The sequence below is a fragment of the Caulobacter sp. HJHS_5 genome (genome assembly GCF_056683955.1).
The window spans coordinates 274,483-373,011 of record NZ_JBWZNC010000007.1; the positions used below are offsets into that span (position 1 = coordinate 274,483).

Below are 98,529 nucleotides of genomic sequence, written 5' to 3' on the forward strand. Positions count from 1 at the left end.
GACCTCGTAGCTGATCGGCGTGGCGTAACCCGAGGCCGGCAGCTTGAACTCCCACAGCTTCTTGCCCGTCTGGGTCTCGAAGGCGCGGAAGCGGGCGTCGTCGGTGGCGCCCACGAAAGTGAGGCCCGTGGCGGTGGTGATCGGCCCACCGAGGCCCGGCCGGCCGGTGTCCTGCATCCCGGCCGGGAAGTCGTCGGTGACCCCCAGCGTGGTGTGCCAGGCGATCTTGCCGGTGTTGACGTCGACGCCGACCAGCTCGCCCCAAGGGGTCGGCCCGCAGGGCAGGCGCTTGTCGGGATCCCAGAAGCGACGGGTGCCGGCCAGCGGCCCGGAGTTCGAGTAGCTGCCGTCGGGATTTTTCACCATCCGCATCGGCTGGGCCAGGTTGTTGACGTTGACCACCAGGATGCCGCGCTGCGGGTCGTAGGCCGGGCCGTAGAAGTTCACCCCGCCCTGGGTGCCGGGGAAGTTCACCGTGTAGCGGTCGACCTTGATCGGCATGAATGAGTCTTTCGACAGGTACATGTCGTTGTCGTCGACCAGCTTCTCGCAATACTCCTGGTGCGAGGCGACGCCCTTGTAGAGGTTGTTGCGGCTGATGCTGACCTGCGACAGCGGCGGGGTGACCACCGGCTCCGGCTGCGTCGGCGAGGTGATTTCGCCGGGAACGTCGCTCTTCGGAACCGGGCGTTCCACGATCGGATACACCGGTTCGCCGGTCACCCGGTTGAAGAAGTAGAGGCGGGCGTTCTTGTTCACCGTCGCCAGGGTCGGAATGGTCTTGCCGTCCTTGACGATGTCGAACAGCACCGGGGGCGCCTGGGTGTCCCAGTCCCAGATGTCGTGGTGCACCAGCTGCTGGTGCCACAGATACTTGCCGGTGGCGGCCTCAACCGCCACGATCGAGCTGCCGAACAGGTTGTCGCCCGGGCGATCGGCGCCGTAGCGGTCGTTGTTGGGCGCGCCGATCGGCATGTAGAGGATGCCCCGCTCGGTATCGACGGTCATGTGGCCCCAGACGTTGGTGCCGGAGCGATCCTTGGCGCCCTCGGGGGTCCAGGTGTCGTAGCCAAACTCGCCGGGCCGCGGCACGGTGTGGAAGGTCCAGACCAGCTTGCCGGTGGCGGCGTCCCAGGCGCGGGTGTCGCCGCGCGCGCCGCGGCGGGCGTTGGCGCCGCCCGGTCCTTCCCCGGGGCCGGCGCCGGTGATGATCAGGTTCTTGTAGATCGCCGGCTGGCTGGGAAGGATGTACGAGGCCTGCGGATAGCTATCCATCACCTCGGGCGTCTTGAGGTTGACGATGCCGTTCACCCCGAACTTGGCGTTCAGCTTTCCCGTCTTGATGTTCACCGAATAGAGCCGGCCCATGCGGCTGCCGAACACCAGGGCTCCGCCGCCGACTGGGGTGTAAGAGATGCCGCGCGCCGTCGGGGTGTCGCTGTCGGGCAGCTCGAACACCCACTTTTCCTTACCCGTGGTCGCGTCCAGGGCCAGAATCCGGCCGTAGGGCGAGCCGAGATACATGGTGTCGCCGATCACCAGCGGGATCGATTCCGAGAGCCGTAGGCCGCGCGCCGCGCCGGTCTGAGGCGCCGCCACCGGCGCATGGGCCGCATCGCCGGCCGGGGTCGCGGGTCTCGCCGCCGCCTTCGCCGCCTCGGTCTGTAGATGATAGACCCAGGCCTCCTTCAGTTGGCCGACGTTATCCGGCGTGATCTGGGTCGAGCGGGTGAACCGCTGGCCGCCGGCGTCCTGGCCGGGGCTCGTCCAGTCCTTGGGGCCGGCCAGGGCCGCCTGCGATCCGAGCGCGACGGCGGCGAGCGCCGCCAGCGAGGCCGCGCCCCGCAGGTAGTTCCTGGTCATTCTTCCACCCTTGTCAGCCACCGAAGGCGATGTCCGATCTGCCGTCGGATCCCGCTGAAAACGCTATCAGCGGCAAGGCGCCTGTCAACGCGACTTCGTGCTTAACCTCGCCGCCTATAAGGCCCCTCACACTTTCTGGCGGCCTAGCGCCTTGAAATCGCGGGCGCGGAGGTCCAGTTAGCGCCTGTCGGCCTATGGTCGATGACGTTCTCAGGGCGGGGTGAAATTCCCCACCGGCGGTGATGCGCTTCGTTTCGGGGCGCACGAGCCCGCGAGCGCCCGGTCTCCCACGAGGCCGGGGTCAGCAGATTCGGTGCGATTCCGAAGCCGACGGTTAGAGTCCGGATGAAAGAGAACGGCGGATCGCGAGGGCGCCCCATGCCTTGGGTGCGCCCGGCCGCGCCGTTGCGCCCTGGTGCGTCTCCTGTGTGAGGCGATGGAATGGGCGAGTTGCTCGAAACTGTCAGGACCGAAGGGGCGGCGCTGGTCGCCGCGCGCGACGCTTTCGATGCGGCCGTCCAGACCCAGGGCGCCACCGCGCCCAATCCGCCGGTCGGCTGCGCCGTGCTCGACGCCGAGGGGCGCGTTCTCGCCATCGCCGCCCACGCCGGCGCCGGCCAACCTCACGCCGAGGCCGCCGCGATCGCCCAAGTGCGGCAGCGCGGCCTGGTCGATCGCATCCATACGCTGTTCGTCACCCTCGAGCCCTGCAACCACACCGGCCGCACCCCGCCCTGCGTCGACGCCATCCTGGCGACGCCCGCTCGCCAGGTGCTGATCGGCGCGCCCGACCCCAATCCCATCGCCGCCGGCGGCGCGGCGGCCCTGCACGCCTCGGGTCTCGACGTGCGCTTCCTGGATGACGTTCCGGGCGGTGCGGCGCTCGCGGCCGCCAGCCGTCGCCTGATCGCCCCTTTCGCCAAGCGCGTCGCCACCGGCCTCCCCTGGGTCACCGTCAAGCGCGCCCTGGACGCCAAGGGCTCGATGATCCCGCCGCGCGGCGCCAAGACCTTCACCTCAGAGTCGTCCCTGATGCTCGCCCACGCCCTGCGCCGCCGCGCCGACGCGGTGCTGACCGGCGTGGACACCATCCTGGCCGACGATCCATTGTTCACGGTCCGCCGGGTCGACGATCATCCCGGCAAGCGTCGCACGCTGGTGGTCATGGACCGCCAGGGCCGGCTGCCTGGGGCCTACATCGCGGCGGCCGCCCAGCGCGGGCTCGAGGTGCGGGCCGAGACCGGCCTTGCGGCCGCGCTCCGCCGCCTCGGCGACGACGGCGCCCTGGAGGTGCTGGTCGAGGCCGGCCCGAACTTGAGCGTCGCCATTCTCGCCTCGGACCTCTGGGACGAAGCCATCACCATCCACGCCGACGAGGGAGGCGACCGCGTCGAGCGCGCCTACCGCGCCGGCGAGCCAGCTTGGGAGGAAGCCGATGTTCTCCGGCATCGTTGAGGCCCTCGGCGAGGTCCGCCGCGCCGAGGCCGTGGACGGCGCCCTGCGCCTGTCGCTCGCCACGCCCTTCACTGACCTGGCGCTCGGCGAGAGCGTCGCGGTCAACGGCGTGTGCCTCACCGTCGTGGAGTACGACGTCCAGGGCCAGGTCGACTTCTTCGTCAGCGCCGAGACCCTGACCCGCAGCAATCTTTCGCGGGTGATCGAGGGCGACCGGGTCAATCTGGAGCGCGCCGCACGGCTGTCGGACCGCCTCTCGGGCCACCTCGTGCAGGGCCACGTCGACGGCCAGGGCGTGCTGACCTGGGCGGAGGCCGCCGACGGCGCCTGGCTCGTCACCCTCTCGCTGCCGCGCGAGCTGCATCGCTACTGCGTCGAGAAGGGTTCCATCGCCCTCGACGGCGTCAGCCTGACCCTCAACGGCGTCAGCGTCATCGGGGAGGACGGCCGGTTCGACATCGGCCTGACCCTGATCCCGCACACCTGGGAACACACCACCTTTCATCGGCGGCCCGTCGGGGCCGCGGTCAATGTCGAGGTCGATGTCCTCGCCAAGTACGTGGAGCGGCTATGTCAGCCCTATCTGAAGCCCTAGAGGCCCTGCGCGCCGGGCGCATGGTCATCCTCGTCGACGACGAGGGTCGCGAGAACGAGGGCGACCTGGTGATCGCCGCCGAGCACGCCGACGCGGCGGCCGTGGCCTTCATGGCCGTGCAGGGCCGTGGACTCGTGTGCCTCGCCCTGCCGCCCGAGCGGGTCGACGCCCTCGGGCTGCCGCCGATGGTGGTCAACAACAACGCCCCGCGCCAGACGGCCTTCACCGTCTCGATCGAGGCGCGCACGGGCGTCGAGACCGGCATCTCGGCCGCCGACCGCGCCCGCACCATCGCCGTCGCCGCCGATCCGACCTCGACCGGCGCCGACCTCGTCTCGCCCGGCCACGTCTTCCCGCTGCGCGCCGTGCCCGGCGGGGTGCTGGCCCGCAACGGCCACACCGAGGGGGCCATCGATCTGGCCGTCCTCGCCGGCTTCGCGGGCCCGGCGGTGATCTGCGAGGTGATGAACGACGACGGGACCATGGCCCGTCGCGGTGATCTCGATGTGTTCGGCGCCCGCCACAACCTGCCCATCGTCACCATCGCCGAACTGCAGGATCACCTGCGCAAGGCCCAGGGCGCCGGGGTCGAGGAAGTGGCCAACGCCAAGCTGCCGAGCGCCTTCGCCGCCTCGCCCCTGACCGTCCGCGCCTTCCGCAATCCGCTCGACGGAGTCGAGCATCTGGCGATCAGCAAGGGCGACCTCGCGGGCAAGCCGGTGCTGGCCCGCGTCCATTCCGAGTGCCTCACGGGCGACGCCCTCGGCTCGCTGCGCTGCGACTGCGGCGAGCAGCTGCGCACGGCGCTGCATGCCATCGGCGAGGCCGAGGCGGGGGTTCTGGTCTATGTACGCGGCCACGAAGGCCGTGGCATCGGCCTGGCCGACAAGATCCGCGCCTATGCCCTGCAGGATCGCGGGCTCGACACCGTCGAGGCCAATGAGGCGCTCGGCCTGCCGGTCGACAATCGCGACTACGCGGTCGCGGCCGACATTCTAAAAGCGCTGGAGGTCGGGTCGATCACCCTGATGACCAACAACCCCAACAAGACCTCCGCCCTGCGCGACCACGGCCTGGACGTGGCGGCGGTGCAGCCGCTGGTCTCGAAATCCAACCCCCACAACGCCGGTTACCTCGCCACTAAGCGCGAGCGCCTGGGTCATGTTCTCGAAGGGCTCCTGTCATGAGCAGCCATGTCGCTCAGCCGAGCGGAACCAAGGGCGGCGATCTTCGCCTCGCCATCGTCGTCAGCCGCTTCAACGAGGCGGTCACCGGGGGCCTTCTGAAGGGCGCTCAGGCCACCGTTTCGGAGGCCGGCCTCACCGAGCCCGAGGTGATCGAGGCGCCCGGCGCCTTTGAAATCCCGCTGATCGCCCAGACCCTGGCCCGCACCGGCCGCTACGACGGGGTGATCTGCCTCGGCTGCGTGATCAAGGGCGACACCGCCCACTTCGAATTCATCAGTCTCGGCGCCGCCGTCGGCCTGATGTCGGCGGGCCTGGCCACCTCCACGCCGATCACCTTCGGCATCCTGACCACCTATACCGACGAGCAGGCTGAGGTCCGTAGCCGTGACGACGCCCACAACAAGGGTCGCGAAGCGGCGCTGGCCTGTATCGAGACCGCTCGCACCCTTACCGCCATTCGCGATGGCGGCGAGCGGCGTCAAGTCGGGTTTCGTACGTTTGGCGAGTGATGCCTGACCCTGTCCAGATCGTCTGTCCGCACTGCGACGCCACCAACCGCCTGCCGCCCGAACGGGATGCGAAGGCGGCCAAGTGCGGTCGCTGCGGCAAGGCGCTGTTCGATGGTCAGCCGGTCGCGCTGACCGGCGCGCGCCTCGCCAAGCATGTCGCCAACTCCAGCATCCCGGTGATCGCGGACTTCTGGGCCGCCTGGTGCGGCCCCTGCCGGACCATGGCGCCGATCTTCGAGCGCGCCGCCGCCGAGCTGGAGCCCCGCGCCCGCTTCGTGAAGATCGACACCGACGCCGAGCCGGCGGCCTCCCAGGCCTACGGCGTGCGGGGCATTCCCGCCCTGTTCCTGATCAAGGGCGGCAAGGTGGCCGAGCACCACGCCGGGGTCGCCGACCTTGGCCTGCTGCGCCGCTGGGCGGGCTGACGGCTCCGTGCTGACACGGCTCGCCCTCGCCGGCCTGCTCGTCGGTCTCGCCGCCTGTTCGCCGACGCCAGGCGACACCCGAGCCGCCGCCCAGCCCGCGCCGCCGACGCGCGGCCTCGATGCGGCGGCCATGCAGCAGGTCGTCGCCCAGGCCCGCGCCATCCCCCACCTGCATTCGCTGATCGTCGCCCGCGACGGCCAGACGTTGGTCGCCGAGCGCCTGCGCGGCGCGCCGCTCGATCAGCCGGTCAATATCAAGTCGGCCTCGAAGACGATCCTCTCCGCCCTGGCGGGCGTGGCCATTGAGCGGGGCGTGCTGCAGGGCCCGGACCAGCCGATCGCGCCGATCCTCCGCGCCGACCTGCCCGCCAACGGCGATCCGCGCCTGCAGCGCATCACCGTCGGCAACCTACTGTCGATGCAGGCCGGCCTTGGCCGCACCTCGGGCGAGTACTACGGCGCCTGGGTGACCAGCCGGAACTGGGTGCGTTACGCCCTCGCGCGCCCGTTCGACGACGATCCCGGCGGGCGCATGATCTATTCCACCGGCAGCTCGCACCTGATGTCGGCGGTCCTCACACGCGCCTCGGGCCGCAGCACCCATGACCTCGCCCGCGAGTGGCTGGGCCAGCCGCTGGGCGTCTCCATTCCGCCCTGGCCTCGCGATCTGCAAGGAATCTACTTCGGCGGCAACGACATGCTGCTGTCGCCCCGCGCCCTGCTGCGCTTCGGCGAGATGTATCGCCTGGGCGGCGAGATCGACGGGCGGCGCGTCGTGCCCGAAGCCTGGGTGCGCGAAAGCTGGACCCCGCGCACCACCTCGCCCTGGAGCGGCAACGAATATGGCTACGGCTGGTTCGGCAAGACGGTCGGCGGTCACCGTGTGCATTTCGCCTGGGGCTACGGCGGCCAGATGCTGTTCGTCGTTCCCGACCTGAATCTCACCGTGGTGATGATCTCCGATCCGACGCCCCGCCCGCGCGCCGAGAGCCATCTTCCGGCCCTGCATAGGCTGCTCGACCAGGGCATCATCCCGGCCGCCGAACGCGGCGCCTGAGCTTTGAGGCTCGCGAGGCCTCCGCTATGGCTGGCGGCATGACCGCCCCGACCCTCTTCGAACTGCGCACCTATCGCTTGATCAAGGGCGGCGGTCCGGCCCAGCGCCTCGCTGACTATCTGCAGCACGCCTTCATTCCCGCCGCGCGCCGCGCCGGCTGCGGCCCGGTCGGGGTGTTTTCAGTGGCGACCGGGCCGGGCAATCCTTCGCTGATCGTGCTGATTCCGCATGCCTCGCCGGAGGCTATGCTGGCGCTGCCCGCCGCCCTGGCCGCCGACGCCGCCTATAGGCAGGCCGCCGAGCCCTTTCTGGCCGCGACGCCGGAGGACCCGCCCTATCAGTCGCTGGACGTGAAGCTGATGCGCGGCTTCCCGCACTTCCCAGGCGTCGAGGCGCCGGCCGGGCGGCCCAGCGTGTTCGAGCTGCGCACCTATCACAGCCACGGCGAGCGGGCCGGGGCCAGGAAGATCGAGATGTTCGACACCGCCGGCGAGATCGCCATCTTCCGGCGCACTGGCCTGACGCCGGTGTTCTTCGCCGAGGACCTGACCGGGCCGGGTCTGCCGAGCCTGACCTACCTCCTGGCCTTCGCCGACCACGCCGCGCGCGAACAGGCCTGGCGCACCTTCATCGCCGATCCGGAGTGGAAGACGCTGATCGAGACGCCGGGCTTCACGGACCCGGAAATTGTCAGCAGCATCGACAGCCTGCTGCTGGCCCCGACGGCCTACTCCGAGATCTGAGGCGGCTCGTCGCCGCGCGCCTCGACCATGTCGCGCAGGCTGACGATGGCGCGCGAGGCCGCCGAGCTGGTCTGCCGCCAGACCAGCAACCACACCGAGCCGAGCACGGCGATGACCAGCGGGATCGGCCCCAGCAGCCAGGCGGCCGCCGAGAGGGCGAAATAATAGCCCCGCACCCCGGCGTTGAAGGCTGAAAGCGCCGGGTTCAGAAGTCCGGCGGCGGCGTCGCCCCAGGCCTTGCCCTGCGGATGGCCGGGCAGGGGCGCGGCCCCCACCGCGGCCAGGCAATAGTTCAGTTGGCGGATCGACCAGATGAAATCGAGCAGGCCGCGCGCCAGGGTGATGAGCACCAGGGCCAGCTTGGCCTCGAACATCCAGCGCGGCGCCGAGGCCAGCACCTCCAGGCCCTGAATTTCCCGCCAGGCGCCCTGACCGCCGAACAGCACGCCCGCGACGGCGGCGATCAGCAGCAGGTTGGACGAGGCGAAGAACGACGCCGAGTTGAGGGCGTTGCCCAGCAGCTGGCCGTCCATGATCCGATTGTCGCGGTTGGCCATGTTGCGCATCCACGCCCCACGCAGCACGCGCATGTTGGAGTTGACGTGGTTGCCGCTCTTCAGCTGTTTCAGGATCGGCTCATAGAGCAACCACGCGACCACGAAGATCGAGAAGGCGGCGATGTCGAGCGCATACTTCGGCATGGCTCGACCCTAGCGTGGCTCGCCCAGCGTGCAAACGGGCGCTCTCACTCTCGCCGAAGGTTACCGCCGCACGCGCACCGTCACTCCGAACGTCCGCGGCGCGCCGAGGAACGCCCCGTAGGTCTGGGTGTCGCGGGCCGGGTCGTAGATCGGCGCCGGCGTATCGCGGATGCCGGTCGAGCCCTGGAAGGGCGCGTTGTAGGCCACCTGGAAATAGCGCTTGTCGGTCAGGTTCTCGCCCCACAGGTCCACCGACCAGCGGCGGTCGGCCGGACCCAGCGAGACGCGGCCGCCCAGCAGGGTGAAGGCGGGTTGCACCTTGGCGGGCGCCAGGTCCGAGCCGGTGTTGTAGGCCGAAGAATACTTCGCGCTCAGGCTGAAGCGGGTCAGCCAGGAGCCCACGCTCCAGTCATAGCCGCCCGCCAGCGAACCGCTCCACAGCGGCGCGAACGACAGGTGCGCGCCGGGCAGCAGGGCGAGGCCCGGCTGCGGATCGTCGCCGTACTCGGTGTCGGCGTAGACCAAGCCGCCCTGCAAGGACAGCGGGCCGTCGGCCCAGCGGAAATCGGCGTCGACGCCGCGGCTGGTCACCTTCGGCACGGCGCGGACCACGAAGGTGGTGCCGAGGAAGCTGTTGAGCTGGAAGTCGGTGAACTTGGCGTCGAACACCGTCGCCGTCAGCAGCAGGCGGTTGTCCAACAGAGCGCCGCGCGCGCCGACCTCGATGTTGCGCACGTCCTCGGACGGGAAGGCGGTGCTGGCGTCGGGAACGAGGTTGGTCTGGGCGCGGTCGAGATTGAAGCCCGCCGCCTTGTAACCGGTGGCGTAGCCGGCCCACAGGGTCAGGTCCGCGTTGGGGCGGGCGATCAGCTTCAGGTGGCCGGAGAGGTTGCGGTCGTCGCTGGCCTGGCGGGCGCTGTAGGCGTTGAAGGCCGGATTCGACCACGGCAGGCAGAGGGTGCCGGTCGAGGCCGCGGCGCGGGCGAGGGCCGCGGCGCAGGCCTTGCCGCCGTCGGTGTTGGCGAAGGTCGCGCGCAGGGTCTTGTCGTCGTCGGTCAGGCGCAGGCCCGCGTTCAGCGAGAACACGTCCGACAGCTTCAGGGTGTTGTCGGTGAAGATCGCGGTAGTGCGCGCGACCTGGCGATACTCGTCGCGCTCGCCCTGGCCGGAGACGTAGGAGGTCCCGACCGGCAGACCGGTCAGTTCGGAGACCCGGTTCGGGTTGACGCCGCCGGTCAGCACCAGGCCGAGATAGGCCTCGTAGTCGGCGCCGTAGAGCAGGGCGTCGCGGCGGCGCAGCCGCTCCTCGCCGATGTAGCCGCCGACCAGCCAGTCGAGCGGGCCGTGCGATCCGGCCAGGGTCGCCTCTTCGGACAAGGTGGTGAACCGCGTCGCGAAGCCGCCGTCATCCGGGCGATAGGCGACGTCGGCCGAGGTGAAATCCCAGTCCTGGCCGAGCTCGGCGTCCCAGGTGCGCAGGGCGGTGATCGAGTTGAACGTCGCCGCGTCGCCCTTCCAGGTCAGCTGGGCCGAGAGGCCGCTCTCGTCGACGCGGGCGTGGGTGTTGCGGTTCCAGTAGGCGAGGCGGCGGCCCGGATCGGCGGGCGCCAGCACCCCGGCGTCGCTCGCCAGGCTGTCGACCCAGGCGGCGCTGGGGCCGGTGCGGATGGTCACCCCGACGCAGCAGCTTTCGTCCTGCTTGAAGACGTCGCCGATCACCCGCAGCGACACCGCCTCGACGGGCCGCCACAGCAGCTGGCCACGGACGGCCAGGGAATCCTGGTCGCTGTCGTCGGTCTCGGTGCGCGGACCCTCGCCGGTGCGGATGTCGTAGAAGCCGTCGCGCTTGCGGGCCGAGACGTAGAGCCGCCCGGCCAGTTCATCGCCGATCAGCGGCCCGTTCAGGGTCAGGCGGCCGGCGCGGTAGTTGTAATTGCCCAGTTCGAACTCGCCCGAGGCGCTGGGGGTGAAGCTCGGCGCGGCGGTGGTCACGTTGATCAGGCCGGCGGTCACGCTCTTGCCGAACAGGGCGGCTTGCGGCCCCTTGATCACCTCGACGTGGTCGAGATCGCCGAGGTCGCTCAGCGAGGCGCCGTTGCGCGCCCGGCGCACGCCGTCGACCACCACGGCCACGGACGACTCCAGCCCCGGATTGTCGCCCACCGTGCCGATGCCGCGGATGCGCAGGGTCTGGTACGTCGGGTTCGAGGTCGCCGCCCCGATCAGGCCGGGCGTCAGCTTTTGCAGGTCGCGCACGTCCTGCACCCCGGCCGAGGCCGCGAGGTCGCCGGAGATGTAGGCGATGTCGGCGGCGGCGCTGGTCAGCAGCGCTTCGCGGCGCGTGGCGGTGACCACCAATTCGTCCAGCGGCTGCTCGGCGGCGGAGGCGAAAGCGGGAGCGAGCAGGCTCGCGGCGACGACGAGGGCGTAAGGCAGAGTTTTCATGGCGCGCTGCACTCGGCCCATCGCGCCGCCGAGCCAATGCAGTTTTTCTGGCTTTACCGGGGCGGCCTCCCTTCCAGTGGCTATGCGGGGTCTCTCCGCCTAGCGCCCCGGGGTCTCGACCTTGAAGCCTTGGACGCGCAGCTGGTCCAAGACCCCGCCCTCCGCCAGCAGCGATCTGAGTTCGATCACAGCCACCGCCTTGCCGGGCGTTTTCAGGGCCGCCGCAATCGCCCGCGCCGCCTCGGTCTGACCGGCGCGCAGCTCGCGTGCGATCTCCGGGGTCGCGGCCAGGCAGCGAGCGAAGCCTCGGTCAGCCGACAGCACCTCGCGTACTTCGCCTCGCGCCCAGCGCTCGGACACCTGCTTGACCCCGCCCTGGCCGTTCTCCGCCTGGCGCAGTCCGGCGTCCAGGCAAAGCTCCTGCATGGACTGCGGCGCGCTCCCAAGGGTCTTGATGGCGTCGACCACGCTGTAGCCCGCCAGAGTCTGGATTCGCGGACGCTTCTGGACGCCCTTGCCCTTGGCGATTTCGCGGATGCGGTCCGGCGCGCCGCCCAGATTGATCTTCAGGCCGCCGCCGTCGGAATTGGCCACCACAAAGCCGGCGAAGGCGGGCTTGACGTCGTCCATGCTGTCGAGGTCGTCCTTCATCGCCCGCAGCCGCGTCTCTAGACGGGCGCGCAGTTCGGGCGGCAGGCTTTGACGCATCGGCTCGTCGCTGAGGAAGAAGCGTTTGCCCGCCATGACCAGGCTGATCAGGCGCATCACGTTGATGTCCGCCTCCTGGCCGATGATCAACACATTGGCCCCGTCGATCCGACGCCGGATCACCGTCTCGTCCACCTCCAGCTTCGAGGGCGTCAGGGCCGGAACGCCCAAGACGTAAACGGTGGTGTCCGCGTCACTGACCTTCCACCAGGCCGGTCCAGGCAGCGGGGAGTTGACGATCAGCTCCTCGACGAGGGTGGCCTGCGGGTCCACCGGACGCAGTTCGACCGGTTTGGAGCCGTCCACGATCTGCTGGGCGTGCGCGCTCGGCGCCGCGGTCAGGGCGAGGCCGGCGTACAGCGCCATCAGCGCAGCGAAGCGGGGCGTCGTCACTCGGAAAGGTCCTTTGAGCGGGCGGAACGCCCTCCATCGCCCTTCGCCCGGCGCCGACGGACCGTCAAATTACAAGGGCGCAACGTGCCGCCCGCCGCAGCCGGGCGGGCGCTTCAGCGCGGCGGCTGGTTGTGGCCCAGAAGGCGCAGCACCTCGAGCGCCGCGTCGAGGATGTTGGTCCCGGGGCCGAAGATCGCGCCGGTTCCGGCCGCCCGCAGCGCTTCGTAGTCCTGCACCGGGATCACCCCGCCGGCGATGACGCGGATGTCCGGTCGGCCGAGCGCCGCCAGCTGCTGGATCAGCTCGGGGACGAGCGTCCTGTGGCCTGCCGCCAAGCTGGAGGCGCCGACCACGTCGACGTCCTCGGCCACGGCCAGGGCCGCCGTCTCTTCCGGCCTTTGGAACAGCGGCCCCATGATCACCTCGAACCCGAGGTCGGCGAAGGCCCCGCCCACCACCTTGGCCCCTCGGTCGTGGCCGTCCTGCCCCATCTTGGCGACCAGCAGGCGCGGCTTGCGGCCCAGGCGCCGCGCCACCGCCTCGACGCCGGAACGCACGTCATCGGCCCGAACGTCGCCCTCGAAGGCGCGGCCGTAGACCCCGGCGGTGGCCGTGGCGAGCGCCGCGTGGCGGCCGAACACCTCTTCCAGCGCCTGCGAGATTTCGCCCAGCGTGCAGCGCGCCCGCGCTGCGTCGATGCTCAGCGCCAGCAGATTGGCCTCACCCCGCGCCCCGCCCCGCAGCGCCGCCAGCGACGCCTCGACCGCCGACTCGTCGCGGGATGCCCGCACGGCCGCGATCCGCTCGATCTGCCCGGCTCGCACGGCGGCGTTGTCGATATCCAGAATCTCGACCGCAGCCTCTTCCTTCAGGCGATACCTGTTCACCCCGACGATGACGTCCTCGCCACTGTCGACCCGCGCCTGACGCGCCGCCGCCGCCTCGCCGATGGCCCGCTGCGGCAGGCCCTTCTCGACGGCGTGGGTCATGCCGCCCAGGGCCTCGACTTCCTGGATGATCGCCCAGGCGGCGTCCTCCAGTTCCCGGGTGAGGGCCTCGACGTAGTAGGAGCCGCCCAGGGGGTCGACCACCTTGGTGATCCCGGTCTCGTGCTGCAGCACCAGCTGGGTGTTGCGGGCGATCCGCGCCGAGGCGTCGGTGGGCAGGGCGATGGCCTCGTCGAAGGCGTTGGTGTGCAGGCTTTGCGTCCCGCCCAGGGTCGCGGCCAGGGCCTCGATCGTGGTGCGGATGATGTTGTTGTACGGGTCCTTCTCGGTGAGGCTGACCCCCGAGGTCTGGCAGTGGGTGCGCAACATCATCGAGCGCGCGTCCCTGGCGCCGAACGCCCGCATGATCCTGGCCCAGAGGGTGCGCGCCGCTCGCAGCTTGGCGACCTCCATGAACAGGTTCATGCCGATGCCGAAGAAGAACGACAGGCGCGGGGCGAAGGCGTCGACCTCCAGCCCCTGACCCTGCGCCGCGCGGACGTACTCCATGCCGTCGGCCAGGGTGTAGGCGAGCTCCTGCACCTGCGTCGCCCCGGCTTCTTGCATATGGTAGCCGCTGATCGAGATCGAGTTGAACCGGGCCATCCTCTCCGCCGTGAAGGCGATGATGTCGGCGACGATCCGCATCGAGGGCGCGGGCGGATAGATGTAGGTGTTGCGGACCATGAACTCCTTGAGGATGTCGTTCTGGATGGTCCCTTCCAGACGTTCCGGGCTCACGCCCTGCTCCTCCGCCGCGACGATGTAGAAGGCCAGGCACGGCAGCACCGCGCCGTTCATGGTCATCGAGACGCTCATCTCGCCCAGGGGGATGCCGTCGAACAGCGCCTTCATGTCCTCGACGGTGTCGATGGCGACGCCCGCCTTGCCGACGTCGCCGATCACGCGCGGATGGTCGCTGTCGTACCCGCGGTGGGTGGCCAGGTCGAAGGCCACCGACAGCCCCTTCTGCCCGGCGGCGAGGTTGCGGCGATAGAAGGCGTTGCTCTCGGCCGCCGTCGAGAAGCCGGCGTACTGGCGCACCGTCCACGGCCGCCCGGCGTACATGCTGGCCTTCACCCCGCGCGTATAGGGGAAGAAGCCGGGCAGGCCGGGGTCGATCCCGGCGACATCCGCCTCGGTGTAGAGCGGTCGGACGGCGATCCCTTCCGGGGTCTCCCAGGTGAGGTCCGCGCCCTTCACTTCCTTGGCGGCGAGCTCACGCCACTGATTAAGCGTGGGCTTAATCGGCTCGTCGCTCATGCCGCGAACTCGACCAGCACCTGATCGGCCGCCACGCTGTCGCCGGCGGTCGCGCCGACGCTGGCCACCACCCCGTCGCGCTCGGAGCGGATGATGTTCTGCATCTTCATCGCCTCGATCACGGCGACGGTCTCTCCCTCGCGAACCGACTGTCCGACGGCGACCTCAAGGCTGACCACCAGCCCCGGCATCGGCGAGACGATGCGGTTTGAGGTGTCCGGCGGCGTCTTCGGCGGCAGCTTGCCGTGCAGTTCGGCCGAGCGCGGCGTCAGCACCAGCACCCGCGCCGTGGCCGCGCGGTGGCGGATCACGAAGCCCTCGGCGGCGGGGGTCACCGTGGCGGTGAAGGCCTGGCCGTCGAGCCTCCCCCGGAATAGGGCCTCGCCCGGCGCCCAGTCGACGGCGTCGAGCGTCAGGGACCGGTCTTCGCCGATCATCTCCACGCTGAACGGCGCCTCGCCCGAAAGCCGCACGGCCCGCGCCTGGCCGCCGACGAAGACGATCCAGTCCGTGCGCACAAGGGTTCCGGTCGCCGCCCGCGCGCGCCGCAGCGCCTTGCGGTGCATGAAGGCGGCGGCGGCGGTCATCAGGTCGAGTTGCCGGGGCGTGGCCGCCAGGCCCTTGAAGCCTTCGGGGAACTCGTCGGCGATATAGCTGGTCGCCAGCCGCCCGGACCGGAACCGGTCCTGATCCATCACCGCCGAGAGGAAGGGCGTGTTCTGGCCCAGGCCCTCGATGCGGAAGTCCTCCAGCGCCCGCGCCATGCCCTCGACCGCCTCGCCGCGCGTCGGCGCCCAGGCGCAGAGCTTGGCGATCATCGGGTCGTAGAACATCGAGATCGAGTCCCCCTCGCGCACCCCGGTGTCGTTGCGCACGCGATACCCGTCCTGTTCGCCTTCGGCCGGCGGATCGTAGCGGACCAGGCGGCCGATGCTGGGCAGGAACTTGCGGTAGGGATCCTCCGCGTAGATGCGGCTCTCGATGGCCCAGCCGTCGATCTTCAGGTCACTCTGCTTGAAGCCCAGCGGCTCGCCGGCGGCGACGCGGATCATCTGCTCCACCAGATCGAGCCCGGTGATCAGCTCGGTCACCGGATGCTCCACCTGCAGCCGGGTGTTCATCTCCAGGAAGTAGAAGCTCTTGTCCTGGCCGGCGACGAACTCGACGGTGCCGGCGCTGTCGTAGCCGACGGCCTCGGCCAGGGCGACGGCCTGGGCGCCCATGGCGGCGCGGGTCGCTTCGTCGAGCAGGGGGCTCGGCGCCTCCTCGATGACCTTCTGATTGCGCCGCTGGATCGAGCATTCGCGCTCGAACAGGTGGACGATGTGGCCGTGCTTGTCGCCCAGAACCTGGATCTCGATGTGGCGCGGGCTCTCGATGAACTTCTCGATGAAGATGCGGTCGTCGCCGAACGCGCCCTTGGCTTCGGCCCGCACGGCGGGGAAGCCTTCCTCGACCTCCTTGCGGCTCCGGGCCACCCGGATGCCCTTGCCGCCGCCGCCGGCGCTGGCCTTGATCATCACCGGGTAGCCGATCGTCTCGGCGATCTTCACCGCCTCCGCCGTATCGGGGATTTCACCGATATGGCCCGGCACGCAGGAGACGCCCGCGGCCTGGGCGAAGCGCTTGCTCTCGATCTTGTCGCCCATCGCCCGGATCGCGCCGGGGTTCGGACCGATGAAGACGATCCCCTCGTCGGCGCAGCGCTGGGCGAAGTCGGCGTTCTCGGACAGAAAACCGAAGCCGGGATGCAGCGCCTGGGCTCCGGTCTGCTTGCAGGCGGCGATGATCTTGTCGGCGACCAGGTAGCTCTGGGCGGCGGGGGCGGGGCCGATGGCCACCGTCTCGTCGGCCATTTCCACCGCCAGCGATCCGGCGTCGGCCTCCGAATAGACTACTACCGTGGCGATGCCCAACCGGCGGCAGGTCTTGATGATGCGCACCGCGATCTCGCCGCGATTGGCGATCAGAATCTTCGAGAACATCCAGGCGTCCGCAAAAGAAACACCCCGCTTCATGCGCCCGCTTGCAGGAAGCGTCCAGCCGGAGGCTCAGCGCCGATCAGGCGGTGGCGTCGAGATGACGCCGCGCGAAGCTGCGCTCTACGGCCTGCCGGTTGCGGATCAGGTCATGCAGGGTGTCGGCCAGATCGAGAATCTGGGCACGATTCATCCGGCGGGCCTGCGCCATCACCTGGGTGCGAAGTTCGTCGAACTCGGACGGACTTAGGTCGGCCTGGAAACTGGCGGTCTGAGCCATGAGCATCTCCCTGTCGTCGGTCCCAACGTCCACACCCCAGGGTGGGTTTCGCGTTATGGTGGAAATTGTGGATAGCCAGGGTTATCAACCGCTTAACGCGTTTGGCGACCGCCTTGAAGTCAAAGGCGAAATCGCGCGCCGGCGACGGCCGACGCGCGATCCATTGCAACTGGAAGTCCTCGGTCAGGCCTCGACGCCGACCCCGATGGGACAGACCACCCCCGTGCCGCCGATCCCGCAGTAGCCGCCTGGATTCTTGGCCAGGTACTGCTGGTGATAATCTTCCGCGTAGAAGAACTCGGGCGCCGGCTCGATCTCGGTGGTGATGTCGCCGAGACCGCGCTCGGCCAGAGCGCCGGCGTAGGCCGCCTTCGAGGCCTCCGCCGCCCGCGCCTGGGCGTCGGAATGGGTGTAGATGCCCGAGCGATATTGGGTGCCGATGTCGTTGCCCTGGCGCATGCCCTGGGTCGGGTCGTGGTTTTCCCAGAACGCCTTCAGCAGCGTCTCGTAGGAAACGACCTTGGGGTCGAACACCACCCGCACGGCCTCGGTGTGGCCCGTGCGGCCGGTGCAGACCTCCTGATAGGTCGGGTTCGGCGTCTGGCCCGCGATGTAACCGACGGCAGTCACGTAGACGCCGGGAATCTTCCAGAAGATGCGCTCGACACCCCAGAAACAGCCCATGGCGAAGGTGGCGACCTCCAGCCCGGCGGGAAGCGGCCCCTTCAGGGGGCGGCCGTTGACGAAATGGCTCTCGGCGGTGGGGATCGCCTCGGGGCGGCCGGGCAGGGCGGCGCCGGGGGCGGGCATCTCCAGCGACTTGGTTCCGAACATGTGTGGGACCTCGGGAGGATTGGGGAAGGGGCCGCGCGAGCGGCGTTGACCATGATGTAAGACGCCGCCCGACTGATTTCATCCCGCCGCGCCGCCGGGCTCGCTGCGGCGGGCCCGACCCGCTAGGGTTTGCATCATGACCGACAGTGCGCAAATCCCGCCGGATATCCAAGCAGCCTACGCGGCGGCCGACGCCCTGCGCCGCGAACGCCGCCTCGACGTCGCGCTCGACGCCTTCACCGCCCTGCTTGCGCCGCTGGAGGCCGGCGACGACGTCGACCTGCTCGGCAAGACCTATGACCACGCCGCCACCCTGGCGGCTCGCCTCAAACAATGGGACGTGGTCGAAACCCTGGCCCGCCGCGCCGTCGCCCGCCTGCCGGGCCTCGCGGCCGGCCATACGCGGCTGGGCGAAGCCCTGCTCTCCACCGGCCGCCGGGCGGAAGCCCAGGCCGCTCTCGCCCGGGCCTTGACCCTCGATCCCGACGATGGCGAGGCCCGGGTGCTGCAGCACCTGGCCTCGCGCCCGGCCGACGCCGCCCGCAAGGTCGCCCGCACAAGGCCTTGGCCGGTGCGCCAAAGTTTGTTCGAGGAGCCGGCCGAGCTGATCCGTCGCTATCTGCTGCGCGGCCATCCCGCCGACCTGGCGGTCAGCAAGGCGACGCGGTTCGTCACCATCGGCTCCTGCTTCGCCCACGGCCTGGGCAAGCGCCTCGGCGCCGCCGGCTACAGCGTCCGCAACGAGCAGATCGGCGAGGAGGTCAACAGCCCGGTGGCCAATCGCTGGATGTTCGACTGGCTCGAGCGCGGCCCGCGCGGGCCGGTCACCACCGTGATGCAAGGCCTGTTCGGCGAGGACGCCCGGGAGCGCATGCGCCAGGCCCTGGTCGAGGCCGACATCGTGGTCCTGACCCTCGGCGTCGCGCCCTGCTTTTTCGAGGCGGCCACCGGCGACTTCGTCTTCCTGCCCAACGATTCGAGCGCCGCGCGCGACTACCTCACCGACGCCTGCGTCATGCGCACCACCACCGTGGCCGAGAACGTCGCCGCCATCGGCGACATCCTCGCCGTCGTCGACCGCCTGTCCGGCGGGCGGGCGCGGGTGGTGCTTACCGTCTCGCCGGTGCCGCTGGCCGGCACCAACGAGTTCGAGAACGCCGTCGTCGCCGACTGCCTGTCCAAGTCGACCCTGCGCCTCGCCTGCCATGAGGCGCTGTCCGGTCAGGCGCGCGCCGGCCAGGCCGTCTACTGGCCGAGCTTTGAGATCGTCCGTTGGCTCGGAGGCCATTTCGGCCCCTCGGCGCCGCCGGCCTTCGGGGGCGACGACGGCAATACGCGCCACGTCTCCAAGTGGCTGGTGAAGCTGATCGTGCGGCTGTTCCTCGAACACTACGGCGCCGCCGAAGGCGAGGTCGCGCGGGCTTCCTGAGGCCGTGGCGGCAAGCCGCTTGCCCCGAAGGGCGCCCTGAGTATATTGCGCGCCTTCCGCGTCCGGCCCGGCTTCGCCTCGGCTCGCAGCGTGGGTGCGGTGGCCGAGTGGTTGAAGGCGCACGCTTGGAAAGCGTGTTTAGGGGAAACTCTAACGTGGGTTCGAATCCCACCCGCACCGCCAGCGCTGGCGCGACATCATTCGTCGGCGACGGGAAGCGTCACCATGGCGGTGAGCCCACGGCTTTTATTGATCAGCAGGATGTCCCCGCCGTGGCTTCGGGCGATCGACCGCGCGATCGCAAGGCCAAGTCCGACGCCTTCCGCCGAGGCGCCGGCCGTGGGGCTGCGGTAGAAGGGGGCGAATACGGCTTCAAGCTCGGATTCGGGTAGGCCCGGCCCTTCGTCGTCAATGGCCACGCACGCCTCGCCTGCTACTCTCGCAATGCGAACCTGGGCGCGGCCGCCGTATTTGGCGGCATTGCTGATCAGGTTCTGAAACAGGCGCTGCAGAGCCACCGGGTCTGCCTCGACGACCAGCGGGGCGTCGAGCGGCATGCTCACATCGGCTCCGGTGGCGGCGGCCTCGTCCACGGCGCAGGCCACCAGCGACGCGAGGTCCACGCGACGACGTGGAGACGATTGGCTGTCTTCGCGGATGAAGGTGATGACGCTGTCGATCATCCGCTCCATCTGCCGAATGTCGGACAGTAATGGCTCTTGAACCGAGGGCTTTTCTTTCTCCAGCTTGAAGCGCATGCGCTGGAGCGGGGTTCGCAGATCGTGTGAAATCGCGCCCATCATTCCCACGCGATCACTGACGAAGCGTGCAATGCGGGTCTGCATGGCGTTGAATGCCCCAGCGGCGACGATAATCTCGGATGATCCGGAAAGTTCGAGCGGGCTGACTTGTTGGGCTCGGCCCAGTCGGTCGGCGCTGGAGGCCAGTCTCCGAAGCGGAGCGCTGATATTACGCGAAAACCAGAAGGCCAGCGGCCCTACGATCATCAGGCCTCCGCTCACCCAGATGGCGATCCGCCTCACCCATTCATACTCGGGCTTCGGCGCGACCGTCTCCCATTGACCGTCCGGGCGTCTTAGCGCGGCGATGAACTGGCCCTTGACGCGGTCCGGGGTGATCCGGTCGTGCGGCTCGGCGGTGAGGTGGAACACGAATTCGGCTTGTCCGTTCTCCGGCCTGCCGGGATCGTTCTCCGGGGTGCTCCAGTAACTCGACCGTGCGCGGCCGGACGTAAGAATGACCAGGACGGGGGAGGGACGCAGTTGCAGCCTGACATCCCCCCCGCCGGCCCCCAGGGCGCCGGCGAGATGGGTCGCTCCGCTAGCCTCCACCGCATCGACCGGCGGCTGCATGTCCGCCGGCAGCCTGCGCACGGTGCGCCGCTGCAGCCTGGCCAATTTGGATAGGCTGCCGGGATCGCCTTTGAGGGCATTGGCGATCTGAGCGTAGGTGAATTCCGGCGCCGGCGGTGGCGGTGCTATAACGATTGCGGATATTGTAAGAATTTGGGCGACGACGAAAGTAATGAGTACGATCGTGAATACCTGCATTCCAAGAGATAAGGATTGGAATTTCCTCATTTCCGCAATACGTCGCACCCCAGGCTATAGCCTACTCCGCGATGGGTGCTTATCAGGTCGTCTCTTCCGTAGAGGCTTAGCTTCTTCCTCAGGCGGCTGATCTGTAGATCGATCGAGCGGCTGTCCGGGAAGGCGTCGTTCTGGCTGGCGCAGAGCAGTTCCTCGCGGGTCATGCCTCGCCCGGCGTTGAGTAGCAGGGCGCCCAGGATCGACGACTCGCCCCCGGTCAGGGGAATCTGCGCGCCGTCGCCGGCTATGAGGTGCCGCCGCACCGGGTCGTATATGAAGCCGGCGAAGTGGAAGAGCGCGCCTCGATTCGCTCCCGAGGCTTCCTGTCGACGCAGCACCGCGCGGACCCTGGCCAGCAGTTCGCGGGGGCTGAAGGGCTTGGCCAGATAGTCGTCGGCGCCGAGCTCCAGTCCCATGACCCGGTCGGCCTCTTCACCGGCGGCGCTGGCCATGATGATCGGCGTGCCCTTGCGGCTGACCCTCTGGCAGATGGATATGCCGCTTTCGCCGGGAAGGCCCAGGTCGAGAACCACCAGGTCGATGGTTTCATGCGACATGCAGGCGTCCATCGTCGGCCCGTCGGGCGCGACGGAAACCAGGAAGCCCTTTTCCGAAAGATAGCTCGAGATATGGCCCCGTAGTTCGGGATCGTCGTCCACGATCAGGATGCGGGGGCTGCGCTCGGTCATTTCGTCATGCTTCGACGAACGCCGGTTTTGCGCAAGGGCAAAGTTTCGGGCGCTCCGCGTCCGAGGTTTCATGTCAACCTCGATGCATTTCCCCGGAAGTGTGTGGCGGATGACAATCTTCCGCCGGTAGTGCATCGGAAGTGATGCCAATGTAAATCTAAAGACAAGCTACTTTGTCGTTTCTCAATGGGTCATAATTGTGACTGGACATTTCCTATGAGTATGTGCGACTTCATAGGTCAGGGGCTGTCTATTCAAGGACGCGCCTTAACGAACGGCGAGACACGTCGTCGGAGGGAACGCGAGCTCATTGCAAATTCGCGCACCCGTCCTTCCGCACCGGAGGGCGGGTGAGCCCCGCCGCAATAGAGCGTGAACGGCGCCGTCGTGGCGTCGAAAAGAAACGATGGGGAGTGCTAGTTTGATGTCTGAATACAATTCAAAGCCGCGCGGACTGAAGGCCGCGATGGCCGCGGGGGTCGCCGTCACGGCGCTCCTGTCCGGCGGGCAGGCGTTCGCTCAGAGCGCCCCGGCCAGCACCGTTGAAGAAGTGGTGGTCACCGGTTCGTCGATCCGCGGCGTGGCGCCGGTGGGCTCGCAGCTGATCGGCGTGACGCGCGACCAGATCAACGCGGTCGCCCCGACCAACGTCAAGGACCTGCTGGCGACCGTTCCGACGCTCGGCAACTTCGGCACCAACGCCGAACAATCGACCCCGAACCGCTTCCGCACCCAGGGCTACCTGGCCAACATCCACAACGTCGGCATCTACGCCACCCTGACCCTGATCAACGGCCACCGCGTGGCCGCGACGGGCACGGAAGGCTCCTTCCCCGACCCGTCGGCCGTTCCGCCGATCGCCGTGCAGCGCACGGAAATCATCGCCGACGGCGCCTCGGCCATCTACGGCTCGGACGCCACCGCCGGCGTGGTCAACTTCATCTTCCGCAAGCCGTTCGACGGCGTGGAATTCACCGCCACCCACTCGTTCGACGGTGAGACCAGCTACCAACGCCAGAACATCGGCATCATCGGCGGCAAGACCTGGGACGGCGGCGGCTTCATGCTCGCCTACGACTATTCGACCAACGACTCGCCGCTGAACACCGAGATCCCCTTCCTTAACCTGGGCGGCGACCAGCGCTCGCGCGGTGGCCGCGATCTGCGCGGCACCACCTGCCTGACGCCGACCTTCCGCGCGGTTTCGCCGACCAACGGCGCCGCCTTCGGCCCGACCACCGGCATCAATCAGCAGACGGGCGCCTTCACGAACACCACGGCGGACTACCGGTGCGGTCGCCTCGGCCTCCCCACCACGATCATCAGCAATGGTGAGCGTAACGCTTTCCTGGGCACGATCGAACATCAGCTGACCGATAACGTGAAGGTCTGGGGTGAGCTGAACTACAGCCACTTTGAAGGCCGCTCGCTCGGCAACGCCTTCAACCTCAACATCGCGGTGCCGAAGTCCAACCCGTTCCTGACCCAGGCCAACACGCCGCCGGCGCTCTGGGACCAGCTGCAGTCGGGCGCCATCGACTCGGTGTTCGTCAACCGCAGCGGCATTCCGTTCTTCCCGGGGCGGTTCATTTCGGGCGGCAGCGCCACGGCCACCACCTTCGTCTCGGGCCTGGACATCGACCTGGGCGCGGAATGGAAGGGCACCGCCTCGCTGGTGATCTCGCGGACCCGCGACTACAACTGGGGCAACGAGCCGGACCTGATCAACCTGAAGAACGCCCTGGCCGACACCAACCCGGCCACCGCGTTCAACATCTTCGGCGACGCCTCGAACAACAACCCGGCCACCCTCGCCAAGATCAACAACAAGACCGGCCAGTACAACTGGGGTCAGCAGGGCCTGCAGGAACTGCAGTTCAAGGCTGACGGCCCGGTCATGGAACTGCCTGGCGGCACCGCCCGCATGGCCGTCGGCGCCTCGTTCCGCGCCACTCAGGCCAACGCCCTGCAACTGGCCGGGTCGCGTAACCCGAACGCCGGCTACAACGCCGTCGTCCGCGACGACCACCCGCGCCAGCAGGTCTCGGCCGCCTTCTTCGAAGCCAACATCCCGGTGGTCGGCGATGGCAACGCCATGCCGCTGGTTCAGGAGCTGACCCTGTCGGTTTCCGGCCGCTACGACTACTACGACCGCTACCAGGGCACCTTCAACCCGAAGTACGGCGTGGTCTGGGCTCCGATCTCCGGCCTGCGGTTCAACGCCTCCTACGGCACCAACTTCAACGCCCCGAACGTCGGCCTGCTGACCGGCCTGTTCGGCCAGCCGAGCTACAATGCCGCCGGCGGCAACGTCATCGGCTACGGCCCCTACAAGGGCACGACCCTGGCGAACTACAACGGCTACGTCCTGTCGGGCCAAGGCGGTAACCTGCTGACGCCGGAAGAGGCCAAGACCAAATCGGTGGGTGTCTCGTGGACCCCCGACTTCATCCCGGGTCTGCGCGCCGGCGTGAACTGGTACAAGATCGACTACACCAACCTGTTCTTCAAGGTTACGGGCAGCGACCTGATCACCAACGAGACCTTCGCCGCCCTGGCGGAGTTTTACCCGACGCAGGAACGGATGGACGAAATCCTGCGCCTGTATCCGCCGTCGAACGCGATCCTGATCCCGAACTTCGACTACGTGAACCACACCGAGGCCGTGAACCTCGGCACGCGGATCTACGAAGGCATCGACTACGACATCAGCTACTCGTTCCCCACCGAGAACCTGGGCCAGTTCCGCCTTGGCGTGACCGCCAACCAACAGCTGCAATACAAGCAGCAGGCGCTTGCCGGTCAGCCGTTCCAGGATCGCTTCAACACCACCGACGTCGTCGAGTGGAAGGCGCGCTTCAACGCCGGCTGGATCTATAACAACATCACGGCCAACGTCTTCTACAACTACACTGGCGAATACACGAACCAGAACTCGGTGATCGTGAAGAACCAGAAGGTGGACGCGTTCAAGACCGTCGACCTGTCGGTGGCCTACGAGTTCCCGAACCTGATGAAGGGCATCACCCTGCAAGGCCAGGTCAACAACCTGTTCGACAAGGATCCGCCCTTCTTCGACAACGCCAACGGCTACAACGGGAGCTGGGCTTCGCCCTATCCGCGCAGCTACACCCTGACCCTGCGCGGCAAGTTCTAAGCCAGGGATCGAGACGACCGCCGGTCTCTTACCCTTTGCGAGTACCGGTTTTACTGGCCGCCGTGGCGACACGGCGGCCTTTTCTTTGCCGATCTATGGCGCCCGGCTGGTGGCCGAGGGGCCGCGCGTGCGGGCCCACGAGGTGGGGCCGTCGGCTTCGCCTAGGGCCGCGGAACCACCAGGATCGCGCGGAAATCGTTGACGTTCGTCCGCGTCGGACCGGTGACCACAAGGTCGCCGAGGGCGTCGAAAAAGCCGCCGCTGTCGTGCTCCTCCAGGCTGGCGTGGGCGTCGAGCCCTAGGGCGTGCGCCCGTTGCAGGGTGTCGGGGGCGAGCAGGGCGCCGGCCCCGCCGCCGCTGGCGCCGTCCTCGCCGTCGGTGTCGCCGGCCAGGCCCCAGACGCCCGGCGCGCCATCCAGCGCCTGGCCAAGCGCCAGCAGGAATTCGGTGTTGCGCCCGCCGCGCCCAGCCTTGCCGCCGCCGATGGTCACCGTCGTCTCGCCGCCGGAAAGGATCACCGTCGGCCGGGGGCGTTCGGCGAGGGCCAGGGCGGCCATGCTCACGCCCAACTCAGCGCTTTCGCCTTCCAGATCGTCTCCTAGGATCTCGACCTCCAGCCCGACGTCACGGGCAACGGCGGCGGCGGCCTGCAGCGCCATGCCGGGCGTCGCGATCATCCGGACCTCGGCGCGGGCGACGAGCGGCGGCGGCTCGGCCCGGCGCAGGCGCTCGATCACGGCGTCAGGCACGCGGCCTGCCAGCCGGGCGATGGCCTCGGACAGGTCCATGTCCGCATAGCGGTCCTCCACCGTCGGTCCCGAGGCGATGGCGGCCGGGTCGTCGCCGGGGATGTCGCTGATCGTCAGGGTGACGATACGCGCCGGGGCGGCCGCTGCGGCCAGCTTGCCGCCCTTGATGCCAGACAGCCGCCGACGCACGGCGTTCATCGTGCGGATGTCGAGGCCCGAGGCCAGCAGGGCGCGGTTGGTCGCCTGTTTGTCGGCCAGCGTCAGGCCGGGCGCTGGGAGGGACAGGACCGAGGAGCCGCCGCCGGAGATCAGGGCCAGCACCAGGTCGTCCGGGCCGAGTCCCCGCACCGCCGCCATGATCTCTCGCGCCGCCGCCTCGCTGGCTTCGTCCGGCACCGGATGCCTCGCCTCGCGCACCGCGATCCGCCGGGTGTCGTTGGTTCCGTAACCGTAGGGGGCGACCACGACGCCGCTGAGCGGCGCGTGCGGCCACGCGGCCTCGACCGCCAGCGCCATGGCGGCCGCGGCCTTGCCGGCGCCGACGACGACGCAGCGCCCCTTCGGGGGTTCGGGCAGGTGGGCGGCGAGCACCTCGGCGGGGTCGGCGCTGGCGATCGCGGCGGCGAACAGGGCGCGCAGCAGCTCACGGGCCGCGCCGTCATGCCCTTGCGCCAGGTCCGTCAGCACGGCGTCCACCCAGGCTCCCTTCCGTCCCACATCGGCCGGTTTGGCTATCATCTGCGACCCCGCCTCACAACGGCTCCCAAGGGGCCTCTTGACGAACGACTTCAATAGCGAATACGTTATTGCATGGAAGATGGTCGGGGCGACCTGACTCAATCCGCAGCCGTCTCAAAGGCCGCTGCGCCGCTTCTGATGAGTGCCGTCGGTCTCAGTGGGAGTTCATCGAAGATATCGAGGACATCGATAGAGGACCAACGCGTCGTGGTCAGAAGTAAGCGTTAGCGAAAACAATAACCGTGGTCGGAGGAACGCCAGGATGTCGAACGCAACTACGCTAAGTTCTCGTAAGAAGATTCTTCTTCACGCTTCCGCTTCTGTCGCTGTTTTCACGGGGCTGCTGGCGGGCCCTTTGGCGGCCCATGCTCAAAGCGAACCCGCCGCGCAATCCACGGTCGAGGAAGTGGTTGTCACCGGCACCAGCATTCGCGGCGTGGCGCCAATCGGATCCAATCTCGTATCCGTTGGTCGTGAGGCGGTCGAGAAGACCGCCGCGGTCAACGCCACCGAACTGACCAATACCGTGCCCGCGATCACGACCTCCGGCTCGGCGCCGGTGGGCGAGAACGTGTTCTCGTACTATTCGCCGCAGATTCACAGCCTGGCCGGCAGCGCCTCGAACACCACCCTGGTGATCGTCGACGGGCTTCGCATGCCCGGCGGCGGCACGCAGTTCGGTCAGACCGATCCCAATATCCTGCCGACCGGCGCCATCCAGCGGGTCGAGGTCCTCGCGGACGGCGCGTCCTCGGTCTACGGCTCGGACGCCGTCGCCGGCGTCGTCAACTATATCCTCCGTCGCAGCTTCGACGGCTTTGAAGTCGCCGGACGGACGGGCCGGGCGAAGGATTTCACCAGCTACGACATCAACGGCATCTGGGGCAAAACCTGGGATACCGGCGGCGTCTATATCGCCGCTCAGCATTCCTATCAGGATCCGCTGCTCAACCGCTCGCGCGGCTTCCTCAGCAAGGGGGACTACCGGGACCAGGGCGGCCGCAATGTGCAGAGCTTCGCCTGCTCGCCGGCGACGATCCGCACCCCTCTATCGGGCAATAACGTCTATGTGACGCCGTCATCGACCACCACGGTCGCCAATATTCCCGACAACGCGCCCTGCAATAATTCCATCTACGGCGCCGCGATCCAGCAGAATGAGCGTTCGAACGTTCTCCTGAGAGTGTTCAACACGTTCGGCGACAAGCTGACGGTCACCGCGACCGCGAACTACAACTATCTCAATGGCGGACGGCCCTCGGGCCCGGGGTCGGTGACCAACGCCACCGTTTTCGGACCCGGTTCAGGGCGTGGCGGCCAGATCAACCCGTTCTTCGTGGCCCCGGCCGGGGAGGCCGGCGCGAGCCAGGAAGCCATCACCTGGGCCGCCATCCGGCCGGGCGACGACTACGGCGAGCAGATCGCCAGCAACGACACCTTCTATCTGTTCGGCACGGCCGAGTACGAGATCAACGACAACTGGTCGTTCAAGGTCAGCGACGCCTATGGGCGCAGCCGTAGCAGCCTGGTGCAGCGCGGTTCGTTCTGCGGCGCCTGCGCTCTTCTGGCCTTGAACGGCACGAGCCAGGCGAACGGCAGCCTCACCGCCAGCTCGGTTTCCGGCGCCAACGTCATCGCCCTGAACCTGCCGCTCACGGCCGCGAACGCCCTGGACATCTGGCAACCGAACGGGGGCCGGACCTCCGCGGCGGTCATGGCGCAACTGTACAGCAACAACAGCTCGCTGACGCACTGGAACAACTTCAACCAGACCAAGGCTGAATTGCAGGGGGCGTTGCTCACCCTGCCGGCGGGGCCGCTGCGCATGGCCGTGGGCGCCGAATACATGTGGAACAAGCAGGACGTCGAGGACATCAGCCCCGGCAATACCGGCAATAGCCTGGTGGGTTCGAACTACACCGTGTTCCACCTCCAGCGCAGCGTCAAATCGGCCTACGTGGAGTTCGTCGCGCCGATCGTCTCGCCCGAGATGGGCGTGCCTCTCGTCCGCAAGTTCGATCTGAACGTCTCGGGTCGCTACGACAGCTATGAGGATGTCGGCGAGACCACCAATCCGAAAGTCGCCGCCAACTGGGAGGTCTTTGAGGGGCTGCGCCTGCGGGGCAACTGGGCGACCGCCTTCGTCGCGCCCCCGATGGCCTCCATCGGCATTCCCTCCCTGGGTTACCAGCGCACCGCGAACGGGGCGAGCGTCTCGGGCGCATTCTTCGTGCCGGTGACGCTGTATCCGGAAGCCAAGCTGCTGCCCGGTTGCGCCGCGGCGACCACCACCTGTCAGATCGGCACGGGGATCAACCAGGGCCTGGGCCGTTCCTATGGCATCGGGCCCAACGCCAAGCCGCAGACGGGCGACAGCTGGTCAGTCGGCTTTGACTTCAACCCCGTCTTCCTGCCCGGCTTCGCTTCGTCGATAACCTTCTGGAGCAACACCTTCGAAGGCGGCGTCAATCGCCCTGACGTCTCGCAGCAGCTCTATTCCAACGCCCTGCATGACAGGTTGCAGATCTGCCCGACGGGATGCACCACCGATCAGATCAACGCCTTCACCAACGTGGCGAATGGCGGCACGCTCAACGGTACCCTGCCGGCCACGGTCTACTTCCTCAACAACAACGACCAGGGCAACCTCCTCAACCTGAGTGTGCAAGGCGTCGACTTTAACTTCGCCTATCGCTGGGAGACCGATGCCCTGGGCGCGTTCACCGCCGGCGCCAACGGGACCTACTACACCAAGTTCGACCAGGACTTCGGCGACACGCCGTTCAGCGTGCTCAACACCTCCGGCTCGAACTCGACGTTCCCCTCGATTCAGGAGCGCTATCGCTTCCAGCTGGGCTGGAGGCTTGGCGCATTCTCGATCGACGGCTTCATGAACTACACGGGGTCGTACAAGAACTGGAACAACGGCTCGGTCATTCCCGTCACCACGAGCGTGGCCGGCATCCCCAACGGCGGCGGCGACACGGTGAAGTCGAACAAGATCTACGATCTCCACGCCGAGTACGACCTGGGCCTCGATATGTTGAAGCGCGGCGTGGTCTATCTGGACGTGAAGAACCTCTTCGACACGGACCCGCCGTTCTACAGCGGCAACACCGGCGGCACCGGCGTCGGCGGCTATGGCTACAACGCCTATGTTTCCAATCCGATCGGCAGGCTGGTGTCGGTGGGGTTCCGGGCGGCGTTCTAGGGCCTTGCGCTAAGGCGCTTTGGGGGCGGGCCATCTGCTCGCCCCCAAACCTGTCGCTGGCGTCGACTCTAGCGCATGGATAGTCTTGCTATTGAACGCAGAGGTGTTGTGCGCCGCGGGGCTGGCCTTCAGCGGCTTTTTTTGCTTTTACCCACGCCATCCACGAACGGGCTCGCCAAGGTGTCCTTCCAGAACCGCGAAGAGGGGGCATTGCGCTGATGCCGGCCGCCAACGCCTCGAGCAAGCGACAGACCACCCGCGACCAGCCGCGCCAGTCCGTCACGGAGCTGGCCTACCGCGAAATCCGCCGCCAGATTCTCGATGGCGAAATGCCGGCCGGCTTCCAGATCACCGAACAGGACCTGGCCGAGCGGCTGAAGATCAGCCGCACGCCGACGCGTGAGGCCCTGCTGCGCCTGGAAGGCGAGGGGCTGATCGAAATCTGGCCGCGCCACGGGATGCGCGTGAAGCACATCTCTGTCGACGACCTGCGCGAGATCTACGAAATTCTCACGGCTCTGGAGGCCGCCGCCGCCAGCCTCGCCGCCAGCCGCAAGCCGGGCGCCGCCATGATCGCGGCCATGCGGCGCAGCATCACCGAGATGGATGAAGCCCTGGCGCGGGACGATCTGCGCGAATGGGCCAATTCCGACGAACGCTTCCATCGCCTGCTGGCCGAGGCCAGCGGCAACAAGCGGTTGGTCGAGGTGGTCGACACCTTCTTCGGCCAGGCCCACCGGCTGCGGATGATGACCCTGCGTCTGCGGCCCAAGCCTTCAGGCTCCAACCGCGACCACGAGGCGGTGGTCGACGCCATCGCCTCGCAGAACGCCGAGGAGGCCGAGCGCATCCACCGTCAGCACCGCGAGCAGAGCGGCAGGATGCTGATCACCCTGCTGGAAAAGCACGGCATCACCTCGCTCTAGCCCTCACGGCAGGCGATAGCTCCAGTGCGGGCAAGGCGCCCCGGCTATCTCGCTGGCGAAGCCATAGATGGTTTCGCCGTGCAGGCAGCCCATCCAGGCCGATCGGCCGTCCCGGCCGCCGAAGGCGATGCTGGTCAGGTGCTGGTAGCGTACGTCCGGGATCGGCCCCAGATGGTCGCGCACCATCCGATAGCCGTCGAACGCGGCCTGGGCCTCGTTCGCGAAGCCTCGATTGGTCTCGGCGATAATCGTCGTCCGGCCGCCGTCCGGCGCGATGCGGACGATCTGATTGCAGATCAGGCTGGTCACCCACACGCCCCCTTCCACGTCGAAGGCGAAGCCGTCCGGGAAGAAGCCGGGGCCGAACTCGGCCACCAGCTCGGCCGCGCCGAGCGCCGAGCCCGCCGCTAGGGGAAAGCGGATCAGGCGCTTGCCGAAGGTCTCGACCACATAGATGTGGCTTCCTTGCGGATTGACCCGCGCCTCGTTGGTGTAGTGCAGGCCGTCGGCGACCACGCTGGCGCGGCCCTTGTCGATCAGGATCAGAAAGCCGTCCTTCACATCGGGTCGCCAGGCCCCCTGGCGCGGCAGGTGACGGGTGCTGACCGTCACCCAGATGCGCTCCTCGGCATCCAGAAAAACGAAGTTCGCCGGCGGCAGCGCCCGGCCCTCGAGCTGGGTCAGCACCGGCTCGAGGCCGCCGTCGGTGGTCAGATCCCACAGGCCTCCGTCGTCGCTGAGGTTGGCGATCAGGAAGGACCCGCGCGGCGTCGGCGTGACGCCGTTCGGCTTCAGGTCGACCGAGGGGCGCTCGGCGAGCCAGACGTGCTGGGTTCCATCGGCGCGGATCACGCCCACGCCGCCGCGCCAATCCGGCACATAGACGTCGCCATTCGGCGTCCCGACCACGCATTCGGGACGGTGCAGGTCACGGCCTAGGCTGTGCACTTCGGTGTTGGCCAGGGGGCGCATTGACAGTCTCAAGGTCGCTACGTAAACAAGGAATGCATCAACGTATACACTATCATCAAGGCGTCACGGAAATCCATATGTTGCTCGGCGCGATCGCGGATGATGTGACCGGCGCGACCGATCTCGCCTCGGTTCTGATGCGGGCGGGATGCCGCGTGGTGCTCACCATGGGCGTGCCCACGGCCGCGCCGCCGGCGGTCGATGCGATCGTCGTGGCCACCAAGTCGCGCACCGCGCCGCTCGCGGAAGCCAGGGCGATGACCGAAGCCGCCGCCGTCTTTCTGGAGCAGGCCGGAGCCGACCAGTTCTATTTCAAATACTGCTCGACCTTCGACTCGACCGAGCAAGGCAACATCGGCCCGCTCACCGACCTGCTGCTCGACCGCTTCGGCGCCGACTTCACCGTCTGCGTTCCGTCCTATCCGACGTTGAAGCGCACGGTTTACGAAGGTCACCTCTTTGTCGGCGATCAGCTGCTGTCGGACTCGCCGATGCGCGATCATCCGCTGACGCCGATGCGCGATTCCAATCTCGTGCGGCACCTCTCCAAGCAGACCCCGGGGCGCGTCGGTCTCGCGTCCTTCGCCGAGGTCGAGGCGGGGGAGGCGGCGACGCGTGCGCGTTTCGCGGCGCTGAGGGGCGAGGGCGTGCGCATGGCCATCGCCGACGCCATCACGGATCGGCATGTCGAGACCCTGGCGCGGGCGAGCCGCGACCTCAAGGTCGTCACCGGCGGCGCGGCCCTGGGCGGCGCCCTCGGCGGCGTTCGACTGGGCGGTGCGCGGCGCGACCCCCTGCGGTCGAGCGATCGCGGCGAAGGCCCCACGGCCCTGCTCAGCGGCAGCTGCTCGGCCATGACCCTGGCCCAGGTGGCGGGCGTCATCAACGACGTGCCCTCCTATCTGCTCGACCCTCTGCAATTGGCTTCGGATTCGACCGCCCTGCGGCGGGCGATCGACTGGGCGGTGGCGCATGCGGCGCGCGGCGACTTCCTCGTCTATTCCACCGCCGACGCCCAGGCCGTGCAGGGCGCGCAGTCGCTGCTCGGCCGCGACGAAGCGGCCTCGACCCTGGAGCACGCCTTCGCCCGGATCGCCGAGCGCCTCGCCCAGGCGGGCGTCCGGCGCTTCGTGGTCGCCGGCGGCGAGACCTCCGGCGCGGTCAGCCAGGCCCTGGGCGTGCGGATGCTGACCTTCGGCGACGAACTCGCCCCCGGCGTGCCCTGGACCCATACCCTTGAGCCCGAGGGCTATACCCTGGCGCTCAAGTCGGGAAATTTCGGCGGTCCGGACTTCTTCCAGCGTGCGCTCGCGCGATGACCGAGGCCGAAATCCGCACGTTGATGGTCGAATACGGCCGCTCGCTGTTCGAGCGCGGCTATGGCTGCGGCACATCCGGCAATCTCAGCGCCAGGCTCGAAGGGGGCGACATCCTGCTGTCGCCCACCAACGCCTCCCTCGGCCGTCTGGAGCCCGACGCCCTGACGCGGGTCAGCCCTTCCGGCGTGCATGTCAGCGGGGCGCCCGCCACCAAGGAGGATTGGCTTCACCTGGCCTTCTACCGGGCGCGTCCGGCCGCCGGCGCGGTGGTTCACCTGCATTCGACCCATGCTGTCGCCCTCTCGTGCCTGGAGGGGCTCAACGGCGTGGACGCCGTGCCGCCGATCACGCCCTATGCGGTGATGCGCTTCGGGGCCGTGGCCATGGTTCCCTACTTTCGGCCGGGCGACCGGTCCTTCGCCGGACTCATCGAGGACCTGGCCAAGGCGCATCGCGCGGTGCTGCTGGCCAACCACGGGCCTGTCGTCGTGGGGGCCGATCTGCCGGCCGCCATCGCCGCGGCCGAAGAGCTGGAGGAGACGGCCAAGCTGTTCTTCACGCTTCGCGGCCATCCGCACCGGGTGCTCACGCCCTTCCAGGTTAACGAACTGATCGAGGTGTTCGGTCAATGACTCCCTTTATCGTAGCTGTCCGCTTCAAGGTTCGGGCCGAACATGCCGAGGCGTTCCTGGCGCGGGTCAAGCGTCAGGCCGCCGACTCGCTGGCCTTGGAGGAGGCTTGTCGCCGCTTCGACGTCGCGACGGCGCCCGGGGATGGCGCCAGCGTCTTCCTCTACGAAATCTACGTTGACCGTGCGGCCTTCGACGCCCACCTCGCCTCCGCCCATTTCCTGGCGTTCGACGGGGAAGTGGGGCCTTGGCTCGAAAGCAAGACCGTCGAATTCTGGGAAGGGCCGCTGGCATGAACCGTCCCCTGCGCGGCGTCGCCGTCGGCGTCGGCTACTTCAGCCAGTTCCACTACGACGCCTGGAACCGCATTGAGGGGGTGGAGATGGTCGCCCTCTCGTCGCGGGACCGGCAACGCGCCGACGAGGCGGCCGAACGCTGGGGCGTGCCGCGCACCTGCGTCGACGTGGCCGCGATGCTCGACGCCGAGAAACCCGACTTCATCGACATCATCACCCCGCCGGAAACCCACGAGAAGTTCGTGCGGATGGCGGCGGAGCGTGGCGTGGCGGTGCTCTGCCAGAAGGCGCTGGCCCCGAGCATCCAGGAGGCGCGCGAAATCGTGCGGATCGCCGAGGACGGCGGCATCCGCTTCATGGTGCACGACAATTTCCGCTTCCAGCCCTGGCACCGCGAGATCCGCCGCCTGATCGACGACGGCCTGATCGGCGAGCTGCAGAGCATCAGCTGCCGCACCCGCATGGGCGACGGCTGGGGCGACGACGCCTATCTGGCGCGCCAGCCCTATTTCCGCGACATGCCGCAGTTCCTCGTCTTCGAGACCGGCGTCCATTTCATCGACGTGTTCCGCTATCTCGGCGGCGAGATCGTCGGCGCCTACGCCCAACTGAGGCGGCTCAATCCGGTGATCGCCGGCGAAGACCGGGGCCTGATGCTTTGTGAATTCGCGAGCGGCGCCACGGCCCTGTGGGACGCCGATCGCTACCACGAATCCACCTCGCCGGACGCGCGCTACACCTTCGGCGAGTTCCTGGTGGAAGGCTCAAAGGGGGCCTTGAGGCTGGATGAGGAGGGCGGCCTGAGCTTCAAGGCCCTCGGCCGCGACGCCGTTCCCCAGCCCTATGTTCACCAGCGCCGCGCCTTCGCCGGCGACTGCGTTTTCGCCACGGCCCGGCACTTCATCGACCGCCTGCGCGACGGCGCGCCCTTCGAATTGGAAGGCCACGACTACCTGCGCACCCTGGCCGTTCAGGAGGCCGTCTACCGCTCGGCGGGCTCGCGCCGGTTCGAAGTCGCGGGCTGACAATAGGCGGCTCGCGTCCGTTGACAGTGAATTCTACAACGTATACGTAAAAGAATGTGACGCTGGCTTCTGGGGGCGGCGTTCCTCACGCCAAGCGGGATAATTGGAGAGTCATCATGCCTGAGTTCCGGATCGCAGTATTTCCGGGCGATGGGATCGGCGTCGAGGTGATGGCGCCCTGTATGAGGCTTCTCGACGCCGTGGCGGCGAAGGTCGGCGGCTTCACCCTGAAGATGGACGTTCACGAGGCCGGGGCGGATCTCTACCGCCGCACGGGCGTCGCCATTCCTGAAAGCGCCACCGCCGCGGCCGCCGCGGCCGACGCCATCCTTCTCGGCGCCATGGGCCTGCCGGATGTGCGCTACCCGGACGGCACCGAGGTGCAGCCGCATCTCGACATGCGCGACAACTTCAAGACCTACGCGGGCGTGCGCCCCATCCAGATCATGGCCGGGGCGCCGACGCCCTTGGCCGATCCTCGCGCCGCCACGGTCGACGCCGTGCTGGTGCGCGAGTCCACCGAAGGCCTCTTCGCCTCGCGCGCCATGACCCGCAGGGAGGGCGACGCCGTCCTCGACACCATGCTGATCAGCCGGGGCGTCTCCGAGCGGCTGTTCGAATTCTCCTTCGCCCTGGCCCGCAGCCGCGCCAAGGTCCGAGGCGGGCCGCCGCGGGTCACCTGCGTCGACAAGGCCAACGTCATCCCTTCGCTGGCCTACTTCCGGACCATCTTCCTCGAGGTGGCGGCGCGCCATCCCGATGTGCGGTCCGACTGCATCTACGTCGACGCCTGCGCCCTTCGTCTGGTCAAGGCGCCGTGGGACTTCGACGTCATGGTCACCGAGAACATGTTCGGCGACATCCTCTCGGACCTCGGCGCCGCCCTGATCGGCGGCATGGGCATGGCCCCTTCGGCCGACATCGGCGACACCCAGGCCATCTTCCAGCCCTGTCACGGCACCGCGCCGGATATCGCCGGCAAGGGCCTCGCCAACCCGACGGCCATGTTCCTGTCGGCCGCCATGATGCTGGAATGGCTGGGCGAGAAACACGGGGTGGCCGCCTGCGGCGAGGCCGCCCAGCGGCTCAGCGCGGCGGTGAAGGCGGCCTTCGCCCCGGGCGACCTGGTCTCCTGCGAGAACGGCGGCTCCGCCGGTCTCAGGCAGATCACCGATCGCGTCGCCGCCGGCATACAGGGGGACTGATCATGGAGAAGGTGGGGCGCTCGCGTTGGTGGCTCGTCGCAGTCACCTTCACCCTGACCACGTTGCTCTACGTCGACCGGATCGCCATCTCCGCCGCGAAGACGCCGGTCACCGAAACCTTCCACCTCAGCGACACCCAGTTCGGCTGGATTCTCTCCGCCTTCGCCCTCGGCTACGCCCTGTTCCAGGCCCCTTCGGGCGCGCTGGCCGACCGCTTCGGCCCTCGCGTGGTCCTCGCCGCCATCGTCGTCCTCTGGTCGGCCTTCACCGGCCTGACGGGCCTCGCCTGGGGCTTCGTCTCCCTGCTCGCCTTCCGCTTCCTGTTCGGGGTCGCCGAGGCCGGAGCCTTCCCCACCTGCGCGCGGGCGCTCTATCAATGGCTGCCGGCCGGCGAGCGGGCCTTGGCCCAGGGGATCAACCTGTCCGGCTCGCGCCTCGGCGCTGCCTTCGCCCTGCCCGTGGTCGCCTGGCTGCTGACCCGCTTCGGCTGGCGGGAGGCCTTCTATGTCCTCGCGGCCATCGGGATCGTCTGGGCCATCGGCTGGTACCTCTGGTTCCGCGACACGCCGGAGGAGCACGGCTCCATCTCCGAAGCCGAGCAGGCCTTCATCGCCGCGGGCCGCGGCGGCGCCATCCAGGGGCAGCCCGAGAGCCCGCCGGCCGGCCTGATCTGGCGGTCGCCGAACATGTGGCTGCTGATGGGGCAGTACTTCGCTTCGAACTTCACCTTCTTCTTCACCCTGACCTGGCTGTTCCCCTACCTGCAGCGGACCTACGGCCTCAGCCTGGTGCAGACCGGTCTCCTCTCCGCGGTGCCGCTGATCGGCGGGGCCTGCGGCAACTGGCTCGGCGGCGGGGTGGTGGACGTCCTCTACCGCCGCGGCCACGTGCGGATCTCGCGCCGCTACACCGCGATGGTCGGCTTCGCCCTGGCGGCGATCGGCCTGGCCGGCAGCCTGACGGCGCACGACGCCGTCACCGCCGTGGGCTGGCTCACCCTGGCGGTGTTCGGCTCCGACATGACCACCCCGCCATCCTGGGCCTTCTGCATCGATATCGCCGGCAAGTACTCGGGGTCGGTGTCGGGGGTGATGAACATGGCGGGCAACCTCGGCTCGTTCTTCACCAGCCTGGCCTTCCCCTACCTGCTGGTCGCCTTCGGCAGCGCCCAGCCCTTCTTCATCATCGGAGCGGTGCTGAACCTCTTCGCCATCTTCTGCTGGTGGGCCGCGCGCCCCGAGCGAGGGCTCACCTGACGATCCACTGACGGGCCTCGCGGCTCGCCGGCGTGAAGCGGAACCATAGTCCGCGCGCGCCCCAACCTTGGGAGGATATCGATGCGTAAGCGTATGGGCGCCCTGCGGCGCCACGATGGGCGCCACGCCGGCCACGAGGCCCTGACGCGCCAGGATCACCGCGCCCGAGTCTCGCGGCGGCGTGGCGGCGCCAGGGCCCGCGCCTTCTTTCACCATTCCGCCGACATCCCCATCGCCAACCTCGGCAAGCCGCCGATGGTCCGACGGCGGCCATGACGCTGTCACCGGCCCTCTGCTTCCCCGGGGCCGGGCTACTGGCGGTCGTCCCCCGACCGCTGACCTTGGCCGCCGGCTCATATCCGGGCCGGCGGCCGCCTTTCCCAACTTCGCGGGCGCCCAGACGCCGCCCCAACCCCGAACGGAGCAGATGATGGAAAGAGGTATCAAGCGATGGGCGGCCGGCCTTCTGCTGGGCGCGGCCCTGACGGCGCCCCTGGCGGCGCATGCCCAGGTATCGGTGCGCCAGGCCGCCAACAACGGACCGTATGACCCGGTGACGGTCGAGCTGACCGGCCCGCAGCTCGACGAGGCCAAGGGGGCCAATCCCTTCGCCGACTATCGCCTCGACGTCACATTCAGCGATGGCCAGTCCAGCTACACGGTTCCCGGCTACTTCCAGGGCTGCGCCGACGCCGCCGATCGCGGCTGCACCGGCGGCAAGCTCTGGCGGGCGCATTTTGTCCCGCAGCATGGCGGCGTCTGGACCTACAGCGTGGCCTTCCGCACCGGGACCGACATCGTGCCCAACGACGGGGAGGGTGCGCCGGTCGTCAAGGCCGATGGTCTGAAGGGTGAGTTCACGGTCGGCGCGACCCCGCGCAACGCGGTCCGCGCTCGCGGCCTGCTGCATTACACGGGCGAGCGCTACTATCGCTGGACCGGCGACAACAGCCTGTTCTTCAAGTGGGGCACGGACGCCCCGGAGAACATGCTCGCCTACGCCGACTTCGACGCGACGCCCAACTACAAGAACCTCCGCAAGACCTGGGCGCCGCACGCACGCGACTACGACGCCAGCGCCGCGCCCTACACCTGGGCCAAGGGCGCCAAGGGCAAGAACATCCTCGGGATGCTGCGCTATCTGCACGACCAGCAGCTCAACAGCGTCTCCATGCTGCTGTTCAACGTCGGCGGCGACGACCGCAACGTCGTGCCGCAGCTGATCAAGGGGCCGCTCGAGGCCTTCTCCGCGCTGGAAACCAAGGCGACCTGGACCGACGGCGTGGTGCACGACCGCTATGACGTCTCCAAGCTCGACCAGTGGCAACGTGTGCTCAGCTACGCCGACGAGCTCGGCCTGCACCTCCACTTCAAGCTGATGGAGGCCGAGAACGACGCCTTCATGGACAACAATACGGTGGGGCGCGAGCGCAAGATCTACATGCGGGAGATGGTCGCCCGCTATAACCACTACCTGGCGGTGACCTGGAACCTCGGCGAGGAGACCCACCAGGGCGCCAAGGAACTTGACGAGGAGTCGCGCTTCATCGCCGCCCTCGACCCCTACAACCATCCGCTGGTGGTCCACACCCATCCGCAGCAGAAGGAAATCTACCGCGGCCTGCTGGGCGGCGCCTCGGCCCTCAACGGCCTGTCGCTGCAAGGCATCTTCGACGACTATCGCGACATGCGCGGCGACGTCATCAAGTGGTCGCGGCTTTCCAAGGCGGCCGGTCGCCAGTGGGTGATCGCCTCGGACGAGCAGGGCGGCGCGGCGGGCGGCGCCCCGGTCGACGCCGACTATCCGCTCGAGAACACGCCCGACAAGAAGCGCGGCGTGCAGATCCCGCACGAACTGTTCCGCCGCCAGGTGGTCTGGAACGTGCTGATGAGCGGCGGCGACGGCGCGGAGGCCTACTACGGCTATCAGACCGCCTGCACCGACCTGAACTGCGAGGATCACCGCACCCGCGCCACCCTGTGGCGCGACGGGGTGAAGGCCCGCGAGTTCTTCGACAAGTACATCGGCCTCGACGCCCTGCGCCTGGAAGCCGATGACGACGTCACCCCCGCGCCCGACGACTATGTGCTGGCCGACCTCGGCAAGATGTACGTGATCTACGCGATCACCGAGGGCGCCACGGGCCTGTCGCCGTCGTTCGAGACCCGCTACGGCCGCGGCGCCAACATCCAGCTGCAGCTCTACAGCCAGACCGGCCGCTACAGCGTGCAATGGTACGACGCGCTGAAGGGCGGCGACCTGCAGAAGACCGCCATCGCCGAAGTGACCGGCGGCGCGATGGTCAACCTCGGCCGTCCGCCGGCCGGCGGCTCCGGCGAGTGGGCGATCATCGTCAAACGCATCGGCTGATCGGTTTCCGACCGATGGGTGGGGGCAAGGGGCGCGGCGCGGGCCGCGCCCACGCTGGCCGGATCATGGCCTGCGGCTCGGCCGCTTGCTCAGCGACATGATCGACGGCCGCGCGCCCGAGATCGAGGCCGCCGACCTCGCGATCGGCCGCTACGGCTGAAGCTCTTCGCGGCGACGCCGATCCTCGGCTAGAAGTCAGCGCAGCGGAGGACCACAGCCATGCGCACCATCACCCATTTCATCGACGGCGCGGCCGTCTCGGAAGTCGGCCGGGTGCAGGACGTGTTCAATCCCAGCGTCGGCGCGCCGCAGGCCCAGGTTCAGCTCGGCGACGCCGCGATCCTCGATCGCGCCGTGGCCAGCGCCATAGCCGCCCAGCCCGCGTGGGCGGAGACCAACCCCCAGCGGCGCGCCCGCGTGCTGTTCGAGTTCAAGCGCCTGATCGAGGCCAACATGCAGCCGCTCGCCGAGCTTCTGGCCAGCGAGCACGGCAAGGTCGTTTCCGACGCCAAGGGCGACATTCAGCGCGGGCTGGAGGTGGTGGAGTTCGCCTGCGGCGCGCCGCATCTGCTGAAGGGCGACTACACCCAGGGCGCCGGCCCGGGGATCGACGTCTATTCGATGCGCCAGCCGCTCGGCGTCGTCGCCGGCGTCACCCCGTTCAACTTCCCCGCCATGATCCCGCTGTGGATGCTCGCGCCCGCCGTCGCCTGCGGCAACGCCTTCATCCTGAAGCCCTCGGAGCGCGATCCCTCCGTGCCCGTCCGCCTGGCCGAGCTGTTCATCGAAGCCGGCGGCCCCAAGGGCGTGCTCAACGTCGTCCACGGCGACAAGACGGTGGTCGACGCCATTCTCGACCATCCGGACATCAAGGCCGTCAGCTTCGTCGGCTCCTCCGATATCGCCCAGTATGTCTACGGGCGCGGCGCGGCGAACGGGAAACGCATGCAGTGCATGGGCGGAGCCAAGAACCACGGCGTCGTCATGCCCGACGCCGACCTCGACCAGACCGTGGCCGACATCATGGGCGCCGCCTACGGCTCGGCCGGCGAGCGCTGCATGGCCATGCCCGTCGTCGTGCCGGTGGGCGAGAAGACCGCCGAGGCGCTGCGCGCCAAGCTCCTCCCGGCCATCGCCGCCCTGCGCGTCGGCGTCTCCAGCGATCCGGACGCCCACTACGGCCCGGTGGTCAGCGCCGCTCACAAGGCGCGCATCGCCGACTATATCCAGATGGCCGTCGACGAGGGCTCGGAGCTGGTCGTCGACGGACGCGGCTTCAGCCTGCAGGGCTACGAGGAAGGCTACTTCCTCGGCCCGACCCTGCTCGATCACGTCAAGCCGAGCATGAAGTCCTATCAGGACGAGATCTTCGGCCCGGTGCTGCAGATCGTGCGGGCCGAGACGGCGGCCGAAGCCGTGGGCCTGGCCTCGAAGCACCCGTACGGCAACGGCGTGGCCATCTTCACCCGCAACGGCGACGCCGCCCGCGACTTCGCCGATCAGGTCGAGGTCGGCATGGTCGGGATCAATGTGCCGATCCCGGTGCCGGTCGCCTACCACAGCTTCGGCGGCTGGAAGCGCTCGGGCTTCGGCGACCTGAACCAGTACGGCATGGACGGCATCCGCTTCTACACCCGCACCAAGACCGTCACCGCCCGTTGGCCAAAGGGCGGCGTGGTCATGGATCAGAGTTTCGTCATCCCGACCATGTCCTAGGCGAGGGCGAAGAGCCTCCGCCCTCGCGCTTCCTCGCTATCGGCCCTGGCGCATCCATGGTAGCCTCGCGCCAGTCCAAGGTGCGGTCGCTTCGACGCCGGCACGACGGCGAGCGTTGCGGCCACGTCCTTACCGGATTTGGAGGCGCCGCGATGGCCGCTGGCAATCACATTGAAAACCCCTTCGAATATTTCCTGCATGGGCTGAGCGACGCGTTCGCTCACATCGCCCGACCTCGCGACGAGGCCGCTCGGGCGGCGGCCCGGGTCGAGCCGCAGGTGCGACGTCTCGGGGTGAGCGACCTCAGGTCGGCCCTGAAGATGGGCCTGGCCGACTTCGCCGCCGCGCGCGACGACGTGGTGTTCCTGGCCGTGATCTACCCGCTCGCCGGCCTGATGCTCGCGGCGCTGGCGATGCAGATGGCGCTCGCGCCGCTGATCCTGCCGATGCTGACGGGCTTCGCCATCATTGGTCCCCTGGCCGCGGTGGGCCTCTACGAGATCAGTCGCCGTCGCGAACTCGGCGAGCAGGTGAACTGGGCCGACGCGGCCGGCGTGCTCCGCTCTCCGGCGATCGGGTCGATCGTCGCCATCGGCCTGGTGCTGATCGCGTTCTTCGTGGCTTGGGTCGCCGTCGCCTATACCTTGGGCGTCGTCGCCTTCGCGCAGGACGCGCCCGCGACGGCGGAGAACTTCTTTCGTCAGATCTTCGCCACGGGCGAGGGCGGGCGGATGATGGCCATCGGCGTCGCCGTGGGGTTCGTCTTCGCCCTGGCGGCGTTTGTGGTCAGCGTGGTCTCCTTCCCGCTGCTGCTCGACCGCCATGTGGACATGGACGTCGCCATCCGGACCTCGATCCGGGTGGTCGCCGAAAATCCCGCCGTCATGGCGCTTTGGGCCCTGATCGTCGCCGCGACCCTGGTGATCGGCGCCCTGCCGGCGCTGTTGGGATTGATTGTCGTGGTGCCGGTGCTCGGCCACGCCACCTGGCATCTCTACCGCAAGGCGGTGGTCTGACGGGCGGCGTCCTCGCCCGGCGCTAGGTCAGGAGCTGGGCGAGATAGCGATAGCTCGCGGCGGCGGCGGCCAGGGAGTCACCCGTAGACGGCGCGGTGTCCTGCTCGATATAGAAGTGCTTCAACCCGGCCTGATCGGCGGCGGCGAAGATCGGGCGGTAGTCGATCTCGCCCTGGCCGAGGCCGACGATCTGACCCGCCCCGGCCGCCAGGCGATTGAGCGGCCTGACGCCCTGCAGCGACTTCAGGTCCTTGAAGTCCTTCACGTGCCAGACTTCGTAGCGGCCCGGCGCGCGGCGGAAGAGCTCCAGCACATCGGCCCCGCCGGCGGTGGCCCAGCCGGCGTCGATCTCCAAGGCTACCAGGTCCGGATCGGTCTCGGACATGATGATGTCGTAGGGGACCTGGCTCGGCTTATCGGTCAGCGGCTCGAATTCCTCGGTGTGATTGTGGAAGATCACCTTGAGGCCGTGTTTCTTGGTGATCACCCCTGCGGCGTTCAACTCGGCCGCCACCTTCTTCACCTGCTCGGAGGTGGAGGGCGTCTGGCGGGAGATCGGGGCGCTGACCGCGACCGTGGTGTAGCGGTGGCCGATTCGCGCATAGGACTCGAGCGTCGGCTCGAACTGCGCTCCGGCCGGCGGGTTCACGTGGGTGACGGCGGAAATCAGGTGCGCGTCGTCCAGCGCCTTCTTCACCTGGTCGAACGACAGGCCGGCGTAGTTAAGTGTCGACTGAACTTCCTTGAAGCCGATGCTGGCCACCGCCTTCAGCGTGCCGGCGTAGTCGGTCGGGAAGCGGTCGCGGACGGTGTAGAGTTGCAGGCCGATCTTGTCGCGCCACTTGGCCAGGCTCGGGCGCGGCTGCGCGCCGACCGGAGCGGCGACGGCGGCGGCCCCGAACGAGGCCAGCCCCGCGAGGAGGGCGCGCCGGTCCAGGCCGGCGATACGGGACGTCGAAGTCATGGCCTCTCCCTATTGTTTATAACCGTCGGCCTCTGTGGGCCGGGCCGGTTCAGTCGAACGCGTCGGTCACTGCTGTTGGAAGCCGATCTTGCCCAAGGCCGCCATGTCGCTCGGCAGCGGCGCGCCGCCGGGCGCGCGGCCGTTCTTCGAGGCGAGATAGGCGATCAGGCTGGTGGTCTCATCGGGGCTCAGCGAGCCCGGCGCATCCTGCGGCATGCTGGCGTTGATGAATTCGAACAGGGCCCCGGCCGAGCCGGAGAGATAGTTGTCGAGCGCGCCCTCGCTCAGCGCCGGCCCGGCGCCGCCCTCCAGGTCCGACCCATGGCATTTCGAGCATTTGTCGGCGTAGGTCAGCCGCCCGCCGGCCACCTGTCCGGCGCTGAAGCTGAGGGGCGTCAAGGCTTCCTGGGCGGCGGCGTAGCCGGAAAAGGCCCCGACCATCAGCAGCATTCCCGCCAGGCCGAGGTAGCGCTTGCTGGGCATCTTCATGCGAGGCCGTCCTACAAAACCAGAGGCCGCCGCCAACCGAGCGGTCTAGCCACTTTTGAGCAAGTGGTTTATTCACTTGGCGGCCGGGTCCGTCAAGCGCGCGCAACAGCCGTCAGGGGCGATACGTCCCCAGACCACCCGGCGGGAAGAGGATGAGCCGGAAATGCGCCGTAAGTTCGTCTCCGCCGCCAGCGGCCTTGTCATCGCCGCCAGCCTCGCTTCGGCGGGGCTCGCCCGAGCCGCCGAGGCCTGGCCGCCGCCGGTCAAGTCGGGCCCTATCGCCACCACGCCGCTGTCGCCCGCCGACGAGCTGAAGACCATCGTCATGGCCCCGGGCTACAGGGCCCAGATCGCCGCCGCGGATCCGCTGCTCGACAATCCGGTCTCGATGAGCTGGGACTTCGACGGCCGCCTGTGGGTCATCGAATATCCCCCCTACATGCTGAACGGGGCTATCGACGGCTCGACCATGTTCCAGCCGAAGTCGCGCGTATCGGTGCTGGAGAGCACGAAGGGCGACGGCGTTTTCGACAAGAAGACCGTCTTCGCCGACGGCCTTATCCTGCCGCGCAGCGTGCTGGTCCTCGGTCCCGGCGACGTCCTGGTGCACGAGCCCAACGGCGTCTTCCGCATGCGCGACACCAACGGCGACCTGAAGGCCGACACCAAGGAGCAGGTGCTGGGCGCGTTCGGGGCCTTCAAGGGCGATGTCGAGCACACCGGCAACGGCCTGTTCTGGGGCCTCGACAACGTCATCTACAATTCCGAGATCGGCCTGGCGATGAAGTGGAAGGCCGGCAAGCTGGTCCCGATTCTCGCCGCCTCCAGCGGCCAGTACGGCGTCACCATGGACGACTACGGCCGGATCTATCGAGAGACCAATTCCAGCGCCCCGACCGTCTCCTACCTCGCCGACACTTACTACGCGCGCAATCCGCTGCTGCCGCGCAAACGGGGCGTCGCCGAATGGATCGGCGGACCGTCGCGGGACGCCAATGTGGTCTGGCCAATTCGCCCGACGCCCGGCCAGAACCGCGGCTACACCGCCAACTACTTCCGCGCCGACGGCACGGCCCGCGAACTGACCGCCGCCGGCGGCCTGCATCTCTATCGCGGCTCGGCGATGCCGGACCTGGCGGGCGATATCGTCACCACCGAGCCCTCCGGCAATCTTGTGGCGCGCTACCGCACCTACGACACCGGCTCCGGGGTCTATCTGCGCAAGGCCTACGAGAAGGGCGAGTTCATGGCCTCGACGGACGAGCGCTTCCGCCCCGTCTATGTGACCACGGGCCCGGACGGCGCCGTCTACGTCGCCGACATGTACAGCGGCGTGATCCAGAGCACGGCCTACATCACCCAGTACCTCGCCAACTACATCCGCAAGAACAAGCTCGATGACGAAGGCGGCGAGAACGGCCGCATCTTCCGCATCACCCAGGACGGGGCCAAGCTGACCTCCGGCAAGCCGAACCTGTCGAAGGCCTCGCCGGCCCAACTGGTCGCCAACCTGGCCAGCCCGGACGGCTGGCGGCGCGATATGGCCCAGCGCTTCATCGTCGCCCAAAACCTGCAGGCCGCCGTCCCTCAGCTCGGAAAGCTGCTGCAGACCTCGAAGGACCCCCTGGCCCGCATCCACGCCCTGTGGACGCTCGACGGTCTCGACGCGATCACGCCCGAGCAGGTGCTGGCCGCCTATCGCGATCCGTCGCGCGACGTCCGCGTCGCCGCCATCCGCATTTCCGAACGCTGGCTCGGCGACGCCGGCTCGCCGGTGACCCAGGCCTATCTCGCCATGATCGGAGCCGCCGGAGGCGACTGGGCGGTGCAGTATCAGCTCGCCGCCTCGGCGGGCGCGCTGGGCGACGGCGAACGCGTGAAGGCGATCCTGGCGGTCGCGGACGTCTACGGCGGCGATTACATCGCCCTCGACGCCGCCCTCAGCGGCCTGAAACTGGCCGACGTCGCCCCCGCGGCGAAGCAGTATCTCGCCGAGACCGGGCGGCAGGAATGGAGCCAGGCGCGCGAGCAGGCCCTGACCACCCTGGCGACGGCCGTTCTGCGCGGCGGCTCGGCCGCCGAGGTGGGCGATCTTCTGACGACCCTGGCCGCCAACGACACCCCGGCCTGGCAAAAGGCCGCCATCCTCGGCGCGAGCGAAGTGGCCCTGCTCGGCGCTCGCGATCCCGGCCAGGCGCCGGCCCTGCCGACGGGCAACTTCGGCCCCTGGGGCACGCCGGACGGCCAGGGGACCTCGGCCTTCCCGCAATTCATTTCCGAGAAGAACGCCGCCAACGCCAAGGGCAACGCCGAGTTCGCCGCCGCCTACCCGCCGCCCATCGCGCCGCGCGGGGCGCTCCGCAGCGTCGGCGGCGCCCCGACCCTGGTGCTCGCCGCCGAGCCGCCGGGCCTCGTGGCCATGACCACCGGCACGGGGGGCGACGCCCGCATGCGCACCCGCGCCAAGGCCCTGGCGGATCTCGTCGTCTGGCCCGGCAAGCCGGGCTACACGCCCTAGGGCTGCGTGGTAATGCCAATCGATGGCTCTAGTACGTTGGCGTCCGGTGTTTTTTGCTTTGCGCCGCCGCGCCGTTCGCCCATAACTGGTCCGACCAGTTCGGGCATTGAACCCGGTCGGTGAGCCAACCGGACATCGGGGAGGGCGACATGCAGTCTCGACCAGACACGACCAAGTGGTGGCATGGCCTGACGCGCTATGAGTGGTTCGTCATGTTCGTGGCGGGCTGCGCCTGGCTGTTCGACACCCTCGATCAGCGCCTGTTCTCCCTCGCCCGCATCCCCAGCCTCGCGGCCCTCATGCACATGCCGGGGCCGAGCCTCGAGGTGCAGGCCTTCGGCAAGGTGGTCACCGCCGCCTTCCTGATCGGCTGGGGCGTCGGCGGCCTCACCTTCGGGGCGCTGGGCGACCGGTTCGGCCGGGCGCGGATGCTCACCCTCTGCATCCTGCTCTATTCGATCTGCACCGGCCTGTCGGCCTTCAGCCGCAACGAGATGGACTTCGCCATCCTGCGGTTCGTCACCGGCCTCGGCATCGGCGGCGTCTTCGGCCTGGCGGTGGCCCTGATCGCCGAGAGCGTGCCGTCCAACGCAAGACTTGCGATGCTCGGCATTCTCCAACTGCTGGCCATCGTCGGCAATGTCGGCGCGGCGGTGATCAAGATGGGCGTCGACGCGCTCGATCCGAATCCGGCCTCCAGCTGGCGCTGGCTGTTCCTGATCGGCGCCCTGCCGGCGATCCTGGCGGTCAGCTCCGGCTTCTTCCTGAAGGAGCCGAAGGTCTGGCTGGACCGCAAACAGGCGGGCGACCTGCCCAAGGGCTTTATCCTCGGTCCCTATCGCGAACTGCTGTCCTCGGCGGGACAGCGCAAGAACCTGATCGTCGGCTCGTTGCTGGCCATCGCCGGGGTGGTCGGCCTCTGGGCCATCGGCGAGTACGCGGTCGACCTGCAGGACGCCGTGTTCACCGCCCACTTCAAGGCCAACGGCACGGGCGGCGCGCCGCTGGCGGTGGCCGTCGCTCAGGCCAAGAACAACGCCTATGTGCTGCAGATGCTCGGCGGCGCCGTCGGCACCCTGGCCTTCACCTGGATCGCGGCGCGCGTCGGCCGCCGGCCCGCCTTCCTGCTCGGCTTCGTCGCCGCCCTGGTGACGACCATCCTCGGCTATCTCTTCATGAGCAGCCCGACCGACGCCTACTGGATGATGCCGCTGATGGGCGCGGCTCAGTTCAGCGTGTTCGCCGGCTTCTCGATCTACCTGCCGGAGCTGTTCGGCTCGCGGGTGCGCAGCACGGGCGTCTCCTTCGCCTACAACCTCGGGCGGTTCGCCGCGGCCGGCGGCTCGTTCTTCTCGGCCCTGTTGACCACGCGGGTGTTCGGCGGCTTCGCCTCGCCCCTGCCGTTGCGCTACGCCGCCATCGCCATGAGCAGCGTCTTTGTGGTCGGCATCGTCACGGCGCTGCTGGCGCCGGAAACCAAGGGCAAGCCGCTGCCCGAATAGGCGGCTCGCCCCTTTTTAGTGCTCGCCCGCCGCCCGCGCCGCGGCGGGCCCAAGTTACGACCTACGCAAAGGACGACCAGTCATGGCCAAGCTTCGGATCGGCATCGCGGGCGCGGGTTTCGCCGCCCATTTCCACCTCGCCAGCTACGCCAAGGTGGTCGGCCAGGATTTCGAGGTCGCGGCCCTCTGCGCTTCCGACCCGGATCAACTCGCCGCCCTCGCCAAGCAGTTCAACATCGCCAAGACCTACGGCGATCTCGCCGACCTGCTGAACGATCCCGAGATCGATGTCATCGACATCTGCGTGCCCAACCATCTGCACATGAGCGTCGCCGCCCAGGCCGCCGCCAAGGGCAAGCACGTGATCTGCGAAAAGCCGCTCGGCGGCTTCTTCGGCCCTGAAGGCGCCGACATGGACTGGAGCGCCGAAGGCTACTCCCGCGCCGACATGCTGAAGGCCGTCATCGCCGAGGCCGACAAGGTCCGCGCCGCCATCGCCGCATCCGGCGTCACCTTCTGCTACGGCGAGAACTGGGTCTACGCCCCACCGGTCGTGAAGCAGAACCGTCTCCTGGCCGCCAGCGGCTCGACCATCATGCGCATCCGCGGCGAGGAGAGCCATTCCGGCTCCCACGGCGGCTACGCCAAGCGCTGGCGCACGGCCGGCGGCGGCTCGCTGCTGCGCCTCTGCGTGCATCCCCTGGGGGCCGCCATGTATCTGAAGGCCGAGGAAGGTCGTCGCCGCGACGGCAAGCCGATCCGCGCCGCCTCGGTCACCGCCTCGGTCGGCCGCCTCACCGAGATCGATTCCTTCAAGGCCGAGGAGACCAAGCACATGGTCACCGGCTGGGACGACGTCGAGGACTGGGGCTCGATGATCGTCACCTTCGAGGACGGCTCGGTCGGGGAATTCACCTCCACCGACACCCACCTCGGCGGCATCCACAACTACCTGACCGCCTATGGCTCGCGGGCGGTGGTCACCGCCAACATCAACCCGAACGACACGGTGAAGGCCTACACCCCGGCCGGCCGCTACTTCGAGAGCGAATACATCGTCGAGAAGATCGAGACCAAGGAAGGCTGGTCGTTCCCGGCCCCCGACGAGGACAGCATCACCGGCTATCCGCACGAACTGCGCGACTTCATCGACGCCATCGCCAACGGCCGCAAACCACAGAGCGACTTCGACCTGGCGTATCAGGTGCTGGTCACGGTCTATGCGGCCTATCTCAGCGCGGAGACCGGGCAGCGGGTGGAGTTGGGCGACCTGCTGCCGAAAGCATAGGGCAGGCAGTGACGGCTTGATCCGTCACCAAACTGTCTAAAAACTATACTAGGACCGTCATCTTTCTCGGGTGGCGGGTTCCTTGATGTCGCTGTGCACACGTGGGGTCGCCGCGGCGACTCTGGTCCTCGCTCTCGCGCCGACCGCTTCCCAAGCGCAGACCGTGCAGGAGCTGCAGCGGCAGATCGACGAGTTGAAGGCGCAGGTCGGCGTGCTGACCCAGGCCTTGAACGCCGCCGCCGCCCAGCAGCCGATGGCGACCGCGCCGGCGTCGCCGCCCGCCGCGACCTCGCCTTCCGCGCCGCCGCCCGTCGTGCAGATCGCCGCCGCCGCGCCGCCGCCGGCTCCCGTTTCCGCCTCCACCCCGGTCGAGCGCGTGAGGCTGCGCGGCTACACTCAGGTCCGCTACAACGCCCCGCTGAGTGGCGACTTCGACGCCCCCGCCGGTCAGTCGCGTCTCCGGTCCGTCCATGACGCCGCCATCAGCGAGGACGCCGGCTTCTCCCTGCGCCGGGTGCGCCTCGTGCTGCAGGGCCAGATCAACGATCGGCTGGAGCTCTATCTGCAGGAAGACTTCGGCACGGCGGTGAACAACCAGTCGAGCACCGAGCGGCGCGAGAGCTTCGGCCAGTTGCGCGACGCCTATGTCGACATCTTCGACCCCTCCCGCCGCTTCCGCCTGCGGGTCGGCCAATCGAAGGTCCCGTTCGGCTGGGAGAATCTGCAGTCTTCCTCAAACCGCGTGCCGCTCGACCGCTCGGACGCCATCAACAGCGCCATCCCCGGCGAGCGCGATCTCGGCGTGGTCGGCTACTACACGCCCCGCCACGTGCAGGCGGTGTGGGATCGCCTGGAGAAGGGCGGCCAGAAGCTGTTCGGCAACTACGGCGCCTTCGGCCTGGCGCTCTACAACGGTCAGGGCGTCAACCGCACCGAGCGCAACAACAGCCTGATGACCGTGGCCATGGGCACCTGGCCGTTCGAGCTCGACGGCCTCGGCCCGGCGTTCAGGGGGCAGGTGCTGGAACTCGGCGGCTCGGCGATGATCAACGATTTCCGGCCCGAAGTCCGCAGCGGCGGCGTCAGCGAGGCCGATTACGACGATCGCCGCGTGGCTCTGCACGCCGTCCTCTATCCGCAGCCCTTCGGGGTGCAGGCCGAGTGGACCACCGGCCGGGCGCCGCAGTTCGACACCGCCGCCAACGCCATCGCCGGCCACCGGCTGAACGGCGGATATGTGCAGATGATGTACGACCTCGGCGAGACCCCGGTCGGCCGGGTGATCCCCTACGGCCGCTGGCAGACCTACGACGGCGGTTGGAAGGCCAGCGTCAACGCGCCTCGCCTGCAGACCGACGAGCTGGAGCTCGGCGTGGAATGGCGGTTCCTCGGCAACATCGAACTGACCGTCGCCTACGCCAATATGAAGCGCCGGGAGGCCGACGAGCGCCGCGCCGGTCAGGCCGAGGGCGACCTGATCCGCACGCAGCTGCAGTTCACCTACTGAGCTCAAGCATCGGCGCTGGCCGGCTCGGCCGCCGCCTTGGCGCTGGCCACGGCGTCGCTGTCGCGGATCAGGCTGAACACCACGACCGCCCCGATCAGGTCGAACACGCAGAGGCAGACGAACAGCGGATTGTAGCCGATGGTGTTGGCCAGGGCGCCGACCATCAGCGAGAACAGCAGGCCGCCGGTCCAGGCCGCCGTGCCGCCCATGCCGGCGGCGGTGGCGACTTGTCGTGGCGGGAAGAGGTCGGCCGAGAGGGTGATCAGGGCGCCGGACAGCATCTGGTGGGCGAAGCCGCCGATGCAGAACATGGCGATGGCCCAGTAGGCGTCGGTCGCCAGGCTGATGCAGGCCGGCCCGAGCATCAGCACGGCGCCGCACAGCACGGTCAGTTGCCGGGCGCGGATCAGGCCGGTCTTTCCGAAGCGCATGAAGAACGGCGACATGTAGCCGCCGACGATGGAGCCGAGGTCGGCCGCCAGGAACGGAATCCAGGCGAAGAGGGCGATCTCCTTCAGGTTCATGCCCCGCTCGGTGGAGAGATATAGCGGAATCCAGAAGGTGAAGGTCTGCCAGGCTGGGTCGGCCAGGAAGCGAGGGATGGCGATGGCCCAGATCTTCCGGGTGCGGGCGATCTCGAGCCATGAGGGCTTCTTCGAACCGGCGTCGTCCTCCGCCGGGTGCTGGCCGGCCTCGATGTAGGCCAACTCCTCGGCGCTGATCGCCGGGTGCTCCTGCGGCTTGCGGTAGAAGATCCACCACAGCACCGCCCAGACGAGGCCGATGGCCCCGGTGACCACGAAGGCGATCTGCCAGCTGCCCTTGAGGATGCACCAGATCACCAGCGGCGGGGCGATCATGCTGCCCACCGCGGTGCCGATGTTGAACCAGCCGGTGGCGACCGACCGCTCCTTGTCGGGGAACCACTCGCCCACCGCCTTGATCCCGGCCGGGATCACCGCGCCTTCCGACAGGCCGAGCAGGCCGCGGAAGAAGGCCAGCGAGCCCCAGCCGCCGGCGAAGGCGTGCAGCATGTTGGCCACCGACCAGCCGATGGCGAAGATCAACAGGCCGAGCTTGGTGCCCAGCACGTCCAGGATCCAGCCCGCGAAAGGCTGGACGATGGTGTAGGCCAGCTGGAAGCCGGCCACGACGTAGGAATACTGCTGGGTGGTGAGCCCCAGCTCCTTGGTCAGGGTCGGAGCGGCCACGCCGAGCGAGCTGCGCGCCAGGTAGTTCACCGTGGTGCCCAGCATCACCAGGCCGATGATCCACCAGCGCAGATGCTTCACCGTGCGACGAGCAGCCATGGTCTTCCTCCCGGCGCTCTGGCGGCGCCTGTTCTTGGATAGGGGCTAGATCACCAGTTGAAGAGGGTGCCGTCCTCCAGCCGGTTCACCGGCAGGCTCATCGGACGGTAGGGGTATTTCGCCGCCAGCGCTTCGTCGATGTCGACGCCGTGGCCGGGCGCTTCGCCCGGGTGCAGGTCGCCGTCCGCGAAGGTGTAGGCATGCGGGAACACGGCGTCGGTCTCAGCCGTGTGGCGCATGTATTCCTGGATGCCGAAGTTCGGCACCCACAGGTCGAAGTGCAGGGCCGCGCCCATGCACACCGGCGAGAGGTCGGTCGCTCCGTGGAAGCCGGTGCGCACGTTGTTGATCTCGGCCAGGTGGGCGATGCGGCGCACGTGGCTGATGCCCCCGCCGTGCACGATCGTCGTGCGGATGTAGTCGATCAGCTGCTCTTCGATCAGCTGCTTGCAGTCGTAGACGGTGTTGAACACCTCGCCGACGGCCAGCGGCGTCGTGGTGTGCTGGCGGATGTGGCGGAACGACGCCTGGTTCTCCGCCGGGGTCACGTCTTCCAGCCAGAACGGGCGATAGGGCTCCAGGTCCTTGCCCAGGCGCGCCGCCTCGATGGGGGTCAGGCGGTGGTGGCTGTCGTGCAGCAGGTGCACCTCGTCGCCCAGGGCCTCGCGCGCGGCCTCGAACAGCTTCGGCACCGTCGGCAGGTACTTGTGCGTCGACCAGACGTTCTCGGTGGGGAAGGTCGCGTCGGCCGGCTCGTAGAACATCTTGTCCTTGGAGACGCCGTAGGTGCTGGCCAGGCCGGGCACGCCGGTCTGCAGGCGGATCGCCTTGTAGCCCAGAGACTTGTAATGCTTGGCCGCGTCGATGGTCTCGTCGATGTTGGCCCCGTTGGCGTGGCCATAGACCATCACGCCTGTGCGGCTCGCGCCGCCGAGCAGTTGGTAGAGCGGCATGTTCGCCGTCTTGGCCTTGATGTCCCACAGCGCCATGTCGACCGCCGCGATGGCCGACATCGTCACCGGCCCCCGACGCCAGTAGGCCCCGCGGTAGAAGAACTGCCAGATGTCCTCGATCTGGTGCGCGTCGCGGCCGATCAGCTGCGGGCAGATGTGGTCCTGCAGGTAGGACACGACCGACAGCTCGCGCCCGTTCAGGGTCGCGTCGCCGATGCCGTAGGTCCCGCCCTCGGTCTCGATCTTCAGGGTGACGAAGTTGCGGCCGGGGCAGGTGACGATGACGCGGGCGGCGGTGATCTTAAGCATCGAGGGTCTTCCGGACGGGAGGAGGAGAAAAAGCGGTCACGCCTGGGCCTCCGCGACGGCGGCGATCAGGCGGGCGTCGGCGCGCAGGGCCGGCGGCAGGAAGTCGGGCAGGGCGGTCTCGACCGCGGCGCCCGGGCGCTCGCGCTCAAGCCAGGCGCGGACGACTTCGGACATCACCGGCGCCTTGCGGCCGGCGGCCAGGTCGCTCTGCATCAGCGGATAGAGGCGTTCGGCCAGCTTCTGGGCGCCGTCCTGGGCGATCTGGTCCAGCCGATGGTCTATCATCGGATTGGCGAAGCGCTCGACCGTCGGCTTCCAATAACCGGCGACCGGCAGCTCGGGCAGGGCGGGGGCGACCTCCAGCCGGATCATCGCCTCCAGTCGCGTGCGCAGCTCCGTATCGGCGATGGCTTCGCGCACATAGGTGTGGCCCCGGCGCAGGCCGAGGTAGGCGAGGGCCGAGTGCGCGGCGTTCAGCACATGCAGCTTCAGGCGGCGGTAGTCGCCCACCTTGCCGACGATCTCGACGCCGGCGGGCCAGGCCGGACGCGGCCCGGCGAAGCGGTCCTCGATCACCCACTGGGCGAAGGCCTCGCGCTGCACCGACGCTTCGTCGGTCAGGCCGACGGCGGCATCGACGCGCGCCCGGCTGATGTCGTCCGAGGCCGGCACGATGCAGTCGACCATGGTCTCGGGGAAGCTCGCCACGGAATCGAGAGCGGCGGCCAGCTTGGGCGCCTTGCGCTCGGCGAAGGCGCGCACCGCCGCCTCCAGCCGTCGGCCGTTGCCGGCCAGGTTGTCGCAGCTGATCACCGTCACCGGTGCCATGCCCCGTCGGCGCCGCAGGTCGAGCGCCTCGACCAGCACGCCGATGGCCGAGACCGGCGGCCCGTCGCCGAGGTCGTGGACGATGTCCGGGTGGTCGAAGTCGAGACTGTCGCCGGCCAGGCAGTAGCCCTTCTCGGTCACCGTCAGGGTGACGATCTTGGCGCTCGGCGCGGCCAGGGCCTCGATCACCGCCAGCGGATCGAGCGGCAGGGTCAGGCTGCGGATCAGGGCGCCGACAATGCGATAGCTCGGCTGCCCGGCCAGGGTTTCGACCGTATAGAGCCCGTTCTGCGGGTTGAGGCTCGCCGCCACGTCCGGCTTGCGCATCGAGACGCCGACGATGCCCCAGTTTCCGCCCCCCGCCGCGATGGCGTCGTCGGTGAACACCGCCTGGTGCGCGCGGTGAAAGGCGCCCAGCCCGAGGTGGACGATGCCCGGCTTCAGCCCCGCGACGTCGTAGCGCGGCGTGGCGACGCCGGCGCGGGCCAGCGGCAGCGTGGCGCGCGACAGCCTCATAGTCGGTAGGCCGCCTTCGGCAGATTGTAGGTCAGGTCGACGGCGATCTCCTCGGCCTCGTCGATCGACAGCCGGTGCTGCGAGACCAGTTCGGCCAGGTAGGCGCAGTCCACGCGGCGGGCGAGGTCGTGCCGCGCCGGGATCGACAGGAAGGCCCGCGTGTCGTCGTTGAAGCCGACGGTGTTGTAAAAGCCCGCCGTCTCGGTCACCTGCCGGCGGAAGCGCATCATGCCTTCCGGGCTGTCGTGGAACCACCAGGCCGGGCCGAGGCGCAGGCAGGGATAGTGACCGGCCAGGGGCGCCAACTCGCGGGCGTAATTGCTCTCGTCCAGGGTGAACAGGATCAGCGTCAGGTCGGTGCGGTTGCCTACCTTGCCGAGCAGCGGCTTCAGCGCGTCGGTGAACGAGACGCGCTGCGGAATGTCGGCCCCCTTGTCGCGGCCGTAGGTCTGCATCAGCCACGGGTTGTGGTTGCGCGACGAGCCGGGGTGCAACTGCATGGTCATGCCGTCGTCGCAGGCCATCAGGGCGAGCTCGGTCAGCATCTGGGCGCGGAACAGCTCGGCGTCCTCAGGCGTAGCCCCGCCCTTGGCCACGCGGGTCAGCAGGTCTTGCGCCTCGGCGGCCGAAAGGTCGGCGGTGCGGGCGGTCGGGTGGCCGTGGTCGGTCGCCGTGGCGCCCCCGATATCGCGGAAATAGGCGCGCCGCTTGGCGTGGGCCGCCAGATAGCCCTTCCAGCTCAGCACGTCCTCGCCGGTCAGCTCGGCCAGGCCGGCGAGGTTGGCGACGAAGTCCTCACGGTCCGGATCGATCACGTCGTCGGGGCGGTAGGTGGTGATCACCCTGCCGTTCCAACCCGAGCGCTTCAGTGCCTGGTGATGCGGCAGGGCGTCGAGCGCGCCCTCCGTGGTGGCGATGGCCTCGATGCCGAAGCGTTCGAACAGCGCCCGCGGCCGGAAGGCGTCGGTCGCCAGGGCTTCGTTGATGGTGTCGAAATAGAGGTCGGCCGTCTCCGCGCTCAGCAGCTTGTCGAGGCCGAACAGAGTGGCGAAGGCGTGGTCGAGCCAAAGGCGCGACGGCGTGCCGCGAAACAGGCGGTAGTTGGCGGCGAAGCGGCGCCAGATCGTGCGGCGGTCGCGCTCGACGGTCAGGCCGCCGCCCTCGAAGCCAAGCTCGTTCAGGCCGATGCCCTGGCTGTAGAGCATCCGCAACACATAGTGGTCCGGCCACAGGAACAGCGAGACCGCGTCCTCGAACGGCTCATTCCGGGCGAACCACGAAGGATCGACGTGACCGTGCGGGCTGATGATCGGCAGGCTTTCCACCCGTTCGAACAGGCGCGTCGCCAGCGCACGCACCGTGGCGTCGGCGGGGAAGAAGCGCTGCGGATGAAGGTTCAACGGTTGTGCCATTGGTCTATCCCGGAGGCGCGCCTACCTGTATAAGTGGTCTTACCTGTTGAGGGGGTTGGCTAGGCGATGTCAACCGAATTGTAGTTGGCTCACCCCGTTCGTGGCCCCTACAATCGCCGCCGACACGACCTTCGGGAGCTTCATGAGCAAGACGACCAGCAGCGCGCGGAAACTCTACCAGCAGGTCGCATTGGCGCTGGAGGAGGCCATCGTCGCCGGACGGTATAAGCCGGGCGACCGTCTGCCGGCCGAGCGCGATCTGGCCGAGGAGTTCGGCGTCAGCCGCCCCACCGTGCGCGAGGCCATGCTGGCCCTGGAGATTCGCGGCTTCGTCGAGGCGCGCCACGGGTCGGGCATCTATGTGCGCGAAAACCCCGATCCCGCCGCGCCGCGCGAACTCGACATCGGCGCCTTCGAGCTAACCGAGGCGCGACTGCTGTTCGAAGGCGAGGCCGCCGCCCTGGCCGCCACCACCATCTCCGACGAGCAACTGGCCGGCCTCGAAGCCAGCCTCGCCGAAATGGCTCACGAGAATGAGGGCGAATACAAGGGCGAGCAGGCCGACCGCCGCTTCCACATCGGCATCGCCGAGGCCACCCGCAACAGCGCCATCGTCAGCGTGGTCGAGACCCTGTGGGACCTGCGCTATCGCTCGCCGCTCTGCCGCCACATGCTGAAGCGCGCGCGCGAAGTCGGGGTGAAGCCGCGCGTCGACGAGCATCGCATCCTGCTCGACGCCCTGGCGGCGCGCGATCCCCAGGCGGCCCGCAAGGCCATGCGCGATCACCTCGAGCGCGTGATCGAGGCCATCCTCGCCGCCACCGAGCTGGAAGAGGTCGAGCGCGTGCGCGGCGAGGTCGCCGCCCGCCGCACCGAATACGCTCGCCGCCTGGCGGTCTGAGGCGCGCGCTTTTCGCATTTCAGTCGTGCGAAAATGCGTCTGGACACGATCTCCGACCCTCCACAATGTCCCGCTTACGGCGATCCTGTGAGTTCGCTCAGAAACTAGAGAGCCGGAGCTTCCCAGGCGCTCGCCGCGAAGACTTCGGTCAGGCGTCCAGATCCGCCGCCATCGGCGGGTCGGGGGAGGAAGCATGCGATATCGAGCGACGATCGGGGCGGGCGCCCTGGTGGGTCTGGCGCTGACAACGTTTGCACTGGCGCAGGCTCCGCCGCCCGCCCAGCCGGCGGCCGCGACGCTCGATCCCGCCTCCGTGGCGCGGGGGGGCGTTCTCTTCGATTCTCTGGCCTGTTCCGGCTGCCACGGCGCTCAGGGCCTCGGCGGGGCCGCCAACGCCGCGGACCTCACCAAGTCCGCCCTCGCCCAGACGCCCGATGGCGGGCGCACCCTGGCCGCCTTCCTGCAGGTCGGTCGGCCCGAACTCGGCATGCCCCCGTCGCGCGCCCTAACGGCCCAGGAAGCCGCCGACCTGTCGGCCAAGATCCGTTCGTTGGCGCCCCCGCCGGCCCCGCCGCAATCGGCCGCCGCCGCCGCCCGCGCCGCCCTGCCGGCGGCCCTGGCCGGTCAGGACCTGTCGATCGTCATCGGCGATCCGAAGATCGGCAAGGCTTACTTCAACAGCCCCGAGGCCCGCTGCTCGACCTGCCACGCCGTCGAGGACGGCAAGACCGGCACGGCCGCCAACCTCGCTCATGTCGCCGGCAAGTACAAAGCCGAGAAGGACCTGCAGCAGCAGTGGATGCTTCCGGGCCGCGACATCAATTGGTCGCCCCGCAAGGACAACACCGTCACCGCCGTCGCGACCTTCGCCGACGGCCGCGAGGCGCGCGGCTTCCTGACCAGCGTCTCGGACTTCAAGCTCGTGATCCGCGACGCCGCCGGCAAGATCACCAACATTCCCCGCGTGGACGGCGAGCCGAAGGTTCGCCTCGAGGATCGCCTGCAGGCCCACCTCGATCTGATGGACGTCTATCAGGACAACGACATCCACAACCTCACCGCTTACCTGGCGACCCTGAAATGAGCCTCAAATCAGCCCTGCTCGCAGGCGGCGTCTCGCTCGCCCTGCTGTCCGCCCCGGCCGTTGCCCAGACACCTCAAACCGTCGCCCAGACGCCTCCCGCCGCGCCGCCCGCCAAGGTCGGCGGTCGGCCCAACAGGGTCGCCAAGATCAAGCCCGTGACCCAGGCCGACCTGCTGAAGCCCGCCGGCGACGAGTGGCTCAGCTACCACGGCGCCTACAACGGCGAACACTTCAGCACGCTCTCCGACGTCACCACGGCCAACGTCGGCCAGCTGAAGCGCGCCTGGATCAGCGACGTCGACAGCCCCGTGCCGTCGCCGCGCGCCGCCGCGCCGGACCTGACGGCCCGCCCGGGCGAAACCGGGGTTGGCGGCCGCTCGGTCCCCGGCTCGATCTCGTCGGGCGTGCTGATGCGCTCGGGCGTCCTGTTCTTCACCGCCGGGCTGAACGCCTATGCGGTCGACGCCAAGACCGGCAAGCAGATCTGGCACTATGTCGCCCGCCAGAGCGGCGGTCTCTCCAACCGGGGCTTCGCCATCTCCGGCGACAAGCTGCTGGTGCTCTATAACCGGGGCATCACCTGCCTCGACGCCAAGAGCGGCAAGGAGCTGTGGGCCAAGGAATACGGCGGTCCGAACCTGCCGATGGCCCCGCTGGTCGTCCGCGACCACGTCTACGTCACCGCTGGGGGCGACGGCGCGCGCACGCGCGGCTTTCTGGCCTCGCTCAACGTCAACACCGGCGAGCGGGAGTGGGTCGTCTACACCACGCCCAAGGAGGGCGAGTTCGGATTTAATACCTGGCCGTCGGAGGAGACCGCCGCCGTCTCCAACGGCTCGGCCTGGATGACCCCCGCCTACGATCCGGAGACCAACCTGCTGATCTATGGCACCGGCAACCCGACCCCGATCAAGGACGGCCGCGCCCGTCCGGGCGACAATCTGTTCTCGGACTCGACGCTCGCGCTCGACGCCGACACCGGCAAGATGGCCTGGTACTTCCAGGCCACCCCGAACGACGACCACGACTACGACAACAACCAGGGCATGATCTTCGCGGACCTGCCGGTCGACGGCAAACCCCGCAAGCTGGTCACCTGGATTTCGCGCAACGGCTACCAGTTCACGCTCGACCGGGTGACCGGCGAGCATATCCTCACCCACAAGGCGCTCGACATCGCCAACTGGGCCAAGCCGAAGCTGCGTTTCAGCGGCACGCCCGAGAAGGATCAGAACAAGGCGATCAACCGCGGCGGCGTGCTGCTGGCTCCGAACTCCGACGGCTATGTGAACTTCACGGCCCAGTCGTTCAGCCCGGTCACCGGCCTGCACTACGCCAACACCAGTCGCACGCGCAGCATGTTCTACTGGAGCGGCGAGGGCTTCTTCGGCAACACCACCACCGCCCTGCAGGCGTCCGATCCGGTCACCGGCAAGGTGGTCTGGGAGCACAAGTACCTGGAGCCGCACACCCCGCTGCGGACCAAGACAGCCAGCGTGCTGTCGACCGCCGGCGGCCTGCTGTTCAGCGGCGACATCTCGGGCAACTTCATCGCCTTCGACGGCAGGACCGGGAAAATTCTCTGGCACGACGAACTGCCCGATTCGACATCCTTCGGCGTGCCGATCAGCTATCGGCTGGACGGCAAGCAGTACGTCATGGTCCCGGCCGGCTCGAAACTGGTTGCCTACGTCCTGAAATAGGAGCGGGGTTCAGTCTCCCCGCGTCGCCGGCTCCGGATAGAGGCCGCCGAGGGCGCGGACAAGGTCGGCGCCGGTGCGCAGTTGGTCGCCCCGCAGCTGCAGCAGCGCCCGCTGGGCGTTCAGCGCCGCCGTCTGGGCGGTGACCACCTCCAGGTAGTCGGCCGCCCCGTCGCGATAGCGGGTCAGCGCCAGGTCGCGGGTGCGTTCGGCGGCGCGGGCCGCCGCCGCCTGGTCGACGGCCTGGGCGGCCTGGTGGCTGGCGTTGGAAAGTCCGTCCTCCACCTCGCCGAACGCCGCCAGCACGGTGTTGCGATAGCCGGCGGCCGCCTCGTCGTACTCGGCCTGGCTGATCCGCAGCCGCGCCCGGCGCGCGCCGCCGTCGAACAGCGGCAGGTCCACCGACAGCGGCCCCACGGCCCAGGTCCGGTTGGAGGCGTTGAACAGGTCGCCGCCGGCGGCGTCGTAGCCGGTCGAGGCCGCCAGGGTCACGCTCGGGAAGAAGGCCGAGCGCGCCACGCCGATGCGGGCGTTGGCCGCCGCCACCCGCCGCTCGGCGGCGGCGATGTCGGGGCGGCGCAACAGCAGGGTGGAGGGCACGCCCGCCGGCACGTTGGGCGGAATGAAGGGCCGCACCTGGGCCGCGATGGTGAAGGTCGAAGGGTTCTCGCCGATCAGCACGGCGATGGCGTGCTCGGTCACCGCCCGACCGGCGGCGACGGCCTCGATCTCGGCTCCGGCGTTGGCCAGCTGAGTCTCGGCGCGGCTGACGTCCAGGCCCGAGGCGATGCCGCCCTGACGCCGCGTGGCGGTCAGGTCGTGGGCCCGCTGGAAGGCGCTGGCCGTGTCGCGCAGCAGCGCCAGGCGAGCGTCGGCTTCGCGCAGGTCGAAATAGAGGGTCGCGAGCTGGGTCTGCAGGCCGAGCCTCACCGCCTCCAGGTCCGAGTCGCTGGCGCTCGCCTCGGCGCGCGCGGCGGCGAGCTGGCCGCGCAGGCGGCCGAAAACGTCGAGCTCGTAGGCCAGGGACGCGCCCACCTCGGTGCTCTCGCCGGCGCCGCGCCGCTTCAGGCGGCTGGCGCCGACGCCGACCTGCGGGAACAGGCTGGAGCGGGCGCCGCCGACCGCGGCCTGGGCCTGGGCGTAGCGCGCCGCCTGGATCGCCAGGCTCGGGGCGCCAGCCTCCAGCCGTTCTTCCAGCCGGGTCAGTTCGGCGTCGTTGAACAGCGTCCACCAGGCGCCGGCGGCGGGAGCGGCGGTGACCTCGCGCCACGGCCCCTGCTCGCGCCAGGCCTGCGCGGTCGGCACGCTCGGCGGCGCATAGGCGGGCGCCGTCGCGCAACCGGCCAGGACGAGGCCGGCCGAGACCAGAAGGGTGAGCCTAGCGCGCCGCACGGCCCGCACCCGCCGCCGGAGCATTCGCCACCACCCGCACCTCATCGCCGTCCTGCAAGGACTCCGGCGGGCTGTCGATCACCTTGTCGCCGCGCTTCAGGCCGCCGCTGATCTCGATGGCGCGTCCGAAGTCGCGTCCGATGGACACCTTGCGCAGCTGGGCGCGGTTGTTGGGGGCGAGCAGGGCCACCTGCGGGCCGTCCTCGGTGATCATCAGGGCGCTCGGCGGCAGGGTGACGGCCGCTTCGCCCGCGCCCTTCAGCGGGAACTGCGCCTGGGCGTAGCCGCCGGGCTTCAGGGCGCGGTCGCCGTTCGAGGCCTGAAGCTCGACCAGCACGGCCCCCGAGGCGGCGTCCACCGCCCCGGCGGTGCGCACCAGCGTCGTGTCGAAGGTGCGGTTCGGATACTCGGGCACGGTCAGCTTCACCGGCATGCCGATGGAAAGCTGTGACGAATAGGCCTGCGGCACGCGCACGAAGACGCGGATGCGGGAAACGTCGGCCACCGTGAACAGGGGGACCGAGGCCACGCCGGTGGTCACCAGCGCTCCGATCTCGGCCGAGCGGGTGGTGACGACGCCGTCGAACGGCGCGGTCAGCTGGGTGAAGCCGGTCAAGGTCTGCAGACGGCCGACGTTGGCCTGGGCGGCGGCGGCCACGGCGGTCTTGGCCGCCAGATCGCCCTGCTTTTCGTCCGATTCCTGACGCGAGACGGCGTCCTTGGCCAGCATGGTGCTCCAGCGCTCGGCCGTGGTGCGCGCCAGTTGCTGTTGGGCGCGGGCGGTCTGCAAATCGGCGCGGGCCTGATCCAGCTGCATCTGCACGTCGGGCGCGTCGAGCACGGCCAGCAGTTGGCCGCGGCGCACCGGCTCGCCGATGTTGACCAGCCAGCGGTTCACGTAGCCGGTGGTGCGGGCGTAGATCTGGGCCGTGTTGTAGGCCTGCAGGTTGGCCGGCAGGGTCAGGGTCTCGGCCTTGCCGCCCGCGCTGGGCTGGATCACCGACACCGATGGGACCGCCGACGTCGCGGCGCTGGTCTTCAGCTCCGAGGTCGAGCGCACGCGCGCCGCCACGCCGAGCCCCACCACCAGCGCGGCGGCGAGGGCGACGAGGGATACGCCGAGCGACAACCGGCGTTTGCCGAGCTCAGGCATGGGCTTCCTCCAACTGAAGCGAAGGCTCGCCGGTCGGCGCGGCGTGGGCGCGGCGGTGGGCGAGACTGAAGATGACGGGCACGAACAGCAGGGTGGCGAAGGTGGCGACCAGCAGGCCGCCGATGACCGCCCGCCCGAGCGGCGCGTTCTGCTCCCCGCCCTCGCCGAGACCCAGCGCCATGGGCAGCATGCCGATGATCATCGCCAGGGCGGTCATCAAAACGGGGCGGAAGCGCACAAGGCCGGCCTCCAGGGCGGCGGCCACGGGATCGCCGATGGCGTCGAGCCGCTCACGGGCGAAGCTGACCACCAGGATGGAGTTGGCGGTCGCCACCCCCATGCACATGATCGCCCCGGTCAGGGCCGGCACCGAAAGGGTGGTGCCGGTGACGAACAGCATCCAGACGATGCCCGCCAGGGCGCCGGGCAGGGCGGTGACGATGACGAACGGGTCGGTCCAGCTCTGGAAGTTCACGACGATCAGCAGATAGATCAGCAGGATCGCGCCCAGGAGGCCGAAGCCGAGGCCGGAGTAGGCGCCCCGCATGGTCTGGTACTGGCCGCGCAGGGTGATGGTCATGCCGCGCGGCGCCTCGGCCTGCATCTCCTTGATCACCTTGTTGATGTCGCCGGCGATCGCGCCGAGGTCGCGGCGATCGGGGGTGGCGTAGATGTCGACCACCGGGGTGATGTCGTAGTGCGAGGCGACGGCGGCCGTGCTCGACCGGCCGATCTGGCCGACCCCGCCGAGGACCTGCGGCGACGCGCTGGCCCCGGCGCCGGTGATCGGCACATTGGCCAGGTCGTCCAGCGAGTTGATGCGGTACTGCGGGGTCTGGGCGACCACGCCATAGGAGACGCCGGTCTCCGGATTCAGGAAGAACACCGGCGAGGTCTGGCCGCTGCCCGCGAGGCTGGCGCCGAGGCTGGTGGTGACGTCACGGGTGGTCAGGCCCAGCTGGCTGAGACGGCTGCGGTCGACGTCGACGTTGAGCTGCGGGTAGCGCGAGGACTGCTGAATCCGCGCGTCCGCCACCCCCGGGATCGCGGCGATGCGGCGCAGCAGCTTGCGAGCCATGGCCTCGTTCGCCACGCGATCGCGACTGGCGATCTGCACGTCGATCGGCGAGGGCGAGCCGAAGTTCAGGATCTGGCTGGTGATGTCGGCCGGCAGGAACGAGAAGGTCACGCCGGGAAACGCCTTGGGCAGTTCCTCGCGCAGGCGGCGGACGTAGCGCTCGGTCGGGGCGTGGTGTTCCGCCAGCTGGATGAGGACGTCGCCGTCCTGCGACCCGAACGTGCCGGAGTTGGAATAGACGTTGTTGATGCCGCTGCCGGTGATGCCGATGTTGTCGACCACCGACACCAGTTCGTCGGCCGGAATGACGCCGCGGATATAGGTGTTGATCCGGTTCAATCGGGCCGAGGTGTCCTCGATACGCGAGCCGACGGGCGCGCGGACGTGCAGGGCGATGGCCCCGGCGTCGACCGACGGGAAGAAGTTCTGCCCCAGGAACGGCACGAGCAGGAATGAGGCGGCGACCACCGCCAGGAAGCCGAGCACGAAGGCGCGCGGCCGCGCGAGAATGGTCTCCAGTCGCTGGCCGTAACCCAGGCGGATCGCCTCGAAGCGATGCTCGAACGCGCGCTGGAAGCGGACCAGGGGATTGCGCGAGTTGGCCGAGCCGGCCTCATGCACGTCGTGCCCGGGCTCGATCGGCCGCAGCAGTTGCGCCGCCATGGTCGGCACCAGGGTGCGCGACAGGATGAACGAGGCGATCATGGCGAAGACCACCGCGATGGCCATCGGCACGAACAGGTAGCCGGCGATGCCGCCCAGGAAGAACATCGGCACGAAGACGATGCAGATGCACAGCAGGGAGACGAAGGCCGGGGTGACGATCTGCTGGGCGCCGTCGAGGATGGCCTGATGCACCGGCTTGCCCTGCTCCAGGTGCCAGTTGATGTTCTCGATGGTCACCGTCGCGTCGTCGACCAGGATGCCCACCGCCAGGCTCAGGCCGCCCAGGGTCATGACATTGAGGGTGTTGCCCGTGATCGCCAGGCCGATGATGGCGGCGAGAATGGCCAACGGGATCGACACCGCGATGATCACCGTCGAGCGCCACGAGCCGAGGAACAGCAGGATCATCAGCGAGGTGAGGGCGGCGGCGATGGCGCCCTCGGCGATCACGCCGTTGACCGAGGCCTTCACGAACAGCGACTGGTCGGCCAGCGTCACCACCTTCACCGCCTCGGGCAGGGTCTTCTGCAGCTCGGCGAGCCGGGCCTTAACCCCATCGACGATGTTCAGCGTGGAAACCGAGCCGTTCTTGAGCACGGTCATCAGCACCGAGCGCTGGCCGTCGACGTGGACCACGTTGGTCTGGATGGCCGAGCCGTCGCGCACGTGGGCGACGTCGCGCATGTAGATGGTCGCGCCGTTGACCACCCGGATCGGCAGGTCGTTCAGGCCCTCGACGGAGGTCGGGGCGTTGTTCAGCTTCACGGCGTACTGATAGGCGCCGATCTTGGCGAAGCCGGCGGGCGTGATCTGGTTCTGGGCGGCGACCGCGTTCTGCACGTCCTGCGCGGACAGGCCCTTGGACTGCAGGGCCTCCGGGTCGAGGTCGATCTGGATGGTTCGCTGGCTGCCGCCGTTCGGCAGGGGGATGGCCGCCCCCGGCACGGTGACCAGGGGCGTGCGCAGGGTGTTGGTGGCGATGTCGAAGAGCTGCGCCTCGGTCATGCCGGCGCCCGAGAGCGCGATCTGCAGGATCGGCACGGTGGAGGCGTTGTAGTTCAGCACCAGCGGCGGGGTCGTGCCCTGCGGCATCTGGCGGGTCGCGCTTTGCGAAACCGAAGTGACCTGCGCGTTGGCGACGCGGATGTCCGCCCCGGGCTGAAAGAAAATCTTCACGACGCCGATGCCCGACATCGATTGGCTTTCGATGTGGTCGATGTCGTTGACGGTGGTTGTCAGGATGCGCTCGAACGGGGTGACGATGCGTCCGGCCATCTCCTCCGGCGGCAGACCGGCGTAGTTCCAGGCGACGGCGATGACCGGCACCTTGATCTCGGGAAAGATGTCGACGGGCGTGCGGAGCGCGGTCAGCGCCCCGACGATCAGGATCAGGATCGCCATGACCACGAAGGTCAGCGGGCGAGCCAGGGCGATACGAACTAGGCCCGTCATGGAGGCTCCGGGGCATAGAAGACGATGCGCCGACGCCGTCCCCACAGCCGAAATGCGCAATAGACCGAGATTTTGTTTTGCGCACGCGAATTAGTACGGCGTCCCGGTCTGCCGATCAGTCGGGCCGGATTTCGTCTCAACGGGTGCGGAAGGCGCCCTGATCGCCGGGGTTTACGGCGCCGATCCCGACCGGCATTTTGGCCTCCGGGGAGCGAGGTCCGATGTCCAAGTTGAAGTTGCGCAAAGGCCCGTCGTCCCTGGCCTCCAGGCGCTCGGCGGACCCGACCGCCCGCTCCGCCGACCGGGCCTTGTTCGGGCCGCTCGACCCGGCTCGCCCCTGCGGCGAATGCGCCGCCTGCTGCGTCTCCCTGGGCATCATGGAAGCGCCCATTCAGAAGGCCCCGGGCGAGCCGTGCCGCTTCCTCAGCCACCAGGGGTGCGGCATCTACCAGCAGCGGCCCCCGGTCTGCCGCCATTTCCAATGCCTGTGGAAGCGCGAGTCGGTGCTGCCGGCGGATATGCGGCCGGATCAGTCAGGGCTGATGTTCTTCTTCGAAGGGCACAAGCCGCCCCGATTCGTCACCGAGCATGCCTACATCATGGCCTTCTCGCTCGCGGAGGATGGCCAGGCGCTCGACACCGACGCCTTCCGATCCGCGGCCAAAGGGGTCGCCGCCCGCTATCCGCATATCCCCATCTGGGTCAGCGTGAAGGATCAGAAGCTCTGCATCTATCCCCGGCCCCAGTTACTCGACGTCATCGAAGGCCGGGTCAAGGATCCGTCCCTCATGGGCGAAGCGCTGGCCTGGGTGGAGAGCTACGTTCCGCTGGCCAACGAGATCGCCGGCGACCACTCCTGGTTTCGCGACCCCAATTGGCGCAGCCGCTATGCGGCGCCGGCCGCGCCGGCGCCGTCGTTCCTCAAGGGAGGACCGCTCAGGTTCACCTGAGCGCGGCAGGCGGAGGCCGCCCCGGCTGGGACGGTCCCCGGCCTCATCGCCTATCGCCCGCGCGGCGGGCTGAACTTCGAGATGCGGGGGATCGAGGTGTCGCCCACATAGAGCGCCCCGGCCTTGTCGAAGGCGAAGTAGTTGGCCTCGGCGAACTGGCCGGGCTCGATGCCCATGCCCCGGCCCACGGCGCCCAGCACCTTGCCGTTGCGGTCCAGCTTGACCACCTGGCCATCCTGCCCGGTGCTCATCCACGGCTCGCCGTTCTGATCGAAGGCCAGGCCGCAGGGCAGGTTGCGCATCGACAGGGTGCGCACGAACTTGCCGGTGCTCGAGAAGATCACGATCCGATACTGCTCGCGATCGCCGACCCAGACGTCGCCGGTCTTCGGGTCGACGGCGAGGCCGTGGCTCTCGCCGAACTTGCCCGGCCCATGGTCGTCGCCGAACCATTGGTTCACGAACTTGCCGTCGGGCCCGAAATGGAGCACGCGCGCCGCGCCGATCTGGCTGGCCGGGTCGGGGCCGCCATAGTCGTTCGGCCCTTCGTTGGCATGGCCTTCGCCGATGTACAGGTCGCCCTGAGGGCCGAAGGCGATCGACACCGGCTGCCAGAGCAGTTCCTGCCCCTTGGCCGGGTCCCAGTCGCCGCGCTTTTCCTTGACGCCGATGGTGCGCAGCAGTTGGCCCTCGGGGCTGATCTGCAGCACGGTCGCGCCGTTGGTGTCGGCGATCCAGACATTGTCCTTGGCGTCGACGGCGATGCCGTGCGCCTTCTGCTGATAGCCCGTCACCGAGGCCGGCACGGTGATCAGCAGCTTGCCGTCGGCGGCGAACTTGTAGAGCTGCGGCTGGCCCTCGGGCTTGCGCTGCATCACCCAGACGGCGCCCTTGGAATCCACCGCCGCGCCGGGCGCGCCGCCGGGCATGCCGCTGGTCGGGGGCGGCAGCTGGTAGGGGAAGCTGAGCGTGTAGCCCATCGTCTGGTCCCAGGTGACGCGGTCGCTCACCTGGCGGCTCGGGCCGCCCTTGCGGGTGCAGATGGTGGAGTTGGCGCACGAGGGCACATTGCCGCCCACGGGGCTCTTCATGTCCGGCGTCCGCGGCAGCACCGTGACCACGCCATTGGCGTCGACGGCGGCGCGACCAACCGGGTCGGGCTGGCCCTTCAGCATCTTCCAGGCCGGCGAGCCATTGGCCGCGGGGCCGGAGGTCGGCGGTTCGACCGCGGCGGCCATTCCTCCGAGCGCCACGATGAAAGCGATTACAGATGCGGTGCTGAGCGCCCCGGTCGGCTTCATGTTCAGTCCTCCCATCGAGGGGCATCGGTTCGAGCCGGCGCTTCCCATCGTTGGAAGGCACGATGTAACAGCGTTCGGATGCCTACAACCTCGGCGAAGCTTGCCGCCTCGCCGGTTACTGAAGTCAGTCAGCCTCCGGGCCCAGGCCCCAGCGCCCGGCGAGTCTACCGGTTGAGCGGCGAGCGAAACGGTGGCGGCGCGAAGCCGACGGCCGGGTGATTCAGGGCGTCCATCGAGTTCTGGAACGCCGGGTTGTAGGTCTGTTTCGCCCTCGGCTTGGGGCTACCGTCGGCCATCTGGGCGGCCGGGGTGGCGCAGGCCGTCAGGGAGAGGGCCATTGCCAAGGCGGAGGCGGCGCTGGCTACGGTCTGCAGCGTCATGTCGATCTCCTCAGTCGAGCAGGGGCTAACTAGCGGGCGAACCCTCCCGATCCGCGAGGGCCGACGTTGGTGAAGCCGATCGCCGGATTGTTCAGCGCGTCCATCGAATTCTGAAAGGCGGGATTGTAGGTCTGTTTCACCTTTGGCTTGGCCGCGCCGTTCGCGTCGGCCACCTGAGTGGCGGGGGCCGTGGCGCAGGCGGCCAGGGCAAGGGTCATCGCCAGAACAGAGGCGGCGCCGACGATCTTCTCTTTATGCATCGCAGTCCTCCAGGGGACGTCGGTCCACGCCTGTGCGTGAGCCTAAATTCCTCCATAGATTCAGCCTTCGCCCGACTTCCGTCAAGCGAGTTCCATAACGTCGTTCTTTGGATGGCGCTGTGTTGTCGGCGGCGTTGGGAATCCTAAACGAAGTGCGTTCGCACCTTCGAGGCGTCGATGTCCGCCAGCCTGGCGCAGCCGGCGGCGGCGGCGGTCTGCACCAGCTCCTGCTGCAGGATCTCGAACATCCGCTGCGCCCCCGCCGCGCCGAAGGCCGCCAGGCCCCAGCGTGACGTGCGGCCCAGCGAGACCCCGTCGGCCCCCAGGGCCAGGGCCTTGAAGATGTCGGCCCCGCGGCGGACGCCGCTGTCGAACAGCACCGTGGTGCGGCCGCCCACGGCCTCGACGATCTCCGGCAGCACCTCCAGCGACGAAGGGCCGTAGTCCATCGATCGCCCGCCGTGGTTGGACACCATGATCGCGTCGGCGCCGTGTTCCACCGCCAGCCGGGCGTCCTCCGCCGTCAGGATGCCCTTGAGGATCAGCGGGCCTTTGACCAGCTTCCGCACGCTGTCGATGTAGGCCCAGGTGTACCAGAGCCGGCCGCCGCTGATCCGGTAGCGGGCCGATCCCGTGGCCGTGGCCGAAGCGGCGTTGATGCGAGGCGTCCGCACCCGCCCGCCGAAGTTCAGGTCCTGCTGCGTGCGCTCATAGTAGGATGACTGCTGGTCGATGGTGATGACGATGCCGGTGCAGCCGGCGTTCTGGTAATTGCCCACCAGCCGCTCGGTGCCGGCGGGATTCTCCACCGGATAGAGCTGCGCCCACAAGACGCCGCCCGGCGCGGCCGTCGCCACCTGCTCCACCGGGGTCGAGGTGTTGACGCTGAGGATCATCGTCTGCCCGGCCGCGGTCGCCGCCTGGAACATGCCCTTCTCGCCGTCTGGGTGCAGCGGCGTCTGGGCCGCCGTCGGCCCGACAAGGATCGGGAATTTCATCTTCACCCCGAGGAGCTCGGACGAGAGGTCGACCTGCGCGGGCTGAACCGCCGTCCTGGGCGCCAGGATGTCCACCCAGTCAAAAGCCTGCCGGTTGCGCCGCAGGGTGAACTCGGACCCGTCGCCGTGGGCCGTGTAGTCATAGATCGCCTGCGGCACATTGCCGAAGAACACCGGCTCGAAGTCGAAGGCCGTCTGCATCTCGGCCAGGGTCAGCACCCGCCGATGCTCGCCCAGGGGGCGCGGGTCGCCCTGCGCCAGGGCCGACGTCGCCGCGACGGCGGGCGAGGCCGCCATCAGCTGGGCCATGCGGACCATGGCCGCGCGACGCGCCGGATTGGTCAGCCAGTTACGCTCGGCGTCAGACATTCTTGCTCACCATGGAAAGAGGCGCGTGCACCCGCACCAGGGCCGGCTGGATCGCCTCCGGCGTCGGGCAGCCGCACATGCTCATGTAGCGCGCCAGTTCGGTCTGCAGCATCTCGACCACGCCCTGCACGCCCTCGGCGCCATAGGCTCCGAGGCCCCACATCGCCGGCCGGCCGACCAGCACGCCCTTGGCCCCGAAGGCCATCGCCTTGAGGATGTCGGTGCCGCGCCGGAAGCTGCCGTCGGCCAGCACCGTCGTCTGGCCGCCCACGGCCTCGGCCACCGGCGCGATCAGCAGCAGCGGACCCGGCGTCGCCGCCGCGCCGCCGCTCCTGTAGGTCGAGACGACCACGCCCTTGGCGCCACGCGCCACGGCTTCCTTCGCCTCCTCCGGCCGTGTCACGCCCTTGACGATCACCGGCAGGGCGGTGGACTTGGTCACGGCCTCGACGCCCGCCCAGTCGATGCGCGCGCCGCCGTTCACCGTCACGAACACCGCCTTGATCCGGGCCGCGCCGGCCTCGGCGAGCTGGTCCTTCAGCTTCGGGCTCCTGGCGTCGACCTGCAGATAGAGCGGCGCCGTCGCGGCCTGGGCGATCGTCGCCAGGGGCACGCTGGGGGCGCTGCTCACCACCATCGCCGCCTTCGCCGCCGAGGCGCCGCGCGCGGTGGCGACTTCCCCGTCGGCGTGGAACCGCTTCTGGTCGGCGATGGGGCCGATGATGATCGGGGCGAAGTGATCGTCGCCGAACAGGGCGCTCGTCAGGTCCAGATCACGGGTCGGAATGTTCATCCGCGGGCGCAGGGTGATGCGGTCGGTAATGGTCCGGTCACCGCCGACCAGGGGCGCGATCCTCGCCGCGCCCAGGATCAGCCGCGCCTGGGCCTCGTACTCGAGCACGTTCACCAGATCGGCGCGCGGGACCAGGGCCGGCTGCGGCGTCGGCAGCCGTAGCGGCGTGCCGGCGGCGGCTTGCGCCCGGGCGGCCGGCCCAGCCATCGCCGCCCCGACCATCCCGGCCGATACGCTCGCTCCCATCACCCCCAGCGCGCTGCGGCGCGACGGCAAGCCTCCCGGAGACCCGGCCATTCCGGGCGCACCCGTCCCCTCGTCCGGCATCGTTATCCCCCCTGTTATCGTTTGCACCACCCTCGCAGCATATTCGCGCCCGGACCAGAGGGGCGGTGCGTCTCCACGCATTACACGGGCGCGGCGTCGAACACCCATTGCAACAAAGTTGCGATAAAGCGTCGCAATTGCGATTGCATATGCTTTTGCGAACCATTATCAGTCTCGCCGTTTCGGACGGCCAACGACGCCTTTGAGGGAAGGCGGGTCGCTGCGGGGCGTTCACAAAGGGGATATGATAATGACTCACATTCGCAGTCGTAAGCACGTTGTCGCCGCTCTCGCGCCGCTGGGGGCCGCCTCGCTGATGGCCCTGGCCGCCGCGCCGGCCTTCGCCGCCGATGACGATCAACAGACCAACCTGGTCACCAGCGTCGATGTCACGGCCAAGGCCCACTACCGGAACGAAACCGAGAACCTGAAGGCGACCACCTCCATCCTCGACACGCCGCAGACCCGCCAGATCATCGGCTCGGAGCTGATGCAGGAGCGCGGCGCCACCACCCTCACCGAAGCGCTGCAGAACTCCCCGGGCGTCGGCACCTTCTTCCTCGGCGAGAACGGCAACACCAACACCGGCGACGCCATCTACATGCGCGGTTCGGACATCTCCGGCAGCATCCTGATCGATGGCGTGCGTAACGTCGGCTCGATCTTCCGCGACGTGTTCAACATCGAGCAGGTCGAGGTGCTGAAGGGCGGCGCGGGCGCCGAGATCGGCCGGGGCGCGGCCACCGGCGCGATCAACATGTTCACCAAGCATGCGTCGCTGAGCGACTTCAAGACCGGCTCGGTGTCCTTCGGTTCGGGCGACTTCAAGCGCGCCACCGCCGACGTGAACTTCGCGCTCAACGCCTCCACCGCCGCGCGGGTCAACTTCGTCGTGCAGGACGCCGGCGTGGCCGGCCGCGACCACATCGCCAACGACCGCTGGGGCATCGCCCCGACCATCGCCTTCGGTCTCGACAAGTCGACCCGCGTCTTCCTCGACTACATGTACATCAAGCAGGACAACGTGCCGGACGGCGGCGTCCTGACCTTCGGCCTGCCGGGCTACTCCAGCCCCGACCCTCTCAACCGCCCGTTCATCAGCGCCGCGCCGCGCGTGAACTCCGAGAATTTCTACGGCACCAACGACGACCACGACGACGTCAAGGTCAACACCGCGGCCGTCGTGCTCGAGCACGATCTCACGGACGACATCACCATCCGCAACCTGACCCGCTGGTCGGCCACCGATCAGGACTATCAGCTCTCCGCCTTCATGGCCGGCACGAGCCAGTTGGTGACGCCCAGCGCCACCGACCTGTCGACCTGGACCGTTCCTCGCTTGGTCACCAACAAGAGCGTGGTCAACGACGCGCTCTACAACGGCACCATCCTGCGCGCGAAGGTGGCCACCGGCCCGCTGAAGCACACCATCGCCGCCGGCGTCGAACTGATCCGCGAGCGCCAGAAGAACCGCGCCTATGTGGGCACGGGCGCCTACACCCCCGCGAACGTCTACAATCCTTCACGTGACGCCACCGGCTACACTCGCGCCTTCAGCGGCGCCTACACCGAAGGCGTCACCGAAACCAAGGCGGTCTACTTCAACGACAACGTCGAACTGACCCCGCAGTTGTTCCTGAACGGCGGCGTGCGCCTCGACAGCTACCGCACCACCTACGACTCGGTCGCGGCCACCACCTTCGTGAAGACCAGCTTCGAGGCCAGCGACGACCTCGTCAGCGGCAACATCGGCCTGGTCTACAAGCCGGTGGAACAGGGCAGCCTCTACGTCTCCTACGCCAACACCAAGCAGCCCCCGGGCGGCGCCAACTTCTCGCTGTCGGCCGGCACGGCGACCAACGCCAACAATCCGAACGTCGAGCCGCAGACCGCTGAAAACACCGAAGTCGGCGTGAAGTGGAACATTTTCCACGACCGCCTGATGGTCACCGGCGCGGTCTTCAAGACCGAGTACTCGGACCAGATCATCCAGGACACCGACGGAACCTTCTACCGGGCCGGCGCCAAGCAGGTCAGCGGCGTCGAACTCTCCGCCGTCGGCCAGATCACGCCGCGCTGGTCGGTCAACGCCGGCTTCGCGACCCAGGACACCAAGGTCTCCAGCCCGACCGGCAGCTTCGGCACCGCCGACGGCTCGGCCGTCCTGACCTACAGCCCGGACAAGTCGCTCAGCCTGTGGACCACCTATCGCTTCCCGGTGGGCCTGACGATCGGCGGCGGCGCCCGCTACAGCGGCGACATGAAGCGCGGCTCCGACGGCGCGGTCGGCACCCCGAAGTTCGTCGAAGGCTACTGGGTGTGGGACGCCATGGCGGCCTATCGCCTGCGCCCCAACGTCGAGCTGCAGCTCAACATCTACAACCTGGCCGACGACAACTACATCCCGACCATCAACAAGAGCGGCTACCGCTACACGCCGGCGATCCCTCGCTCCGCGCGTCTGGCGCTCAACGTCTCCTTCTGATCTGAATCAAGGCGCGGGCTCACTCCCGCGCCTTTTTTCCTGAGACGAGCGGACGACGAGACCGGCCATGATGCTTCACATTCCAGGCGTGCTCTCGCGCGGCGACGCCGAGCGGCTGCGCCAGGCGGTCGACGCCACCGAATGGGTTGACGGCCGGCAGACGGTGGGCGCGCAGGGCGCCCGCGTGAAGCAGAACCGGCAACTGCCGGAAAACGACCCCAATACCCGGGCGCTGGGGCAGGGGGTGCTCGAGGCGGTTCGCCGCTCGCCCCTGTTCATGGCCGCGGCCCTGCCGCTGCGCTTCTCCGACCCCTTGTTCAATCGCTATGAGTCCGGCGAGACCTACGGCCTCCATGTCGACGGCTCCGTGCGCCAGGCGTCTTCCGGCGCCGTGCGGACCGACCTGTCCTGCACCCTGTTCCTGGCCGATCCCGAAACCTACGACGGCGGCGAGCTGGAGGTGGTCGACACCTACGGCGTTCACGAGGTGAAGCTGCCGGCCGGCGACGCCATCCTCTATCCCTCGACCAGCCTGCATCGCGTCACGCCGGTCACGCGCGGCGCCCGCGTCGCCTCGTTCTTCTGGCTGCAGAGCCTGGTCCGCGACGACGGCGCCCGCTCGCTGCTGTTCGACATGGACAAGTCGATCCAGTCCCTGCGGGCGAAGCACGGCGACAGCGAAGAGGCCGTCGCCCTGACCGGCGTCTACCACAACCTGCTGCGCCGCTGGGCGGAGACCTGACACTTGGAACCCCTCGCCCTCGAAGGGAGAGGGGCAGGGGTGAGGGTGTTTTCGCTGTGTTTCAGAGCTTGGCGCCACTCGGCGCCGCCTGTTGGGCCCAATCGACGAGGCTCTGCCTACACCCCCATCCCCGGCCCTTCCCCCTTCGAGGGGGAAGGGAGCGATTGCCCTTAACCCTTCAGCGTCGCCCCGCCGTCGACGTACAGGTCCGCCATGGTGATGTGCCCCGCGCGGTCGGAGAGCAGGAACACCACCGCGTCGGCGATGTCCTCCGGCGTCGCCAGCTTGCCCAGCGGAATCCCCGCCTTGAAGGCTTCCGGCAGGCCGGCGATCACCCGCGCCGCGCCGCTGTCGTCGGCCCACATGCCGGTCTGCATCGGCGTCAGGGTCGAGCCGGGCGCGACGACGTTGCAGCGCACGCCCTGCGGCGCCAGCTCCAGGCCGAGGCACTTGGCGAACATGGTCGCGGCCGCCTTCGAGGCCGCATAGGCGGCCATGGCGTGACGCGGCACGCCGGCGGCGTTCGAGGCGACCACCACGACGGCCCCGCGTCCGCGCGGCCCCATACGACGCGCCGCCGCCCGGCCCACATGGAAGGTCCCGTCGGCGTTGACCGCGAACACCCGCCGCCATTCGGCCTCGGAGGTGTCGGCCACCAGGGTGGTCGAGAGCACGCCGGCGACGCTGGCCACGAAATCGACCGGCCCATCCTCGGCCTCGATCCGGTCGAACAGCGCCTCCACCGCCGGTCCGTCGGCGACGTCCAGCGGCAGGGCCCGCACGCCTTCGCGCTTCAAGGCGCTCAAGGCGTCGGAGGCCAGGTCGGTGGCGACGACGCGGGCGCCCTCCTCGACCAGGGCGGCGACCACGGCGGCGCCGATGCCGCCGGCCGCGCCGGTCACCAGCGCCAGTTTCCCCTTCAGGCCCGTGGGCTTCATGCGACGGTCTCCTCGGCGGCTTCCATGCGATCTTCCAGCGCGGGCGCGATCATGCCCACGGCCGCCGGGCTGGTCAGTTGGGCGTGGAGGAAGGGAACCTCCAGAATATCGAGCCTCTGGGCGTAGGGCGCCCAAAGCTCGGGCGTGAGATGCGGCCGGGTCTTGTGGTCGAGACCGGCGCGCACATGCGTCGTCGCGCCGTCGAACGGCCGGTGATGATGGCCCCGGATCAGGCGGTTGGTGCCCATCACCGCCCGCACGACGCCTTCGATGGCCGCGTCGGGCAGCCCGCCCAGGGTGCTGTCGCCGGCGCGCAGGAAGCCGATGATCGTCTCGCGGCTGCGCAGCTCCGGATGGTCTTCCGGGTCGTAGCCGGCGATCGACAGCAGCGCCCGCAGGGCGTCGATCGGGTCGGGCTCCGGCTCGGCCCGCCAGCACTCGGCGGGATAGGAATCCAGCATCGCCATCAGCCCGACCTTGTGGCCGAGCTCGGTCAGCCGCACGGCCACGGCCTGGGCGATGATCCCGCCCACCGACCAGCCGGCCAGGTGGTAGGGTCCATGCGGCTGGGCCGCGAGAATGCGGTCGGCGTAGAGGCGCGCCAGGGCGTCGATGCTGTCCGGCTCGGCGGCGCCGGGATCGAGGATCGGCGACTGCAGGCCATAGACGCGGCGACGGCGCGAGACGCCGCGCGCCAGGGTGCGATAGCCCCAGGCGATGCCGCCGGCTGGGTGGATCAGGAACAGGGCGGGCTTGCCCCCGTCGCCGTCGGCCAGGGTGATGATCGGGCCGAGGCCGTTGTCGAAGTCCAGCTGCTCGCCGTCAAGCAGGGCGGCCAGCTCGGCGACGCGCGGCTTGTCGAACAGGGCGCCCAGGCCCGGATCGCGTCCGAACCGCTCGCGGATCGCCAGCATCAGGTTCACGGCCAGCAGGGAGTCGCCGCCCAGGGCGAAGAAGTCGTCGTCCGCGCCAACGGCCTGCGTCAGCCCCAGGGTGCTCGCATAGAGCTCGGCCACGGCGATCTCGCTGGCGGTCTCGGCGGGGCGGCCCTCGGCGATCTCCAGGGCCGGCGCCGGCAGGGCGCGGCGGTCGAGCTTGCCGTTGGCGGTCACCGGCAGGGCGTCCAGCGTCACCACCGCCGATGGGATCATGTAGTCCGGCAGGCGCGCGGCCAGCCGCGCCCGCAGAGCCGCCGGCTCGAAGCCGTCGTCCGGCACGATGTAGGCGACCAGCCGCTTGTCGCCCGGCCGGTCTTCGCGGACCAGCACCACGACTTCCCGCGCGAGGCCGCTGGCGGCGATGGCCGCCTCGATCTCGCCCAGCTCGATGCGCAGGCCGCGAATCTTCACCTGATGGTCGCTGCGGCCGAGGAACACCACCGCGCCGTCCGCGCGCCGTCGCGCCACGTCGCCGGTGCGATAGAGCCGCTCACCGGGATTGCGCGGGTCGGGGATGAAGCGGTCGGCGGTCAGGTCCGGTCGGCCGAGATAGCCGCGCGCCAGTTGCCGTCCGCCCAGGTGCAGATGGCCGGTCATGCCGGGCGCCACCGGCCGCAGACGCTCGTCCAGCACCAGCAGGTTGGTGTTCCAGACCGGCCAGCCGATCGGCACCGGCTGCGAGGCGTCGTCCGCCGAGGCCTCCCACCAGCTCACGTCGACGGCGGCCTCGGTCGGGCCGTAGAGGTTGTGCAACTCGCCGCGCACGGTGCGGTGGAAGCGGTCGCGCAGCTCGGCGGTCAACTCCTCGCCGCTGCAATAGACGCGCGCGATCGCCAGGCCCCGCGCCGCCGGGTCGGCCAGGAAGGCGCTCAGCATCGAGGGCACGAAGTGCACGTCGGTGATCGCGTGATCGCGGATCAGCTTGCCCAGGGCGGCCGGATCGCGGTGCGCGCCGGGTGGGGCCACGATCAGCTCGCCGCCGGAGATCAGGGCGAGGAAGAACTCCCATACCGAGACGTCGAAGGTCGCCGGGGTCTTCTGCAGGATCTTGGTGTGCGGCCCGCAGCCGTACTGCGCCTGCATCCACAGCAGGCGATTGACGATGGCCCGATGCTCGACCAGCACGCCCTTCGGCTCGCCCGTCGAACCCGAGGTGTAGATCACATAGGCCGCGTTCTCCGGCGCCGGGGCGGTGAGGGCGCCGCTCGCCTCCACCGACCAATCCGCCGGTCGCAGCAGCTTGTCGCCGAACGCGCCGCCGACATCCTCGTTCGCCAGAACCACCGCCGGCTTCGACGCCTGCGCGAGGTAGGCGATCCGCTCGGGCGGATGCTCCAGGTCGAGCGGCAGGTAGCCGCCGCCGGTCCGCAGAACGCCGACCAGCGCGACCACCAGCTCCAGCGAGCGCGGCAGGGCCACGGCGACCAGGGCCTCGGGGCCGACGCCGCGCGCGGTCAACTGGGCCGCCAGAGCCGCCGTCCGCCGGTCGAGCTCGGCGTAGGTCAGGGTCTCGCCGCCGAAGGTCAGGGCCGGGGCGTCCGGCCGGGCCGAGAACGCCCGCTCAAGCAGCGCGGTCAGGGTGGTGTCCGGCACGTCGTGCGTCGTGGCGTTGAAGGCATGCAGCTCACGCTCCGCCTCGTCGGCCGTCGCGATCGGAACGTCGGCCAGGGTCTCGGCCCGCAGGGCGGCGGCGATGAAGGCGGCCAGGCGGGCGCCGTGGGCCGCCGTCTCCTCCGCCGAATAGAGGTCCGGGTTGGCGTCGACCTCCAGGGTCAGGTGCGGATTGGCGTCGCCGCGGAACGTCAGGCTGATGTCGTCCACCGGCCCCGTGCCCAGCACATGCACCTTAACGTCGAGTCCGTTGAAACGTGGCGGCTGGTCGAACGGCAGCACATTGATCAGCGGGCCATGGAGCCGCCGCGCGCCGCCGATCAGGCCGAGGTCGCGCCGCAGCTGCTCGCTGCGATAGCGGCCATGCCGGCGGGCCTTCATCAGGCTGCGCGCCGTGGCGATGAAGGCTTCGTCCAGCGGCGCCGTCTCGTCGGCCGCGAAGCGCAGCGGCGGCACGTTCATCACCATGGCGGGCGTGCGGGCCGAGGCGCTGCCCAGGCGGCCCATGTGCGGCACGCCGACGATGGCCTCCTCCGCCCCGGCGAACCGGCGGATGTAGGCGGCGGTCAGGGTGGTGACGATGTCGGGCCAGGCCAGGCGACCGGCCTCCGCGCGGGCGCGCAGGGCGGTGGTCACCTCTTCCGACAAACTCCGCTCGGACCGGTGGAAACGGTGCGCCGTCACGGCCCGCCCCGAAGCAAGGCTGACCACGTCCGGCGCCTCGGCCATCGTCTCGCGCCAATAGGCGGCGTCGGTCGCCCGCTTGTCGCTGTCCCGATAGGCGGCGTCTTCGTCCCACACCCGCGATAGCGGATTGAAGGCCGGGCCGGCGGCGGCCCCGCCCTGGGCGGCGTTGTAGAGTTCGGCGACGCGGTCGGCGAACAGCACCATGCCGAAGCCGTCGGTGGTCAGGTGGTGGGCGCGCAGGTACCAGATCCACCGCTCCCGCCCGAGCTTGAACAGGCGATTGGCGGCCGGCGCGTCGCGGGAAAGATCGAGCGGCGTCTCGTGATCCATGCGGATCGCGCCCATGGCCGCGCCCTCGGGATCGGGCTGGTCGCTCAGATCGGCCACCCACAGCAGGGGCTGCAGTTTGGGGGCGACGGTCTGAACCACATCGCCGCCACGCGTCTCGAAACGCAGCGACAGGCTCTCGGCCTCGGCGGCCGCCTGGTCGACGGCGGCCTGGAAGGCGGCGACGTTCAGCGCGCCCCGAATATCGAGGTAGTGGGCGGTGTTGAAGATCGGATTGGTCGGGTCGAGCGCCTGGGCGAACCACAGGCCCGACTGCGCCTCGGCCAGCGGATGTTCCACCGGGCCGACCGACAGGTCTCCGTCAGCCACGGGCCGCGCGCTCGGCGGCGATGCGCACCTGCACCACGCCCCACCAGCCGGCCAGGGTGGTGTGCTCGGCCAGATCGGAGAACGCTAGCGGCACGGCCTCGCTCCACAGCAGCGACAGGTTCAGCGCCCGCAGGCTGTCGACCCCAAGGTCGATCAGGTTGTCGTCGTCGCGGATGTCGTCCGGGCTCTCGTGCAGCACGGCGGCGACGTCGGCGCGCATGCGCTCCAGGGTCAGGTCGTCGAGGGTCAGGCTCATTTCAGCGCCTCCAGGGTCTGGCGGGTGCTCTGCACCACGGCGCAGACGGCGGCGGCCCAGGCGATGGCCGCCATGTGCTTGTCGCGCGAGAAGTCGCCCAGGGCGTCGGCGACGAAGAAGGGCTCGATATCCCGCTGGAACGCCTCGCCCGCCGTCAGCTGGCAGCCGATGTGGGCGTAGACGCCGCAGACGATTAGCTGGTCGCGCCCGCGCGCCCGCATCAGGGTCTCAAGGTTGCTGCGCTGGAAAGCGCTGTAGCGGTGCTTGGTCAGCACGAAGTCGCCCTCGGCCGGCGCGACGTCCGGCAGGATGTCCTGATGCTCCGGCGCCCGGCTCATGCCGGGGCCCCACAGGTCGGCCTGCAGGCCGCGGTCACGGCGATCCTGATCGCCCTTCTGGGCCGTGTAGAATACCGGAACCCCGGCGGCGCGCGCCGCGGCCGCCAGGGCGGCGATATTGGCGATCAGCGCCGGGACCGGCTCGGCGGCTTGGTCGTAGGGGCGCAGGAAATAGCGCTGCATGTCGTGCACCAGCAGCGCCGCGCGCTCCGGCCGCAGCGTCCAGCTCGCCCGCGACGGCGGGATTTCGGCCTCGGTCGGCTGGGTGTAGGCGGGAACGGTCGGCAGACCTTTGGCGGCGGTCATGCGCGCGTCTCCTCCTTGGCGATCAACTGCTTGCGCAGCTCGGCCCGCAGCGTCTTGCGGTCGATCTTGCCGACGGCGGTCACCGCGAACTCCGGCGTGAAGACGATCTGATCGGGAACCTTGAACTCGGCGATGTTGCGCTTGCGCATCCAGGCCTTCAGCTCCACCGCGCGCGGCGCCTCGCCGTTGGCGATCACGAAGGCGACGATCCGTTCGCCGAGATAGGGATCGGGCGCCGAGACCACGGCGGCGTCGAACACCGCTGGGTGGGCCATCAGGTGGTCTTCCACCTCCTCGGCCGAAATCTTCTCACCGGCGCGGTTGATGTGATCGGTCGAGCGTCCCATCACCACCAGATGCCCGCTGGGCCGCCGCAGCACCACGTCGCCGGTGCGATAGAAGCCGTCGTCGGTGAAGCTGCGGGCGTTGGCCGCCGGGGCGTTGTGATAGGCGCGGATGGTGTAGGGGCCGCGGGTCAGGAGGTCGCCGGTCTCGCCCTCGGCGACAGGCCGCCCGTCCTCGCCGAGGATCAGCACCTCGTCGTCCTCGCTGATCGGCCGGCCCTGCGTCTCGCAGACGATGTCGTCCGGGTCGTCCAGCCGCGTGTAGTTGACCAGGCCCTCGGCCATGCCGAACACCTGCTGCAGCTGGCAGCCCAGGGTCTCGCGCACCCGCCGCGCCGACTCCGGCAGGAACTTCGCCCCGCCCACCTGCAGCACCTTCAGGCTGGAAAGGTCGTTCTTGGCGGTCGGCCCCGCCTGCATCCACAGCAGCGCCAGCGGCGGCACCAAGCCGACGATGGTCACCTTCTCCCGTTCGATCAGCGGGAAGCAGGCGTCGGGGCTGGGCGAGGGCGACAGCACCACCGTCGATCCGACGTAGAAGGCGCCGAGGAAGCCGGCCGAACTCATCGGGAAGTTATGCGCCGCCGGCAGGGCGATCAGGGTGACGCTGTCCGCCGTCAGGCCGCAGATCTCGGCGCTCGCCCGCACGCTGTAGAGGTAGTCGTCGTGGGTGCGCGGGATCAGCTTCGAAAGGCCCGTCGAGCCCCCGGAGATCTGCAGGAAGGCGACGTCCGACGGCGACGCGTCCTCCGCCGGCAGGTTCGCCGGATCGCCCGAAACCTCGGCGAACGCGGTGAACTCCTCGGCCTCGCCGATCACCACCACATGGGTCAGGTCCGGCGCCGCCGCCTTCACGTCACGGGCAAGGCCGCGATAGTCGAAGCCGTCGCGCCGATCGACGATGACATAGCCCTTGGCCTCCGCCGTCGTCGCGAAGTGGACGATCTCGGCCGAGCGGTGCGCGGGCAGGGCGTAGACCGGGATCAGCCGGGCGCGGAACAGGCCGAAGATGGTCGCCATGAATTCGGCGATGTTGGGCAGCTGCACGATCACCCGGTCGCTCGGCCGCAGCCCCAGGGCCAGGAAGCCGGCGGCGAGGCGCTCGGCGCGCTCCAGCAGCTCGGCGTAGGTCCAGCGGTGGTCGCCGCCGACCACGGCCAGGGCGTCCGGCCGCTCGGCCGCGCGGGCGCGCAGCACGTCGGAGAAGGTCTCCCCGCGCCAATAGCCCTTGCGTCGGTAAAGCTCCGCCAGCTCGGCGGGCCACGTCTGGTTCAGCGGCAGCATCAGGCGCCGTGATCGAGCGGCCGGCCGGCTTCGTCAATCCCGAAGGCGCGCAGCATGGCCTGGAACTTGGCGGAGGTCTCGGCGGCCTCGCCCTCCGGCGTCGAGCCCTCGACCACCCCGGCCCCGGCGTAGAGCCGCGCCTCGGCGCCCGCCACCTCGGCGCAGCGCAGTGACACGTACCAGACCCCGTCGCCGGCCATGTCGGTCCAGCCGACGGCCCCGGCGTAGAAGCCGCGCTCATAGCCTTCAAGGCGATGGATCAGATCGGTGGCCGCGTCGCGCGGCGAGCCGGCGACCGCCGGGGTCGGGTGCAGGGCGGCGGCCAGTTCGGCGGCCGAGACCTCGTCCGGCCGCTTCAGCTTGCCCTCGATGTGGGTGCCGAGGTGCCACATGGTCTGGGTGGCCGTCAGTTCGGGCTGCGACGGGGCGTTCAGGTCGCGACAGTGCGGCGCCAGGATGTCGAGGATCGCCTCGACCACAAGGGCGTGTTCGCGGTGGTCCTTGTCGGAATGATCCAGGCTGTCGGCGGCGGCCTGGTCGGCGGCGGCGTCGGCGCTGCGACGGGCCGAGCCGGCCAGCGGATGCGAGCGCACGCTTGCGCCTTTCTTGGCGATCAGCAACTCGGGCGAGGCGCCCACCAGGCGGCCCTGGCCGATGGGCGTGCCGAACCGCACCGCGCCGGGATCCCCGGCCAGCCGCGCCGCCAAAGCCGCCACATCGATCGGCGCGTCGCTCCGCAGGCGCAGGCTGCGCGACAGCACCACCTTGGTCAGGTCGTCGGCGCCCGACGCCAGCACGCTCAGCGCCTCGGCCACGGCCGCCTGATAGCCCTCGACGGTCGGCTCCGGCGTCACGCGCCAGCGCCTGCCGGGCGGCGGCGGATAGGCGGGGGCGGTCGGCGCGTCCACCACCCGGGCGGGCTGGAACAGGAAGTCGTCGGCCGTACGGTCGAAGGGCAGGGCGCCGACCAGCAAGGCAGGCCCGCCAATGATCCGTTCGTGCTGGCCGCCGCGCAGATCGTCGAAGAAGGCCCGCACCCGCGCGCCCAGGGTCTCGGACCCGCCCGGCGTCAGCCGCCGGCTCAGGCCGTCGGTGAACACCCGCGCCTCGCGGGCGGCCAGCACGAACGACCAGTCGGCCGCGCGGGCGGTCTCGCTCTGCTCGGCGGAAACACTGTCTGCCAGGGGGCTCATCAGGTCCATGACGCAACTCTCGACACCGCGACCGATCCGCCCGGGCCCCGTCTTCTGTCAGATGGGGCTTGCGTAGTTGCGTATCAATCGCAACAAGGCTGTTACCGCGCTGAACCTTCGCGTAATCTGACGGCCACATTAAATCTCTAGACCGCTCGCATCCGGGCAGGGGAACGACGGCGGATGCGCCTGCTGATCATCGACGACGAGGCGCGCACCCTCTCCTTCATCGCCCGCGGGTTCCGCGAGCAGGGGCATACCGCCGACGAGGCGGAGAACGGCCCGCGCGGCCTCGAGCTCGCCCTCGGCGGCGACTACGACGCCCTGGTGATCGATCGCATGCTGCCCGGCCTCTCCGGCATCGAGCTGATCGGCGCCCTGCGCGGCGAGGGCGTCGCCACCCCCATCCTCATGCTGTCGGCCGTGGCCGGCGTCGACGACCGCGTCGAAGGCCTGCAGGCCGGCGCCGACGACTATCTGGTCAAGCCCTTCGCCTTCAGCGAACTGGCGGCGCGGGTCCAGGCGCTGGCCCGCCGTCCGCCGCTGGCCGCCCAGCCCAAGGTCCACCTCGTCGGCGACCTGGAGGTGGATGTCGCCGCTCACCGCGCCGCCCGCGCCGGCCGCCTGCTCGACCTCACGCCCCACGAGTTCAAACTCCTGGCCTTCCTCGCCGCCAATGCCGGCCAGGCCGTCACCCGCACCATGCTGCTGGAGACCCTGTGGGGTTTCCACTTCGATCCCCGGGCCAACATCATCGACGCCCACATCAGCCGCCTGCGCGCCAAGGTCGACCGCGGCTTCGACGCCGAGCTGATCCATACGGTGCGCGGGGTGGGCTATGTCCTCCAAGCCCCCCAGTAGAAAACGCCGCCCCACGGTCTGGTCGACGGCCAGCCTGCGCCTGGCGCTCGGCATCGCCCTGATCTTCGCGGTCGGCGGGGCGATCCTGCTGGCCGGTCTCGACTACGGCCTCCTGCGCATGGGGGAAGCCGAAACGCGGGAAGACCTCAACCACCAGATGTCGATCATGCACGCCGACGCCGAGCGTCTCGGCGGCGACGCCCTTGTGGCGCGGCTCAACGGGGAACCCCGCAACCGGGACGCCCGTCGCTATCTGCTGCTGGTGGTCACCCCCAAGGGCGCGACCTTCACCAACGGCCTCACCGTGGCCGCGGTGCACGGCGACGGCTTCCAGGTGAATCTGCCGACCCACGGTCGCGCCACCCGCTGGCCCGACCAGCGGCCCAACATGCTGGTGCTCAGCCGCCACTCCAGCGACGGCACGCTGCTGGCCATCGGCCGCGACATCCAGCACCTCGACGAGCTGCATCGCGGCGTCAGCACCTTCACCCTGTGGATGGGTCTGGCGATCATCGCCCTGGCCCTCGCCGCCGGCCTCGGCGCCGGCCTGCTGCTGCTGCGTCGTTTGGAAGGCGTGAACACCGCCATCGACCGCATCATCGCCGGCCGTTCCGGCGAGCGTCTGCCGGCCATCGGCTTCGGCCGCGAGTTCGACGATCTCGCCGGCAATCTCAATGTCATGCTCGACCGGCAGGAGGCGGCGATGTCGGCCCTGAAGTCGGTGTCCGAGGCCGTCGCCCACGACTTGCGCACCCCGCTTGCCCGCCTGCGCAACCGCCTGGAGGAGGCGCGCGCCCACGACGAAGACCCCGCCGAGCGCCAGGCCGCCATCGAGGCCGGCCTGCAGGAGATCGACCAGCTCAGCAGCCTCTTCGAGTCGCTGCTGGCCCTGGCCCGCATGGAAGGCCGCGCCGGCCAGGCCGACCGCAAGCCGTTCGACGCGGCGCAACTGGCGACCACGGCGGCGGAGATTTATCGCCCGGTGATCGAGGAGGCGGGCGGCCGTCTCACCGTCGCCGCCCAGGGCGCTCTTCCGGCCCAGGGCGACGCCGCCCTGCTGCAGCAGGCCGTGGCCAACCTGATCGAGAACGCCGTCGCCCACGGCGGGGCGGAGCCCGACATCACCGTCGGCGCCGAAAGCCGCGACGGGGCGCTGGTCTTGTTCGTCGCCGATCGTGGTCCCGGCGTGCCGCCCGCCGAGCGCGCCAATGTCCTGCGCCGCTTCTACCGCATGGATCGCAGCCGCTCGCAGCCGGGCTCGGGCCTCGGCCTCACCATGTGCGCCGCGGCCGCCCGCGCCCATGGCGGCGAGATCGCCCTGGTCGATAACGCGCCCGGCCTGCGCGTCGAACTGATCCTGCCCGCCGATTGAACTTGTCGGCCGGGCTGTCCTCCTGTTGAGAAACGGGCATGACCACGCTCACCCTCGATCCGACCGTCGCCGAGTTCGTTCCGGCCATGACCGCCTGGCGGCGCGACTTCCACGCCCACCCGGAACTCTCCGGCGAGGAGTCCCGCACCGGCGGCGTCGTGCTCGATATCCTGCGCGGCCTGGGCCTGAAGGCCGAGGGCGGCGTCGGCGGTGCGGGGGTGGTGGCGGTGGTCGAGGGCGCCGCGCCCGGTCGCACCATCGGCCTGCGCGGCGACATGGACGCCCTGCCGCTGCCGGACGAGAGCGGCGCGCCCTACGCCTCGACGACCCACAACGTCTCCCACGCCTGCGGCCACGACGGCCACACCGCCAGCCTGCTGGGTGTCGCCCGTTGGCTCGCCGCCAATCCGCCGGCCCAGGGCCGCGTGGTGCTGATCTTCCAGCCGGCGGAGGAGAACGGCCTCGGCGCCGAGGCGATGATCCGCGACGGCCTGTTCGAGCGCTGGCCCTGCGATGAGGTCTACGCCTACCACAACATGCCCCTGCTGCCGTTCGGCGAGGCCGGCGTGCGCCCGGGCCCGACCCTCAACGGCTACCGGATCTGGGATATCGAGGTGCAGGGCGTCGGCGGGCACGGGGCCGCGCCGCACCGGGCCGTCGATCCGCTGCAGGCCGCCGCCCGTATCGCCTCCGACCTCGCCTCGATCGTCGGCCGTCACATCGACCCGATGGAGCCGGCCCTGCTCACCGTCACCAAGCTGCAGGCGGGCTCGAACCACAACGTCATCCCGCAGTCGGCCAGTCTGGCCGGCACCCTGCGCTCCACCTCGCCGGAGGTGATCGACGAGCTGTGGCGGTGTCTGGAGAAGGTCTGCGAAGGCGTCGCCCTGACCACCGGCTGCACGGTCACGCCGCGCGTCGCCGCCGGCGTGCCGCCCTGCGTCAACGCCCCGGAACAGGCCGAGGTCGCCGCCCAGGCCTGCGAGGCGGTGCTCGGCGCGGGCAAGGTCCGCCGCGACCTCAAGCCCTACCCGTTCACCGACGACTTCGCCTACATGCTGCAGGCCGCGCCGGGGGCCTATCTCTTCCTCGGCCAGGGCGGCGAGATGGTCCATCGCCCGGCCTACGACTTCAACGACGACCTGCTCCCGGTGGCCGTCTCAGTCTTCCTGCAACTCCTCGAACGGCGTCTGGCCTGAAATCTTCCTGCGACAAACTCGCATTTTCATAGGGAAGAGGACGCGCTAGAGGTTGAAGTTGAAAATCATTCGCATTAATCGGTGGCGCATGAAGCGTTGCCGCGGGCTCTCGGGTACCGGCGGGCGCTGCGAAGGACAGAGATCGGCATGAGCCTCGTCGCCAAACTCGACCGCCGCGCGCTGCTCGGCGCCTTCGGCGGCCTCGCGGCCACGGGCGTCCTCGCCGGCTGCGAACGCAAGGCCGCGACCCCTGCTGTCGCCGCGCTCGTCGACCTGAAGAACCATCCGGTCAAGATGACGCCGGGCGGCAAGCTCAGCATCGACGACGGCCGCTACCTGATCGCCCTGGCCTTGATCCATCCGGATCCCGTCTCGACCCTGGCCGCCTGGTCGGGCGACGTGAACCGGATCAGCCCGGACACCTACAAGGCCTTCGTCGCCAAGTTCCCGGCCCTGGCGACCCTGCCCAAGACGCCGCCGTCGAACGAAGAGTTCAACGTCGAGGCGGTGCTCGGCGCTCGTCCGTCCACCGCCGTGGTCTCGCTGGGCTCCGGCCCGACCGACGCCCAGGTGGCGCAGCTGGAAGGGGCCGGCGTCGGCGTCGCCTTCATCGACTTCTTCTCGCACCCCTTCCAGAACCAGGCCGCCAGCCTCACCCTGCTCGGCCGTCTCGTCGGCCGCGAGGCCCAGGCCACCGCCTTCAACGCTTTCCGCAAGGCCAAGCTCGACGCCATCGCCTCGCGCGTCGCCAAGCTGACGCCGGAACAGCGCCCGACCGTGTTCCTGGAAGCCCACGCCGGCATGACGCCGGACTGCTGCAACTCCCCCGGCGCCGGCAACATCGGCGAGGCCATCGACTTCGTCGGCGGTCGCAACATCGGCGCCGACACCATCAAGCAGCCCTTCGGCAAGCTGAGCCTGGAATATGTGATTCAGCGCGATCCGGACATCTATATCGCCACCGGCGGCCCGCATCTGGCCAAGGCCGGCGGCTACGTCAGCGGTCCCGGCTTCACCGCCGAGCAGGCGCAGGCCGGCCTGCGCCGCGTCGCCTCCCGCCGGGGGATCGCAGAGCTAAAGGCCGTCCGTGAAGGCCGCGCCCACGGCCTGTCGCACCAGCTGATCAACTCGCCCATCGACGTGGTCGCGGTCGAGGTGCTCGCCAAGTGGATCCATCCCGACCTGTTCGCCGACCTCGATCCGAGGAAGACGCTCGACGACATCAACACCCAGTTCCTGGCGGTGCCTTACGCCGGCGACTACTGGGCCGATCTGCAGAAGGCCTGAAAGGAAGTCCTCCCATGACGCTGTTCCGTACCGCCGTGGCGGTCGCCGCCCTGCTGGCGGCCACCACCACCGTTGCTCTCGCCGCCCCGGCGGTCGACAAGCAGGTGAAGGTCGCCCCCGGCGGTCTCTACCAGCTGGTCTACAACCCGACCGACAAGTCGGTGTACGTCGCCGCCACCGGCCAGCGCGGCGCCAACAACGCCGCCGTCGTGAAGCTCGACGCCGCCACCCTGCAGCCGAAGGGCTCGATCGACGTTTCCGCCAACCCGGTCTACGGCCTCGGCATCAACACCAAGACCCAGACCCTCTACGGCACCGACACGCGCAGCGGCGCGGTCGTCGTCCTCGACGCCAAGGCCGGCAAGCAGATCGCCACCGTGAAGAGCCCGGACGGCAAGGCCGCTCACCTGCGCGAAGTCGTGGTCGATGAAGCCAGCAACAAGGTCTACGTCAGCATCGTCGGCGGCGGCGAACGCGGCCAGGCCGATCCGAACAGCAACGTCGTGTGGGTGATCGACGGCGCCAAGAACGCGCTCGAGAAGGTCATCACCGTCCCGACCACGCGCCAGACGGGCCTGGCGGTCGACTCGGCGAACAAGCGCATCTTCACCACCGGCATGGGCGCCAACGAAGTCATCGCCGTCAGCCTGACCGACGACAAGGTGATCGCCCGCTATCCGTCGGGCGGCGAAAGCCCGCTCAGCGTGGCGGTCGACAGCGCCGGCAAGCGCCTGTTCGTCACCAATTCGGGCAGCGGCGACCTGACGGTGCTCAACGCCGACACCGGCGCCCTGATCAAGAAGGTCCCGACCGGTGCCGGCGCGCTGGCCGTGGCCTTCAACCCGCGCTCGAACCTCGTCTACGTCACCAACCGTGGCGCCGGCACGGTGAGCGTGATCAACGGCACGGACTACGCCGTCTCCCAGCTCGACGCCGGCACCCTGCCGCAGTCGGTGGTGGTCGACGCCCAGAGCGGCCGCGCCTACGCCACCAACAAGGCCCGTGGCCTGCCACGCCGGCCGCCCGGCGAAGCGGCCCCCGCCGGTCCGCCCCCGGCTCCGCCGGAGGATCCGGAAGGCGACACCCTGACGGCGATTAATCCGTAAGTGAAATAAGGTCGACGCCGGGCTTCACAGCACGGCGTCGACGATTACCTGGATCAGGCCCCGCCCGCAGCGCTCGACGCGGGCCTCCACCTGATAGACCTCGGCCAGCAGGGCCGGGGTGATCGCCTCTTCCGGCGATCCTTCGGCGGCCAGCCGCCCCCTGTGCAGCACCAGCACCCGGTCCGAGATCCGCGCCGCCGCCTGCAGGTCGTGCAGCACCACCACCACCACCGCTCCATGCTCGCGCGCATAGCTGCGCGCCAGTTCCAGCACCGTCAGTTGGTGGCGCAGGTCGAGCGCGCTGGTCGGCTCGTCGAGCAGCAGCACGGCGGGCGCGCGGGCGATGGCCTGGGCCAGACCGACCAGCTGCTTCTGCCCGCCGGAAAGACGGTCGATCCGTTGCAGCGCCAGGTCGCCGGCCCCGACGCTTTCCAGCGCCGCCAGCGCTTCCGTCGCCACGGTCGAACGATGCGCCGGCTTGTCGGCCAGCGGCGCCGCCTCCAGGGCCGCGATCACCGTCTCCAGCGCGTTCAGCGCCACGCCCTGCGGCAGGCTCTGCGGCACGTAGGAGACGTAGCGCGAGCGGTCGCGCAGCGACATGCCGGCCAGGTTCAGGTCGCCGAGGCGCACCTCGCCGCGCGCGGGCAGAAGGCCGGCCAGCGCGCGCAGCAGCGTGCTCTTGCCGGCGCCGTTGGGACCCACCAGCGAGGTGACGGTCCCCGCCGCCAGCGACGGCAGGTCGATGGCGTCGATGATCCTGCGGTTCTCGTAGCCGGCCGTGACGCCGCGAATGTCCAGCGCCCGACCCCTCATCGCGACGACCCGCTGCGGAAGATCAGGAACAGGAACACCGGCACGCCGATCACGGCGGTGACGATGCCGACCGGCAGGGCCGAGCCCGGGGCGAAGGTCTTGGCCGCGACGGAGGCGAGCGACATCAGCAGCATGCCGCTGAGCACGCTGGCCGGCAGGAAGACCCGGTGATCCTCGCCCACCAGCATCCGCGCGATATGCGGCCCGACCAGCCCGATGAATCCGACCACGCCCACGAAGGCGACGGCGGCCGCCGAGAGCAGGCTGGCCCTCAACAGCGACCAGAAGCGCAGCCGCGCGGCGTCGACGCCGAAGCTCATCGCCCGGTCCTCGCCGAGCCGCAGGGCGGTCAGGCCCTTGGCCGCCAGCAGCGAGAAGGGGGTGGCGACCACCACCACGGCGGCCATCACCGCCGTCGCGCCCCAGGTGGCGCGCCCGAGCGAGCCCATCGTCCAGAACACCAGCTGCTGCAGGGCCTCGGCCGAGGAGGCGAACTGCACCAGGGCGGTCAGGGCGTTGAAGGCGAACACCAGGGCGATGCCGAACAGCACGATGCTCTGCACGCCGTCCCGCTGGGTGCGCGCCAGCAGCTGCAGCAGCAGCACCGAACCGAAGGCGAAGACGAAGGCGTTGGCCGTGGTCAACATGTGCTGCGAGACGCCGGGCAGGCCCAGGCCGAAGACGATGGCCAGCGAGGCCCCGAACGACGCCGCCGACGAGACCCCCAGGGTGAAGGGGCTGGCCAGGGGGTTGTTGAGCACGGTCTGCATCTCGGCGCCGGCCAGGGCCAGGGCGGCCCCGACCAGCATGGCCATCAGGGCGGCGGGAAAGCGGATCTGCCAGATGATGGCGTCTTCCGAGGCCGTCAGGCTGGAGCGGTCGAGCAGGCCCCGCAGCACGTGCAGGGGGCTCAGCGCCGCCGGCCCGGTGGCCAGGTCGAACAGCATCGCCACAATGCAGGCCAGAGCCAAAAGTACGAGAACAAGGCCGCGTCGGCCGACCGTGCGCCTGTGGGCCTCGAGCGTGGCTTGGGCGGATGGCGCGGGGTTCGAGTTGATCAAGACGCTGGCGCAGCTTAGTTGAGACCGGGTCGCAATATAGGCTTGCGACGGCTTTGCACAGGGAAGAGATGGCGTTGATGGGGGAAGGGGCGGTCTGGATGCCGAATGTCGCGCCGCGCGCCGGCGTCGCCCGACGGCTCATCGCCCCCGACGGTCATCCCTATGGCCTGACGATGGTTCGGCCGTCGGCCCCGCCTCCGCATGAAGGCTTTCCGCTGATCCTGGTGCTCGACGGCGCCTCGCACTTTCCCATCGTCGCCGGCGCCGTGAACGCCCTCGGCCGGCGCACCGCCAAGACCGGCGTGCCCCAGGCGGTGGTCGTCGGCCTCGCGCAGGACGGCGGCGCGGCGGTCGAGGACGCGCGCCGCGCCCACGATTTCACCGACGGTCCGCCCGAGCCGCCGCACACGGTCCCCCATCCGCACGGCGGGGCCGACGCCCTGCTGGCCTTCATCGCCGAGACCGTGCTGCCGACCGTCCAGGCCGCCGCCCCGGTGGACGCCGCGCGCACCGCCCTGTTCAGCCACTCGCTGGGCGCCCTCTTCGGGCTCCACATCATGACCCGCCGCCCCGACCTGTTCTCCGCCTGGGGTCTCGTCAGTCCGTCCCTGTGGTGGCGACCGGACCTCGCGCACCGCGCCGCCGACGCCGTGGCCGCCAACGGCTCCACCGTCCACCTGGCCTGGGGCGAGCGGGAAGGCGAGGGGGGTGATCCCCGCCGCATGGTCGCCAATTCGGCCGAAGCCTTTTCGATGTTCCAGGCGACCCTGGGCGCCCAGCGCGTCAGCGGGGGGATGCTGCCGGACGAGGACCACGGCTCGGCCCCGATCACCGCCTGCGCCGCCGTCCTCCGCAGCTTCGGCCGCGCCTGGGCTTAAGCCAGCGCCGCCTCGAAGCGGCGCAGCATGCGCTCGGTATCCGGCGTCACGCCGGTGAACAGCCGAAAGGCCTCGGCCGCCTGGATCACCGCCATCGCCCCGCCGTCGACCGTCGGGCAGCCGAGGGCGCGGGCGGCGCGCAGCAGCTCGGTCTGCAGCGGCACATAGACCACCTCGGCGACCCACAGGTCCGGCCGCAGCGCCGAGGCCGGCACGGCCATGCCGGGGTGCTGCACCATGCCCAAGGGCGTGGTGTTGACCAGCCCGTCCGCCGTCGCGAGCCGCGCCTCCAGGTCGTCGCCGACATGGATGCGGCCGGGAAAGTGCGGCGCGAGTCGCTCGACTAACTCGCGCGCCTTCGCCACGTCGCGGTCGAACACGCCAAGCGCTTCGGCCCCGAGCCGCAGCAGGGCGTAGGCGACGGCCGAACCGGCGCCGCCGGCCCCCATCTGCACGACCGCCGCCAGCCGGGCGTCCGGCAACCGAAGGCGGAAGCCCTCGGCGAACCCGAACCAGTCGGTGTTGTGGCCCACCCGGCGCCCGTCCCGCAGCACGACGGTGTTCACCGCCCCCAGCACCCGCGCGTCTTCGGAGAGGTCGTCCAGCAGCGGGATCACCGCCTGCTTCACCGGATGGGTGATGTTGACCCCCAGGAAGCCGTCGGCGGCGACCCGATCGAGCAGGCGCGGCAGGGCGTCGGGGCCATCCGGCTCGGCGTCGAGGTCGAAGCGCGTGTAGGTCAGGTCGAGGCCCAGGGCGGCGGCCTCGGTCTCGTGCATCCAGGGGCTGCGGGAGCCGCCGATGCCGGCGCCGATCAGGCCGGTGCGAAGAGGGGAGCGGTCGGAACGCATCAAGCTGCGATACGCGACGATGGTCGGCGTTGCCAGCCGTGGAACGCACGGTAAGGTCTGCGCCGCCAGGGTCCGTGAAGAGACCTCGGGGGGAACATGGACGACATCTCACGCCGCGCCGTCGTGGCCAGTCTCGCCGCCGTCGGCGCCGCCACGGCCGCGCCCGCCGCCGCCCAGGTCAAACGCCGCGCGCCGCGTCCGATCCGCAACGCCAATCTTTCCGCCGGCGTCGACCGCGGGGAGTGGCGCACCTATGGCGGCGACCTGCAGAGCACGCGCTACGCTCCCCTCAGCCAGATCAAGGCCGACAATTTCAACCGCCTGCAGCCGGTCTTCACCTTCAAGCCGGAAGACCACGGCCTGCCCAGCGACGCCGTCTTCCAGTGCACCCCGCTGATGGCCAAGGGCGTGCTCTACATCTCCGCCGGCGGCATGCGCACCTGCATCGCCCTCGACGCCGCCACCGGCGAGCTGCTGTGGAAGTACGACCATCCCGAGGGCGAACGCGGCGGGCGCGCCCCGCGCGGGGGCGGCGGCCACGGCGTCTCCTACTGGTCGGACGGCGTGCGCGAGCGCATCCTCTACGTCACCGTCGGCTATCAACTGATCAGCCTCGACGCCAGGACCGGCCAGCGCGACCCGACCTTCGGTGAGGGCGGCGTCGTCGATCTCAAGAAGGAAAACGACCAGGAGATCAGCCCCGACGGCCAGGGCGTCGGCCAGGAGATCGGCCTCCACTCCACCCCGCTGGTGGTCGGCGACGTTATCGTGGTCGGCGCCGCCCACTCGGCGGTCAACACCTCGAAGAACCACATCAAGGGCTATGTGCGCGGCTTCGACGTGCGCACCGGCAAGCGCCTGTGGATCTTCCACACCGTGCCGAGGCGCGGCCAGCCCGGCTACGAGACCTGGGGCGACGGCTCGGCCGAATTCAGCGGCAATACCGGTAACTGGGCGCAGAACAGCGCCGACCCCGAGCTCGGCCTCGTCTACCTGTCCATCGAGCAGCCGACCGGCGATTTCATGGGCGTCTTCCGCCCGGGCGACAATCTGTTCGCCGACTGCATCGTCGCCGTGGACGCCCGCACCGGCGAGAAGGTCTGGCACTACCAGACGGTGCACCACGACGTCTGGGACCGCGACATCATGTGCGCCGCGATCATGTGCGACCTCGTGGTCGACGGGAAGAAGATCAAGGCCCTGGCCCAGTTCACCAAACAGGCCTTCACCTTCGTGCTCAACCGCGAGACCGGCGAGCCGGTCTGGCCGATCCCCGAGCGTCCCGTGCCGAAGGGCGACGTCCCCGGCGAGGTCTATTCGCCCACCCAGCCCATGCCCACCAAGCCGCCGCCGGTCGACATGCAGGGCATCACCCTGGACGATCTCGTCGACTTCACGCCGCAGCTGCGCGCCCAGGCGCTGGAGCTGATCAAGAGCTATCGCATCGGCCCGCTGTTCGAGCCGGGCTGCGTCAGCCGCTATCCGGGGCCGCTCGCCACCATCATGACGCCCGGCAACGACGGCGCCTGCCAATGGCCGGGCGGGGCCTTCGATCCCGACACCAACATGGCCTATGTCTTCTCGAACATGTCGCCGGTGCCGATCGGCTTCGTGCCGGGCGATCCGGCCAAGACCGACCTGACCTACGTCAGCGGCACGGCCTCGCCGGCGCCGGGCCAGCCGCCGGTGCGCCGCCCGCCGCTGGCCATCGACGGCGTGCCGTTCCTCAAGCCGCCCTATGGCCGCATCAGCGCCCTCGACCTCAACAAGGGCGACCTTGTCTGGCAGGTGGCCCACGGCGAAACCCCGGACGAAGTCCGCAATTCCCCGTCCCTGAAGGGCGTCGACGTCCCCCGCACCGGCAGCAAGGGCAAGGTCGGCGTCCTCTTGACCAAGACCCTGCTGATCGCCGGCGACGGCACGTCCACCACCGGCGAGGACGGTAAGTCCGGCGCCTGGCTGCGCGCCTACGACAAGGCGACCGGCCGCGAGGTCGGGCAGGTCCGCATGGCCGCCCGCGTCACCGGCAGCCCGATGACCTACAGCGTCGCCGGCCGCCAGTTCATCGCCGTCGGCCTCGCCGATCCGCCGCGCGGGCAGCAGGGCCAACTGGCGGTGTTCGCCCTGTCGGCCTGATCGGCACATGCCTTTGCGCCGAAAGGTCGCGCAACCGCACGTTGTTGGCTAGGCTCGCCGCCGGGATTCGCTGTGACGTCGATAAACACGAACAAGTCCGCGTTGCTGGCGCTCGGCGCCTTGAATGCAGCCAACGCCAAGCTTTCGGCGGCGCAGCAACGCGTCTCGACCGGCCTCGCCGTCGCCGGACCCAAGGACAACGCCTCCACCTTCGCCATCGCCCAGGGCATGCGGGCCGAGCTTTCAGGTCAGCAGGCCTTGAGCCAGGGCCTCGCCCGGGGCCAGTCGGCCCTGGAGGTGGCCCTGTCGGGGGCCGAGTCGATCAACGACCTGCTGAGCGAGTTGAAGGCTCACGCCATCGCCCTGAACGACCCCTCCAGCGTGCAGAGCCGCGACCTCATCCGCGCCGACATGGAAGCGATCATCAAGCAGATCGATCAGGTCGCGCGGTCCGCCGAGTTCGACGGCCTCAATCTGCTGACCGGGCGGCCGACGATACTGACCACCAGCCGCACCAGCTATTCGCTGTCCAGCACCATGGCCCAGCCGGCGGCGTTCTCGCGCCTGCCGAGCGCCCTGCCGACATCGGCCACTGTTTCGACCAGCGTGGCGCAAGGGCCGCCCTACATCGCCACCTCGCCCGAGTTCGCCACGGCCATGTCGCAGATTTCCGGCGCGGCGTCGCAGACGGTCCTCGCCGACGCGGGGGCGGTGGCTGGCCGGGTGAACCTGTTCCTGGACGCCTATAGCGCGGTCGATGTCGTCGAGATCTGGCAGAACGGCGTGCGCGTGGCCGCCACCGGCCAGTCCTACGTCGCCAACGGCGCGGCGGTCGGCCCGGGCTCGGCCGTCTCGGGGCAGCATGTCCTCAGCTTCGACTACGATCCCGCCGCCGGCCAGAACCTCGAATTCCGGTTCAATGAAAACGTCAACGCCAGCGGCTCGGTCTGGCGCGTGGGCGGCATCAACCTTCAGGATCCGGCGGATCCCATCCCCACGCCTTCCGTGAACGCCACGGTCACCACCACGATCGACGCTTCGGCCGAGATGGGCGCCGCGCCCGGCGCGGTCAATCCGGAGGACGCGGCCCGCGAAAGCGAGGAGGCGCCGGCCGGCGCGGTCGCCACCCACACGATCGACGCGGGCGCTCAGGCCGGCCGTATCGACATGGTGTTCGACGCCTTCGACCTGCCGGACACGGTCGAGGTCTACCAGGCCGGCGTGCGCATCGCCGCCAGCGGTCAGGCCTACGTCCCGGGCGGAGGCGGCGTTCCCCCAGGCGGACCGGTCAGCGGCCAGACCATGCTGAGCTTCGACTACGATCCGGCCCTTGGCGATGTAACCCTGCAGTTCAACTCGGGCGGCGCCGATATCGACAGCGCCTGGGCGGTCGGCGGCATGGTGCTGCGCGCCTCGGGCTCGCCCGTCGCCGCGCCGGCCGCCAACACCTCCAGCGTTCAGGGGCCGGGGTTCAGCCTGATCCACTACGATTTTCTGACCGACACCAGCGGTCAATCGACCCTCCGCGCCTCCAGTCGCGACATGACCTCCGGCGGCCTTGGCCTCGCCGGCCTCGACTGGAGCAATCCCTCCTCCGTCCTAACCGCCATCCAGGAAGCCTTGGACAAGGCGGTCAGGGACAGCGCCTATTTCGGCACGACGGCCACCGCCTTCGATCTGGCGTTCGATCACATCGGCTCGTTGTCGGACGTAACCCAGACCGGCATCGGCAACCTCGTCGACGCCGACCTGGACCGCGAGGCGGCGAAGCTCACCGCCGCCCAGATCCAACAGCAGCTCGCATTGCAAAGTCTCAGCATCGCCAACGCCGCGCCGCGATGGCTTCAGCAACTCTTCGCGCGGGGCGAGGGCTGAGGCGGTCTATTCCGTCGTCTTGCCGTCGAAGTGCTCTTCCTCGGGCTCCTCGTCCGGCTTTTCGACATGCACCAGCCCGTCGCGGTGCTCGGGCGGGCCATAGAGGGTGTAGAGCTTCAGCGGTCCCTCGCCGGTGTTGATCACATTGTGCCGCGCCCCGGCCGGCACGATGACCACGTCGTCGTCCTCGATCGCGGTGCGCACGCCGTCGATCTCCACCACGCCCGCGCCGGCTTCCACGCGGAAGAACTGGTCGTGGGTCTCATGCGTCTCGGCCCCGATTTCCTCGCCCGGCGCCAGGGCCATCAGCACCAGCTGCAGATGCTTGCCGGTGTAGAGCACGCGGCGGAAGTCGGTGTTGCCGAGGGTCAGTTTCTCGATGTCGGCGATGTAGCCCTTCATGATTTCGCTCCTCCGATGGTCGCGCAGAACAACGGCGACAGGTGGTGAAGGTTCACAGATAGGCGGCCCCTGATCCCGCCTCGACTCCTCGCCGGATTTCGGCGAGCTTGCGCTCACCATGTGAGAATCCGGCGGCGCGAGACCGCCCGGTGGGGAGAGATCAATGCACAAGACTCGCCTGAAGCTGTTCGCCGCCGTCGCCGGCGCGCTGCCCCTGCTCGTCGGGGCGCCCGCCGCCCTCGCCCAGGGCGCCGCCAAGGCCTGCGTTCCCATCCCCGTCGATAAGATCGGCATCCAGCTCTACAGCCTGAACGCGGTCTTCGCCGGCACGACCCCGGCTCCGCGCCCGCCGAGCACGCCCGAGAGCATGCGCAACGGCGGCGCTCCGCCGTCGACCGCCCCGGCCACGCCGCGCCCGCCGCCGCCGCCCGCCGACCCGGCCCGCGTCGATCAGGTCCTCGCCCGGGTGCATGAGATCGGCTACCGCAACGCCGAGGGCGCCGGCACGGCCGGCCTGCCGGTGGCCCAGTGGGGCCAGCTGCTCGAGAAGAACAAGCTGAAGCTGATCAGCAACCACGGCCAGCTGAACCCGGCCACCTGGGACCAGCAGCTCGCCGACGCCGTCACCACCAAGATGGGCCCCTACATCGGCTCGGGGAACTACGGCCAGCCCGGGCTGAACAGCCTGGAAGACGTCCTGGCCACCGCCAGGAACCTCAACGATCTCGGCCGCCGCGCCGCCGCCAAGGGCCTGCGCTTCTACGTGCACAACCACACGCGCGAGTTCGACAACAAGTACCTGTACGACATCAACAAGGACGGCAAGCCGGTGATGACCACGGCTTGGGAGATCGTCGCCGCCGAGACCGATCCGAAGTACGTCAACTTCGAGGTCGACGTTCACTGGGCGCTGGAGGCCTTCAAGCTCGATCAGCCGGCCATGCTGGCCTTCATCAACAAGTACAGCGACCGGATCATCCTCTACCACATCAAGGGCACCAAGGGCACGGAGCTGGCCGACGTCGGCGGCGACGACACCGACTGGCCCGCCGTCTACGCCGCCGGCAAGAAGGTCGAGTACTACATCTGGGAATACGACGGCCCGCCGGACGGGCTGAAGTCGGCCGAGATCGCCTTCAACTACATGACCTGCAAGAAATAAGCGGGTGACATCGGGGGCCGGGGCGGCGACGCTTCCGGCCCCTTTCATGTCCAGGGTTCGGCGAGGATACGCGATGGACTTCGCCAAGCGGGCCCACGACCACAGCTACCAGATCGACCCCATCGTCCGGTCCCTGCTGGACACCGACTTCTACAAGCTCTTGATGGGGCAGTTCATCTACGAGCGCTACCCGAACACCCAGGTCGCCTTCAGCCTGATCAACCGCACGCGCTCGGTGCGCCTGGCCGAGATCATTTCCGAGGTCGAGCTGCGCGCCCAACTCGACCATGTGCGCACCCTGCGCTTCCGGCCCAACGAGCTGATCTGGATCGCCGGCGCCACCTTCTACGGCCGCGAGCATATGTTCCGCCCGGCCTTCGTCGATTTCCTGCGGTCCCTGCGCCTGCCCGAATACGACCTCGCGGTGAAGGACGGCCAGTACGAGCTCACCTTCGCCGGCTCCTGGGCGGAGGTCACGTGGTGGGAAATCTACGCCCTCGCCATCATCAGCGAGCTGAAGGGCCGCGCCGCCCACCAGCAGCGCAGCGAGCTGGAGCTCGACTTCCTCTACGCCCGCGCCAAGGCCAAGCTGCTCGGCAAGCTCGCCCGCCTGCAGCCGCTGGACGGCTTGGCCATCTCGGAGTTCGGCACGCGCCGCCGCCACTCGTTCCTCTGGCAGGAGTGGGTGGTGCGGGCCATGGCCCACGCGCTTGGGCCGGCGTTCGTCGGCACCAGCAACGCCTTCCTGGCCTTCAAGCACGGCCTCGACGCCAAGGGCACCAACGCCCACGAACTGCCGATGGTCCTGGCCGCCCTGGCCCCCGACGACGCGGCGCTCAAGGCCAGCCAGTACGATCTCTTGAACCAGTGGCAGAACAGCTATTCCGGCAACCTGCTGGTCGCCCTCACCGACACCTTCGGCACGACGCAGTTCCTGCGCGACGCCCCGTCCTGGGTGGCGCTGAACTGGCGCGGCTATCGCCCGGACTCCAAGCCGGCCGTCGAGGCGGGGGAGGAACTGATCGCCTGGCTGCAAGCCAACGCCGTCGACCCCCTCGACCGCTTTGTCCTCTTCTCCGACGGCCTTGACGTCGCCGTCCCCGGCTGGGAGCCGCACGGCGAGGACATCGTCGCCATCCACCGGCATTTCGCCGGCCGCGTCGGCCGCGCCTACGGCTGGGGCACCAACGCCACCAACGACTTCCGCGGCTGCGATGCGCGCGGCGAGGCGCTCTACGACCCGATCTCCCTGGTCTGCAAGGTCGTCGAGGCCGACGGGCGCCCGGCCGTGAAACTGTCCGACAACCCCAACAAGGCCACCGGCCCCGCCGAGGAAATCGAACGCTATCGCCGCGTGTTCGGCGACGCGGGGGCGGCGGCCATGCCGGTTCGGGTTTGAGCTGTAGTCTGCTGCAGGACGATATTCGGACACTCCGAACTCACCTCCATCCGTCATCGCCGAGCGAAGTCCCGGCGATCCATGCCTGGTGAGTCGGAAGAGGCGCATTCGCGCCCGCAAGAGCGGTGTTCATAGGTTGCATGTTGAGCCGACCTCCGAGAGGAGGGTGACGCTGGCGGTCCCTCGATCATGGGTGGGTCTTGCGACCGTG

77 protein-coding genes, 1 tRNA gene and 1 riboswitch (1 of these 79 only partly in view) are annotated in these 98,529 nt (G+C 69.2%); of the genes, 42 read left to right on the forward strand and 36 right to left on the reverse strand.

Going from position 1 to position 98,529, the window contains the following annotated elements; translation table 11 throughout:
• On the reverse strand, positions 1 to 1,863 hold the 5' portion of the coding sequence (locus ACFLIT_RS15465) for an outer membrane protein assembly factor BamB family protein (protein WP_479912147.1). 96 nt of this gene lie to the left of the window's left edge; 1,863 of the gene's 1,959 nt are visible here — the first part of the coding sequence; the start codon lies at positions 1,861 to 1,863; its stop codon lies off the left edge, out of view.
• Positions 1,864 to 2,065: 202 nt separating this feature from the next.
• Positions 2,066 to 2,224, forward strand: a riboswitch (FMN riboswitch).
• Between the two features lie 80 nt (positions 2,225 to 2,304).
• Here ACFLIT_RS15465 and ribD point away from each other — a divergent pair.
• From ribD to ACFLIT_RS15500, 7 genes are read left to right on the forward strand one after another with little or no spacing between them, the layout of a single operon-like run.
• Positions 2,305 to 3,318: a bifunctional diaminohydroxyphosphoribosylaminopyrimidine deaminase/5-amino-6-(5-phosphoribosylamino)uracil reductase RibD gene (gene ribD, locus ACFLIT_RS15470; RefSeq protein WP_479912148.1), complete on the forward strand. Its 1,014-nt coding sequence runs from the start codon at positions 2,305 to 2,307 to the stop codon at positions 3,316 to 3,318.
• On the forward strand, positions 3,299 to 3,913 hold the full coding sequence (locus ACFLIT_RS15475; protein ID WP_479912149.1) for a riboflavin synthase: 615 nt from the start codon (positions 3,299 to 3,301) through the stop codon (positions 3,911 to 3,913). Before ribD ends, ACFLIT_RS15475 begins: the two co-directional genes overlap by 20 nt.
• On the forward strand, positions 3,889 to 5,100 hold the full coding sequence (ribB, locus tag ACFLIT_RS15480) for a 3,4-dihydroxy-2-butanone-4-phosphate synthase (RefSeq protein WP_479912150.1): 1,212 nt from the start codon (positions 3,889 to 3,891) through the stop codon (positions 5,098 to 5,100). Before ACFLIT_RS15475 ends, ribB begins: the two co-directional genes overlap by 25 nt.
• A complete protein-coding gene (gene ribH, locus ACFLIT_RS15485) occupies positions 5,097 to 5,609 on the forward strand; it encodes a 6,7-dimethyl-8-ribityllumazine synthase (RefSeq protein ID WP_479912151.1) in 513 nt (170 codons plus the stop codon). Before ribB ends, ribH begins: the two co-directional genes overlap by 4 nt.
• Positions 5,609 to 6,034, forward strand: coding sequence for a thioredoxin TrxC (trxC, locus tag ACFLIT_RS15490; protein WP_479912152.1), 426 nt, complete (start codon positions 5,609 to 5,611; stop codon positions 6,032 to 6,034). The genes ribH and trxC overlap by 1 nt, the downstream gene beginning before the upstream one ends.
• A 7-nt stretch (positions 6,035 to 6,041) precedes the next feature.
• The gene (locus tag ACFLIT_RS15495) at positions 6,042 to 7,091 is read left to right on the forward strand and encodes a serine hydrolase domain-containing protein (RefSeq protein ID WP_479912153.1); all 1,050 of its coding nucleotides are present in this window, start codon (positions 6,042 to 6,044) and stop codon (positions 7,089 to 7,091) included.
• A gap of 38 nt (positions 7,092 to 7,129) precedes the next feature.
• Positions 7,130 to 7,834, forward strand: coding sequence for an NIPSNAP family protein (locus ACFLIT_RS15500; protein ID WP_479912154.1), 705 nt, complete (start codon positions 7,130 to 7,132; stop codon positions 7,832 to 7,834).
• Here ACFLIT_RS15500 and ACFLIT_RS15505 read toward each other — a convergent pair.
• The 7 genes from ACFLIT_RS15505 to msrA all read right to left on the reverse strand — a co-directional run bounded on the left by ACFLIT_RS15505 (position 7,819) and on the right by msrA (position 17,423).
• The gene (locus tag ACFLIT_RS15505) at positions 7,819 to 8,535 is read right to left on the reverse strand and encodes a DUF599 domain-containing protein (RefSeq protein WP_479912155.1); all 717 of its coding nucleotides are present in this window, start codon (positions 8,533 to 8,535) and stop codon (positions 7,819 to 7,821) included. The genes ACFLIT_RS15500 and ACFLIT_RS15505 overlap by 16 nt on opposite strands.
• 60 nt (positions 8,536 to 8,595) lie before the next feature.
• Positions 8,596 to 10,980, reverse strand: a complete 2,385-nt coding sequence (locus ACFLIT_RS15510) for a TonB-dependent receptor (RefSeq protein WP_479912156.1) — start codon at positions 10,978 to 10,980, stop codon at positions 8,596 to 8,598.
• Between the two features lie 99 nt (positions 10,981 to 11,079).
• A complete protein-coding gene (locus tag ACFLIT_RS15515) occupies positions 11,080 to 12,081 on the reverse strand; it encodes a TraB/GumN family protein (RefSeq protein ID WP_479912157.1) in 1,002 nt (333 codons plus the stop codon).
• A gap of 113 nt (positions 12,082 to 12,194) precedes the next feature.
• Positions 12,195 to 14,330 carry a methylmalonyl-CoA mutase gene (gene scpA, locus ACFLIT_RS15520; RefSeq protein WP_479912158.1) on the reverse strand — a complete coding sequence of 712 codons (2,136 nt, stop codon included), beginning with the start codon at positions 14,328 to 14,330 and terminating at the stop codon, positions 12,195 to 12,197.
• Positions 14,327 to 16,315, reverse strand: a complete 1,989-nt coding sequence (locus ACFLIT_RS15525; RefSeq protein ID WP_479912159.1) for an acetyl-CoA carboxylase biotin carboxylase subunit — start codon at positions 16,313 to 16,315, stop codon at positions 14,327 to 14,329. Before ACFLIT_RS15525 ends, scpA begins: the two co-directional genes overlap by 4 nt.
• Before the next feature lie 76 nt (positions 16,316 to 16,391).
• Positions 16,392 to 16,589 (reverse strand): hypothetical protein, encoded by a 198-nt coding sequence (locus ACFLIT_RS15530; protein ID WP_479912160.1) that lies wholly within the window; start codon positions 16,587 to 16,589, stop codon positions 16,392 to 16,394.
• Positions 16,590 to 16,772: 183 nt separating this feature from the next.
• Positions 16,773 to 17,423: a peptide-methionine (S)-S-oxide reductase MsrA gene (msrA, locus tag ACFLIT_RS15535; protein ID WP_479912161.1), complete on the reverse strand. Its 651-nt coding sequence runs from the start codon at positions 17,421 to 17,423 to the stop codon at positions 16,773 to 16,775.
• 136 nt (positions 17,424 to 17,559) lie between these two features.
• Here msrA and ACFLIT_RS15540 point away from each other — a divergent pair, with 136 nt between their 5' ends.
• Both ACFLIT_RS15540 and ACFLIT_RS15545 read left to right on the forward strand, forming a co-directional pair.
• Positions 17,560 to 18,852 (forward strand): GSCFA domain-containing protein, encoded by a 1,293-nt coding sequence (locus tag ACFLIT_RS15540; RefSeq protein WP_479912162.1) that lies wholly within the window; start codon positions 17,560 to 17,562, stop codon positions 18,850 to 18,852.
• A gap of 93 nt (positions 18,853 to 18,945) precedes the next feature.
• Positions 18,946 to 19,035: transfer RNA gene (locus tag ACFLIT_RS15545), tRNA-Ser, on the forward strand.
• 14 nt (positions 19,036 to 19,049) lie between these two features.
• Here the strand turns inward: ACFLIT_RS15545 and ACFLIT_RS15550 are convergent.
• Positions 19,050 to 20,453, reverse strand: a complete 1,404-nt coding sequence (locus tag ACFLIT_RS15550; protein ID WP_479912163.1) for an ATP-binding protein — start codon at positions 20,451 to 20,453, stop codon at positions 19,050 to 19,052.
• Positions 20,450 to 21,151 (reverse strand): response regulator, encoded by a 702-nt coding sequence (locus ACFLIT_RS15555; RefSeq protein WP_479912164.1) that lies wholly within the window; start codon positions 21,149 to 21,151, stop codon positions 20,450 to 20,452. Before ACFLIT_RS15555 ends, ACFLIT_RS15550 begins: the two co-directional genes overlap by 4 nt.
• A 424-nt stretch (positions 21,152 to 21,575) precedes the next feature.
• On the opposite strand from ACFLIT_RS15555, the gene ACFLIT_RS15560 reads away from it, so the two are divergent.
• Positions 21,576 to 24,308, forward strand: a complete 2,733-nt coding sequence (locus ACFLIT_RS15560; RefSeq protein ID WP_479912165.1) for a TonB-dependent receptor domain-containing protein — start codon at positions 21,576 to 21,578, stop codon at positions 24,306 to 24,308.
• 161 nt (positions 24,309 to 24,469) lie between these two features.
• On the opposite strand, the gene ACFLIT_RS15565 is transcribed toward ACFLIT_RS15560, so the two are convergent.
• The gene (locus ACFLIT_RS15565) at positions 24,470 to 25,753 is read right to left on the reverse strand and encodes a glycerate kinase type-2 family protein (protein WP_479912166.1); all 1,284 of its coding nucleotides are present in this window, start codon (positions 25,751 to 25,753) and stop codon (positions 24,470 to 24,472) included.
• A gap of 478 nt (positions 25,754 to 26,231) precedes the next feature.
• Between ACFLIT_RS15565 and ACFLIT_RS15570 the strand changes: the two genes are divergently transcribed.
• On the forward strand, positions 26,232 to 29,006 hold the full coding sequence (locus ACFLIT_RS15570; protein ID WP_479912167.1) for a TonB-dependent receptor domain-containing protein: 2,775 nt from the start codon (positions 26,232 to 26,234) through the stop codon (positions 29,004 to 29,006).
• Positions 29,007 to 29,224: 218 nt separating this feature from the next.
• Positions 29,225 to 29,932, forward strand: a complete 708-nt coding sequence (locus ACFLIT_RS15575; RefSeq protein WP_479912168.1) for a GntR family transcriptional regulator — start codon at positions 29,225 to 29,227, stop codon at positions 29,930 to 29,932.
• Between the two features lie 3 nt (positions 29,933 to 29,935).
• Here ACFLIT_RS15575 and ACFLIT_RS15580 read toward each other — a convergent pair whose 3' ends face one another.
• Positions 29,936 to 30,904 carry an SMP-30/gluconolactonase/LRE family protein gene (locus tag ACFLIT_RS15580; RefSeq protein ID WP_479912169.1) on the reverse strand — a complete coding sequence of 323 codons (969 nt, stop codon included), beginning with the start codon at positions 30,902 to 30,904 and terminating at the stop codon, positions 29,936 to 29,938.
• Between the two features lie 77 nt (positions 30,905 to 30,981).
• Between ACFLIT_RS15580 and otnK the strand changes: the two genes are divergently transcribed.
• The 10 genes from otnK to ACFLIT_RS15630 all read left to right on the forward strand — a co-directional run bounded on the left by otnK (position 30,982) and on the right by ACFLIT_RS15630 (position 41,737).
• The gene (gene otnK, locus ACFLIT_RS15585) at positions 30,982 to 32,223 is read left to right on the forward strand and encodes a 3-oxo-tetronate kinase (RefSeq protein WP_479912170.1); all 1,242 of its coding nucleotides are present in this window, start codon (positions 30,982 to 30,984) and stop codon (positions 32,221 to 32,223) included.
• Positions 32,220 to 32,855: a 3-oxo-tetronate 4-phosphate decarboxylase gene (gene otnC, locus ACFLIT_RS15590; RefSeq protein WP_479912171.1), complete on the forward strand. Its 636-nt coding sequence runs from the start codon at positions 32,220 to 32,222 to the stop codon at positions 32,853 to 32,855. The genes otnK and otnC overlap by 4 nt, the downstream gene beginning before the upstream one ends.
• The gene (locus tag ACFLIT_RS15595) at positions 32,852 to 33,148 is read left to right on the forward strand and encodes a putative quinol monooxygenase (RefSeq protein ID WP_479912172.1); all 297 of its coding nucleotides are present in this window, start codon (positions 32,852 to 32,854) and stop codon (positions 33,146 to 33,148) included. The genes otnC and ACFLIT_RS15595 overlap by 4 nt, the downstream gene beginning before the upstream one ends.
• Positions 33,145 to 34,173 (forward strand): Gfo/Idh/MocA family protein, encoded by a 1,029-nt coding sequence (locus tag ACFLIT_RS15600; RefSeq protein WP_479912173.1) that lies wholly within the window; start codon positions 33,145 to 33,147, stop codon positions 34,171 to 34,173. Before ACFLIT_RS15595 ends, ACFLIT_RS15600 begins: the two co-directional genes overlap by 4 nt.
• A 116-nt stretch (positions 34,174 to 34,289) precedes the next feature.
• Positions 34,290 to 35,378 carry an isocitrate/isopropylmalate dehydrogenase family protein gene (locus ACFLIT_RS15605; RefSeq protein WP_479912174.1) on the forward strand — a complete coding sequence of 363 codons (1,089 nt, stop codon included), beginning with the start codon at positions 34,290 to 34,292 and terminating at the stop codon, positions 35,376 to 35,378.
• Between the two features lie 2 nt (positions 35,379 to 35,380).
• Positions 35,381 to 36,634: an MFS transporter gene (locus tag ACFLIT_RS15610; protein ID WP_479912175.1), complete on the forward strand. Its 1,254-nt coding sequence runs from the start codon at positions 35,381 to 35,383 to the stop codon at positions 36,632 to 36,634.
• 81 nt (positions 36,635 to 36,715) lie between these two features.
• On the forward strand, positions 36,716 to 36,910 hold the full coding sequence (locus ACFLIT_RS15615) for a hypothetical protein (RefSeq protein ID WP_479912176.1): 195 nt from the start codon (positions 36,716 to 36,718) through the stop codon (positions 36,908 to 36,910).
• A 154-nt stretch (positions 36,911 to 37,064) separates the two neighbouring features.
• Positions 37,065 to 39,005 carry a DUF5060 domain-containing protein gene (locus tag ACFLIT_RS15620; protein ID WP_479912177.1) on the forward strand — a complete coding sequence of 647 codons (1,941 nt, stop codon included), beginning with the start codon at positions 37,065 to 37,067 and terminating at the stop codon, positions 39,003 to 39,005.
• 219 nt (positions 39,006 to 39,224) lie between these two features.
• A complete protein-coding gene (locus ACFLIT_RS15625; protein ID WP_479912178.1) occupies positions 39,225 to 40,721 on the forward strand; it encodes a CoA-acylating methylmalonate-semialdehyde dehydrogenase in 1,497 nt (498 codons plus the stop codon).
• 152 nt (positions 40,722 to 40,873) lie between these two features.
• Positions 40,874 to 41,737 carry a DUF2189 domain-containing protein gene (locus tag ACFLIT_RS15630; protein ID WP_479912179.1) on the forward strand — a complete coding sequence of 288 codons (864 nt, stop codon included), beginning with the start codon at positions 40,874 to 40,876 and terminating at the stop codon, positions 41,735 to 41,737.
• 22 nt (positions 41,738 to 41,759) lie between these two features.
• Here the strand turns inward: ACFLIT_RS15630 and ACFLIT_RS15635 are convergent, their stop codons facing one another.
• Complete coding sequence (locus ACFLIT_RS15635; protein WP_479912180.1) at positions 41,760 to 42,701, reverse strand: sugar phosphate isomerase/epimerase family protein; 942 nt, start codon at positions 42,699 to 42,701, stop codon at positions 41,760 to 41,762.
• Between the two features lie 66 nt (positions 42,702 to 42,767).
• Positions 42,768 to 43,190: a c-type cytochrome gene (locus ACFLIT_RS15640; protein WP_479912181.1), complete on the reverse strand. Its 423-nt coding sequence runs from the start codon at positions 43,188 to 43,190 to the stop codon at positions 42,768 to 42,770.
• Positions 43,191 to 43,353: 163 nt separating this feature from the next.
• Here ACFLIT_RS15640 and ACFLIT_RS15645 point away from each other — a divergent pair, with 163 nt between their 5' ends.
• From ACFLIT_RS15645 to ACFLIT_RS15660, 4 genes are all read left to right on the forward strand, one after another.
• On the forward strand, positions 43,354 to 45,708 hold the full coding sequence (locus tag ACFLIT_RS15645) for a DUF7133 domain-containing protein (protein ID WP_479912182.1): 2,355 nt from the start codon (positions 43,354 to 43,356) through the stop codon (positions 45,706 to 45,708).
• A 149-nt stretch (positions 45,709 to 45,857) separates the two neighbouring features.
• A complete protein-coding gene (locus ACFLIT_RS15650; protein WP_479912183.1) occupies positions 45,858 to 47,210 on the forward strand; it encodes an MFS transporter in 1,353 nt (450 codons plus the stop codon).
• A gap of 82 nt (positions 47,211 to 47,292) precedes the next feature.
• Positions 47,293 to 48,498, forward strand: coding sequence for a Gfo/Idh/MocA family protein (locus ACFLIT_RS15655; RefSeq protein WP_479912184.1), 1,206 nt, complete (start codon positions 47,293 to 47,295; stop codon positions 48,496 to 48,498).
• Positions 48,499 to 48,583: 85 nt separating this feature from the next.
• The gene (locus ACFLIT_RS15660) at positions 48,584 to 50,005 is read left to right on the forward strand and encodes a porin (protein ID WP_479912185.1); all 1,422 of its coding nucleotides are present in this window, start codon (positions 48,584 to 48,586) and stop codon (positions 50,003 to 50,005) included.
• A gap of 2 nt (positions 50,006 to 50,007) precedes the next feature.
• On the opposite strand, the gene ACFLIT_RS15665 is transcribed toward ACFLIT_RS15660, so the two are convergent.
• Genes ACFLIT_RS15665 through uxaC form a run of 4 tightly spaced genes read right to left on the reverse strand, consistent with a single transcriptional unit; the run spans position 50,008 to position 55,333 of the window.
• Positions 50,008 to 51,315, reverse strand: coding sequence for an MFS transporter (locus ACFLIT_RS15665; RefSeq protein WP_479912186.1), 1,308 nt, complete (start codon positions 51,313 to 51,315; stop codon positions 50,008 to 50,010).
• Between the two features lie 50 nt (positions 51,316 to 51,365).
• Positions 51,366 to 52,577 (reverse strand): D-mannonate dehydratase ManD, encoded by a 1,212-nt coding sequence (gene manD / locus ACFLIT_RS15670; RefSeq protein WP_479912187.1) that lies wholly within the window; start codon positions 52,575 to 52,577, stop codon positions 51,366 to 51,368.
• Positions 52,578 to 52,613: 36 nt separating this feature from the next.
• The gene (locus ACFLIT_RS15675; protein WP_479912188.1) at positions 52,614 to 53,921 is read right to left on the reverse strand and encodes a mannitol dehydrogenase family protein; all 1,308 of its coding nucleotides are present in this window, start codon (positions 53,919 to 53,921) and stop codon (positions 52,614 to 52,616) included.
• Entirely contained in the window at positions 53,918 to 55,333 is a 1,416-nt protein-coding gene (gene uxaC / locus ACFLIT_RS15680; RefSeq protein WP_479912189.1) for a glucuronate isomerase, read from the reverse strand. The genes ACFLIT_RS15675 and uxaC overlap by 4 nt, the downstream gene beginning before the upstream one ends.
• 142 nt (positions 55,334 to 55,475) lie before the next feature.
• Between uxaC and ACFLIT_RS15685 the strand changes: the two genes are divergently transcribed.
• From ACFLIT_RS15685 to ACFLIT_RS15695, 3 genes are all read left to right on the forward strand, one after another.
• Positions 55,476 to 56,234, forward strand: a complete 759-nt coding sequence (locus ACFLIT_RS15685) for a FadR/GntR family transcriptional regulator (protein WP_479912190.1) — start codon at positions 55,476 to 55,478, stop codon at positions 56,232 to 56,234.
• Positions 56,235 to 56,427: 193 nt separating this feature from the next.
• Entirely contained in the window at positions 56,428 to 57,318 is an 891-nt protein-coding gene (locus ACFLIT_RS15690) for a c-type cytochrome (protein WP_479912191.1), read from the forward strand.
• Positions 57,315 to 59,021: an outer membrane protein assembly factor BamB family protein gene (locus ACFLIT_RS15695; protein WP_479912192.1), complete on the forward strand. Its 1,707-nt coding sequence runs from the start codon at positions 57,315 to 57,317 to the stop codon at positions 59,019 to 59,021. Before ACFLIT_RS15690 ends, ACFLIT_RS15695 begins: the two co-directional genes overlap by 4 nt.
• A gap of 9 nt (positions 59,022 to 59,030) precedes the next feature.
• On the opposite strand, the gene ACFLIT_RS15700 is transcribed toward ACFLIT_RS15695, so the two are convergent.
• Genes ACFLIT_RS15700 through ACFLIT_RS15710 form a run of 3 tightly spaced genes read right to left on the reverse strand, consistent with a single transcriptional unit; the run spans position 59,031 to position 64,759 of the window.
• Positions 59,031 to 60,410: an efflux transporter outer membrane subunit gene (locus ACFLIT_RS15700; protein ID WP_479912193.1), complete on the reverse strand. Its 1,380-nt coding sequence runs from the start codon at positions 60,408 to 60,410 to the stop codon at positions 59,031 to 59,033.
• Positions 60,397 to 61,563 (reverse strand): efflux RND transporter periplasmic adaptor subunit, encoded by a 1,167-nt coding sequence (locus ACFLIT_RS15705; protein WP_479912194.1) that lies wholly within the window; start codon positions 61,561 to 61,563, stop codon positions 60,397 to 60,399. The genes ACFLIT_RS15700 and ACFLIT_RS15705 overlap by 14 nt, the downstream gene beginning before the upstream one ends.
• Positions 61,556 to 64,759, reverse strand: a complete 3,204-nt coding sequence (locus tag ACFLIT_RS15710; RefSeq protein WP_479912195.1) for an efflux RND transporter permease subunit — start codon at positions 64,757 to 64,759, stop codon at positions 61,556 to 61,558. Before ACFLIT_RS15710 ends, ACFLIT_RS15705 begins: the two co-directional genes overlap by 8 nt.
• A 221-nt stretch (positions 64,760 to 64,980) precedes the next feature.
• Here ACFLIT_RS15710 and ACFLIT_RS15715 point away from each other — a divergent pair, with 221 nt between their 5' ends.
• Entirely contained in the window at positions 64,981 to 65,709 is a 729-nt protein-coding gene (locus ACFLIT_RS15715) for a YkgJ family cysteine cluster protein (RefSeq protein ID WP_479912196.1), read from the forward strand.
• Positions 65,710 to 65,759: 50 nt separating this feature from the next.
• On the opposite strand, the gene ACFLIT_RS15720 is transcribed toward ACFLIT_RS15715, so the two are convergent.
• From ACFLIT_RS15720 to ACFLIT_RS15740, 5 genes are all read right to left on the reverse strand, one after another.
• A complete protein-coding gene (locus ACFLIT_RS15720) occupies positions 65,760 to 67,010 on the reverse strand; it encodes an NHL repeat-containing protein (RefSeq protein WP_479912197.1) in 1,251 nt (416 codons plus the stop codon).
• 164 nt (positions 67,011 to 67,174) lie between these two features.
• Complete coding sequence (locus ACFLIT_RS15725) at positions 67,175 to 67,390, reverse strand: hypothetical protein (RefSeq protein WP_479912198.1); 216 nt, start codon at positions 67,388 to 67,390, stop codon at positions 67,175 to 67,177.
• Between the two features lie 29 nt (positions 67,391 to 67,419).
• Positions 67,420 to 67,650, reverse strand: a complete 231-nt coding sequence (locus tag ACFLIT_RS15730; RefSeq protein WP_479912199.1) for a hypothetical protein — start codon at positions 67,648 to 67,650, stop codon at positions 67,420 to 67,422.
• A 143-nt stretch (positions 67,651 to 67,793) separates the two neighbouring features.
• Complete coding sequence (locus tag ACFLIT_RS15735; RefSeq protein ID WP_479912200.1) at positions 67,794 to 69,017, reverse strand: alpha-hydroxy-acid oxidizing protein; 1,224 nt, start codon at positions 69,015 to 69,017, stop codon at positions 67,794 to 67,796.
• Positions 69,010 to 70,086, reverse strand: a complete 1,077-nt coding sequence (locus tag ACFLIT_RS15740) for an alpha-hydroxy-acid oxidizing protein (RefSeq protein ID WP_479912201.1) — start codon at positions 70,084 to 70,086, stop codon at positions 69,010 to 69,012. Before ACFLIT_RS15740 ends, ACFLIT_RS15735 begins: the two co-directional genes overlap by 8 nt.
• Positions 70,087 to 70,387: 301 nt before the next feature.
• Here ACFLIT_RS15740 and ACFLIT_RS15745 point away from each other — a divergent pair, with 301 nt between their 5' ends.
• Positions 70,388 to 72,622 (forward strand): catecholate siderophore receptor Fiu, encoded by a 2,235-nt coding sequence (locus ACFLIT_RS15745; RefSeq protein WP_479912202.1) that lies wholly within the window; start codon positions 70,388 to 70,390, stop codon positions 72,620 to 72,622.
• Positions 72,623 to 72,689: 67 nt separating this feature from the next.
• Positions 72,690 to 73,364, forward strand: a complete 675-nt coding sequence (locus ACFLIT_RS15750) for a Fe2+-dependent dioxygenase (RefSeq protein WP_479912203.1) — start codon at positions 72,690 to 72,692, stop codon at positions 73,362 to 73,364.
• Positions 73,365 to 73,534: 170 nt separating this feature from the next.
• Here the strand turns inward: ACFLIT_RS15750 and ACFLIT_RS15755 are convergent, their stop codons facing one another.
• From ACFLIT_RS15755 to ACFLIT_RS15780, 6 genes are read right to left on the reverse strand one after another with little or no spacing between them, the layout of a single operon-like run.
• Positions 73,535 to 74,302: a 2,3-dihydro-2,3-dihydroxybenzoate dehydrogenase gene (locus tag ACFLIT_RS15755; RefSeq protein WP_479912204.1), complete on the reverse strand. Its 768-nt coding sequence runs from the start codon at positions 74,300 to 74,302 to the stop codon at positions 73,535 to 73,537.
• Entirely contained in the window at positions 74,299 to 78,195 is a 3,897-nt protein-coding gene (locus ACFLIT_RS15760) for an amino acid adenylation domain-containing protein (RefSeq protein WP_479912205.1), read from the reverse strand. The genes ACFLIT_RS15755 and ACFLIT_RS15760 overlap by 4 nt, the downstream gene beginning before the upstream one ends.
• A complete protein-coding gene (locus ACFLIT_RS15765; RefSeq protein WP_479912206.1) occupies positions 78,188 to 78,451 on the reverse strand; it encodes a phosphopantetheine-binding protein in 264 nt (87 codons plus the stop codon). The genes ACFLIT_RS15760 and ACFLIT_RS15765 overlap by 8 nt, the downstream gene beginning before the upstream one ends.
• Positions 78,448 to 79,095: an isochorismatase family protein gene (locus ACFLIT_RS15770; RefSeq protein ID WP_479912207.1), complete on the reverse strand. Its 648-nt coding sequence runs from the start codon at positions 79,093 to 79,095 to the stop codon at positions 78,448 to 78,450. Before ACFLIT_RS15770 ends, ACFLIT_RS15765 begins: the two co-directional genes overlap by 4 nt.
• The gene (locus ACFLIT_RS15775) at positions 79,092 to 80,723 is read right to left on the reverse strand and encodes a (2,3-dihydroxybenzoyl)adenylate synthase (RefSeq protein WP_479912208.1); all 1,632 of its coding nucleotides are present in this window, start codon (positions 80,721 to 80,723) and stop codon (positions 79,092 to 79,094) included. The genes ACFLIT_RS15770 and ACFLIT_RS15775 overlap by 4 nt, the downstream gene beginning before the upstream one ends.
• Complete coding sequence (locus tag ACFLIT_RS15780; RefSeq protein WP_479912209.1) at positions 80,723 to 81,916, reverse strand: isochorismate synthase; 1,194 nt, start codon at positions 81,914 to 81,916, stop codon at positions 80,723 to 80,725. Before ACFLIT_RS15780 ends, ACFLIT_RS15775 begins: the two co-directional genes overlap by 1 nt.
• 183 nt (positions 81,917 to 82,099) lie before the next feature.
• Between ACFLIT_RS15780 and ACFLIT_RS15785 the strand changes: the two genes are divergently transcribed.
• From ACFLIT_RS15785 to ACFLIT_RS15805, 5 genes are all read left to right on the forward strand, one after another.
• Positions 82,100 to 82,777 (forward strand): winged helix-turn-helix domain-containing protein, encoded by a 678-nt coding sequence (locus tag ACFLIT_RS15785; protein ID WP_479912210.1) that lies wholly within the window; start codon positions 82,100 to 82,102, stop codon positions 82,775 to 82,777.
• On the forward strand, positions 82,755 to 84,149 hold the full coding sequence (locus tag ACFLIT_RS15790) for a sensor histidine kinase (protein WP_479912211.1): 1,395 nt from the start codon (positions 82,755 to 82,757) through the stop codon (positions 84,147 to 84,149). Before ACFLIT_RS15785 ends, ACFLIT_RS15790 begins: the two co-directional genes overlap by 23 nt.
• Positions 84,150 to 84,187: 38 nt before the next feature.
• On the forward strand, positions 84,188 to 85,348 hold the full coding sequence (locus ACFLIT_RS15795) for a M20 metallopeptidase family protein (protein ID WP_479912212.1): 1,161 nt from the start codon (positions 84,188 to 84,190) through the stop codon (positions 85,346 to 85,348).
• 147 nt (positions 85,349 to 85,495) lie between these two features.
• Positions 85,496 to 86,635, forward strand: coding sequence for an ABC transporter substrate-binding protein (locus ACFLIT_RS15800; RefSeq protein WP_479912213.1), 1,140 nt, complete (start codon positions 85,496 to 85,498; stop codon positions 86,633 to 86,635).
• Positions 86,636 to 86,649: 14 nt separating this feature from the next.
• Positions 86,650 to 87,741 (forward strand): YncE family protein, encoded by a 1,092-nt coding sequence (locus ACFLIT_RS15805; RefSeq protein WP_479912214.1) that lies wholly within the window; start codon positions 86,650 to 86,652, stop codon positions 87,739 to 87,741.
• A 24-nt stretch (positions 87,742 to 87,765) separates the two neighbouring features.
• Here the strand turns inward: ACFLIT_RS15805 and ACFLIT_RS15810 are convergent, their stop codons facing one another.
• The gene (locus tag ACFLIT_RS15810; RefSeq protein ID WP_479912215.1) at positions 87,766 to 88,554 is read right to left on the reverse strand and encodes an ABC transporter ATP-binding protein; all 789 of its coding nucleotides are present in this window, start codon (positions 88,552 to 88,554) and stop codon (positions 87,766 to 87,768) included.
• Complete coding sequence (locus tag ACFLIT_RS15815; protein WP_479912234.1) at positions 88,551 to 89,501, reverse strand: FecCD family ABC transporter permease; 951 nt, start codon at positions 89,499 to 89,501, stop codon at positions 88,551 to 88,553. The genes ACFLIT_RS15810 and ACFLIT_RS15815 overlap by 4 nt, the downstream gene beginning before the upstream one ends.
• A 212-nt stretch (positions 89,502 to 89,713) precedes the next feature.
• On the opposite strand from ACFLIT_RS15815, the gene ACFLIT_RS15820 reads away from it, so the two are divergent.
• Positions 89,714 to 90,493: an alpha/beta hydrolase gene (locus ACFLIT_RS15820; protein ID WP_479912216.1), complete on the forward strand. Its 780-nt coding sequence runs from the start codon at positions 89,714 to 89,716 to the stop codon at positions 90,491 to 90,493.
• Here ACFLIT_RS15820 and ACFLIT_RS15825 read toward each other — a convergent pair.
• Entirely contained in the window at positions 90,490 to 91,344 is an 855-nt protein-coding gene (locus tag ACFLIT_RS15825; RefSeq protein WP_479912217.1) for a shikimate dehydrogenase, read from the reverse strand. The genes ACFLIT_RS15820 and ACFLIT_RS15825 overlap by 4 nt on opposite strands.
• A 96-nt stretch (positions 91,345 to 91,440) precedes the next feature.
• Between ACFLIT_RS15825 and ACFLIT_RS15830 the strand changes: the two genes are divergently transcribed.
• Both ACFLIT_RS15830 and ACFLIT_RS15835 read left to right on the forward strand, forming a co-directional pair.
• The gene (locus ACFLIT_RS15830) at positions 91,441 to 93,480 is read left to right on the forward strand and encodes an outer membrane protein assembly factor BamB family protein (RefSeq protein ID WP_479912218.1); all 2,040 of its coding nucleotides are present in this window, start codon (positions 91,441 to 91,443) and stop codon (positions 93,478 to 93,480) included.
• Between the two features lie 72 nt (positions 93,481 to 93,552).
• Positions 93,553 to 95,355 (forward strand): flagellin, encoded by a 1,803-nt coding sequence (locus ACFLIT_RS15835; RefSeq protein ID WP_479912219.1) that lies wholly within the window; start codon positions 93,553 to 93,555, stop codon positions 95,353 to 95,355.
• A 6-nt stretch (positions 95,356 to 95,361) separates the two neighbouring features.
• Here ACFLIT_RS15835 and ACFLIT_RS15840 read toward each other — a convergent pair whose 3' ends face one another.
• A complete protein-coding gene (locus ACFLIT_RS15840; RefSeq protein ID WP_479912220.1) occupies positions 95,362 to 95,757 on the reverse strand; it encodes a cupin domain-containing protein in 396 nt (131 codons plus the stop codon).
• Positions 95,758 to 95,920: 163 nt separating this feature from the next.
• Here ACFLIT_RS15840 and ACFLIT_RS15845 point away from each other — a divergent pair, with 163 nt between their 5' ends.
• Entirely contained in the window at positions 95,921 to 96,919 is a 999-nt protein-coding gene (locus ACFLIT_RS15845; protein ID WP_479912221.1) for a sugar phosphate isomerase/epimerase family protein, read from the forward strand.
• Between the two features lie 73 nt (positions 96,920 to 96,992).
• On the forward strand, positions 96,993 to 98,318 hold the full coding sequence (locus ACFLIT_RS15850) for a nicotinate phosphoribosyltransferase (protein ID WP_479912222.1): 1,326 nt from the start codon (positions 96,993 to 96,995) through the stop codon (positions 98,316 to 98,318).
• Positions 98,319 to 98,529 lie beyond the last annotated feature (211 nt).

Bases quoted from the DNA above. Each gene is read 5' to 3' on its own strand.
- ACFLIT_RS15810 (WP_479912215.1), bottom strand. From the start codon at position 88,554: ATGAGGGGTCGGGCGCTGGACATTCGCGGCGTCACGGCCGGCTACGAG.
- ACFLIT_RS15555 (WP_479912164.1), bottom strand. From the start codon at position 21,151: ATGACCGAGCGCAGCCCCCGCATCCTGATCGTGGACGACGATCCCGAA.
- ACFLIT_RS15595 (WP_479912172.1), top strand. From the start codon at position 32,852: ATGACTCCCTTTATCGTAGCTGTCCGCTTCAAGGTTCGGGCCGAACAT.
- ACFLIT_RS15820 (WP_479912216.1), top strand. From the start codon at position 89,714: ATGCCGAATGTCGCGCCGCGCGCCGGCGTCGCCCGACGGCTCATCGCC.
- ACFLIT_RS15755 (WP_479912204.1), bottom strand. From the start codon at position 74,302: ATGAAGCCCACGGGCCTGAAGGGGAAACTGGCGCTGGTGACCGGCGCG.
- ACFLIT_RS15695 (WP_479912192.1), top strand. From the start codon at position 57,315: ATGAGCCTCAAATCAGCCCTGCTCGCAGGCGGCGTCTCGCTCGCCCTG.
- ACFLIT_RS15735 (WP_479912200.1), bottom strand. From the start codon at position 69,017: ATGTCTGACGCCGAGCGTAACTGGCTGACCAATCCGGCGCGTCGCGCG.
- ACFLIT_RS15800 (WP_479912213.1), top strand. From the start codon at position 85,496: ATGAGCCTCGTCGCCAAACTCGACCGCCGCGCGCTGCTCGGCGCCTTC.
- ACFLIT_RS15765 (WP_479912206.1), bottom strand. From the start codon at position 78,451: ATGAGCCTGACCCTCGACGACCTGACCCTGGAGCGCATGCGCGCCGAC.
- ACFLIT_RS15505 (WP_479912155.1), bottom strand. From the start codon at position 8,535: ATGCCGAAGTATGCGCTCGACATCGCCGCCTTCTCGATCTTCGTGGTC.
- ACFLIT_RS15660 (WP_479912185.1), top strand. From the start codon at position 48,584: ATGTCGCTGTGCACACGTGGGGTCGCCGCGGCGACTCTGGTCCTCGCT.
- ACFLIT_RS15630 (WP_479912179.1), top strand. From the start codon at position 40,874: ATGGCCGCTGGCAATCACATTGAAAACCCCTTCGAATATTTCCTGCAT.
- ACFLIT_RS15690 (WP_479912191.1), top strand. From the start codon at position 56,428: ATGCGATATCGAGCGACGATCGGGGCGGGCGCCCTGGTGGGTCTGGCG.
- ACFLIT_RS15560 (WP_479912165.1), top strand. From the start codon at position 21,576: ATGTCTGAATACAATTCAAAGCCGCGCGGACTGAAGGCCGCGATGGCC.
- ACFLIT_RS15770 (WP_479912207.1), bottom strand. From the start codon at position 79,095: ATGACCGCCGCCAAAGGTCTGCCGACCGTTCCCGCCTACACCCAGCCG.
- ACFLIT_RS15750 (WP_479912203.1), top strand. From the start codon at position 72,690: ATGATGCTTCACATTCCAGGCGTGCTCTCGCGCGGCGACGCCGAGCGG.
- ACFLIT_RS15510 (WP_479912156.1), bottom strand. From the start codon at position 10,980: ATGAAAACTCTGCCTTACGCCCTCGTCGTCGCCGCGAGCCTGCTCGCT.
- ACFLIT_RS15790 (WP_479912211.1), top strand. From the start codon at position 82,755: ATGTCCTCCAAGCCCCCCAGTAGAAAACGCCGCCCCACGGTCTGGTCG.
- otnK (WP_479912170.1), top strand. From the start codon at position 30,982: ATGTTGCTCGGCGCGATCGCGGATGATGTGACCGGCGCGACCGATCTC.
- ACFLIT_RS15730 (WP_479912199.1), bottom strand. From the start codon at position 67,650: ATGCATAAAGAGAAGATCGTCGGCGCCGCCTCTGTTCTGGCGATGACC.
- ACFLIT_RS15605 (WP_479912174.1), top strand. From the start codon at position 34,290: ATGCCTGAGTTCCGGATCGCAGTATTTCCGGGCGATGGGATCGGCGTC.
- ACFLIT_RS15530 (WP_479912160.1), bottom strand. From the start codon at position 16,589: ATGGCTCAGACCGCCAGTTTCCAGGCCGACCTAAGTCCGTCCGAGTTC.
- ACFLIT_RS15540 (WP_479912162.1), top strand. From the start codon at position 17,560: ATGACCGACAGTGCGCAAATCCCGCCGGATATCCAAGCAGCCTACGCG.
- msrA (WP_479912161.1), bottom strand. From the start codon at position 17,423: ATGTTCGGAACCAAGTCGCTGGAGATGCCCGCCCCCGGCGCCGCCCTG.
- scpA (WP_479912158.1), bottom strand. From the start codon at position 14,330: ATGAGCGACGAGCCGATTAAGCCCACGCTTAATCAGTGGCGTGAGCTC.
- ACFLIT_RS15720 (WP_479912197.1), bottom strand. From the start codon at position 67,010: ATGAAGCCGACCGGGGCGCTCAGCACCGCATCTGTAATCGCTTTCATC.
- ACFLIT_RS15825 (WP_479912217.1), bottom strand. From the start codon at position 91,344: ATGCGTTCCGACCGCTCCCCTCTTCGCACCGGCCTGATCGGCGCCGGC.
- manD (WP_479912187.1), bottom strand. From the start codon at position 52,577: ATGCTTAAGATCACCGCCGCCCGCGTCATCGTCACCTGCCCCGGCCGC.
- ACFLIT_RS15775 (WP_479912208.1), bottom strand. From the start codon at position 80,723: ATGCTGCCGCTGAACCAGACGTGGCCCGCCGAGCTGGCGGAGCTTTAC.
- otnC (WP_479912171.1), top strand. From the start codon at position 32,220: ATGACCGAGGCCGAAATCCGCACGTTGATGGTCGAATACGGCCGCTCG.
- ACFLIT_RS15665 (WP_479912186.1), bottom strand. From the start codon at position 51,315: ATGGCTGCTCGTCGCACGGTGAAGCATCTGCGCTGGTGGATCATCGGC.
- ACFLIT_RS15805 (WP_479912214.1), top strand. From the start codon at position 86,650: ATGACGCTGTTCCGTACCGCCGTGGCGGTCGCCGCCCTGCTGGCGGCC.
- ACFLIT_RS15635 (WP_479912180.1), bottom strand. From the start codon at position 42,701: ATGACTTCGACGTCCCGTATCGCCGGCCTGGACCGGCGCGCCCTCCTC.
- ACFLIT_RS15710 (WP_479912195.1), bottom strand. From the start codon at position 64,759: ATGACGGGCCTAGTTCGTATCGCCCTGGCTCGCCCGCTGACCTTCGTG.
- ACFLIT_RS15645 (WP_479912182.1), top strand. From the start codon at position 43,354: ATGCGCCGTAAGTTCGTCTCCGCCGCCAGCGGCCTTGTCATCGCCGCC.
- ACFLIT_RS15575 (WP_479912168.1), top strand. From the start codon at position 29,225: ATGCCGGCCGCCAACGCCTCGAGCAAGCGACAGACCACCCGCGACCAG.
- uxaC (WP_479912189.1), bottom strand. From the start codon at position 55,333: ATGGCACAACCGTTGAACCTTCATCCGCAGCGCTTCTTCCCCGCCGAC.
- ACFLIT_RS15675 (WP_479912188.1), bottom strand. From the start codon at position 53,921: ATGAGGCTGTCGCGCGCCACGCTGCCGCTGGCCCGCGCCGGCGTCGCC.
- ribD (WP_479912148.1), top strand. From the start codon at position 2,305: ATGGGCGAGTTGCTCGAAACTGTCAGGACCGAAGGGGCGGCGCTGGTC.
- ACFLIT_RS15580 (WP_479912169.1), bottom strand. From the start codon at position 30,904: ATGCGCCCCCTGGCCAACACCGAAGTGCACAGCCTAGGCCGTGACCTG.
- ACFLIT_RS15840 (WP_479912220.1), bottom strand. From the start codon at position 95,757: ATGAAGGGCTACATCGCCGACATCGAGAAACTGACCCTCGGCAACACC.
- ACFLIT_RS15815 (WP_479912234.1), bottom strand. From the start codon at position 89,501: ATGCTGTTCGACCTGGCCACCGGGCCGGCGGCGCTGAGCCCCCTGCAC.
- ACFLIT_RS15795 (WP_479912212.1), top strand. From the start codon at position 84,188: ATGACCACGCTCACCCTCGATCCGACCGTCGCCGAGTTCGTTCCGGCC.
- ACFLIT_RS15785 (WP_479912210.1), top strand. From the start codon at position 82,100: ATGCGCCTGCTGATCATCGACGACGAGGCGCGCACCCTCTCCTTCATC.
- ACFLIT_RS15550 (WP_479912163.1), bottom strand. From the start codon at position 20,453: ATGAGGAAATTCCAATCCTTATCTCTTGGAATGCAGGTATTCACGATC.
- ACFLIT_RS15745 (WP_479912202.1), top strand. From the start codon at position 70,388: ATGACTCACATTCGCAGTCGTAAGCACGTTGTCGCCGCTCTCGCGCCG.
- ACFLIT_RS15725 (WP_479912198.1), bottom strand. From the start codon at position 67,390: ATGACGCTGCAGACCGTAGCCAGCGCCGCCTCCGCCTTGGCAATGGCC.
- ACFLIT_RS15610 (WP_479912175.1), top strand. From the start codon at position 35,381: ATGGAGAAGGTGGGGCGCTCGCGTTGGTGGCTCGTCGCAGTCACCTTC.
- ACFLIT_RS15600 (WP_479912173.1), top strand. From the start codon at position 33,145: ATGAACCGTCCCCTGCGCGGCGTCGCCGTCGGCGTCGGCTACTTCAGC.
- ACFLIT_RS15845 (WP_479912221.1), top strand. From the start codon at position 95,921: ATGCACAAGACTCGCCTGAAGCTGTTCGCCGCCGTCGCCGGCGCGCTG.
- ACFLIT_RS15830 (WP_479912218.1), top strand. From the start codon at position 91,441: ATGGACGACATCTCACGCCGCGCCGTCGTGGCCAGTCTCGCCGCCGTC.
- ACFLIT_RS15780 (WP_479912209.1), bottom strand. From the start codon at position 81,916: ATGAGCCCCCTGGCAGACAGTGTTTCCGCCGAGCAGAGCGAGACCGCC.
- ACFLIT_RS15625 (WP_479912178.1), top strand. From the start codon at position 39,225: ATGCGCACCATCACCCATTTCATCGACGGCGCGGCCGTCTCGGAAGTC.
- ACFLIT_RS15705 (WP_479912194.1), bottom strand. From the start codon at position 61,563: ATGCCTGAGCTCGGCAAACGCCGGTTGTCGCTCGGCGTATCCCTCGTC.
- ACFLIT_RS15500 (WP_479912154.1), top strand. From the start codon at position 7,130: ATGACCGCCCCGACCCTCTTCGAACTGCGCACCTATCGCTTGATCAAG.
- ACFLIT_RS15685 (WP_479912190.1), top strand. From the start codon at position 55,476: ATGAGCAAGACGACCAGCAGCGCGCGGAAACTCTACCAGCAGGTCGCA.
- trxC (WP_479912152.1), top strand. From the start codon at position 5,609: ATGCCTGACCCTGTCCAGATCGTCTGTCCGCACTGCGACGCCACCAAC.
- ACFLIT_RS15655 (WP_479912184.1), top strand. From the start codon at position 47,293: ATGGCCAAGCTTCGGATCGGCATCGCGGGCGCGGGTTTCGCCGCCCAT.
- ACFLIT_RS15715 (WP_479912196.1), top strand. From the start codon at position 64,981: ATGTCCAAGTTGAAGTTGCGCAAAGGCCCGTCGTCCCTGGCCTCCAGG.
- ACFLIT_RS15525 (WP_479912159.1), bottom strand. From the start codon at position 16,315: ATGTTCTCGAAGATTCTGATCGCCAATCGCGGCGAGATCGCGGTGCGC.
- ribH (WP_479912151.1), top strand. From the start codon at position 5,097: ATGAGCAGCCATGTCGCTCAGCCGAGCGGAACCAAGGGCGGCGATCTT.
- ACFLIT_RS15640 (WP_479912181.1), bottom strand. From the start codon at position 43,190: ATGAAGATGCCCAGCAAGCGCTACCTCGGCCTGGCGGGAATGCTGCTG.
- ACFLIT_RS15615 (WP_479912176.1), top strand. From the start codon at position 36,716: ATGCGTAAGCGTATGGGCGCCCTGCGGCGCCACGATGGGCGCCACGCC.
- ACFLIT_RS15620 (WP_479912177.1), top strand. From the start codon at position 37,065: ATGGAAAGAGGTATCAAGCGATGGGCGGCCGGCCTTCTGCTGGGCGCG.
- ribB (WP_479912150.1), top strand. From the start codon at position 3,889: ATGTCAGCCCTATCTGAAGCCCTAGAGGCCCTGCGCGCCGGGCGCATG.
- ACFLIT_RS15475 (WP_479912149.1), top strand. From the start codon at position 3,299: ATGTTCTCCGGCATCGTTGAGGCCCTCGGCGAGGTCCGCCGCGCCGAG.
- ACFLIT_RS15850 (WP_479912222.1), top strand. From the start codon at position 96,993: ATGGACTTCGCCAAGCGGGCCCACGACCACAGCTACCAGATCGACCCC.
- ACFLIT_RS15650 (WP_479912183.1), top strand. From the start codon at position 45,858: ATGCAGTCTCGACCAGACACGACCAAGTGGTGGCATGGCCTGACGCGC.